The organism is Wenjunlia tyrosinilytica (assembly GCF_014646055.1).
Classification (GTDB): domain Bacteria; phylum Actinomycetota; class Actinomycetes; order Streptomycetales; family Streptomycetaceae; genus Wenjunlia; species Wenjunlia tyrosinilytica.
In genome coordinates, this window is record NZ_BMMS01000001.1 from 228,634 (window position 1) to 340,572 (window position 111,939).

Here is a 111,939-nt window from a genome sequence, read left to right on the forward strand (position 1 = left end):
CTCGGATGAACGAGTAGACCCAGTAGCCCACGCGGATCAGGAGCAGTTCCAGCAGAAGGTTGGGGCGGTTCAACGGGCGCGGCAGGGCACGCAGCAGGGGAAGCCACCGGAACCGGGTGCGCGCCGGAGCGGCCACCTCGGTCGGCACCGGCCGGTCCCACGCGGGGTTGGAGCGCGTCAGGAAGGGCATCACGCACGCGGCGACGACGGCGGCCAACAGCGGCGCGTTCGCGGCGACGGCGCCTGCGACCTTCATGTGCGGCACGAGCACCTGGCTGCCGAAGGTCATGACGAGGACGACGAACACCGGCCAGAGCAGGCGGTCCGACCGGCGCCTGCCCACCCGGCCGACGGCGGCGAGCAGGATCCACAACTGCTGGTGCTGCCACGCGACGGGAGAGACGGCGACGGCGACGCAGCCCACCAGGGCCGCCGCGAGCACCACCTGGCCGTCCTTGGCGTACGAGGACGCGCGGCGCAGGCCGATGACGGCGACGAGCCCGGCGAGGGCGCCGAAGACGAGCAGTTCGACCGGGCCGTGCAGGCCTATCCGCAGGAGCAGGCCGTGCAGCGACTGGTTGGACAGGCTGTCGGCGGGGTCGCCGAGCCCGGCTCCGGCAACGTGGTGGACCCAGTACGTGGCGGAGTCGCCGGGCAACGCCGCCCAGGCCAGGGCGGTGCAGCCGGCGAACGTGCCCGCGGCCGTGAGCGCGCCCGGCCGCCGCCCGGTCAGCCACAGGAACGGGACGAAGACGATCATCGCGGGCTGGAGCGCCGCGGCCAGGCCGACGAGGATTCCCGCCTGGTGGCGCGGGGCCGCGGGCAGGCAGGCCACCATGACGAGCAGGACCGGCAGGATGCTGGTCTGGCCCAGCGCGAAGGTGTTGCGGACCGGCAGTGACAGCACGAGAAGGCTGATGACCACCGGGGCGGCGAGCATGGTGTTGCGCCGGGTGCCCGGCAGTTCGCGGGCCACCACGAATCCGAGGCCGGCCACGAGGAGCAACGTCCCGAACGTCCAGAACAGGCCCAGGCTCGCCTCGGCCGCGTTGGTCAGGGGCTTGAGGGCGAGTCCGGCGAACGGGGTGCCGGTGAACGCGTCACTCTTGTCGTACAGCGACCCCTGGAAGTGCAGAACGCCGTTGCGGCCGATCCAGGTCTCCAGATCGGTCAGCCGCTCCCCCGGCGGCAGACGCAGCACCCGGGCGGCCTGGCGTGCGGCCAGCAGCGCGGTCAGCAGCCACAGAGCGCCGAGCGCCATGACGGTACGCGACCCCCGCAGTTCCCCCAGGCCGCGTCCGGTTGCGTTCGTCATCTGCCGCTGCTCCCCATTCCTCGCCGACGATCGGATGCCCCCACGGACCCGCGGCCTCCTGTGGAACAGACGCAGGACGCCCCATTGTCACCTGTCCGCCGTCTCGCATTGGTCCAAGATATGAGAATCGCACACGCACTCCGCACCCGCGCGATGTGCCCCCCGCACTCGGGATTACGCCGATTGAGTGATGTTCCGGCTCATCGGGGGATGACAATCACCTCCCTCGTCAACGGACTCGGGGGGACCGATGGGGACAACGGGGCACGTCAAGGGCTTGTTCACCGCTTGTTCACCGGCCTGCGCACGGGCTGACGGCGATCCCGGCCGCCGCGCTCGCCCTGAGCGGATGTTTGAATTCCGGCAACTCGGCCGACGACCCGGCGTCCGCAGCCGCCTCCTGCCGCCGACCCCCCATCGGTCCCCCCTGCGGCAGGATGGGGGGATGAGCATCGTGAAGATCAATGTGCTGACCGTGCCCGAGGAACAGCGCGAGACGCTGGAGAAGCGCTTCGGAGCGCGCGCCGGATCCGTGGAGAACTCCGACGGTTTCGAATGGTTCGAGCTGCTCCGTCCGGTCGAAGGCACCGACACCTACCTCGTCTACACCCGGTGGCGCAGCGAGGAGGACTTCCAGAAGTGGATGTCCGGGCCGATGCAGGCCGCCCACCGGGGCGGTGACCCTTCGCAGAAGCCGGCCGCCTCCGGCTCCACGCTGTGGTCGTTCGAGGTCGTGCAGCAGGCGGGGCCGAAGCAGGACTGACGCACGAGTGCGGCCCCGCCCGGTGGGCGGGGCCGGCGGCCGTCGGAGGCGGGCCGGGTTCAGATCTCGACCAGCCGGCCCACGAACGCCCGGTACTCCTGGAGCACCAGCCGGTACTCCTCGGTGTCCGGGGCCGTCTTCTGCCAGCCCTCCCGCAGGAGTTCCTGGCGGACCCTGATGGCTTCGGCTACCCGCGCGGTCACATCGGCGACCAGCTTGTCGGCCTCCTCGACGGCCCGCTTGGGGCTGTCGACGAAACCGGCCTGGATACCGCTCCACCGGGCCTGGAGCTCGGGCTCGGCGTCCTCTTCGAGGATCTTGTCCAGGGTGCTGCGTCCCGCGGGGGCGGGGGTTGCCTCTGGGGTGTCGGCCCGGGCGGCCTCGAGAGCGGTGCCCGAGGCGGCGTCGCCGCCGACTTCGGACGTGCGGCCGCTCTCCGTGGTGCGAGCGGGGGCGGGGCCGGGGTCGGTCACCGGGGCGGGCTTCGCCACGGGCGCCGGGTCGGCCACCGGTGCGGGCCTGCCCACGGAGACCGGGTCGCTCACCGGGGTCGGCTTGCCCACCGGCGCCGGGTCGGCGACGGACGCCGGCTTGGCGGCGGTCTCATGGGAGGCCGCGCGGTCGGCCTCGGGGACCGTGGAGGGTTCCGGCGTGGAGGCGCCGGTGCCGGGGCTGCCCGGGCGCTTCACTTGACACCTCCGCCGGGGGCGGCCTCGATGGGCGTGGTCGGCTTGCCGTGCTTGATCCGCTTGGGTTCCTTCGTGCGGGTGGCGCGCTCACCGCGGGCCTCGTCGTCCCGCCCGCTGCCGATGAGTTCGGCGAACAGGGTGCGGGTGCGGAGCATGGCCTCACGCAGTTCCTCGGTCGACGCCTTGCCGTCGACGGCGCGCTGCGCCGTGTCACGGGCCTGGCGGTAGCTCTGCAGCGCGGAGGCGTGCTCCACGGACAGCACGTCCATCGCCTCGCCGCGCTCCCGCGTCGGGTAGCCGCGTTCCTTCAGCAGGTCGCCGATGAGGTGGTCGGCGTCGACGACGGCCTTCGTGGGATGGTCCACGAACGCCTCCTGCACACCGGTCCATCGGGCCACGTACATCTCACGGGCCTGCGGCGTCAGGGGTTTGATGTCGAGGCCGCGGTGACGGCGCAGACGGCCCTCGAGGGCGTCCTCCGCCTCCTTGGTGCTGCCGCCGTGCTCGGCCAGAGCGCGGTCGTACTCGGTGCCGAACCGGCGCCGCAGACGGTTCGTTCTCAACTTCGGCCGCAGCACGGCGTATCCGATCGCCGCGAGCACCAGCACGGCCGCCAGGATGACAATCGCGGTCACTCCTGCGGACATCTCATGCCTCCAGTGTTTTCCGCACGTTCCGCGCGGGTGTTTGAGTGGGTCCGTCGCCGACTAATGAAGCGGCTTGCCTCGATGAGCGTTCTCAAACACCTTTGCCGAGCACCCGCGCGAGCGACTGCTGGGCACGGACACCCGGCCATGCGCACGGGCGGACGCCGGGACGCGCGCTCGGACGCTGGAACGTGCGCTCGGACGCCCGGACGTGCGCTCAGACGCTGGGACGCGCGCTCAGACGCCGGGGCGCGCGGTCGTTCGTGGCTGGGGCCGGTCCGCGTCGTCCCCGCACAGTTCACCGCTGAGCCGGTCGACCAGCTCGGCCAGTTCGGTGTGCTCCTCCGGCTTCCAGTCACCGAGCAGCCGGGCCAGCGACTCCCGTCGTGCCTCGACGAGCTTGGCGGCGACCCTCCTGCCCTCCTCCGTGAGCGTCAGCAGGACGCCGTCGCGCGCGGCGATGCCCCGTTCCTCCAACTGCCGTACGGCGTCGGCGATCACTTGCCGAGGGATCTCCACCCGGTCGGCGAGCAGCGCCGGATCCGTCTGCCCGTACCGGTTGGTCCTCAGCACCAGCCAGCTCGCCGCCGGCGGCAGATCCAACCCGGCGCGTTCGGTGATCCTGATGTAGAGGTCGCGGCGGCCCTCTCGGCAGCCGAGCAGGGACAGTCCGCGGGCCATCTCGTCGAGCGAGGACCGCTCCACCGGGTTGGTACCGAGGGTCTCCCCCTGGTCGGGCGCGGTCACCGAACCGCGCAGCGGTTGCTCCTTGAGGAACCACGCGAGCACGAACGCCACGACCGCCACCGGCACGGCCCACAGGAACACACTGGTGATGGAGACCGAGTACGCGTGCAGGACGGCGGACTGCAGATCGGCGGGCAGGCCGCGCAGACCCCGTGGATCGGCCTTGAGCGACGAAGGCCGGAACCCCGGCGGCAGCGGCTTGCCCCGCAGGGCGTCGGCCAGCTCGGTTGTGAGCCGGTTGGAGAAGATCGTGCCGAAGATGGATACACCGAACGACGCCCCGATGGAACGGAAGAACGTCGCTCCCGAGGTGGCCACGCCCAGGTCCTGGTAGCCGACCGCGTTCTGCACGATCAGGACGAGCACCTGCATGACCAGGCCGAGTCCGAAGCCGAAGGTGAGGAAGTACAGGCTCATCACGGTGTTGCCGGTGTTCTCGTCCAGGTGGTACAGCAGCAGGAGCCCGATGACCACGATGCCGGTGCCGGCGATGGGGAAGACCTTGTACCGCCCGGTGCGGCTGACGATCTGCCCGGATCCGATGGAGGCGACGAGCATGCCGCCCACCATGGGCAGCATGTGCACTCCCGACAGCGTCGGCGAGACATGGTGGACGACCTGGAGGAACGTCGGCAGGTAGGTGAGCGTGCCGAACATGGCGAAGCCCACGACGAACCCGATGATCGAGCACAGCGTGAACGTCCGCAGCCTGAACAGGCGCAGCGGCAGCACGGGTTCGACGGCGCGCCGCTCGATCGCGACGAACGCCACCAGCAGGACGGCGCCGAGGACGCCGAGCCCGGTGATCTGCCACGAGTCCCAGGGCCAGGTGACGCCGCCGAGTGAGGTCATGAGCACCAGGCAGGTGGCGACGGACGCGATGGTGAACGTTCCCAGGTAGTCGATCCGGTGCTTGGTGCGCCGCACCGGGATCTGGAGCACGGCGGCGATGACGGCGAGCGCGACCACGCCGATGGGCAGATTGATGTAGAAGACCCAGCGCCAGCTGAGGTGGTCCACGAACAGGCCGCCGAGCAGCGGGCCCAGCACGCTGGTGACGCCGAACACCGCGCCGAACACGCCCTGGTACCGCCCCCGGTCGCGTGGCGGGACGATGTCGCCGACGATCGCCATCGACAGCACGATCAGGCCGCCGCCGCCCAGCCCCTGGATGCCCCGGAAGGCGATCAGCTCGCCCATGTTCCGCGCCACGCCGCACAGCGCTGAGCCGACCAGGAAGATGACGATGGACCCCTGGTACAGCTTCTTGCGGCCGTACATGTCGCCGAGCTTCCCCCACAGCGGCGTGGCGGCCGTTGAGGCGAGCAGGTAGGCGGTGACGACCCAGGAGAGATGTTCGAGGCCGCCGAGGTCGCTGACGATGGTGGGCAGTGCGGTGGAGACGATGGTCTGGTCGAGTGCCGCGAGCAGCAGGCCGAGCAGGAGCGCGCCCATGACCACCCACACGCTGCGCGGCTCGTGCTCGACGGGGGCGCTGTCGACAGACGCCGCCGCCGGGGGCAGACCGGGCGGGTCGGGCGCTGCGGCGTGCGCGGGGTCCTGCGCCATGGCTTGCTCCTCGGCTCGCTCGGCTCCGGGTGGCCCGCACCCGCGGTGTCGCAGCTCGATTTTCGCGCGTTTGGCGGCTTATGCCATGTCGGGTACCGCCATCGGCCGAGAGAAAACGTACATTCCCTCCCCTCGAGGACCTGCTGTACCCAACCGGAGCAGAGCACTTCGCGCGGCTGTCCAAGCCGCTGGTCCTTCTGCATAATCTGTGCGCGACCGAGCGGCACAAGGACTTCGCCCGAGCTGACGTGTCTTTCGCCGGGCATCACCGGGGACGTTTCTCGTGTTCCCGGACATTCATGAGGAGGACCGCCAGTGGCGGCAGAGCAGTGCTCCCTTTGCGGGGCGAGCCTCGGCGCGGACGGAACGCCGACGTGCGACTGCCCTCCGCGTACGGCGGAGGAGGCGGTGGCGGCCGCGTTCGACTCGTTCCGCCCGACGCGGGTGCGTCCGTACTTCGCCCCCAGCGAGGGAAGCGCCGACGGCAGCGCCGACAAGGGCGCCCGCCCGTCGGCCGAGTCCACGAGCGACCCGCTGCCCTTTCCCCCGCCGCTGCCCGTCGGGCCCGAGGGGCTGACGCCCGCGGTGATCTCGGGGGCGCCCCGCCGCTCCAGCGGCGGGGCGGACGACGACGGCCCCAAGGCCGAGGACGTCGGGCTGTTCGGCGGCGAGGACGAGGGGGCCTTGGCGCTCCCGGTCCATGTGCCCGGCGCGGCGGCGGCCGGTGACGCGGCGCCCGAGCGCCCCAGGGCGGATCGCAGGAGGCGGGCGATAGGCGCCGCGGCCGCGCTGGTGGTGCTGGGTGTGGCCGCCATTGCCTTCGCCGTCGGCGCCTTCAGCGGCGGTGGCGGCTCCAAGGCCGGCGCCGCGAGCGGCCCCAGCCATGGCGCGGCTCCCGCGACCACTGCGGCCGTGCAGGAGCCGGGCGCTCCCTCGGCCCTGCCGAGCAGCGCCGCCTCCCCGTCGGCGTCCTCGTCGGCGAGCGCGAGCAGAAGCGCCTCGGCCGAGGCGGAGGGCAAGAAGAGCCCGTCGGCCTCCTCGTCCCCCACGAGGGACGGCGGCGGGACCTCCCCGGGCCCCTCGGCGAGTTCGGGCGGCTCGGGCGGGGGCGGCAACGGCGGCAACGGCGGCGGCTCGGGAGGCGGCGGAGGATCCCAGAAGCCTCCCGTCCTGCGCGAGGGCGACAGCGGCCCCGCGGTGGTGGACCTCCAGAAGCGGCTCAAGCGCTCGTCCTGCCTGTGCTACCTGCTCGGCGCCGAGGACGGCGAGTACGACGGCGCGGTGAAGGACGCGGTCAGCAGCTACCAGCGCGGGCATGACATCAAGGGCGACCCCGACGGCGTCTACGGTCCCAACACCCGGCGCGCCCTGGAGGCCGAGACTTCCTAGCGCCGGAGCCTGGGGCAGGCTGTTCCCCATGGCACCCGGATTCGGCCCCCTGGAGTTCCAACTCGTCCTCCTGCGCAGAATGGCGGACCACCATCCCGAGCTCGTGGAGGCGGCGCTGCGCGAGCTCGCCATGACCCGGACCGAGATGCGTGAGGCCAACCGCCGCTGGCAGGCGATGGTGCGCTCGCGCTCCTTCCCGCGCGGCGACCGGCGCTACGCCGCCGTTCTGGGGCCGCCGGAGAGCGAGGACGAGCGGCGTATCGGCGACATGACCAGCCGGGCGCTGCGCTGGCGCGTTCCGCTGTGGCCCTCGCTGCGCTTCGAGGTGCTGATCGGCCCCGGCGGGGCGGTCTGGAACGAATGGCTCGTCCGCGCCCCGGACGCCCCCTCCCCCGCGCTGAACGGCCTCGAGGACCTCGCACCGTGGTGCTGCACGGTGGACGAGGTGGCCCATGCCTTCCCTCCGGCGACGCCGATGGAGGGCACGGCACCCACGCGGTGGCGGCTGCTGATCACGATTCCCGGCGAGGGCCGCCACATCGCCGACTTCACCTGGGGACTGCTCCAGGAGGTCTCCCCCCTGTCGTAGTGGGTCCAGCGGTGCTACTTTGTATACCGGAGAAACAAACTGGGCTCCGCGCCCCACCCCGACCTGACCAGGGGCGCGGAGCTCCTCCACCTCCCCCGTCCGCCCTGGCCCGGGTGAGCGGGGCACTGCTGTGAAGTCCACCGCTTTCGCGCACCACCGCCTGTGTGCACCACCGCCTTGCGCACCACCGCTTTCGCGCCGCTGGGAGAAGAAGACGATGACCGAGCTGACCGCCCGCGCCCTCCTGCTGGACATGGACGGCACGCTCGTCAACTCCGACGCGGTCGTGGAGCGCTGCTGGCGCAGCTGGGCCGTCGAGAACGGACTGGATCCCGAGGCAGTGCTCCCGGTGGTCCACGGCCGCCAGGGCCACGCCACGATGGCCGTCCTGCTGCCCGACCGCCCCATGGAGCTGAACCTCGCGGACAACGCCCGGATGCTGGAGCGGGAGAACGCGGACGTCGACGGCGTGGTCCCGGTCCCCGGCGCACCCGACTTCATGGCCGCCGTCAAGGACCTCCCGCATGCCGTGGTCACCTCCGCGGACGACCGGCTGATGCGGACCCGGATGGCCGCGGCCGGCCTTCCTCTGCCCCCCGTCCTGATCACCGCCGAGTGTGTGAGCGTGAGCAAGCCCGACCCGGAGGGCTTCCTCAAGGGGGCGGCCGAACTGGGCTTCACCCCCGAGGAGTGCGTCGTCTTCGAGGACTCCGAGGCGGGAATCGCCGCCGGGCTCGCCGCGGGGATGCGGGTGGTCGGCGTGGGCCCGCGCTCCGGGTCCGGCCCGCAGGCTCCGACCGCCGTCGTCAGGACGCTGGAGCAGGTCGAGGTCACGGCCGACCCCGGCACGGGCCTCGTCCGGCTGACGCTCACCCCCTGACGGCGCTCACGACGTGAGCGCCGTCAGGGGATCGCCGCGGCGGTGATGGCGGCGCTCGACGAACGCGGCGGCGATCCCGCAGAAGACATGGACCGCCCGGTATCTGGTGCGAGCATCAGGCCCGCGAGCAGGCCGCCGTCCCGGTGCCCGCGTAGCCGCCGCACGCGGTCGCCGGGAAGCTCGGCGAGGAAGACCACACCTAAGGTGATCGCGGCGACGGTGAGGCTGAAACAAGGGTGTGTCCGTTCCGGTCGGGCTGCCCGCACCGAGGAATCCGGGGAGTTCCGGGGACGCTTCGGCACGGCAACGCTGAATTCAGCACTGCGGCCGAAGGTCTCGCCGGCGCGGCCGCCTCACTGAGGCGCTTGCCAAGTGCCGCGCTCCGGGCGCCGGGCCGGCCTCCTCGCGGAGACGGGCCGGTATGTCGACAGTCCGAGGTCCCTCCTGCCCGGCAGGAACCGCACGCGGTCCACCGAGCACAGGAGGAAGGGCTACTCCCCTTCGCTCCTGCAAGGAGCCGTCACGCGTGTCGCGGGGGCCTGGTCACCCGGCCCCTCGCGACCAGCTCCAGCACCAAAGCCACCGCCACCGCCTCCACCTCCAGCAGCGCGACCAGCACGAACAGCTGCACCGCCCCCGCCATCAGCGGCGACGCCCCGCCGAGGAGCATGCCGACGAACGCCCCGGGAAGGGTGACCAGCCCCACCGTCCTCGTCTGGTCCAGCGCGGGGATCAACGCGCCCGCCGCCGCGGTGCGGGCGATCTCCAGTCGCGCCTGCCGGTCCAGCAGGCCGATCGACATCGCCGCCTCCACCTCCCCGTGCCGGGTCTCCAGCTCCTCCAGCGCGCGCCGACCGGCCAGGACCGTGGCCGTGAGCGCCCCGCCTATGAGGATGCCGCTGACCGGGATGAGCGCGATGCCCCGCAGCGGTACGAGTCCGCAGGTCACGAGCGCCAGGACAACAGGGGCCACCCCCATGGCGATCGGCACCGCCACCCACCGCCACGAGCGGTCGGAGGTGATCCGGCGCCCCGCCGTGCGCACCGCCACCGCGAACATCACCAGCAGGAACACGAAGAGCAGCGGTAGCGACTCGAGCGCCCAGCGGATGACGAGGGCGACCGCGGCGAGCTGCACGGCCGCCCGGACCCCGGCGAGGACGATGGCGCGCGCGTGGCCGAGCCCGGCCACCGCGGCGACACCGGCCGCCGCCGCGAGGAGGACGAAGAGGACCGCACCGAGAGTCGTATTGACCGGGAGCAGGGTGCTGGCCGACGTGATCACGGGGCTCACCCTAAGTGCCTTGCGGCGTGAACTTCCCCATATGCGAGCAGACCTGGTGCTCCATCACCACCCTCCACCCCCTTGATTCTGACGTGCACATGCCGCCAGCCTGTTACCTGATGCACACCGTGGCGAAACCCTCCACCGAAACGATTCCCCACGGTCCAGCCGCTCCACAACGACATCGCGCCCTGGAGGCACCGTGTTCTCGTTCTACGCGCGTCAAACCCGCCCTTCCCTCGCCGCCCTCGCCGCCGCCGTGGGCCTCGCCACGACGGCCACGCTGCTCGGGGGATCCTCCGCCCAGGCCGCCCCGCCCACCCCGCCGAGCGCGGCCACCGCCCGCGGCTACCTCGCCGCCCTCACCGTGCAGGCCGAAGGCTCCTCCACCGGCTACAGCCGCGACAAGTTCCCGCACTGGATCACCCAGAGCGGGACCTGCAACACCCGTGAGGTCGTCCTCAAGCGCGACGGCACCGGCGTCGTCCAGGACTCCAGCTGTGCGGCCGTCAGCGGCACCTGGTTCTCCCCCTACGACGGCGCCACCTGGCACGCCGCCGCCGACGTGGACATCGACCACGTCGTCCCCCTGGCCGAGGCCTGGCGCTCCGGCGCGAGCAGCTGGACCACCGCCAAGCGGCAGGGCTTCGCCAACGACCTCACCCGCTCCCAGCTCATAGCCGTCACCGACAACGTCAACCAGGCCAAGGGCGACCAGGACCCGGCCGAGTGGCTTCCGTCGGTGACCGGCTACCGCTGCACGTACGCTCGTATGTGGGTGTGGGTGAAGTACTACTACTTGCTCACCGTGGACTCCGCGGAGAAGAACGCGCTCAGCTCCATACTCAACGGCTGCTGAGACCGGCCGCTGAGACGGGCTGCTGAGACCGGCCGCTGAGGTCAGCCGCTGAGGCCGGCTGCTGAGGCCGACCGCTGGGAACAGGGCCGAACAGCTGCTGACCTTCCCCGGAGCCCGACGTTCGGGAACACTGGCCCCCACCCAATCGTCGCCGAAGGGGACGAAGCAAGGAGGGGCCAGGATGCCCGAGCTGTTGTTGGGCCCGCTGCTGCGCTACGTGGACGCGGACAGCGCCACCGTCTGGGTCGAGACCGACCGGCCCTGCACGGTGCGGGTGACCACGGACGCCGGAGCCGGCGGCTCGTCCTCCACCTGGCGGGTCGCCGGCCACCACTACGCCCTCGTCCCCGTCACCGGCCTGCGCCCCGCCACCACGACCGCCTACCAGGTCACCCTCGACGGGGACCGGGCCTGGCCGCTCCCGGACTCGGCCTTCCCGCCGAGCACGATCCGCACCCTGCCGAGCACGGACACGGGTGCGGCCACGGGTGCGGTCGCGGACACGGGCACCGCCGAAGACGCGGGCACCGCCGAGGACACGGGCACCGCCGAGGACACGGGCACCGCCGACGATGCGGCCACGGCCACGGATGCCGCGGATGACACGGGTACGCGCACGGCCTCCGGGTCCGCCCCCGAGCTCCGCGTCTCCTTCGGCTCCTGCCGCTGGGGCTGCCCCTCGACCGTGCGCCACACCCCCGGCGGCGACAAGGTCGGCCCGGACGCCCTCGACGCGCTCTCCGCCCGCCTCGCCGCCGACCCCGACGGCCCCGAGCGCCCCGATGTGCTGCTCCTGCTCGGCGACCAGGTCTACGCGGACGAGACCTCGGCCGCCACGCGCGACTACCTCGCCGGAAGGCGCGACCTGGACACCCCGCCCGGCGACCAGGTGGCGGACTACGAGGAGTACACCCACCTCTACTACGAATCCTGGCGCGACCCCGAGATCCGCTGGCTGCTCTCCACCGTCCCCACGTGCATGGTCTTCGACGACCACGACGTGATCGACGACTGGAACACCTCGGACTCCTGGCGCGAGCAGATCCGCGCCGCCGACTGGTGGTCCGAGCGCATCCTCGGCGGCCTGACCTCGTACTGGGTCTACCAGCACCTGGGCAATCTCTCCCCCGACGAGCTCGAGGCCGACAAGCTCTACGCGGCCGTGCGCGCCGCGCACGACGGGGCGGACGAGCTGCGCGCCTTCGCCGCCCGAGCCGACGCCGACCCCATGGCCGCACGCTGGAGCTACCACCGGGACTTCGGGCGCACCCGGCTCCTCATGGTCGACTCCCGGGCCGCGCGCGTCCTGCGGGAGGGCGAGCGGGCGATGCTGGACGACGCCGAGATGGCATGGCTCGAGGAGCTGGCCACGAACGGCTCGTTCGACCACCTGCTCATCGGCACCTCCCTGCCGTGGCTCCTGCCGCCGGGCATCCATGACGCCGAGTCGTGGAACGAGTCGTTGTGCGGCGGTCGGCGCGGACCGCGTTGGGCACGGCTGTCCGAGAAGCTTCGGCGGGCCGCCGATCTGGAGCACTGGGCCGCGTTCCGCCGCTCGTTCGACGACCTGGCGAGGATCGTCGCGGGTGTCGGCAGCGCGCCGAACGCGCCCGCCACCGTCTGCGTCCTGTCCGGCGACGTCCACCATGCCTATCTGGCCGAGGCGCGCTTCCCAGCGGCGATGCGCAGCCGGGTGCTCCAACTCACCTGCTCGCCCGTGCACAACGCCGTACCGGCCGCCATCCGCGCCGGGTTCCGCTTCGGCTGGAGCCGCCCCGCGCGCTGGATCGGCCGAGCGCTGGCCCGCCACGGCAAGGTGGCGCCGCTGCCGGTGACCTGGGACCGGCTCAACGGTCCGCACTTCGGCAATCAGCTGATGACGCTGACGTTGAAGGGCCGCGCCGCACGGCTGCGGCTGGAGCGGGCGGTGCCGAGTCGGCCCCGCGCGCATCTGTCGCCGACGTTCGACGCCACCATCACGGAGTGATCTGCCTCACCCCCAATTCCCCCGTACCGGCGCACACCGGAACCTCCACGTCCACTCCTAGGGCCAAAGGTCGTCCGAACGGCGCATGATGTGCTCTCGCCCCCAGCCCCAGCTCTGCAGGAGACGAAATCTTGGCCGGAGAGCACCCCGCGATAGCCGTCGTCGGAGCGGGCCCGCGAGGCACCAGCGTGCTGGAGCGCATCTGCGCCAACGCGCCGGAGCTAGCTCCGGGCGGCCATCTCACCGTCCATGTGGCCGACCCCGCTCCCCCGGGTCCCGGGCGGGTGTGGCGCACCGCCCAGTCGCGGCTTCTGCTGATGAACACGGTGGCCTCCCAGGTGACGCTGTTCACCGACGAGACCGTCGACTGCGAGGGGCCGGTCCGTCCCGGCCCCAGCCTCTTCGAGTGGGCCGCCGAGGCGGGCTGCCCGATCGGGCCGGACGAGTACCCGACGCGCGCCTTCTACGGCCGCTATCTCGAGTGGGTCTTCAACCGGACCGTCCGCACCGCCCCGGCCCACGTCACCGTCCGTGTCCACGAGGCGCTGGCCGTCTCGCTCGACGACACCTCGCTCACCCTCGAGGACGGCACGGTGCTGGCGGGCCTGTCCGCCGTCGTCCTCACCCAGGGCCACCTGCCGACCGCCCCGACCCCCGAGGAGAGCGCCCTCGCCGAGCACGCCCTCGCCCACGGACTGCGCTACGCGGCCCCGGCCAACCCCGCCGACCTCGGCGAGCTCGAGCTGATCCCCCCGGGCGAGCCGACCCTCCTGCGCGGTCTCGGCCTCAACTTCTTCGACCACATGGCCCTGCTCACCCTGGGCCGGGGAGGCACCTTCTCCGAGGGGGACGGGGGTCTGGTCTACCACCCCAGCGGCCGGGAGCCGCGCCTGTACGCGGGGTCGAGGCGCGGGGTGCCGTACCACGCGCGCGGCGACAACGAGAAGGGCGCCCACGGCCGCCACGAACCCGCCGTCATCACTCCCGACGTCATCGCGCGCCTGCGCAAGCGGGCCGACGCCGGGGACCACCCGGACTTCCTGCGTGATGTGTGGCCGCTGGTCTCCAAGGAGGTCGAGAGCGTCTACTACTGCGCCCTGCTGACCTCCCGTGGGATGGAGCCCGAACGTTTCCGCGCCCGTTTCCTGGACCTCGCGCCCTCCTCGGCCGGCGAGGAGGACCTGCTCGCCGAGTTCGGCGTCCCGGCGGCGGACCGCTGGGACTGGGAGCGGGTCGCCCGCCCCCACCTGGGACGCTCCTTCACCGGTCCCGCCGACTTCCGCGAGTGGCTGCTGACCCATCTGAGGCAGGACATCCACGAGGCCCGCCGGGGCAATGTCGCCGGCCCTCTGAAGGCCGCCCTCGACGTCCTGCGGGACCTGCGCAACGAGCTGCGCCAGATCGTCGACCACGCCGGGCTGTCCGGCGACTCCCACCGCGACCACCTCCAGCGCTGGTACACCCCGCTCAACGCGCACCTGTCCATAGGTCCGCCCCGCAGGCGTATCGAGGAACTGGTGGCGCTGATCGAGGCGGGGGTCGTGGAGATCCTCGGCCCCGGCCTGACCGTACGGACCCGCGATGGGGCCTTCCTCGCCTCCTCGGCCGAGGTCCCGGGCCCGCCGGTCGAGGTCACCACCCTCATCGAGGCCCGCCTGCCCGAGACCGACCTGCGCCGTACGACCGATCCCCTGCTCTCACGCCTGCTGGCGCAGGGCCGCTGCCGCCCGCACACGGTGACCGGCCATGAGACCGGCGGGCTGGACGTGACCGAGCGGCCCTACCGCGTGGTGGACCGCGAAGGCCACCCGCACCCGAGGTGGTTCGCCTGCGGAGTCCCCACCGAGGGCGTGCACTGGGTCACCGCGGCCGGCGCGCGCCCCGGCGTGAACTCGGTGACGCTCTCCGACACGGACGCCGTCGCCCGAGCGGCCCTCGGGGTCCCTCCGCCCGCGAAAGCGGGTGCGGACCGGCGGTGACGCCCGGAAGGCCGGTCCCACCGACCGGCCCCGGCGACCGGTCCCGTGTCGGTCTCGCAGGTCGGACACGCAGATCACTAGGCTGCCGGGTGCTCAGCGAGTAGCGCGGCGACATCCGGCACGTCCATGTAGCCCTGCAAGCGGCGGAGGATGACACGCACCCGTTGCGCAGTTCTTTCTGACGCTATATCAGATGACAGGGTGATGACGCGTCCCGTCACCTCGGCTGCCTCTTCCGGCTCGTTGGCGTCAGCGAGAGCCACAGCCAGCCATGAGAGATACAGCGCCATTTCCCGCACACGCGTGGCGTCGTATTGGCCGAGCACTTCCCGGAGCAAGGGCACGGCGCGCAAGGGCCGGCGCAGCTCTGTGTAGACGCGCGACTCCATGACGCGAAGCTCCCCGGCGTCAAGCCAGTAAAGGTAGGCGGGTGACTCCAGACCCTCGCTGTCTTGCGCCAACGCTTCCGAGGCTTCCCCCAACGCACGCATGGCCGGTTGTGCTTCGCCTGCCTGAGTGTGCGCCCAGGCCACCCGGTCCAGGTACAGCGCGCGGGCTTTCGGCGGAACGTCGGGGCCGCAGTCGCTGAGCGCCGCACGGGCAAGCGCGACACCTTGGGCCTCCCGGCCCGTGTTGCTGAATTGGTAGGCCAACGACCCGGCGATATTCCCGGCCAGCGTGCGGTCTTCCGCCTGCCTCGCCGCGCTGATTCCCAGCCGATAGATGCGCTCAGCCTCTTCGTGCCTCCCGGCGTCGCTGGCAATCCATCCAGCGATCTGCGCCAACTCGCCAATTTGCCGCAGAAGTTGCCGCCCGACTTCGCTGGTGTGCGTTCCTTCCCGGTACAGCCTCACGGCGGAGCGCAGTTCACGGAGCGCGGGGCGGATGAGGTCTCCTCCGGCCAGCACGTCATCAGCGAGCCTGAGCCCGTGCACACGCTGTCGCAGGGCGTCCACCGCGCCCATGCCGACACGGCTTCCGGTACGAGCTTTGAGCGGCCTCAGCGGGTCACCTTCGGGCAGGAAGTCGCTCAGCGTCGGCAAAGGCGGCTCAGCCGGCTTCTTCGGTGCTTTGAGGACTTCCACGGAGACACCCAGAACCCCAGCGAGGCACGGCAGCCACTCTCGGGGTGTGCGCTTCCCCTTCTCCCATCGGCTGACCTCTTGCCGTCCGACCGGATCACCGATCAACCCGGCAGCACGACAGACCTCATGGGCCAACCGTGCTTGGCTCCACCCGCGTTCTTCGCGTAAACGCCGGATGTTGGCCCCGATATCACTGCTCATGTCCCCATTCTGGCCGACAGCCGGCCGACAGAGGGCCGCTGGCCGCTGATCACTGAAGCGCGGAGCATCGGAGCTTGGGCGCGAACAAAAAAGAAGCACCGGTAGGCGCGGGCTCGCGCCGCTGGAATGCGCCGCTCATGCCGGATGACAAAAGGAGCAGGGGACATGGCTATACCGATGACGCCGCCCTCGTCTGTCGATGAACCGTTGCCCAAGGGGGGCGTGGGGGAGCGCGGACTGGTTGAACCCGCGTGGCGAGATCTGCGGCCGGATCGCTTCGGGTCGCAGGTGCTGTACCGGGCCGCGTCTTTGCGGTTGGACGGTACGCGGGCAGACGCGGCTCGTCAGGGGCGGCTGCTGGCGACGGCGGCGCTGGCCGACTGGCGTCTGTGGCCGGTGCAGAGTGACGCGGTGCTGTGCGTCTCCGAGCTGGTGGGCAACGCCAAGCGGCACGCGGTGCGGCCGGTTATCGGCAGTGCTGATGATCGCCGGGTGTCAGTGGGGCTGTGGTGCCGGTCCGGTGAGCTGCTGTTAGGGGTCGGCGACTACGACGCGCACATGCCGAGACTGCCGGTGGAGGGCGATGATCCGTCCTTGATGGACGAGGGCGGGCGGGGCCTGCGGATGGTCGCGGCGCTGTCGGACGGGCTGTTCTGCAAGCGGGCGGCGCACGGGGGCAAGGTCGTCCTCTGCCGGTTCGTACTGGCCCGCTACGGGCTGCGGCCGTGCGCGGTCGGGGGTGCGGCGTGAGGCAATGCGTGATGTCGGTGCTGTACGCGGCCCTGTGCGTGGCTGCCGTCCTGTCTTTGGCGGCCACGAGCGATCCGCACCAGAGCTGGGCGGGGGCCGAAGGGTGTCCGCTGCTGGCGCTGCGGCTTCCGGCCGATCCGGGGCCCCTGGTCGCCGGGGGCCGCGGCGTCGGTCAACCCGCGCTGCCGGTACCGCCGGGCGGGACGCTCACGCGGTAGAAGACCTTGCCGTCCTGCGCCCGGGCGCCGAGGGATTCATAGAACTTCAGCGCCACCGGATTGTCCCGGTCGGCCGTCCATTCGATCCGGCTGCAACCGGTGTCGCGGGCGGCCTGCCGCAGGGCCTCCATCAGGAGCCGGGCCGTGCCCTTGCGGCGGCCCGGCTCCCGGACGTAGAGCTCCTTCAGATACAGCGAACAGGTGACTCCCACGGCGGGCCATATGGAGGAGTAGCAGGCGATCCCGAGGGTGACACCGCCCTCGCGGGCGAGCAGGACGCGGGCGGCGGGGTGGTCTGCGAAGAGCAGTTCCCTGACGCGCTCGACGCGCTCGGCGGCGGGCGGAGCGGCCCGCGAGCCGTAGTAGTCCTCGATCTCCTCGATCAGCTCCGAGATCACCGGTGCGTCGTCCGCCGTCGCGTGCTCCACCACCACCGTCATCCGGGCACGCTACCCGCCCGGCGTGGCTGGCATGCCGGGCCGCGGGTACCGCATACCTTGATCATCGTGAACAGACGGATCATCGGATCTCTCACACTCACCCTCGTGCTCACGCTGGGCCAGGGCGCCCTGTCGGCCGGCCCGTCCTCGGCCGCCCATGCCCCCATCGCCCGTGCCCACGTCGCCCATGCTCCCATCGCCCATGCCCCGATCACCCATGCCTCCGCCACCCTTGCCCCCGCCTACGCGTACGACGAGTCCCGCTGCGGCAACAGCTCTGGCCGGGTGCTCCTGACCTTCGACGACTGGGCCTACAGCGATCCCCGCCGGGCCACACGGATCGGCGAGTATCTGGAGGACCGGGGGATCCGGGCGGCGTTCTTCCTGATCGAGGAGTTCGCCAAGGAGTACCCCGACATCGTCCCCACGCTGCGGCGGCAGGGCCACTGGGTGGCCAACCACACGTACTCGCACCAACTCCTGACCGCACTGACGTACGAGCAGGCCGAGCAGGAGATCGAGAACGGGGTGCACAGCGATCTGCTGCGCCCGCCGTACGGCTCCTACGGGGAGCGCGAGAAGTCCATCGCCGACTCCCTTGGCTACCGGATGTGCCTGTGGACCATCGACACCCTCGACTGGGAGGAGGCGGGCGACGGCTTCCGGAGCGTGGACTCCATCCGGGACAGGGTGCGGGACGCGCCCTCCTCCGCCAAGAGGAACGGGGTCGTCCTCGGGCACCTCGACTACAACTACCCGGACGCGGTGCCGGGGATCATCGACGATCTGGAGGAGGACGGCTACCGGCTCTGCCGCAACGACGGCGCGGTCGGCGAGAAGGTGCCGTCCCCGCTCGACTGCGCCGACTGAGCCGCCACCGGCGGAGCCCGGCCGGGTCGCCCGGTCAGCCGGTGGGCGCCGTCCACTTCTGGTTGGCGCCACCCGTGCAGGTCCAGATCTGCAACGGGGTCCCATTGGCGGAGTTGTTGTCCGTCACATCCAGGCACTTGTCGGCCTGCGGATTGACGAGGTCATGGGTGGAGGCGTTGTACGACCAGTTCTGCGCCCCCGTGCCATTGCAGTCGTACAGCTGGGTCCTGGCTCCGTTCGCCGTGGAGCCGGAGGCGACGTCGAGGCACTTGCCGAGGGCGCGCACGGTCCCGTCGGCGCCCAGCGTCCATGTCTGCGCCGAGGTCCCGTTGCAGTCGTAGAGCTGGACGGCCGTGCCATTGGCGCTGTTGGCGCCGGCGACGTCGGCGCACTTGCCGGCCAGTCCGGTGATCGGGCCGGTGGCCCCACCGCCTCCCCCATCCTGGATGCCGTTCCAGGTGAAGGTCGCGGAGGTCTTGGTGGGGAGGCTGTAGGAGAAGGACTGCCCGCCCCAGTTCACCCGCACGGTCTGGGAGCTCGCGGTGTCGTTGTAGGCGATCAGCGCCTTGGAGCCGTCGGGATTGCGCCAGGCGACGTTGGGCACGGAGGAGTTCGCGGTGGAGGCGATGCGGTGGGCGCCCGGCCTCACGAACTTCGTGAGGTGGCCCATCGTGTAGTACTCGACGGTGTAGTCGACCTGTCCGCTGCGGCCGTCGCCGTTGTGGACGGTGACCAGGCCCGTGCAGGTGTCGCAGCCGCCGTTGTGCGGGCCCATGTTCTGGTCGACGGCCAGGCTCCACTTGACCACCGACTTACCCCAGTTGCGGGTGTAGTCGATGATGTTGCGCATGTCCTCCTGCTGTTGGTCGCCGATCCAGGTGCCACCGGAGTGCTCGGTGTCGAAGGCGTCCAGCGAGGGGTACTGGTTGTGCACGGTGGTCTGCTGGGCGACATCGCCGCCGTAGCCGTGCCAGGCGATCCCCCCGAACAGGGAGTCGTTGCGGATGCCCGCGTCGTCCACGATGGGTGCCGCGTAGCTGCCGTACTGGTCCCAGTTCCAGTCCAGGGCGAGCACCTTGGCGGTGAGGTTCGCCGAGTGGAGGGCGGGCAGCAGATTGTTCTTCGTGAAGTAGTTGAGCCCGGAGCCGTTCCAGCTCATGGAGGGGTAGCCCGAACAGCAGGTGGGCTCGTTCTGCACGGTCACAAGGTTCACCGGGACGCCCTGGGCCTGGTACGCCTGGAGGTACTTGACGAAGTACTGGGCGTACGAGCCGTAGAACCGGGACTGGAGCCAGCCGCCGTTGAGGCTGCCGCTGTCCTTCATCCAGGCCGGGGCGGTCCAGGGGCTGGCCATCACGGTCAGCCGGGGGTTGAGCTGCCGGGCCTGCTTGGTCAGGGGCACCACATCGGCGAGGTCATGGGCGATGGAGAAGCGGCTCAGGCCCGGATCGGTCTGCCCGGAGGGCATGTCGTCGTAGGTGTAGCCGTAGCGGGCGAGGTCGGAGGCCCCCATCGGGTTGCGCAGGAAGGACAGCCCGATGCCGTCGCCGGGGTCGAAGAGTTTGCGCATGACCGCGTCACGGGTGGCGCCGCTCAGGGCGCCGCTGCTGTTCATGAGCCATGCGGCGGTGTCGGTGAACGAGGCGCCGCCACCGGTGAACTGCTGGTAGCGCGTGTTCTCGTCGACGGTGATGGTCTGGCCGCTGCCGCCGGTGCCGGAGGAGAACGAGACGGGAGTCTGCCGTTCGAGGCCACGGGTGACCGAGCGGCCCCCGGAGTCATCGGTGGTGGTCAGCCAGATGTTCACCTGTTCATTGGCGGCGTGGGCGGTGGGGGCGGCCGGGCCGATCCCGATGGCTGCCAGAAGGCCGGTGACGGTCATCACCGTCAGAGCTCGCAGACGTGGCCTGCGACGGCTGAACGCGGGCATGGCGGATCCGCCTTTCGGCTGGGAGGGATCAGTGCGCGAGCGAGGAGCGTGGGTGTGCGTGGATGTGCACGTTGCCGGAATTGTCAGGAGCATGACAGATACAGGAGTGAGCCACCGGACTTCCGGACTTCGCCACCGCTTACTTCACGACGTGATTTAACTCCTGGCCGAATGGGGCGTCAAGGCTTCACGCAGTAAACGCCGTTCGGGCTCAAGGCCGCCCCGCGGCCGCCTCCGCCGGGCGGCCCCTTGGTGAAGTGGAGGCTTTCGGCGCTCCATTGCGCGCCGGGTCGCCCGGCTCCGGACCGCCCGCCCGCGAGCCCCTCGAGGCCCGCGAGCCCCCCGCCCCCGTGCCGCGGGTTTCCAGGCCGCCGTTTTCGAGGCCGCCGCATTCGAAGAAGTGCGCCAGCGGAAGGGTCGCCGCACCCATCGCCACGGCGTCCGGACCGAGGCGGCACAGGTCGATCGTGGCCTGGGCGAACGGGTGCCGCAGCGCATAGGAGGCCGCCGCCTCCCGGATCTGCGGCAGGAGGCGGGCACCGAGCATGAGCCCTGCCCAACCGCCGAGGATGATCCGCTCGGGATTGAAGAGATTGATCAGGTCGCCGATCCCCGCACCGAGGTAGAGGGCGGTCTCGTCCAGGACCGCCCGGGCCTCCCGCGAGGTGTCGGCGGCCTTGATGAGGACGGCGAGCGCGGTCTCCTCGTCGGGGGCGGTGACCTTGCCGTACCGCTCGATGACGCCTTCCGCGCCGACGTACGCCTCGAGGCAGCCCGCCGCCCCGCAGCGGCAGGCGCGCCCGCCCACCTGCACCACCGTGTGGCCCCACTCGCCGGCGCTACTGCTCGCCCCCCGGTACGGAGCGCCGTCGGTGACGATGCTGGCGCCGACACCGGAGCCGACGAGCGCGACAACGGCGTTGCGCGCCCCCCGTCCCGCGCCGAACCACAGCTCGGCCTGGCCGAGCGTCGTGGCCCCGTTGTCGATGAACAGCGGCAGTTGGGTTCCCTGGGCCAGCAGCCGTTCGAGCGGTACGGCGTCCCATCCGATCGTCTGGCCGTGGACCAGGACCTCTGGGCCCTGCTCGACGGTGCCGGGCACTCCCACGCCGACACCGATGATCGTCGCCGGGTCCACTCCGCTGTCCGCGACGACCGCGTCGAGTCCGGCCAGGATGTGGCCGACGATCGGCTCGACCGCGTAGTCGCCGGGGGGCAGGGGATGGTCGGCCCTGGCCAGTTCGGTCAGGCCGAGGTCGAACAGTTCGACGCGCACCCGCGTCTCGCCGACGTCCACACCCACGAGATGAGCCCGCCCGGGGTCCACCTTGAGGAGGATGCGCGGGCGGCCGCCGTCCGACTCGACGGCTCCCGCCTCGACGACGATCCCCGCCTCGACGAGCTCACCCACGACGTTGCTGACGGAGGCCGGGCTGAGCCCGGTGTCCTGGCTCAGTTCCTGCCGGCTGAGCGGCCCCTCGAAGTACAGGTGGCGCAGCAGCCCCGAGCGGTTGCCCCGGCGCAGGTCACGCACCGTGCGCCTGTTGCGTTCCGGCATGCCCCGTCCTCCCCCGACGGCCTCGACCGTTCGGATTCTCGTGCACGAAGTCTTGACTCGCCATTTTCTCACAAGTTAAATCACGACGTGAATTAAGTGACGCAGGGCAGCCCTCCCGTGATACGCACGCCCCACACCGCACCTCCTCCACCGGCACCTCCTCCCCCGCACCTCCTCCCACCGCTCCTCCTCCATCCGCACGTCCTCCACCCGCACCCCACGCACTCCTGAGAGGCAGCCGACGATGCGCCGTACATGGACACGCAAGCTCTGGACCGCCGCCACGGCCACCGCTCTCGTCGCGGGCGCCGCTGCCTGCGGAGGTGGCAGCGCCACCTCATCGGCCGGGGGCAACGGCTCCCCGAAGACGCTGACCTACTGGGCCAGCAACCAGGGCGCCGGCCTCGAGGCGGACAAGGCGATCCTCACGCCGGAGCTGAAGAAGTTCGAGAAGCGGACCGGGATCAAGGTCAAGCTCGAGGTCGTCCCCTGGTCCGACCTGCTCAACCGCATCCTCGCGGCCACCACCTCCGGCCAGGGTCCCGACGTGCTCAACATCGGCAACACCTGGTCGGCCTCGCTCCAGGCCACCGGTGCCCTGCTGCCCTTCGACGACAAGGTGATGGAGCGCATAGGCGGCAAGGACCGGTTCGTGGCCAACGCGCTGGCCGCCGCGGGCGCCGAGGGCAGGCCACCGGCGGCCGTTCCGCTGTACTCGCTGGCCTACGGCCTCTACTACAACAAGAAGCTGTTCAAGGAGGCGGGCATCGACGCCCCTCCAGCCACCTGGGACGAGCTCGTCGCCGACGGCAAGAAGCTCACCGGGCACGGCCGGTGGGGCCTCGCCGTCGAGGGCGCCAGCTACACCGAGAACGTCCACCACGCCTTCGTCCTCGGACAGCAGCAGGGGGCCCGGCCGTTCACCCCCGAGGGCAGGCCGGCATTCGACTCCCCCCAGCAGGTCACGGCGGTGAAGGACTTCGTCGACCTGATGGCGAAGGACCGGATCGTCAACCCGGGCAACGCCGAGTACGCCAACCAGCAGTCCGTCACCGACTTCGCCCGCGGCAAGGCCGCGATGCTGATGTGGCAGGCCGCGACCAGCTCCCTGAAGAAGCAGGGCATGGACGCCGCCGACTACGGCATCGCGCCCGTTCCCCTGCCCGCGAAGACCCCGCCCGGTGGCAAGCAGGTGACCTCGATGGTCGCCGGGATCAACCTCGCCGTCTTCAAGAACACCGACAACCGCGACGGCGCGCTGAAGTTCGTGAAGTTCATGACCGGCAAGGACGAGCAGCGCATCCTCAACAAGACCTACGGCTCGATGCCCCCGGTCACCGACGCCTATGGCGACCCGGCCTTCGAGACACCGGAGCTGAAGACCCTCCGGAAGGTCCTGGCGGACTCCGCCGCACCGCTGCCGCAGGTCCCCCAGGAGAGCCAGTACGAGACGCTGGTGGGCAACGCGGTGAAGAAGCTGTTCGCGGACGCGGCCTCCGGCCACCCGGTCACCGAATCCTCCGTCAAGGCCGAACTCACCAAGGCCAAGCAGCAGATGCCGGGGGGCAAGGGCTGATGCCCGCGGCCGCCAAGGTCCGTCCCCGGGCGGACCATCCCCGACCGGTGGCGCCGCCGCCCCGCGAGCGCCCGGCCCGTCGGCTGACCGCCCGGCTGCGCGGCCCCGCCCTGCCCTACCTGCTGATCCTCCCGGCGCTGGCCCTCGAACTGCTCATCCACATCGTGCCGATGGCCGTCGGCATAGGGATGAGCTTCCTGGAGCTCACGCAGTTCTCCATCCGCGACTGGACCACCGCGCCCGGCGCCGGACTCGACAACTACCGCCTCGCCATCGACTTCAACGCACCCGTCGGCCAGGAACTGCTGCACTCCTTCTGGATCACCTGCGCCTACACCCTGCTCTCCGTCGGCCTGTCCTGGCTGCTGGGCACGGCCGCGGCGGTCCTCACGCAGGGGCCGTTCCCGGGGCGCGGACTGCTGCGCACGCTGTTCCTGGTGCCGTACGCGCTGCCCGTCTACGCCGCCGTGATCACCTGGAGCTTTCTCCTCCAGCGCGACAACGGCCTGCTCAACCACGTCATCGTGGACCAGCTCCACCTCACCCACGACCGCCCGTTCTGGCTGCTGGGCGGCAACAGCTTCTTCGCGATCGTCGTCGTCTCGGTCTGGCGCTCCTGGCCGTTCGCGTTCCTCGCCCTGACCGCGGCACTGCAGAACATCCCCCGGGACCTGTACGAGGCGGCCGCCCTCGACGGCGCCGGGATGTGGCAGCAGATCCGCCGGATCACCCTGCCGTCCCTGCGGCCCGTCAACCAGGTCCTGCTCCTTGTGCTCTTCCTGTGGACATTCAACGACTTCAACACGCCCTATGTCCTGTTCGGCAGGTCCGCGCCCGCCGAGGCAGACCTGATCTCGATCCACATCTACGAGAGCTCGTTCGTCACGTGGAACTTCGGCACCGGCTCGGCGATGTCCGTGCTCCTGCTGCTGTTCCTGCTCGTGGTGACGGCCGGATACCTGCTCGCCACGAGGAGGAGGACCGCCGATGCCTAGGCCCACGGCGTCCAGGACGCCGACGCGCACCGCCCGCTCCCCCATGGCGCCGCCCCGCGCGTTCCTGTGGACCAGGCGGATCGTGCTCACCCTGCTGGCGGTGTTCACCCTCGCGCCCCTCTATGTGATGGTGAGCTCCTCGCTCAAGCCGCTGGGCGATGTCCAGTCCCGCTTCACCTGGTGGCCGTCCACCTTCACCGTGCGGCCCTACCTCGACATCTGGGACACCGTTCCGCTCGCCGACTACTTCGTCAACAGCCTGATCGTCTCGGTCAGCGCCACCGTGCTGTCGGTGGCCGTGGCGGTCTTCGCCGCCTACGCGATCAGCCGCTACCGCTTCCGTGGCCGCCGGGTGTTCTCGGTCGCGGTGCTGTCCACGCAGATGTTCCCCGGCATCCTCTTCCTGCTGCCGCTGTTCCTGATCTTCGTCAACATCGGCAACACCACCGGCATCGCCCTCTACGGCAGCCGCGCCGGGCTGATCATCACCTATCTCACCTTCTCCCTCCCCTTCTCCGTCTGGATGCTCGTCGGCTACTTCGACTCGATCCCCCGAGACCTCGACGAGGCAGCGCTGGTGGACGGCAACGGGCCCATCGGCGCCCTGTTCCGGGTGGTCGTCCCCGCCGCCGTACCGGGCATCGTCGCGGTCTCCGTCTACGCGTTCATGACCGCCTGGGGCGAGGTGCTGTTCGCCTCCGTCATGACCAACGACACCACCCGCACCCTCGCCGTCGGCCTTCAGGGCTACGCCACCCAGACCGATGTGTATTGGAACCAGGTCATGGCCGCCTCGCTGGTCGTCAGCCTCCCCGTGGTCGCGGGGTTCCTGCTGCTCCAGCGCTACCTCGTCGCCGGACTCACCGCCGGAGCCGTCAAATGACCGCTCCCCACCCCGCGGAAGGGCACTCCATGGATGAGCTGACCGCCTTCGGCCCCGACTTCGTCTGGGGCACCGCCACCTCCGCCTACCAGGTGGAGGGGGCCGTGGACGAGGACGGGCGCCTGCCGTCGATCTGGGACACCTTCGCCCGGACACCGGGCGCGGTCGACAACGGGCACACCGGCGAGACCGCCTGCGACCACTACCACCGCTGGTCCGAGGACATCGGGCTGATGCGGCGGCTCGGCACGGACGCCTACCGCTTCTCCGTGGCCTGGCCCAGGGTCGTACCCAAGGGCGAAGGCCAGGTCAACGCCCCCGGACTGGCGTTCTACGACCGGCTGGTGGACGCCCTGCTGGACGCCGGGATCACCCCGCATGTCACCCTCTACCACTGGGACCTGCCCCAGGCGTCGCAGGACCGGGGCGGCTGGCAGGAGCGTGAGACCGCCGAGCGGTTCGCCGAGTACGCGTTCGCCGTCGCCCGCGCGCTCGGCGACCGGGTGACCGACTGGGCCACGCTCAACGAGCCGTTGTGCTCGGCGTGGATCGGCCACCTCGAGGGGCGGATGGCACCGGGCCTGACCGACCTCACCGCCGCCGTCCGGGCCTCCTACCACCTCCATCTGGGCCATGGCCTCGCCACGCAGGCCGTACGCGCGGCGGCCACCGCCCCGCCGTCGGTCGGCATCGTCAACAACCTCAGCCCGTGCGAGGCGGCCTCGGACCGGGAGGAGGACATCGCCGCCGCCCACCGCGCCGACGGGCACACCAACCGCTGGTGGCTCGACCCGATCCACGGCCGCGGCTACCCCCAGGACATGCTCGAGCTGTACGGCGTCGACCTGCCCGTCCGGCCGGGGGACCTCGACGTCATCGCCACTGCGCTGGACTGGCTCGGCCTCAACTACTACTTCCGCAACGTCGTGGAGAACGACCCCGACGGCCCGGTGCCCCACGCCCGCTCCATCGACGTTCCGGGCGCGCACCGCACGGCGATGGGCTGGGAGGTGCATGCCGCCGGACTTGAGGAGATGCTGGTGCGGGTGGCCCGGGAGTACCGCCCCGAGCGGATCCTCGTCACCGAGAACGGCTCCGCCTACCCGGACACGGTAGGCCCCGACGGCCGGATCCACGACCCGGAGCGCACCGCCTATCTGGAGGCCCATCTCGCCGCGTGCGCGGCGGCGGTCGAGCGGGGCGCTCCCCTGGCGGGCTACTTCGCCTGGTCACTGCTGGACAACTTCGAGTGGGCCTACGGCTACGACAAGCGCTTCGGCCTCGTCCACGTCGACTACGCCACGCAGAAGCGCACGATCAAGGGCAGCGGGCACCGCTACGCCGAGATCGTCCGCGCCCACCGGAGCCGGGCGGAGCGGGCCGCCTGACCGGCGCGGCGGGCGATCCGCTCCCCGTCCTCCATGCCGTCCTCCACGCCGTCCTCCACGCCGCCGTCATGCCGTCCGTCATTCCGCCCGTCATGCGGGCGGGGAGAAGTGGCCGATCAGAAGGGCGAGTCGGCGGTCGTGGCTCTCACGGCGGAGGCGGCCACTGCGCATGAGGGTGATGAGGCCGTGCAGGCCGCTCCAGAAGGTCTCGGTGAGGGCGTCCGGGTCCTCGTCCCCGGCCAGCGGCTCGATGACCCGGTGCAGTGAGGCGAAGGCCTCGCGCAGGGCGGCAGGGGCCTCGGGGGTGGCGAACGGCAGATCGACGGCGCGGACGAACATCGCGTCGTACAGCGCGGGGCGCCGATCGGCGAACGCCGCGTAGGCCTCGGCGACGGCGGCAAGGGCCTCGCGCGGGCCGGGCGCCGAGGTGCCGGCCGCCCGCAGCTCGCCCGCCATCTCGGCGAAGCCCTGGACGGCCACTGCGACCATGATCGCGTCCTTGCCCTTGAAGTGGCTGTAGAGAACGGGCTGGCTGTACTCGATCTCGGCGGCGAGGCGGCGGGTGGTCACCGCGTCCCAGCCCTCGGCCTCGGCCAGCTCCCGCGCGGCCGTGACGATCAGCCGCTCACGCTCCGCTCGTTCGCGCTCCCGGCGCTCCTTGATCGACATACAGCAGATTCTAGCACCGCTAGCGCCAGTATCAGCGATCTGCTAGTGTCGCTTTCATTCCTAGCAGCGCTAGAAGTAGCCATCGGCGTGCTTACCACCACCGCTTACAGCCTTGCCGTCGTGCTCGACCTGTTCGTCATCCTGATCGGCGCCCGCTTCCTGCTGGTGCCCCAGCCCGCCGCCGCCGGCTACGGCGTGCCCGCCAAGCCGAACGGCGATGCCGCCTACCTGACGGTCAAGGGCCTGCGAGACACCACTTTCGGCATCATGGGCCTGGCCCTGCTCTTCTTCGCCGGCGCCCACGCCGAGGCATGGTTCATGCTGGCCGTGGCCCTGACACCCCTCGGTGACACGCTGATAGTGCTGCGCCACGGCGGCACCAGGGCCGTCGCCTTCGGCATCCACTTCGCGACCGCCGTCGTCGTGCTCACCGGCGCGGCCCTGCTGTTCGCCGTCTGAGATCGCCTTCTGAGATCGCCGTCCGGGATTCATCGCCCGAGATTGCCGTCCGGGATTCGCCGTCCGAAAACCGAATCGCCCACTCACCGGGGAGTCATGAGATGTCGCTGATCCTGCCGGACTTCGACGAGTCCGTGATCGTCCGTTCCGCGGAGGCCGAAGTGGTCGGCCGAGCCCCCACCACCATCCGGATGCTCGCCGACAGCGGTTCGACCGGCGGCGCGCTGTCCACCCAGCGGGTCACCCTCACCGGCGGCGCCGACGGCGCCAGGCCACACCACCACGCGCGCTCCGCCGAGATGTTCTACATGCTCGACGGCACCGCCGAGGTCCTGTCCGGCGGCCAGGTCGTCACCGTCGAGCGCGGCGACCTGGTCGTCGTGCCGCCCGGCCTCCCGCACGCCTTCGGTGCCGCACCCGGGCATGACGCCGACATCCTCGTCGTCATCACGCCCGGCGTCGAACGGTTCGAGTACTTCCGCCATCTCGAGCGCATAGCCCTTGGCAAGGTGCCGCCGGAGAGCCTGCTGGAGGTTCAGGGGCTCTACGACACCCACTTCCTCGAAAGCGCCGCCTGGGAGGAGCGGCGCTAGGCCGCCGCGGGCAGGCGGCGGACCAGGCGGCGCGGAAGGCTGTGCGCCCGCGCGCTAGGTGCCCAGCCGGTCGGCTATCCGGGCCCGCATGCCCGCCATCGTGAAGCCGCGCGGGTCCACCTTGCCCGGTTGCCATTCGAGGTGCCCGATGACCGACTTCTCGGTCCATCCGTGCACCCGGCACACCGCGGCCGCGGCCTTCTCCACGGCCTCCAGCTGCACTTGCGGCCACGGGTCCTTCCCGTCACCGAGGTTCTCGCACTCGAAGCCGTAGAAACGGGCGTTGCCATCGGTGTTGGCCTCGTTGTCCGGCGGCAGCGGGAACCGCTCGGCGATGACGGCCCTCAGTACGTCGTCGTCGCCGCGCCCCGCGTGGTTGGCCCTGCCGTACCCGACGAGGTGGACGGTCCCGTCCTTGGTGATGACGCCGTGGCACAGCGGCCCCGGCAGCCCGGAGTAGCCGTCGCGGCAGATGCGGACCGTGGCTTGCGAGCCCTGGGTGACGGTGTGATGGATCATCACCCCGTTGACGGGACCCCAGGGGCCGACGTGGTTGCGGTTGTGCGTGCGCCACTCCCCGACTTCTACGACATGCAGCCCCTCGGCTTTGAGGGCTCTGAGAAAACGGGACGCGCTCATGGGATCGGACATGGCTGCAAACCCCCTTGGCGGGGCGGAATGGGTGTGTACATTTCAGATACCCACCGAAACCAACTCCCTACCCTCCGTAAGCGGATTGAGTGCCCGCCGGTTCCATCCCGCGGCCTCCGAGGCCGGCTGGAGCCGCGAATACCGCCGCCGACACCGCCGTGGACGTGGCTAGACTGCGGACCGCTTGTCGTGACCGCGCCAGGACCCACCGTGCTGGAGGCAGTATGAGCAAGTTCCTTGTCCGCCTGTGTGCCGCAGTCGTCTCGCTCGTCGCGTGCGCCCCCTCGCAGTTGCAGGGCGCGGCCTCGGCCGCCGACCGGGAACGGACCGCGTGTGCCGACCCCGCCGCGGCCGTGACCGTGGAGGAGCAGCGGCTGGACCGGCCGGTGCCGCAGGAGATCCTGCGGCGCAGCGGATTCGACGCGGCGGTCGCGCGCTTCGGTCAGGATCTGTGCCGGGCAGGGTCGTTGACCGCCGCGCGGAGCGTGGTCGACGTGCGCGGGCGGCAGTTGTGGCGCTCCGCGGTCGACCGGGTCCAGGGAAGGGGACCGGCCCAGGGCGATCTGCGCCGCGACGACGACCGGCCGCTGTACTGGGCGCGGCTGGCGATGGCCAGGGCGCTTCGGCAGTGGCAGCCCTCCTTCTCACTGGAGGACGCCCGGCGCGAGGAACTGATCGGACGGCTGGAGCGCACCTCACGCGGGCAGGACGCCATCTCGTTCGGCTGCGGCGACCGGGTCAAGCGGATCCTCGTCACCGGCTTCGACCCGTTCACCCTCGACCGGGACATCAGGATCAGCAATCCCTCCGGGGCGTCGGCGCTCGCCCTGGACGGCGTCACGGTCGAGACCGCCTCGGGTCCGGCGAGGATCGAGACCGTGGTCTTCCCCGTCCGCTGGCGGGACTTCGCCGAGGGCACGGTCGAGCGGACCCTGCTGCCGTACTTCCGTCCGGGACCGCGGCGGGTGGACATGTTCACCACGGTGAGCCAGGGCCGCCCCGGCCGGTTCGACGTCGAGCGGTGGAACGGCGCCTGGCGCGGTGGCTTCGGCGACAACGAGAACGCCTCCAGCACCGGCGTGGTGCCGATCCCCGAGGACGTCCCCGCCCAGCACCCGCAGCCCCAGTGGACCGTGACGACGCTGCCCTACAAGGCTCTCGTCGACGCCGGCACCGGGCGTTTCCCGGTGCGGGACAACACCTCCGTCACCGAGATTCCCGCCGGGCAGAGCACCCCCGTAGTGCGCGACGACGGACCCACCGAGGGCTCGGCTGCCCGCGCGGGCGGGGGCGGCGACTACCTGTCCAACGAGATCGCCTACCGTGCGACCGCGCTGAGGGACGCGGTCGGCCTCAAGGTGCCCGGCGGCCATGTCCACACCCCTGTGCTGACGTTCGGGGCCGGCAACCCCGACCAGGTCACCGACCCCGAGTTCGTCCGCAACCGGCTCGACATCGTCGCCCAGGTGCGTGCGATCCTGACCACGGCCGCGGGCACCCTCGACGGCTGACGGGCTTCGCGGGCCGTGCGCCCGCCCTAGCCCTCGAACCGCTTGGCGGCCCAGGCCAGCAGGTCGGGCAGGGCCGCCTTCATGACTCCGCCGTGGTCGGCGCCGACGTAGAACTTGAAGGTCACATCGGTGCCGGCCGCGGCCAGTTGCTTCGCGGTCAAGGCCGTCGCGGGCGGGTACACCGTCCGATCGGCCGTGCCCTGGGCGATGTAGACCGGGGCGCCGTACTTGGCGATGGGGACCTCGCCCACGCCCTCCAGCAGTTCGACCAGCTTCGCCGTCCGGGTCTCGTCCAGCGTCTGGAACTGCCCGACGGTCACATGGTCCGCCGCCATCTTCGCGGTGACGGCGTCAAGGCAGGACGAGCGCTTCGCGTCCCGGTAGTACCGCAGACCGAGGGGCGTGAGGTAGTCGGCGGGGTCGAAGCCCTGCGGATGCGTGGACGCGACCCCGGCGAGGATCATGGGCAGCAGCGGATTGGCCGGGTCCTCCGGCTTGTTGGGCAGGACGCTGACGGTGAGCTTCCACTGCGAGGGCGGGGCGGTGGCCACGGTGCCGCGGAAGTCCAGCTCGGGGGCGTACCGTTCGGCGCCGTCGCCCGTGAACAGCGAGGCCTGGCCGCCCTGCGACTGACCGACCGTCAGCCACTTGCGGCTGAGCGAGGGGACCACCCTGCGGGCGGCGCGCACCATGTCGATGACGGAGTGCGCCTCCGACTTCCCCACGAGGTAGGGGTGGGGGCCGGGGGTGCCCAGGCCCTCGTAGTCCGTCGCCACGACCGCGTAACCGGCGCCCAGCCACGCGCCCAGGTACTCGGCGTCCCGAGCCGAGCGGGGGTTGCGGGAGGGGGCGCAGTCGTCGGCGACCCCGACCGTGCCGTGCGCCCAGCCGACGACCGGATGCCCGCCCTTCGGCGCCTGCGTGTCGGGCACGAACACCGCGCCGGAGACAATCCTGGGCCCGCCGTCGGCGCTGGTCGACAGGTACAGCACACGGTAGGCGCGGGCGGTGTGCGGCAGCCACAGTTCCTTCGGCAGCGGGCGGGCGCTGAGCACGTGCCCCGCCCAGCCACTGCCCCATGAGGCCGCCGCCCTGGCCGCGGCGCCCGCCGCCGAGCTCTCCTTGGCGGCCGCCTGGGTGTGGGCCGCCTGGGCCACCGCGATCGACGTACCGTCGGCCGCCGCCAGGGCCAAGGCCACTGCCAGGGCCGTGGCGCCGCGGCGAAACCGGGTGCTGACCATACGAACACTCCCCCACTCGTCCTCCTGGCCCACTCGTCCGATGGGCCGTTCGACGTCGTCGAACTACCGGACAGTAAGTGGGAGTTGACCACGTCGGCAAGGGATGCGCGCACATGCCGCGGGCAAGCGAGCGCCCCGCTGTCGACGGGGGATGCGATAGCGGGGCGTGAGAACAACATTAGCCCGGGGACGACGTGGCGGCGCGCTTCCGTTGCGTCCGGGTCCTGCCGTGCAGCTTCCTGCCTCACCGGTAACAACGGCGCGTAGGGCCGGCCCCACGGTCCCTCTCGCCAGGATGAACGGGCATCTTCCCCGCGGAATTCCCGCTTCCACGGACCTGTTCGAGGCCGGGCGCGGGACATCGGGGCGTGCCTGAGGCGATCCGGACGCGGCGGATGGCAGCCTGGCACTCCCGGCACACCACCGACGATACGAGGCGCCCCCATGAGCCTGAGCATCCGCAACCAGTTGCCCGGCACCGTCCTGTCCATCGCGCGGGGCGAGGCCATGGCCACCGTCAGGGCCCGCCTGTCCGGCGGCGGGCAGATCACCGCCGCCGTGACCCTGGAGGCGGTGCGGGAACTCGGCCTCGCCGAAGGCAGCGAGATCCGCGCCCTGGTGAAGTCCACGGAGGTCGCCCTGGCCACCGGCCAGGTCTCCGGGCTGAGCATCCGCAACCAGCTCCCCGGCACCGTCTCGTCCGTCACCACCGGCGAGGCCATGGCCACCGTCAAGGTCTCGCTCGAGAGCGGCGACCTGACGGCGGCCGTGACCAAGGACGCCGTGGACGAACTCGGCCTGACCTCGGGGACGCGGGTGACCGCGTTGATCAAGTCCACCGAGATCGCCCTCGCCACGGCCTGATCGGCCACCGACGAGGCGCTACCGGTGCGACGCTGCCGGTGTCACGGCTTAGGATTTCCCCGTGATCCGAGCTGTGGTGTTCGACGTCGGTGCGACGCTCGTTCGCGAGGACCGGTACTGGAACGCCTGGGCCGACTGGGTGGATGTCCCCCGCCACACCCTGTCCGCGCTCGTGGGCGCGGTCGTCGCCCTCGGCATGGACGACGCCGAGGCCCTGCGGATGCTCAAGCCGGGCATCGACATCACGGCCGAACGAGCGGCCATGGAGGCCGCGGGCGAGGGCGAACGGCTGGACGACACCGACCTCTACCAGGACGTCCGCCGGGGGCTCAGGGCCCTGAGTGAAGCGGGAATGCGCGTCTACGTCGCCGGAAACCAGACCGCCCGAGCCGCCGGACTCCTGCGCGCCCTCGACCTGCCCGTCAACGGGGTGGCGACCTCCGGGGAGTGGGGCGTCGCCAAGCCCCAGCCGGCGTTCTTCGAACGGGTGCTCGACATGACGGGCACGGCCGCCCACGAGACCGTGTACGTGGGCGACTTCCCGGACAACGATGTGATCCCCGCCAAGGCCCTGGGCCTTCAGGCCTGCCATCTGCGGCGAGGGCCGTGGGGGCACCTGTGGGCGAACGAGCCCGCGACCCTGGCCGCCGCCGACTGGCGCGTCGACTCACTCCTCGACCTGCCCGCGCTGCTGGCACCGTAGGGCACCGACTCCGTCACAGTGCTGCCACATCGGGGCAACGCACCGTGATCGTTCGCGATCATGGCGGTATGCGCACACGCCCTCTCCCCGCCGCCACGGCGGCCGTCGCGGTCGTCCTGTTCACCCTTGCCCTCACCGCTTGCGGCTCGGACTCCGGTACCGCCCCGCGTTCCGGGAGCACTTCCCGTCAAACCCCGGCAACCGACAGCCAGTCGGCCACACCGGACGGCAACTCCTTCGCGGCGCCGAGGCCGAACGCCGCGCAGAGCCGGAAGCTGCTGGACCGGTTGAGGGCGATCGACCCGGCTCTGGCCGATCAGGGGCGCACCGCGGTCCAGCACAGCGTGGTCACCTGTGAGGCCCTGGCGAACGGGGTCCCCCGTGCCGAGGTCGTCAAGCAGGCGGGGAAGGAGTTCGGAGGCGGGAACAAGGCGGTGGACACTGCCGAGGCGAACCGGATCGTGACCGCCGTCCAGAAGACCTTCTGTACGGCATGACCGCCCATGGCCGACCTCCTTCCGGCTCCTTCCGGCTCCTTCCGGCTCCTTCCGGCGCGCGCGTTGCGGCCGGTCGTGGTGGACTGGACGTGTGGGAGTCCGGACCCCACCCGCCGATGAGTTCCGTCCGGAGCCGCAGCGGCTCCGTGGGGCTCCCCGCGAGGCACTGCCCGGCGACGACCGGACGCAGAGACCCACACCCATCGGACCGGGAGGTGCTCCATGACCGGCCGCGCAGGTAAGACCCGCAACATCTTTCTGGTCTGGCTGATCTGGCCGCTGATCACCTTGGGGATCTACCACTTCGTTTGGTACTACAAGGTGAACCGTGAGGCGAAGGACCTCGATCCGCGGATCGAGGTCAACCCCGCGATGACCGTGGTGGCCATCACCCTCGGCTGGCTGTTGATCATCCCGCCGTTCGTATCGGTGTACAACACCGGTGAACGCATCGCCAGGATGCAGCGCTCGGCCGGACTGGCGCCCACCTGCAACCCGTGGATCGGCCTCATCCTCATGTTCGTGGCCGGGCTGCACCCGCTGTACTACCAGAACGAGTTGAACCAGATCTGGGCGCACTACGGCTACCCCGAAGAGGGGCAGCAGGTGACGCTTGCCGCCTGACGGATCGGCACCGCGTCAGCCCCCCGTCGGCCCCTGGGCCACCCGACCGGACACCGAACCGGTGGTGGGAGCAACATCAGCCGGTGCAAGATGGCTCCAGGCACGGGGGTGACATCATGGGCGAGCGCAGGCCGATCACGGCGCTGACGGCGGAGCAGGAGAGCGCCGTACGCGAGGTGGGCGAGGAGTGGGCGGCCGTCGGTCTGGCCACCGGGCCCGGCGACCGGGCGGCCGCGGAGAACGCGGTCCGTGCCGCCTATCTGGCCGTCGGACTTCCACCCCCGCGGTTCATCGTCCGGCTCGGTTCCCCCTGGGCCGGCCAGCTCGGGCAGTCGATCCTTCCCAAGGTCATCGCTTCGGTCGTGGGGAGCCGGTACTCCCGCGTGCGCGCACGACTCCGCAGACGCGAGCAGGGGCACATCGCGAATGAGCGGGGCTTCCAGGCGTTCCTCTCCGCCGATGTCTTTCCCTGGATCTCGACCCAGGTGAGCGATGAGGTGGACCAGCGGGTGATGGCTCTGTTGCGCGAACGGCTGGGCCCGCAGATTGCCTGGCACAGCCTCGTGGGGGCTCATGTGCGCGACCATGCGCAGGCGCAGCGAGAGGGGACCGTGGCCGACACGGACGACCCATGGGCGCACACCCAGGTGCAGGCCAGGGTCGACCGCACGGTGGTGCCGCGGGTGCAGGCGGAGTTGACCGCTCAGGTGGCCGCCCAGGCCGGCGTCCCCGCACCACCCGAGAGGCCGACGTTCCGACCGCCGCCCCGCTGGTGGCGCTCACAGCCCCGCGGCATGTTCGGGATGAACCCCTACGCGTTCACGGCCGCGATGGAGCGCATCGGGGTCACCGGCCTCGACGTTCACCACGAGCAGCGGATCGCCCGGAACGGGAGCTGGTGGTGGGCCTTTCGCGACTACGCGGTCCTCACCGCGCGCCCCGACGTCCTCCGGCTGGACGCGCAAGGCCGGGTCCACTGCGCCGACGGACCGGCGGCGGTGTGGCCCGACGGCTGGACGATGCACGCGTGGCACGGCACCAGGGTTCCCGCCGAGCTGATCGAGGTCGGCTGGGACACCACACGGACTCTGCGGGAGCGCAACGCCGAGGTGCGCCGATGCGCCATAGAACGGATGGGCTGGCCGGAGTTCATCGCCGCCGCCGGGCTTCGGCAGGTGGGCCGCAGCGAGCCCGACCCCGGCAATCCGGGCTGCCGACTGAGCCTTTACGACCTGCCCACCCGTATCTACAACGTCCCCGTGCGGGTCCTGCTGTGCACCAACGCCTCACCGGAGCGCGACGGCACCCGCCGCCAATACGGGCTCACCGTGCCCGCCGACACCCCCGACCCCACGACGGCGGCGGCCGGCCTCCTCGGCCTCACCCGCGAGCAGTACCTCACCCTCACCCGTGCCACTTGAGTGCCATACGAAGCGGAGAACCACATGGCCCAGCACCCCACCCTCGGACACGTCACCGCCCTCGCCGGGGTCGACGTCCTCGAACACCTCGACCGGCAGGCCACCATCCCCGTCTCCTCGGGTCTGCAGCGCCAGGGCGACGTGGGCCTGATCCCCGTGGCACTCATCGGGTATGACGCACCGAAGGGCGGCGAGCAGGTCCCCGCCGCCGGGGTCCCCCTGGTGTCCTCCGTCGACGGCCACACCCACCTCCTCGTGGCCGAGGGCCCGGTCACCTGGACCCCGATCGAGAGCGACGGCCCGGACGTGGGTTGCTTCACCGTCCACGAGAACGCAACCGCGTACGTCCTCCACCCCGAGCACGGCGCCATGGGCCACGCCCCGGGCACCTACCTGGTCCGCCGCCAGACCGAACAGGCCGACGACCAGCGCCTGGTGACGGACTGACCGACCGGCCGGACATCCTTGGGGGGCATGTGGGACTCGGCGACCAGCTACCCACGCTGGTGGGCGTGGTCGTGGGTGGGGCGATGTCCTACCTCGTGGGAACGCTCACCGAACGGAGCCGGTGGCGCCGGGAACAGGCCGCCCGCTGGGACGGGCGCCTCCTCGAGGCGTACAGCGACTACGCCGACGCGGTGAAGGAGTGCGTCACCTACTACCAGCGCCTCGCCGCCCACCGCGGCCTCTCGAACCACCCGGCGCCGCTCCAACCCACCGAGGAGACCTCGGAGAGGGCCGCGGCCGCCGAAGCACGCCGATCGGCGATGGTGGAGCCCCTCAGCCTCCTCACCAACGCCGAGACCGCGCAGGCGGTCCGCGAGGTCAACCAGTGCGTCTGGCACCTGGAATGGCTGGCACGCGGCCGGAAGGCAGGAGACGCCGCGGCCTGGGAAGAGGCCTTCGGCGCCTATAGAACAGCCCGAGCGGAGTTCTACCGACAGGCCCGCAGAAGCCTGAACATTCCGGAGATGGCCGGCTTGCCGGACTCCCAATGGCCCCCGCGGTGGCGGACGAACGACCGCTGACCAACGTCAAACCCCGTTCGGTGGAGCGGTGCAGGATGCCGGGGCCGGTGCCGGGGCCGGTGCCGGGGCCGCCCCGACCGACATTGGCCTGCCTGGTCAGGTGAGGTGCGTGATGACAGGGTGTCCGCCGCCGACCGGGTGACAGGTCCCTACCGGCACCTCCGGTTGCGGGCCGGATGGCGGGCATCGATAGTGGGAGAGGCAAGTCAGGCCGGCCGCAAGAGCAGGAGTCCCGGAAGGGGAGCCCACTCCACTTCGCCGTCGAGGCAGCGGACCTGGCCGCGGGGCCGGTCCGGACTGGGGAGGCTCTGCGCCCCCTTCCCCCGACGGCCGCCGCCCCCACGTCACCCACCAACGCCCAGACGCACCGTGCCGTGATCGGCACCGGCAGCACGCGCGAAGGGGCGCAAGGCCCCTTTCTGACCACCCTCCTTATCTGGCCACCCTCGCAGAATCAAGAGAGGAAGCACTCCTATGCGCAAGAACACTTGGGCACGTCGTCTCCTGACGTCCTCGGCGGTTTTTGTCGCCGGGGGCGCCATGCTGCCGGCACCTGCGTTCGCGCAGACGTCGACGCACAGCACGGCAACGACCGGTACGGCCGCGCACATCGCCTCGGCACGGCAGGTGGGGTCCGGCTTCCAGGTCATCAACGTGCAGACCGGCAAGTGCGCGACCGTCGCCGGGGGCGTCAGCACCGCCAACAACGTCGGGCTGGTCCAATTCACCTGCGACACGCATCCCTCGCGCCGCTGGAGGATCGCCAACTCGAACGGCAGCTCCTTCCAGCTCCTCAACGTGCAGACCGGCAAGTGCGCGACCGTCGCCGGAGGGGTGAGCACCGCCAACAACGTCGAACTCGTCCAATTCACCTGCGACACACACCCCTCACGCCGCTGGAGACTCGCCAACTGGGACGGCAGCTCGTTCCAGCTCGTCAACGTCGAGACCGGCAAATGCGCGACCGTCGCCGGAGGGGTGAGCACCGCCAACAACGTCGAACTCGTCCAATTCACCTGCGACACACACCCCTCACGCCGCTGGAGACTCGCCAACTGGGACGGCAGCTCGTTCCAGCTCGTCAACGTCGAGACCGGCAAATGCGCGACCGTCGCCGGAGGGGTGAGCACCGCCAACAACGTCGAACTCGTCCAATTCACCTGCGACACACACCCCTCACGCCGCTGGAGCCTGCGGCTGGCGGGATAACCGCACCAATCACGACCGCATCCCCACCCCACCAGGGCCGGGGATGCGGCCCCCACGTTCAGTCCGCAGCGCCGAGGTCGTCGCGGCTCAGGCGCGGCGGGAGCTCGACGGCATCCGGTACGCCATCCAGCTCGCCGACGTGTGACGAAAGGGCCGATGGTGGGTGACGACCTGACCGAGGTGGCGCGGTTCCTGTTCGAGACGGGCACGCTCAAGCAGGCCCGGCGTACCGGCTGGTGGATGGCCGGGGTACGTGATCCGGAGAGCGTGGCCGAGCATGCGTGGCGCACGTCGCTGCTGGCGTCGGTCATCGCCCAGCTGGAGGGCGCGGACCCGGCACGGGCCGCACTTCTGGCGGTGTGGCACGACTCGCACGAGTCCCGGACGGGGGATGTGAACCACCTGTCGAAGAAGTACGCCCCGACCGCGGACCCCGAGGCGGTCACGGCGGACCAGGTGGCCGGGATGCCGGAGGTGCTGGCTCGAGCGGTGCGCGGGATCGTTGCCGAATATGAGGCGAAGGAGTCGCCGGAGGCGGTGTGCGCGCGGGACGCGGACAAGCTGGAGTGCTTGTTGCAGGGGATCGAGTACCGGTCCCAGGGCTATGAGGGTGCACAGCGGTGGATCGACAACAGCCGCAGGCGCATTGCCACGAAGACGGGGCAGCGCCTGGCAGATGCGCTGCTCGCCATGGAGCCGCTGGATTGGCTACGTACCGCCATGGGCGAGAAGCCCGTCGAAGGGTGATACGGCGAAGGCGCCCCCGCGTCCTGAAGGACAGCGGGGGCGCGTTCGGAGGCTGACCATCGAGTAGTAGGACTGCCCGGCCGCGGTGGCCACGGCCTGGGCGATCTCGCTGGTGCCGCCTTCCAGGCTGCCGCCGTGGATGGCGATGTGGCACACGGCCGACAGGGTGCCGGTCAGGTGGAGGCGGTAGTCCATGCCAAGGTGGTGGCGGCGGCCAGGTCCGCCCATCGGGCGTAGGTGCCGACCACTGGTGCTGGCCCCTACTGGTTCCGTGTCAGGCGGAAGGCCTGGGCGGCGAAGCAGACCTGCGCCCAGGTCACCGTGAACCATGCGCTCGCGCTGCTGTCGATGATCCTGACCGGCGCGGCTGATGCCGGCTACCTCCTCGCGAACCCGATGTACGGGCGCCTACGGCGGACCGACCGCGTGTCGCATGACGCCGGTCGTCACCGCAAGGAGGGGTCCGAGGAGGTGTGGGCGCGGCCCGCCGAGGTCTATGGCATCCATCAGCGGCTCGGCGGCGTGGCCGGGCTGATGGTGGTCACGGCCGCCTACACCGGCCTGCGGTGGGGCCTCTCCCACCAGCAGCTCCCGTCTGCGGCTGATGGCCGGTCGGCGCGCGCCGCGTCGCGCGGGCATGCGCCGCTGGAGGCGTGGGAGCCGATCCCGCCCGGGGTGACGATGCGCGGGATGAGGCACACGAACTCGACATGGAAGCGCGCTGCGGTTCGAGACGATGGGCTGGGCGGTGAAGGACATCGAGGGCGTGTACGAGCACGTGACACCGCAGATGCGCCAAGTCCGCCTGGCTGCTCTCGAGAAGCGGTGGACGCGCGCCAGCCGGGCGCGCCTGCGGGTGGCCGGGTGGCGCCGGAAGAAGTTGATCTCCCGTTTCGCTCCCAGTTGATCCGCAAACCCCCGAAGCGATCTTACTCCGGGGGTTTTGCCTGGTCAGGTGGGTGGGCACAGACGGATTCGAACCGCCGACATCTGCTTTGTAAGAGCAGCGCTCTACCGCTGAGCTATGCGCCCGCTGCGCCTCGGGGGCGCTGCGTGAGTGGACAGGTTACATCGTCCGGGGCGGGGCAGCCCGTCCGGCGGGCAGGGGGGAAACCCCACCACAGGTCAGGGGGTGGTCCGGATCGAGGTCCAGGGCCGGGCTGCGTAGGTTCATGAGGGTAGTCGGGAACGGCGTTTCCCGCCCAGATTCCACCACCGGAGGCACTCTCGTGGCCACGCCCAGGCATCTCATCCGCACGCTCCTCGGCGCAGGCGGCGCGCTGCTCGTGCTGACCGCCGTGACCGGGTGCAGTGACGCAAGTGACGACGGCAAGCCCGAGAAGCGGGGGTTCGCCCTGTCGGGGAAGGTCCTCACCGTCGACGCCGACGACAGCGATGTGGTGATCAAGCCCGCGGACGTGGGGAAGGTCGAGGTCACCCGGTGGTTCGACGCCTGGTCGGTGCTCGGGAGTACGCCCAAGGCGAAGTGGTCGATGAAGGGGAGCACACTGCGCCTGGACGTCGACTGCGGGCCGGCCGTGGTGCAGAACTGCGACGCCAGGCATGAGGTGCTGGTGCCGCGCGGGGTGGCGGTCACGGTCAGGGGGGACAACGGGAAGGTGACCGCCTCGGGGTTCGACACGCCGCTCAAGATCACGGCGGACAACGGCGAGGTCATAGTCCGGGGCGCCTCGGGCAAGCTCACCCTGACCAGCGACAACGGGGAGGTCCGGGCGAGTGGGATCCGCTCCTCCCATGTGTCGGCGGGGTCGGACAACGGCGAGGTGGACCTGAGGTTCGCGAAGGTCCCCGACAGCGTCCGGGCGAATTCGGACAATGGGGAGGTGACCATGGCGCTGCCCGACGCCGAGTACAAGGTCAGCACCCGGGCGCGCGACGGCGACGTGCACATGGGGATAGCCAGGGACGACACGAGCAAGCACGTCATCAGCGCCGAGTCCGACAACGGCGAGATCACCCTCCGGAAGGCGGGCTGATCAGTGCGCCGACCCGTGGCCTGACCTGCGGACCCTGGGTGCGGGGCACCATGCGGGGCGCCCCGCGGGCGGTCTCGCACGCCGACAAGGCAGCCGCTCCCATGGAACCGGGGCGGTGGCGCGGAGCGTTCTTACGTTGACCGGTGGCTCTCGAAGGGGGGCCAGGTGGGAGGATGAATCCGGGACAGCGGCGCGACGCGGGAGAGGGATGTGACGGCGAACCACACGCCAGTACGTCGAGGGACCACCGACGCACTCGGGGTGCTGCTGTCCGGGCCGCTGCTGGCGGGCGCCGCGCTGATCGCCGTCGCCCGTGCGGCCCTTCCCGCCTCCCACACCGGCGGCGGGACGAGGTCGTGGTGGCGGCGCGGTGACAACCTCCGCGCCGACGCCCAGGCCGCCAAGGACGCCGCCGCACAGGCGTTCTACGAGCTCGACACCGCGCAGCGCGATCTGAAGATCTCGATAGAGACCATCGGCGCCGTCGACAACTCCCCTCCGGCCCAGCGCGCCGCAGCCGACTTCGCCGCGTTCTCGCAGCGCATCGACGAGGCCAGCCACGCCTACATCACCGCTGTGGACGCCTATGACCTCGACCACGACGAGCTCGACTCCGGCACGGCCTCCCGGGCACGCAATGAACTGGGCAGGGCACGGGACGAGTTGATCCGGGTGAAGGCCGATCTGGAGCGGTTCGGGGAGAGCCTGGGACCGCTGCTGTCGAAGGCGGAGACCCAGCTCGCCCGGGTCGCCCCCGCTGTCGAGCAGGCCAGACAGGGGCTACTGCGGGCCACCACCGCGCTGGACGCCGTCCGCGAGGCCGGGCTGAAGGCCGACGACCTCGCCGCCCGCCTCGCGGCGCTCGCACCCGAGCTGACCAGGCTCAACCAGGGCGCCGGCGTCCACGGCGTGCAGGAGACCCTGCGCCGCGCCGACGAGGTCCGGGCCAAGGCGGAGGAGATCCGCGCCCAGGCAGCGGGGCTGCCCGCGCGCGCCGAGGAGATCGACCACCGGCTGGTCTCGCTGCGCACCCGCGTGGACGCGATCGCCAACCGCGTCGGCACCGTCGAGCCGGTCCTCAGCGAGCTGCGGCGCCGTTTCTCGGCCGCCTGCTGGCAGGATCTCCAGCAGGTGCCGACGCAAGCGCAGCAGGCGGTGGAGCAGGCACGCACCAAGCTCACGGAGGCCGGGAAGGCACGGGAGGAGCAGCGGTGGCCGGACGCGACCTCGCGTCTGAGCACCGTTCGCGCCCTGCTGAACGACGCCGAGGCCGGGATCTCCGCGGCGGCCAAGCGGCTGCAGTCGCTCAATGAGGTGGCGAGGGATCCCAAGGCGGAGATCGAGCGGACCCGGTTCGCGCTGCGCGACGCCCAGAGGCTGGCGATGGCGGGGCGTTCCACGCCGGATCCCAAGCACGCCCGGCCGCTGGACGACGCGGTGTCGCGGATCGACCGGGCGGTGGCCGCTCTGGACGGGCGGCACCCTGACTACTGGCACTTCCTGACCGAGATGGCGGCGGTGCGCGAGACGGCCGGCCGGGTCGTCGCGGTGATCAGGGAGGAACGCGCCGCCGGACAGTGACAGCAACCGGACAGTGACAAGGGCAGGACTGCGACAGCTGCCCGACGGGGATGGCCGCGGACGGTGCCTTCCCCCTGGGCGGCGACGGTCGCGGAACGGCCGCAGAGTCCCGAGACGGCGCCGCGGTCCCGTGGCGCCACGCTCCGAGACGGCGCCGCGGTCCCGTGGCGCCACGCTCCGAGACGGCGCCGCGGTCCCCGTGGCGCCACGCTCCGGGATCGCCTCATCCGCCGGGCGGCGGGAAGCGGTGCGCGCTCACAGGGCGACCGCGGCGGGCCGCCTGGCTACGCTAGGGGCATGCCTCGCTACGAGTACCGCTGCAAGACGTGCGGCGCCACGTTCGAAATGCGCCGCCCCATGTCCCAGTCGAACGCACCCGCTCCCTGCCCCGAGGGCCACGGCGACACCGTGAAGCTGCTGTCCACGGTGGCCGTCACCGGCACCGCGAGCGCCTCGGCGCGCCCGGCACCGCAGAGCGGCGGCGGGGGCGGAGGCGGCGGCTGCTGCGGAGGAGGCTGCTGCGGCTGAGTTGTCCGGGGGCCCGTAGGGGCGGATCCTGGACTCCTGGGCCTGTCCCCTCACGGACGAAGGAGGCCGGGCGATGAAGGGCATCAAGGTTCAGACCCGAAGGCTCGAGGAAGAGCTGCCCGTGGACCACAGGCTCAGCCAGGTCTACCGCGTGGGCGCCGGCCTCATGGGACTGGTCCTGGTGACGTTCGGGATTCTGGGCTTCACCAACAACATCCCCTTCCTGAGCACGCACGGGGACACCGTCGCGGGACTGAACACCAATGGCGCGCTCAGCACCCTGTCGGTGGTCGTGGGGGCGCTGTTGCTCGTGGGGATGGTCATCGGGGGGAACACCGCCTCGACGCTGAACATGGTCCTCGGCATCCTGTTCATCGTCAGCGGCTTCGTGAACCTGGCGCTGCTGGACACCGGGAACAACTTCCTGGCCTTCCACATGTCCAATGTGATCTTCAGCTTCCTGGTGGGGCTGATGCTCATGGTCTTCGGCATGTACGGACGGGTCAGTACGACGCTGCCGCACAACAATCCCTACTGGCGCCAGCGCCACCCGGAGCAGGCCGCGCGCGAGGCCGAGGCGGCGCGGGCGATCGCCGCCGGGAGGCAGCGGCACCCGCTCCCCCGGCGCGGGGTCCCCGGAACCGGCTGAGAACCCCGCTGAGAACGCCGCTGAGAGACCGGTTGAGCCACCGGCCGGCGGACGGCGCGCCCGGTCGGGCGACCGGGACTGAGCCGGGGACGACCACGGGTAGGACTTACCGGGTGACCACGGGCACGGCGGCGGAGGGGGCGCTTGTATGACGGACCCGGTCCTGTCCGTGGAGGACGTCGCCTGGTACAGCGACGACGGCCCGGGGATGCCCGCGGCCGTGCGGGAGACCGCGGTGCGCCTGGCCGGCGGCTGCGGGTTCGCCGCCGAGCGCGTCGCCGACATCGCCATCGCCGCCACCGAGGTCGCCGAGCATGTGCGCCTGCACGCCGACGAGGGCCGGGTGCTGCTGAGAACGGTGCTGCGCGGCGGCATGGCCGGGCTGGAACTCGTGACGGTCGACCAGGGCCCCGGCATGCGCGACGTCTCCGCTCCCCGTCGCCGCAAGGACATGCTCGGGCTGGCGGCGGTCGAGGCGGTCGGCACGCTGGGGATAGGGCTGGGGGCGGTGGAACGGCTGGCGGACGCGTTCGATGTCCACTCCGTGCCCGGGCGCGGCACGGTCCTCACGGTCCACTTCTGGGCCTCGGGTCCCCCGTCCGACCGCCTGTGGTGCGTCGGCGGCATCACCCGCCCCATGCACGGCGAGACGGTGTGCGGTGACCGCTGGGCGGCGAGGGAGAGCGGCGGGTACCTGATGGTGATGCTCTGCGACGGCCAGGGCCATGGGGCGGCCGCCGCGGCCGCGTCCCGTGCGGCCGTGGCGGCGTTCAACGACGAGTGCGACACCGAGCCCGACGCGGTGATGGCCCGCCTGGACGCCGCTCTGCGCGACACCCGGGGAGGCGCCGTCTGCGTGGTGCGGATCGACTCGATCGAGGGCCGGGCGATGGTCTGCGGGGTCGGCGACATCGCCGGCGCCCTCGTCTCGGAGACCTCGCGGATCGGCCTGGCCGGGTCTCCGGGCGTCGTCGGCCGCCGGATCGGGGAGCCGCGCACCTACCAGTACCCGCTGCGCCGCTTCCGGGCGCTGGTGCTGCACACCAACGGCGTCACCAACCGCTGGCGCGTCGACGCGATGCCCGGCCTGCTCTCGCGCACCCCGCTGGTGATCGCGGGGCAGTTGCTGCGCGAGGCGGGTGTGCAGCGCGCCGACGCGGCCGTCGTGGTGGTCTCACAGGCCTGGTGAGACGGTCTCCGCTTCGTCCCGGCGCCGGGCGATGGTGACCCCGTCGGCGATGGGCAGGAGGATCGAGTCCATCCGGGGGTCGGCCTTCACATGATCGTTGAACGCCCGGATGGCCTGGGCGTTCTCGTATATGCCGGAGTCGGCCACGTCCCCGTGGTACAGCACATTGTCCGCGACGATCAGCCCGCCGGGCCGGACCCTGGGCACGAGCTCCTCCCAGTACGTGATGTAGCCGGGCTTGTCCGCGTCCACGAACGCCAGGTCGATCCAGGGCTCGGCAGGGAGTCGGCGCAACGTTTCCGCGGCCGGGCCGATCCGCAGCTCCACGCGGTCCGCGACCCCCGCCCGCTCCCACGCCTCGCGGGCGATCGACGTCCACTCCTGCGAGACGTCCAGCGCCAGCAGGCGCCCGTCCTTGGGCAGGGCCTTCGCCATCGACAGCGAGGAGAACCCGGTGAAGGTCCCGATCTCCACGACCTGCCTGGCGCCCACAAGCCGCACCAGGAAGGCCAGCAACGGGGCCTGCTCGGGGGCGATCTGCATCATCGCGATGCCGCCGAGGCTGTGGGTGCGTTCGATCAGGCCGGTCTGCACCTCGTCCAGCGGAGGGTTGTGGTCGAGCACGTACCGGTACAGCTCGGGGGTCATCACCAGGTGTTTCATCACTGCCCACGGCTCCTCTCGAAGGGCGCCCCACCGTAGGGTGGCCTTCATGTCCGACGCGCTGATCGACGATGCCGTGACCCTCGCGGACTCCGGGGACGCGCGCAAGCTGCTCGGCCTGGCGGGTGCCCCGGCGGCGGGGAAGTCCACCCTGGCGAGGCGGCTCGTCGACGGCGTCAATCGTCGGCTCGGCCCCTATACCGCCGCCTATGTGCCGCTGGACGGGTTCCATCTGTCCAACGCCCGGTTGGAGCGGCTGGGACTGCGCCATCGTAAGGGCGCACCCGAGACGTTCGACGTGTTCGGCTATCTCTCTCTTCTGCGTCGTCTGCTGTCCGAGACCGAGTACCCCGTCCACGCCCCGGATTTCGACCGAATCGTCGACGAACCGGTGGCGGCCTCGCTCGTGGTCCCGCCGCGGACCCGGCTCGTGGTCACGGAGGGCAACTACCTCGCCGACGACGCCCCGGGATGGCGCGAGGTGGGGGAACTGCTGGACGAGCTGTGGTTCGTCGAGGCGGCCGATTCCGTCCGCGAGGAACGGCTCCGGGAGCGCCACACCACCGGCGGTATGACCGAGGAGTCGGCGCTCGCGTTCATCGAGGCCAGCGAGCGGCCGAACGCGGAACGGGTGAAGCGGCAGCGCGCCCGCTGCACTCGGGTCGTCAGGGTCTGACGGCGTCCGGCTCCCGCCGCGGCGGCGCTGCCCGCTTCACAGCCGGTCGGCCGGCCGTGCGGGCGTGGGCGGAGTCGGACGGCATGTCGGACGGCCGAGGCAGCTCACCCCGTCACCGCCGCCAGCATGCGGCGCACGATCTCCTCGCCCGCCGCCGCCCCGACGGTCTCCAGCGCGATGACTCCCTCCGACGACCAGCCCGTCTCGGCGAGTTCGCCGTGGCCGGGGCGCCAGGCGAGGTCGGCGGCCCGCAGCAGGTCCCCGTCGAGGAAGGAATCGCCCGCGGACAGGATCCGGGTGGTGCCGGTGCGGCGCACGACCTCCTCCAAGGCGGCGCTCTTGGTCAGCGGCTTGGGCACCACGTAGACCTTGCGGCCCTGCAACGAGACCGTCCACCCGCGGTCGTCCGCCCAGGCGGTCAGCCCGGCGAGCCACGCGTCGGGCATCAGACGGCGCTCGACGACCAGATAGGCGAACAGGTCCTCCGCCACCCGGTCCTTCAGCAGCCAGGCCGGGTCCGCCTCGGCAGCGAGGTGGGCGCGGATCTCGGCGAGCGGGGCGCAGTCGTCGGCGAGGCGCTGCTGGACCAGGGCGCGCCAGTCGTGGTCGGTCTTGCCGTCGACGAGGATGTGGCCGCCGTTGGCGCAGATCGCGTACGGCGGGACCGGGCCGGGCAGATGGATGCGCCGGTACTGCTCTCGGGTGCGGGTGGTGGCGGGGACGAAGACGGCCGCCTCGGCGAGCTCACGGAGCATCTCGGCCGCGCGCTCGGTCATGAACGACAACGGCCTGTGCTCGTACACCTCCACGCACAGCAGGCGCGGGGCCTGCTCGTCCGGCACCTCGAGGGCGAGGGCGGCGCTGGAGTAGATGAGCGTGCGGTCCAGATCGCTGGCGACGAGGGTGCCGGTCGCTGCCGCCTCCTGCCCGGTCAACAGCGGGCCGGTCGTCGCCGACCCGGTCGTCACTGCGCCGGTCGGCTCTGGGCTGGTCGTCACTGGGCGCTGCCTCCGGCGGCCGTGCCCGAGGCACCCACGGCGCCTCGGGTGTACTTGGGGTGGATCAGGCCGACGCAGGAGTAGGGAAGGCCGTCGACCTCCTCGACGGGGACCGAGCGCTGCCGGGCGAGGAGCCTGACGTGGTCGAGGTCGGCTCCCGCGCCGCGCTTGGCCAGGATCCTCCAGGGGACCCGGCGCAGCAGGACGCGGGTGGTCTCGCCGACGCCGGGCTTGACGAGGTTGACGTCCCCGATGCCGTACTCCTCGCTGATGCGCTCGACGGCGGCCCAGCCCTCCCAGGTGGGGGCGCGGTCGTGGCCGGCGAGGGCCTCGACGTCCTCGGCGACGGCTTCGCGGACGGCGCCGAACCGCTCGGTGACGGTGTCGACGAAGAGGCCGGAGGCATCGGCGTCGGCGAGTTCACGGTAGAACTTCGCCCCGTGGAAGTCGTTCGGCCCCACGAGGTCGGCACGCAGCACCGTTCGCGAGACCAGGCCGGAGACGGTGGAGTTCAGGCACGCGGACGGGATCAGGAAGTCGTCCCGTGTGCCATAGGTGCGTACACAGCCGCCGGGGTCGGCGAGCACGGCGATCTCGGGGACGAAGCCCTCGAAGCCCGACAGGGCCTCGGCGAGCTCGCGGGTGATGGCGCCCTTGCCGGTCCAGCCGTCCACGAAGACCACGTCGGCGGGGTTGTGGCGGGCGGCGAGGTAGCGCATCGCGACCGTGTCGATGCCGCGGCCGCGCACGATGGAGACCGCGTAGTGCGGCAGGTCGATGCCGTGGACCTGCCGGGCCCAGCGGCGCATGAGCACCCCGACGGGCGTTCCGGCGCGGGCGAGCGAGGCCAGGACGGCGCCGCGGCCGCGTTCGGCCAGGACCGTGTCGGTCACCACTCCGACGGCGCGCGCGATCCGCTCGGCCGAGGACTCCAGCGCCGCCCTGAACAGCGCCTGGTACTCATCGCTGGGCTGGTATTCCACGGGCAGCGACTCGGCGTAGTGCGCGCCACCGCTCTGGATCGCCTCCTCGCGCTCCTCGGTGGGCGCTTCGAGGGCGACGTCGGAGAGGTCCTGCAGGAGCCAGGACACCTCGTCGTGCGCGTAGGAGCCGAACCCCGGACCGTGCAACGGGCTCGGCAGGGCGCGGGCGGGGAGGTAGGAGGGGACGACGGCCAGCACCACCCGGTCGGTGGTCCCGCGCAGCTTGTCGACGAGCCCGCCGGGCGTGTGCAGCGCCGGGGTGTCGGCGGCGGAGTCGACCACGAGGACGACCGCGTCGAAGCGGCGGCCGGGATCGTTCCCCGCGGCCACGTTGTAGGCGTAGCGGGGGCCCGGTCCGTCCACCGGGTCGTCGTGGGCTGGGAACGAGATCCGGGTCCTGATGGCGTATCCGGGCTCGTCCACGGCCAGGACCGGGGAGCGGGTGGTCGTGGAGAACAGCACCTCGCGGTCCTCGCCGAGGGCCTGCTCGAGCGCCAGGGCCAGCCGCAGCGGTGCGTACATCAGCTCCTCGAAGCCGAGGACGAGGATCCTGCGGGCTCCGTCGACGGACTCGGCGAGCTGCTTGGCCATGCCGGGCAGGGCGTCGTCGAGCGCCGCCCGGTGCTCGGGGGTGAAGCCGTGGCGGCCTCCGTCGGGCACCCCGGCCGGCCAGTCGAGGTCGATCTTCGCCGACGAGCCGCGGCCGCTGGGCGGGGTGTCGCCGCCGTCGTGCTCCGCGACGAGCGCCTGGCCGCGTTCGAGGATGCCCTCGGGGAGTTGAACGGTCCCGGTCACGGCCGCCACCACGTGCACCCGCACGCCCAGCCGTGCCGCGAACGCCTGGAGGTGCGCCCGGTGCTCCTCGGAGCGCATGTCGGCCAGCGCCACGATGACGTAGGTCCGACGCGGGGCACGGGCGTGCAGCGCCTCGATGGTGTTGAGGACGGTCCGGCCGGTGGAGAACTCGTCGTCCACCAGCACCAGCGGCCCGTCGCCCGCGAGCAGGAGCGGGTCCTCGGGCAGGAGCAGGTGCGAGGTGGCGTGCGAGTGCTCCTCCTCGAAGCCGCCCACCAGGTCGATGCCGGGAACGGGGCGACGGGTCGAGTGCAGGCAGGTGACGCCGCCGATGCCGTCGGCGACGCTGTGGCCGAGGCCGGTCGCGGTCTCGGCGTAGCCCAGGACGACGGCGCGGTCCGCCTGCTCGTCTCCGAGGAGTTCGCGGACCCGCTCGCCGAGCCGTGTCCCCGCGCCCAGCACGACCGAGGGGCGCTGGGGGACATGCTTGCCCAGGACCTGGGAGACGAGCAGATGCGCGCGCTTGGGGTTGCGGCGCAGGGCGAGGCCGAGGAGCGCGGGCACGCCCTCGCCGTGCAGGGCGAGGCCGAGACGCTGCGCGACCCACTGTCCTGACCAGGCGTTCTTGTCGGGCATGCGGTTCCTTCTGCTGGGGCTGCTGCGGTGCGGGCGGGGGGATGTCTGCGGGGCGCCTCGACGCGATGGGCGCGGGCGCCGGGGATCAGGACGGCAGGGAGGCGGTGAGCAGTTCCACGAAGGAGATGTCCTCGCGGGCCACGCCGAAGACCTCGGCCCGGCGCAGGGTCCGTTCGGCCCAGGCACGGTGGGGCTTGGCCTCGTTCATCTTGTTCGTATACGCCGAGCGCAGCACACCGCCGCCCGCCCTGTCGACCTGGAGGATGTCGAGGGCGTCCGTGTACTCCTCGTGCGTGACGACGGACAGCGCGTGCACGGGGGCCACGTGGGTGGGGTGGATGCAGGTCTTGCCGAGCAGTCCATTGGCCCGGTCGAGTTCGATCTCGCGCAGGAGGCCGTCCATGTCGTGCTCGATGAGCTGGGTGCGCAGCTTCTCCGCCCTGGGCGCGACCTGCAAGAACGGGGAGCGGCGCAGCTGTGGTTTGAACATCCGCTCGCCCGCCTTGAAGTACTCCCACACCGGTCCGGTGACGACGTAGCCGGTGCCGTCGGCGCGGCCGAGGACATTGACGACGTCGGCGATGGCGCAGGCCACGACGTGGACGTCGTACGCGGTCAGGTCCGGCGGGCGGCGCAGTCCGTAGGCGGAGCAGAAGTCGGTGACGCCGAGCCGCAGGACGAGGACCCGGTCGCGGTACTTGTCGACGACGCGGGAGATGCCCAGCAGGGTCTCGTGCCTGGTCTCGAGGTGGAGCAGCTGCGGGGACTCGAGGACCGGCATGGCGAAGAGGCGGTGGCCGCTGTCGGACTCGGCGGCGGTGAGCGCTTCGAGGAAGGGGCCGCCCGACTCCTCTGTGAACTTCGGAAGTACGAATCCGGACAAGAGGCGGACGGTGCCGCCGAGCCGGCGAACGAGGTCGGTGATCTGCTCGGGGGTGCGCACCCTGACGAAGATCAGCGGGAGGTCGGCACCGCGTTCGGCGAGGTCGGCGAGAAGGGCGAACTGGCGGACGAGGTTCTCCTCGGCCGCGGGCACTTCGCCGTCGGCTATGGAGTCCTCGAGGCACAGGACCATCGAGATGACCCCGCGGCCCGCGAGCTTCACGACGTCGTCCGCGAGCGCGGGGCGCGTCGCCGGGCTGTAGAGGGTCGCGCCCAGCGCGTAGGAGAGGGTCTCCGCGGACGCGTCCGCGTCGAAGCGCCGGGGCTGCTCGTGGAACAGCCCTGCGCGTACACCCTCCTCCAGGTGCCCGAAATGGCGCATATATCTCCCGCTCTTGAAGGGACCTTTACTGTCTACGTGGCCGATTATCGTACGTGCGCGGTCAGGCGTGGAGTTCCCAACTACGTGAAGACCACGAAACAACCACGTTTCCGCAAAGCAACCCGCTCTGCCACCGGCAGCCGCGTTGTCCCTCCCACCCCCGGGAGGGCAGGATTACAGCCATGACGCACGCGATGGTGAAGGGGTCGAACATCCCGCTCGAGGCATCCGCCGTGCGCGCGGTGCTGCGCTGGAGCGCGAGTGCGGGGGTGCCGGATCTCGATGCCTCGGCCCTCTTGCTCGGCCCCGACGGGCGCGTGCGTTCCGACCAGGACTTCGTGTTCTACAACCAGCCACGCCACCCCTCCGGGCTGGTGCGCCACCGGCCGAAGAAGCGTGTGCAGGGCGACATCACCGACACCGTCGAGGTCGACCTCGGCTCGTTGGACCAATCGGTGGACCGCGTGGTGATCGCCGCCTCCGTCGACGGAGGGGCGTTCTCCGCGGTCGGCGACCTGCGGGTGCTCATCTACGACATCGCGGAGGGGCCGGACGCCCAGGCGGTGGCCGAGTACATGGTCAACCCCGAGACGGGCGAAGAGTCCGCCATGAACTGCGGCGAGCTGTACCGGCGCCGCGACCAGTGGAAGTTCAGGGCAGTGGGGCAGGGCTACACCTCCGGGCTGATCGGCCTCGCCACCGACTTCGGGATCGCCGTGGACGACGGCGAGGGCGACGAGAACGGGGCACTCGCGGACGGCGGCCCTCCCGTGCCCTCGACGCAGCGGCAGAGCGCTCCGTCCACGCAGTCCCCGTCCCAGTCCCCGGCGCAGCCGGCGCCTTCGCAGCCGTCCCGGGCGCCTTCCCAGCCGTCCCCGTCACACTCGTCCCCGCCGCAACGGCGGCCCCAGGCGGCCCCGGAGCCCGCGCCCGCCCCGCCCACGGCCTCCCCCTCGGCCGCGCCCGCGGCGACCAGCGCGCCGCCGACTCCGCCCCCGCCGACGCTCCCGGCACCGGCCACCGCTCCCCTGGCTCCGGCGGCCACCGCCGAGCCGTCCACGCCTCCGCCTCCGGCCGCGCCCCCGCACCAGGGCTCCTACGGCTACCCGCAGCCGCAGCCCCCGGGCCGGCCCCCCGGCTCCTACGGCTACCCGCCCCAGCAGGGCTCCTACGGGTATCCGAACCAGCGCCCCCAGCAGCCGCACCAGGGCTATGGCTACCCCCAGCCGCAGCCCCAGGCGGGCTATCCCCCGCCGCGGCCCCAGCCGCACGGAGCGGCCCAGCCGCCCAACGGCGAGTTCAAGCTGCCCCCGCAGGGCCCGCAGTTCCAGCCGGACCGGTCGCACAGGCGCTGAGCCCGTCGAGCGGCCCCGGTCAGCGAGGCGCCGGGCCGAGCAGCACCGCGCCCAGCGCGAGCAGGCCAGGAACGACAGCCAGCAGCCCCATCAGGCGCATCAGTGGGGGGTCGGTGATGGGGCGGCCCTCGCTGAGCGAGCGGTAGACACGGCGGTACCGGTGCGCCCCGCACAGATGGAACGCGAGCGCGCACATCAGCACGACCAGCCCCGGCAGAGCGCCGGACGCCCCATGTCCCGCGAAGCCGCCCGCGTGGAGCAGGAGCAAGCCGTTGACCGCCACGGCGAAGGCGGTGCGCGACCAGGCCAGCCGGGTGCGCTCGGCCTGAAGTCCGCTGTCGGCGACGGTCGTGTGCGGCTCGGGCATCACGTCACCCGGTCGAGCAGGACCACGAGGACCAGGGCCCCCACCGCGACGGCGGTGATGCCGTAGGCCAGCAGGGGGATCTGGGGGGTGCGCGGCAGCGTCCGCTTCATCCGCATGGCCCGCTCGTTGCGGCGCCATCTGCGGTGGCTCATCGCGGCGAGGGCCGTGCCCAGGAGGATGAGCACGACGGCGGGCACCAGCCGTTCATGGCGGGAGCCGACGTTCGGGGCGAACTGCATGAGCGCGATACCGCCCGCCAGCAGGGCCAGGGCGGTCCTTATCCAGGCCAGGAAGGTGCGCTCGTTCGCCAGGGAGAAGCGGTAGTCCGGGTCCTCGCCCTCGTCCTCGAACTGGGTGCGGGACGGGTCGAGCGGCCTTCTCATGCCTTCATCGTAGGCGGGTCAGCCGCACAGCTCGAACCAGACCGCCTTGCCGCCCGGCTCGGGCTCGACGCCCCAGCGGTCGGCCAGCCCGTCCACGAGGGCGATGCCGCGGCCGCCCTCGTCGTCGATGTCCGCGCGCACCAGCCGGGGCGGCCGGGGGTTCTCGTCGGCGACCATGGCCCGCAGCCCGCCGGGCAGCCGCTCGAGGGTGAGCGTGAGCGGGCCGTCGGTGTGCCGCAGCGCGTTGGAGACGAGTTCGCTGACGAGAAGCTCCGCTGTCGGCACCAGGTGCTCCAGCCCCCAGGCGGTGAGGGTCTCGCGAAGCTCCTTGCGGGCCTTGCGGCATGAGCCGAGGGTGCGGGGGAGGGTCCAGGGGCCGGCGGTGCGGACGGCGCGGACCGGGGAGGGCGCACGGGCACCGGCGGGCGCCTGCCGCCGACTGGGCAGGGGCAATCGGGCAGGCGCGTCGGAGGCCCCCTCCTCGGAGGACCGCGCTGCAGGCGGGTGGTGCATGGACTCTCCACTACGGCCCGGCAGCCCACACCTGGGAAGGGAGGCTGCGAGTGGCGTCGGGCGGCGGGCACCTCGACGCTGAGCACCCGGGCCTGGCTGCCGACCGCCGCATCGCGCTCCCCCCTCTGGAGCATGATCGCAGTCGGGTTTACCGACGCGTTAGACCATAATTCGGCTTTACATGTAAGTAAAGAAGACTCCATGGACCGGAATCCTGACCGAAATGGGCGGCCACCCGCGCGGTCGCCCCGCTCATCGCCCCGGCCGCCCGGCTGATCGCCTCGGGGTCCCGCCGCACTCGCTCTGGAGCAGGGCTCAGCCGACGAGTTCCTCGCGGACCTCGCGGAAGGCCTGGACGGTCCGCAGCACATCGTCCTTGGAGTGGGCGGCGGACAGCTGCACCCGGATCCGGGCCTTGCCCCTGGGCACCACGGGGTACGAGAACGCGATCACGTAGATCCCCTTGTCCAGCAGGGCCGCCGCCATCCGTGCGGCGAGGGCGGCGTCACCGACCATGACCGGAGTGATCGGGTGCTCGCCCGGCAGGATGTCGAACCCGGCCGCGGCCATTTCCGAGCGGAACAGCGCCGTGTTCTCCCGCAGCCGTGTCCGGCGGTCCCCGGACTCGGCCAGCAGGTCGAGGATCCGCAGCGAGGCTCCGACGATGGCCGGGGCGAGGGAGTTGGAGAACAGGTACGGGCGCGAACGCTGGCGCAGCAGCTCCACGATCTCGGCGCGGGCGGCCACGTAGCCGCCGCTGGCCCCGCCGAGGGCCTTGCCGAGGGTGCCTGTGACGATGTCCACACGCTCGGTCACGCCGAACAGCTCGGGCGTGCCGCGGCCTTCCGCGCCGACGAAGCCGACGGCGTGCGAGTCGTCCACCATGACCAGCGCGTCGTACCGCTCGGCCAGGTCGCAGATCTTGTCCAGGGGCGCGATGTAGCCGTCCATGGAGAACACACCGTCGGTGACGACCAGCTTGTGGCGGGCGCCCGAGGCGGCCGCCTCCTTCAGGCAGCGCTCGAGGTCGGCCATGTCCCGGTTCTTGTAGCGGAACCGGGCGGCCTTCGACAGGCGGATGCCGTCGATGATGCTGGCGTGGTTGAGCTCGTCGGAGATGATCGCGTCGGCGTCGGAGAGCAGGGTCTCGAAGACACCGCCGTTGGCGTCGAAGCAGGAGCTGTAGAGGATGGTGTCCTCGGTGCCGAGGAAGGCGGAGATGCGGCTCTCCAGCTTCTTGTGCGGCTCCTGGGTGCCGCAGATGAAGCGGACGGAGGCCATGCCGAAGCCCCAGTCGTCCAGGGCCTGCTTGGCTGCGGCGACGACCTCGGGGTGGTCGGCGAGGTCGAGGTAGTTGTTGGAGCAGAAGTTGACGACCTCGTCGCCGCCGACCGTGATGCTCGCGGACTGCGGGCTGGAGATCACACGTTCGGACTTGTGCAGCCCGGCGGCGCGGATCTCGTCGAGTTGGTCGCGCAGGTCCTGGCGCATGGTGTCGAACACGGGTCTGCCTCTCGTTTCTGGCTGCGTCGTCGGCGTGTGCGGGTCTCGGGCGAGGGCGATGGGCTCAGACGGCCGTCGGCGCGGCAGTCGGCACGGCTTCGGCGGCCGGCACAGCTTCGGCAGTCGGCCGGGTCCAGTCGATGACGACCTTTCCGCACCGGCCGGAGCGGGCGGCGGCGAATGCCTCGGTGTGCTGCTCGTAGCCGAACCTGTGAGTGATCACCGGGCCGATGTCCAGTCCTGCCCGCAGGAGGACCGACATCGCGTACCACGTCTCGTACATCTCACGGCCGTAGATCCCACGCAGGGTGAGCATGCGGGTGACGACCGTGGCCATGTCGAGCGGCACATCGCCCGTCGGCAGGCCGAGGACCGCGATGCGGCCGCCCGGGCGCATGGTGGCGACCATCTCCTGGAGGGCGTCGGCCCGGCCGGACATCTCCATGCCGACGTCGAAGCCCTCGCTCATGCCGAGTTCGGGCATGACATCGGCGATGGGCTCCTTGCTCACGTCGAGGGCGACGGTGGCGCCGACCTTGCGGGCGAGCTCCAGCCGGTACTCGCTGACGTCGGTGATCACGACGCTGCGGGCGCCCGCGTGGCGGGCGATGGCCGCGGCCATGATGCCGATGGGCCCCGCGCCGGTGATCAGCACATCCTCGTTGAGCACGGGGAAGGCCAGGGCGGTGTGCACGGCGTTGCCGAACGGGTCGAAGATCGCCGCGACGTCCAGGTCGATCTCGTGCCGGTGGACCCACACATTGGACTCGGGCAGCACCACGTACTCGGCGAAGGCGCCGTCGGTGTGCACGCCGAGGCCGATCGTGCGGATGCACAGGTGGCGGCGGCCGGCCATGCAGTTGCGGCAGGTGCCGCAGACGAGGTGGCCCTCACCGCTGACGGTGTCGCCGGGGCGCACGTCCTTCACACCCGGCCCGGTCCCGACGACCTCGCCGACGAACTCGTGGCCGAGCACCAGGGGTGCGCGGACGACCCGGGAAGCCCAGTCGTCCCAGCTGTCGATGTGCAGGTCGGTGCCGCAGATCCCGGTGCGCAGCACCTTGATCAGCACCTGCCCGGCGCCCGCCTTCGGGGTCGGCACGTCGGTCAGTTCCAGACCCGGTCCCGCGGTGGTCTTCACCAAAGCCCTCATGGCGAACACTGTGGTGGGCCACTCCCTGTGAAGTCCATCGCCATTTTTCCAGGGGGCCTGTGAAGCTGAGCTTCACAGAGCGTGCGAGACTGCCCCCGTGATCGATCCTCGAAGGCTCCGGGTGCTGCGGGCGCTGGCCGACCACGGCACCGTGACGGCCGCGGCGCAGTCCCTCTACCTGTCCCCGTCGGCCGCCTCCCAGCAACTGGCCGCGCTGGAGACGGAGGTGGGGCAGGCGCTGCTGGAGCGGCGCGGGCGGGCCGTGCGGCTGACCGCGGCCGGGACGGTGCTCGCCGAGCACGCCAGGGCCATCGCCGTCCAGCTCGAGCGGGCCCAGGCCGATGTCGCCGCCTGCGCCGCGGGATCCACCGGTGACGTGGCGATCGCCGCGTTCGCCACCGCGATCACCGAGGTGGTGGCGCCCAGCGTGGCGCGGTTGCGCGAGCGGGCGCCCGGCGTGAGGGTGCGCGTGAAGGACGCCGAGGGGCACACCAGCCGGCGGCTCCTCATCGACGGCGAGGTCGATGTGGCGGTGGCCGTCGAGCACCGGGACACCATCGGGGGCAGGGATGACGAGCGGGTGCTGCGCGAGCCCCTGTACGCCGAGCCGTTCGATGTCGTGCTGCCGCCCGGTCACCGCCTCGAGCACACCGCCGAGGTGCCGCTGTCGCAGTTGCGCACGGACCCGTGGATCACCCCGTGGCCCGGCAACCCCATCCATGACGTCGTCCTGCTCGCGTGCGAGCAGGCCCGCTTCCAGCCCCGCGTGGACAGCCTCTCGGACGACTTCCGGGCCGTCTGCGCCCTGGTGGCGGTGGGAGCCGGGGTGGCGTTGGTGCCCCGGTCGGCGCTGCGCGGCATCGACCTGGCGGGCGCCGGGGTGCGGCCGGTCAGCGGCCCCCGGCCCACCCGGAGGGTCTTCGCGGCCGTGCGGCGCGGCAGCGAGCGCCACCCGCTGCTGGAGCTGACGCTGGGGGCGCTGCGCGATCAGGCCGAAGGGCTCAGCGCCTGAACCCCGCGCCCCGGCTCAGCGGCGGCACGGAGCCCCGGCGGTACGGCCCCGGCAGCGCGGCCCCAGCGGTACGGACTCGGCGGTACGGGCTCGGCAGTACTACGGCCTCGTCACGTCTTGCTCTTGTAGCCGCGTGCCCATTGCAGCCCCCAGCCGTAGAGGCGGTCGAGCTCGGCCTGGAAGCCGTAGACGTACTTCACCTCGCGGCGCACCATCAGATTGCCCTTGCGGTTCTCTATCAGCAGGACCGCGCAGGAACGGGCCTGCGGCGCCCGTTCGTCCAGCTCGATCTCGATGCGCGGCCCGGTGTTGGGGAAGAGCGTGACCACGGCGTGCGTGCGGTCGAACGCCGGTGTGCCGTCGTAGATGTAGACGAAGATCAGCAGGCGCTTGATCTCGTCCTTCTTGTCGAGGTTGACGTAGATCGTCTCACCGGAGGGGCTGCCGAACCGGTCGTCGCCGCTGGTCTCGACGTACGGCGGCTTGTGCAGGTCGCCGAAGAAGTTGCCGAGCGGCTGCACCACGCCCTTGGTGCCGTCCGCGAGCTCGTACATGCACGCGAGGTCGAGGTCGACATTGACCATGGCCGGCCCCTGCGCCTGCACCACCTGCGGTTTGAGGACGCTCAGCGGGTTGCGCAGCAGGCTGCCGGCGCTGCGGCCCGGGGTGAAGTCGGCGGCCCGCATGGACCAGGCGAGGTTGACGCGCAGGTTGCCCGTGGCCGCCCCCTGCTCGGTGAGGGAGATCAGCGGTGTCCGCTTGGTCAGCGTGACCTTGTAGGGGCTGCCGCTGTCGACACTGGCCATCCTGCCCGGCCGCAAGAAGTCCCACATGACGTTCCTGTCCCCCTCCATGCCCATGGACCTGCTGCGACACCGCCGCGGGGCGGCCCCGGGGCTGTCCCCGGTGACCGCCCCGCAAGGAAGCGTTCCGCAATCGCGGTCGCGTCACACCGAGATTTCGGTCTTCTCGTCCGAACCCGAGCCGCCTTCGTCCTCGGCCTCCTCGCGGCGGTTGCGCACCACCGAGGACCAGAAGGACGCGGCGATCAGGAAGACACCGACCAGGCCGGTGACGACCTCGTTGATCTCGTACTTGATGGTCACGAGCAGGATGACGGCCAGAGCGCCGATCGCGTAGTGCGCGCCGTGCTCGAGGTAGACGTAGTCGTCCAGGGTGCCCTTGCGGACCAGGTAGACGGTGAGCGACCGCACGTACATCGCGCCGATGCCCAGGCCGAGCGCCATCCAGAAGATGTCGTTGGTGATCGCGAAGGCACCGATGACGCCGTCGAAGGAGAACGAGGCGTCCAGGACCTCCAGGTACAGGAAGAGGAAGAACGCCGCCTTGCCCGCGAGGCCGACGGCCGACGGCCGGCCGGCCTTCTCGGCCTCCGCCTCGGCTTCCTCCTCCTCTTCGAGCTTGTTCTCGAAGTGCCCGGACAGACCGCCGACGATCAAGTAGGTGACCAGACCGGCGATACCGGAGAGCAGGACGGTGGAGGCCTTGTCACCGCCGTCGTGGGCGACGTCCGTGGCGAAGGTGGTCGCGGTGATGATCAGGGCGATCAGCGCGATGGTGACCGAGAGCATGTCCAGCTTGCCGAGCTTGGCCAGCGGGCGCTCCAGCCAGGCCAGCCACGCGTGCTCGCGCTCCTCGAAGATGAAGTCGAGGAAGATCATCAGCAGGAACATACCGCCGAAGGCCGCGATGGCCGGGTGCGCGGCGGTCACCAGCTCCTGGTAGTGGTCCTTGTTGTTGATCGCCAGGTCGACCGCCTCGATCGGACCGAGCTTGGCGGTGATCGCGACGATGACGACCGGGAAGACGAGCCGCATGCCGAAGACCGCGATGAGCACGCCGACGGTGAGGAAGATCTTCTGCCAGAAGGCGTTCATCTTCTTCAGGATGCTGGCGTTGACGACCGCGTTGTCGAACGACAAGGAGATCTCGAGGACGGACAGGATCGCCACCACGGCGAAGCCTTCCCACCCCCACACCCAGGCGGCGAAGGCCAGTCCCACGGCAGTGATGCCGAGGGACCAGCCGAAGGTTCGGAGGAGCACTGGTTGTCCTAACTCAAGAATCGGTTGCAGGTCGATGGGGTCCGCGCCAGGAGGGGACGTCGGATGAGACGGCCTGAAACACGATGATCCCCCGGGCTGTCCGCAGCAGTTTTACGAGACGTTGACCCCGAAGTCTAGAGCGATGCCCCGCAACCCGGATGCGTACCCCTGTCCAACGGCCCGGAACTTCCACTCGCCGCCGTACCTGTAGAGCTCGCCGAAGATCATCGCTGTCTCGTTGGAGGCGTCCTCGGTGAGGTCGTAGCGCGCCAGCTCCGCCCCGTCGACCTGGTTGATGACGCGGATGTAGGCGTCCCTGACCTGACCGAAGCTCTGTCCGCGGTTCTCGGCGTCATAGATGGAGACCGGGAAGACGATCTTGTCGACGGACTGCGGGACCTGGAGCAGGTTCACCAGGATCGTCTCGTCGTCGCCACCGGTACCGCCGACGAGCTCGTCACCGGTGTGCTCGACGGAGCCGTCGGGACTCTTGAGGTTGTTGTAGAAGACGAAGTACTCGTCCCCGAGGACCCGTCCGCCGCCGCACAGCAGTGCGCTGGCGTCGAGGTCGAAGGGGGCGCCGGTGGTGGACCGGGCCTCCCAGCCGAGGCCGACGGCAACCTGCGTCAGGTTCGGAGCGGCCTTGGTGAGGGAGACATTTCCCCCCTTGGCGAGCGTTACGCCCATGTTGTCCTTTCCTCCCGGTCGATCCAACGAAAGTCGTGCCCGATCGCACGCGGCGCCGCACACCCGAGGGCGTGCGGCGCCGCGTCGATACCGTTGTCCCGCTCGTTCGCGCCGGGCCTCAGACGTTGACGCCGAAGTCCTGGGCGATGCCGCGCAGGCCGGAGGCATACCCCTGGCCGATGGCGCGGAACTTCCACTCCGCCCCGTTCCGGTACAGCTCGCCGAAGACCATGGCGGTCTCCGTCGAGGCGTCCTCGGTGAGGTCGTAGCGGGCCAGCTCCTGGTTGTCGGCCTGGTTCACGACGCGGATGTACGCGTTGCGAACCTGTCCGAAACTCTGCTGGCGCGTCTCGGCCTCGTAGATCGAGACCGGGAAGACGACCTTGGCGACATCGGCCGGAACGGCGGCCAGGTTGACCTTGATCGCCTCGTCGTCGCCCTCGCCCTCACCGGTGAGGTTGTCACCGGTGTGCTCGACGGAGCCGTCGGGGCTCTTGAGGTTGTTGAAGAACACGAAGTGGCTGTCGGAGATGACCTTGCCGTCCGCGTTCGTCAGCAGGGCGCTGGCGTCGAGGTCGAAGTCCGAGCCGGTGGTGGTGCGCGCGTCCCAGCCGAGTCCGACGAGAACCGCCGTCAGGTTCGGCGCGGCCTTGGTCAGCGAGACGTTGCCGCCCTTGCTGAGGCTGACTCCCACGAGTCCTCCCATTGGTCGAGGAGCACACTCCCGTGCCCCCGTAGTGCGGATGCCATCGGATCAACAGTTTTGATCCTAGTAGTCGGGTCGCCCGGGTGGGGACCCGTTACGCAGGCCCTTACAGGGCGTTGAGGGCCTTGAGGTACTCCTTCAGGTCACGGGCGTCGGAGATCGCGTTGACGACCGTCCAGCGCACGATGCCCTCCTTGTCGATGACGAACGTGCCGCGCATGGCGCAGCCCTTCCCCTCGTCGAAGACGCCGTAGGCCCGGGAAACGTCACCGTGCGGCCAGAAGTCGGACAGGAGCGGGTAGTCCAGGCCCTCCTTCTCGCTGAAGACGCGGAGGGTGAACGGGGAGTCGTTGGAGACCGCGAGGATCTGCACGTCGTCGTTGACGAACCGCGGGAGTTCGTCGCGGACCGCGCACAGCTCACCGGTGCACACACCCGTGAACGCGAACGGGTAGAACAGCAGGACCACGTTCTTGCCCGGGGCGGTCTCGCTGCCGCGGAAGTCGGACAGGCGAACCAGCTCGCCGTGCTGGTTCTTGAGCTCGAAGTCCGGTGCTACAACGCCGGCCTCGATCGCCATGAGCGCACATCCCTTCGTGGAATCCACCCCGTCCGGCATCGGTGCCGGACGTCGGGAACAGTCTGGCACCAGGAGCCCGGGCGGTGATCGCCCGGCCCCATCCCGGCGCCCCGGCGCCCCGGCGGCCACGGCCCGGTCCCGAGAGACCCGGCGCCCGGACGGAACGGCGGCCCCGCCGGCCCCGAGAACCCGGTGGCCGGCGGGGCGGCCGCGGGCCGGGGCGCGGAGCGCGGACATGCGGAACGCGGACATGCGGCGTGCGGGCATGCGCACTGCGGGCATGCGCACTGCGGGCATGAAGAAGCCCCGCCGTTGGTACGGCGGGGCCTCCAGTGCGGTACGGGTCCGGTGTGGCTCAGCGCTTTCCGGAGCGCGCGGCCTTCGGTGTCACCAGGCGGCTGCCCGACCAGTCCTTGCTGGCGTTGAAGCTGCTGGTCTGGGCCAGGCCGGCGGTCGCGGCGGCCTCGCCGATGTCGCTCGGCTCCACGTATCCCGGACGGCCGGTCTTCGGCGTCAGCAGCAGGATCGGGGCGCCGTCGTCAACGGCGGAAGTGGCATCCACCAGGGCGTCGGTCAGGTCGCCGTCGTCCTCGCGGAACCACAGCACCACGGCGTCGGGGACGTCGTCGTAGTCCTCGTCGGCGAGCTCCGTGCCCGTGAGCTCCTCAATACTCTCCCGGAGCTCCTGGTCGGAGTCCTCGTCCCAACCAAGCTCCTGGACCACCTGTCCGGGCTGGAATCCCAACCGGCTTGCCGGGTTGGACTCCGCGTGGCCCGCGGTCGCGCTCACGGATTGCCTCCTGTCTTCGGTATGTTCTTCGCCCCCGACCTCCGTCCGGGGCTGTGGCCGTAGTCCACACGGGCCGGGCGGATCGCGCAAGTACCCGGCGGGCGATCCCGCCCAAACGTTGACGTGTCGCCCTATCCCGCACGGAAGCCAGTGATACAGGCCACTGGCGTTTGCGGTGCTTCTTCCTGGATTCTGCCCGCTTTCCCGACAATGGCTGACTTATGTCGCCCAGATATGCCACACCGCCGAACGGCCGTACGTGAACCCGGCTCCGCGCGTCGCTCCACCAGCCGTGGTCCGGGCATCGACCCCGCGGGCGTAGAGTGACGATTTGGCCCCCGCCTGGCCGCGGAGACACCCCTTTCCGCGGCCGCGTCTCACGGAGTGGCAGTTACCGCCCAGTAGAGATGACGTATCCGCGAGCGCGGTACACGATGGAGGCGGCGCGACACACCAGAGTTAGACCGACAGTGAAGGAACAGCGTGGCTTCCGGATCCGATCGCAACCCGATCATTATCGGCGGCATGCCCAGCCAGGTCCCGGACATCGACCCGGAAGAGACCGGCGAGTGGATTGAGTCGCTCGACGCCGTCGCGGACGAACGCGGCCGCGAGCGCGCCCGCTACCTCATGCTGCGTCTCCTTGAGCGTGCCCGCGAGAAGCAGATCGGCGGCCTCGGCCTGCGCGGCACCGATTACATCAACACCATCCCCACCGAGAGCGAGCCGTTCTTCCCCGGCAACGAGGAGATCGAGCGCAAGGTCCTCGCGGCCACCCGGTGGAACGCTGCGGTGATGGTCTCCCGCGCGCAGCGGCCCGGCATCGGCGTGGGCGGTCACATCGCCACCTTCGCCTCCTCCGCCTCCCTGTACGACGTGGGCTTCAACCACTTCTTCCGCGGCAAGGACAGGGGTGACGGCGGGGACCAGATCTTCTTCCAGGGCCATGCCTCCCCCGGTATCTACGCCCGCGCCTTCCTGCTGGACCGGCTCAGCGAGAACCAGCTCGACGCCTTCCGGCAGGAGAAGTCCAAGGCCCCCCACGGTCTGTCCAGCTACCCGCACCCGCGGCTGATGCCGGACTTCTGGGAGTTTCCGACCGTGTCCATGGGCCTCGGCCCGCTGGGCGCGATCTACCAGGCCCGGATGAACCGGTACATGGAGGCCCGCGGCATCGCGGACACCGCGAACTCCCACGTGTGGGCATTCCTCGGTGACGGCGAGATGGACGAGCCGGAGTCGCTCGGGCAGCTCAGCCTGGCCGCGCGCGAGGGCCTGGACAACCTCACCTTCGTCGTCAACTGCAACCTGCAGCGCCTCGACGGCCCGGTCCGCGGCAATGGCAAGATCATCCAGGAGCTGGAGGCCTACTTCCGCGGCGCCGGATGGAATGTGATCAAGCTCGTATGGGACCGCTCCTGGGACCCGCTGCTGGCGCAGGACGTCGACGCCGTCCTGGTCAACAAGCTGAACAACACCCCGGACGGGCAGTTCCAGACGTACGCCACCGAGACCGGCGCGTACATCCGCGAGCACTTCTTCGGTGACGACCACCGCCTGCGCAAGATGGTCGAGAACCTCAGCGACGACCAGATCCTGCACCTCGGCCGCGGCGGGCACGACCACCGCAAGATCTACGCGGCGTTCAAGGCGGCCAAGGAGCACAAGGGCCAGCCGACCGTCGTCCTCGCGCAGACGGTCAAGGGCTGGACGCTGGGCCCGAACTTCGAGGGCCGCAACGCCACGCACCAGATGAAGAAGCTGACGGTCGAGGACCTCAAGCGCTTCCGCGACCGGCTGCACATCCCGATCACGGACCAGCAGCTCGAGTCCGGCGCGCCGCCGTACTACCACCCCGGCCGGAACTCCGAGGAGATCCAGTACATGCACGACCGCCGCAGCTCGCTGGGCGGCTACGTGCCGACCCGCGTCGTGCGGTCGAAGCCGCTGAACCTCCCGGACGACAAGGCCTACGCCGCCCTGAAGAAGGGCTCCGGCAACCAGCAGATCGCCACCACCATGGCGTTCGTCCGGCTGCTGAAGGACCTCATGCGGGACAAGGAGATCGGCAAGCGCTTCGTGCCGATCGCCCCGGACGAGTACCGCACCTTCGGTATGGACTCGCTCTTCCCCTCGGCGAAGATCTACTCGCCCATGGGCCAGACCTACGAGTCCGTGGACCGCGAGCTCCTGCTGGCGTACAAGGAGTCCGCGAGCGGGCAGATGCTGCACGACGGCATCTCCGAGGCGGGCTGTTCGGCATCGCTGATCGCGGCAGGCTCCGCCTACGCCACGCACGGCGAGCCGCTGATCCCGGTCTACGTCTTCTACTCGATGTTCGGCTTCCAGCGCACCGGTGACCAGTTCTGGCAGATGGCCGACCAGCTCGCGCGCGGCTTCGTCCTCGGCGCCACCGCCGGCCGGACCACCCTGACCGGTGAGGGCCTGCAGCACGCCGACGGCCACTCGCAGCTGCTCGCCTCGACCAACCCGGCCGCCGTCGCGTACGACCCGGCGTTCGGCTTCGAGATCGCGCACATCGTCAAGAGCGGCCTCGAGCGGATGTACGGCTCCACGCCGGAGCACCCGCACGGTGAGGACGTCTTCTTCTACCTCACCGTGTACAACGAGCCCATGGTGATGCCCGCCGAGCCCGAGGGCGTCGACGCGGAGGGCGTCGTCAAGGGCCTGTACCGGTACAAGGCCGGTGAGTCGGGCGGGATCCCGGCGCAGATCCTCGCCTCCGGCGTGGCCGTTCCTTGGGCCCTGGAGGCCCAGCGGATCCTCGCCGAGGAGTGGAACGTCAAGGCGGATGTCTGGTCGGCGACCTCCTGGAACGAACTGCGCCGCGACGCGGTGGCCGTGGAGGAGCACAACCTCCTCCACCCGGAGGAGGAGCAGCGTGTCCCGTACGTGACGCGCAAGCTCCAGGGCTCCGAGGGCCCGTTCGTGGCGGTGTCGGACTGGATGCGGGCGGTGCCGGACCAGATCTCGCGCTGGGTGCCGGGCACCTGGCAGTCGCTGGGCGCCGACGGCTTCGGCTTCGCGGACACCCGTGGCGCTGCCCGGCGGTTCTTCCACATCGACGCCCAGTCGGTGGTCCTGGCCGTGCTCACCGAGCTCGCCAAGGAGGGGAAGATCGACCGCTCCGCGCTGAAGTCGGCGATCGACCGCTACCAGCTGCTCGATGTGGCCGCTGCCGACCCGGGCGCCGCCGGCGGCGACGCCTGACGGTGGCGGCACCTGGCACCGGAGCGCCTCACAGCGAGGCGCGCTGAGCGCCGGGTACCAACCCCGACAGGGGTACCACGCCTGCGACAGGGGCGGTGGTGCGCCGGACTCTCCGTCCGGCCGCCCCCGCCCCCGCTGCGTGAGGGGCGGGGCTGCGTGGGGGATTGGCCGCGTGAGGGGCGGGGCTGTGTGAGGGGCCGGGCTGCGTGCGGGCTGGGCGGCCGCGTCAGAAGAGCATTCCGGTGGTCGCCGCGGTGCTGAGCCATATCACCGCCAGGACGGTGTCGATCCAGCCGAGCACGAACGCCGCCGTCGCCATGCCGGGCCTTCCGCCACTCCACCTGCGGCCCATGGCCAGCCAGCCGAAGACGATCGCCAGCGGCCCGAGCACGATGCTCAGGACGAAGAGTCCGACGATTCCGCAGACCAGTCCCGCTACGGCCATGCCGCTCGCGTCCGAGCGAGCCGCACCTGTCCGCCTGCTGTGCCCGAAGCTCGACATCATGTCTCCTTGGGTGTGGGGTTGGGTGTGGGGCTGCTGTCTCCTCTCCGTCGGCTTCCCCCGGACCTCCGGCCCATGCCCCCGTCGGTTCTCCCTCGGTTCTCCCCGATGTCCGGTCAGTTCTCCCAGACCTGGAACGCCCGTACGACATAGGGCGCTTCGGGGACCCAAGTGCCGTCGCCCGGATAGGTGTCGAACTCGCCCTCCGTGCCGCACTCACGGTCCTGGTAGGTGGTGACCGGCCGCCCGATGCGGTTGGCGAACGACCGCGCGCTCACCCCTTGCGGTAACGGCACACAGCTCTCGATGCCGGCTGTGGACAGGTCCCAGGTGTACCGCTGCCCGCCATGGTTCAGACCGGTCCAGGCGCAGAACTCCCCTCGATCGCACGTGGCGCCCGCGGCGGCCCCCGCCCGGCGGCCGTGGGCGGTGCCCGCAACGCCGCCGCCCTTTGCTGCGGCAGCCTGCGTGCCGCCCGGGGCGCCGCTCCTCGCGGCCCGCGCGGCGGCGCTCGTCACTGGCGCGGTCATGGCCGTAGTCGTCGTAGCGGCCAGGGCCGCCGTGGTGATCAGAACGGCGATGATGGCACGTCGCATATGGATCAGCTCCCCCGGAGAACTCGAGTGGAAGGACGCCGTCCGCCCGGCGTCCCCGAATGCCCCAAGCCTTCCTCCGCCCCGTCCCCGCTGCCAAGATCTCGCGGCTCCGACCACCCGGACGAGCGGCCGACCAGGTGCCGAAATCGCGGGGGCCGACACCCGATCAGGTGAGGGGCCCGCCCGGGTAGACCCAGAAGCCGCCCGAGAAGCCGCCGCAGAAGCCGCCCGAGAAGCCCGCCCCGGAAGTCGGCCCAGGAACCGCCGGGCGGCCGAGCCCGGGCCACCCGTCGGCTGCCCGACTGCTCGATCGGTCAACCGTTCGGTCCGTTCGAGCGGCCCCGCCGATCGGGCGAGCCCACCCGACAGTTGCGCGAGTCACACATCCCCCGGAATCACTATCCGGTCATACATGATGAAATCGGACCTATGTGACAACAGACGGCCCGTCATGTTCGCCTACGCGAGTGGCCTGGTCACCCGAAGTGAACGCGACCGAGTGAGTTTGCGTAAATCTGTACGTGACCTGACTCACCGAACGTGCGCAGGCGCCTTTCACTCTCCTAGGGTGGGCCGCGGTGAATGTTCTCAACTCCCTCGACGAGCAGCTGAGCGGCTCCTCGTCGCAAACGGATTCCCCAGGCACGGTCTCGCCCCGCTCGGTCGGGTGGGCCTGGCTGCGCGCTGTGGCCCAGGATGTGACGTCTCCGGGCCGGGCGCTGCTGGCGCTCGCCGTCGTGTTCCTTCTCCTGGCCACGAGTGGCTGGACCGCCCAGCGCCACCTGGGCCAGGCCAAGGACCCCAGAGCCCTGGCGCTGTCCGCGTGGCTGCACGGCTCGGTCAACGCGCACCGGCTGCCCCGCCCCGACGCACCGCCGCAGACCATCGCGCACTTCTTCGCGACGCTCACAGCCCATCAGCGGGCCCGGCTGGCGCATCGGTACCCCCTCGTGGTGGGGAACCTCAACGGCGCTCCGGCGACGCTGCGCTACCGCGCCAACCGCATCTCCATCCACCGCGCGCTCAAGGCGGAGCGGCGCCGCCAGCACACCGCCCTGCTGAACGACGCGGGCCGCTGGGAGTCCCGGCGGCGGGTCCACCGGTACCTCTCGCTCCTCCATGCCGGCCGGCAGATCTTCTCCTTCGACCCGTCGGGGCGCGGCAAGGCGGCCGAGGTCTTCGGCAACCTGAACACCGCCGACCGCGTGTCGGTCCTCGTGCCCGGTGTGGATGTCGACCTGCTGTCGTTCGAGCGGACCGACAAGCCGCGGACGGCGCCGGTCGGCATGGCGCGCTCGCTCTACAACTCGGCGCGCCGTACCGATCCCAAGGCGCGTATCGCGATGATCGCCTGGGCCGACTACCGAACTCCGGTGGGGATAGGGGTGGACGCGGCCACCGGCACCCTCGCCTCGCAGGGCGCCGACCGGCTCGAGCAACTGGTGGCCGCGCTGCCGCGGAAGGTCTCGACCTCGCTGTTCTGCCACAGCTACGGCTCCGTCGTGTGCGGCATGGCGGCGGCGGGGCTGCCCAAGCACAAGGTCTCCGACATCGCCGTCTTCGGCAGCCCCGGTATGCGCGTGGACCGGGCTTCCGACCTGCACACGGACGCCCGTGTGTGGGCCGCCAGGGATCCGAGCGACTGGATCGAGGACGTGCCCCATCTGGAGTTCGCGGGGCTCGGGCACGGCGCGGACCCGGTCTCCCCCGGCTTCGGCGCACGGGTGGTCGACGCGGACAACGCCCACGGCCACGCCGGATACCTCGAACCCGGCACGGCGAGCCTGCGCAACTTCGCCCGCCTCGCCGTCGGCAAGTACTGGTCCGTCTCATGCGCCACGGGTAACACCTGCACCACGGGCATCGTTTGAAACATGCGTTGCGCGAGCAGCGTTGAGGGAGGCGGATTTCGACGCGCGTAGCGTCCGAGCCCAGGACGGCTCCCCGCCCCGCGCCTACGATGGCCTGCATGGGTGACGTGCTCGCCGGCAGCAACGCCGCATGGGAGTTCGGCGCGGATTCGGTACTGATCCGCTACGACCGGGGGATCCGCACGCCGAAGCTTCTCCAGGTGCTGGCGGAGCGCCGGATCCCCTACGAGGCCCTGGCCGGGGTCTCGCTCGCCCCGGGCAGACGCGGCACGGTCGTGCTGCGCGCCCGGCCCCGCCCGGGAGCCGATCCGCTGATCGACGCGGCCGCGGACCAGCTCAAGGAGGTCAGCGACCCCTACCGCCTGGTGCTCCCGGGCGAACGGGCGCTCCTCGCCGAGTCCTGCGCCGACCGCCTGCGTTCGGCGATCGACGGTTCGGGGCCGCCGCCCCAGCGCTACCTGGTGACCGCTCCCCCGCCCCCCTTGCAGTTCAAGGGCATCGACGCCAAGGCCACGTTCGACGGCCGCGCGGTGACCTTCCGCCTGTTCTGGAGCGGTGCCTCCTCCACCAAGTGGAAGGCCGGTGACCAGACGTTCGAGGTGTCGGAGCTGGCCGGGGTCGAATGGCACTCCCCCGACGTGCTCAGCGGCCATCTGCGGCTGCTGGTACGGGGCGAGGACCAGCCCGCCGACGCCTCGCACGACCCCGCGGCCGTCACCTTCGGGATCGGCTACGGGCTGGTGCACGAGTCGCTGCCGTTCGCGGCGAGCGTGCTCGAGGCCATCGGCTCCGCGCCCATGGCCACCTCCGCCGTCCCACCGCTCGACCCCCTGGAGCGCCCCGCGCCGAGCGAGGTCGCCGCCCGTATCCGGGAGCTCGGCGAACTGCACAGCGCGGGGTTCGTGACGGACGAGGAGTTCACCGCGAAGAAGGCCGACCTCCTCGCCGAGCTGTGAGTACGGCCAGGTGAACGGCGCCGACGCGGTGGACGCGGCCGAGGCGAACGCGCATGACGCGAACACGGCCCACGCGCGTGACGCGAACGCATCCGCCGTGAAAGCGTCCGACGCAAACGCGTCCGCTGTGCAAGCGGCGGAGCCGAAAGGGCGGTCGGGGGTGGCGGGGATCGACATCGTGGGCATCGACACCGAGCGCCTCGAGGAGGCCGGAGAGATCCGTCTGGCGCGCTGGGAACGGCACACTCAGGGGCCGCTGCTCGCGCTCGCCGTGCTGTTCACCGCCGCCTACGCCGTCTCGATCCTCATGCCCGGCCACCACCGGGTGCACCATGTGGCGACCTGGGTGGAGTGGGTGGTCTGGGCGGCGTTCGGCGCCGACTACGTGGGGCGGCTGTCCCTCGCCGAGCACCGCTGGCGGTTCGTGCGCGGCAACCCGCTGGCACTGATCACCGTCCTGCTGCCGATCATGCAGCCGCTGCGCCTGCTCCGGGTCGTCTCCGCGGTCCTTCTGGTGGGGCAGCGGGTGCGCCTGGCCGATCAGGTGCGCCTGACCACCTATGTGGTGGGCTCGGTCTTCACCCTGCTCGTCTTCGGCGCCCTGGGTGTGCTCGAGGCCGAACGAGGCTCCCCCAACGGCAATATCCGCACCCTCGACGATGCCATGTGGTGGGCCTTCACCACCATGACGACCGTCGGCTACGGCGACCACGCCCCGACCACCGGCCGGGGGCGGCTGATCGCCGTCGGGCTGATGCTCTCGGGCATCGCCCTGCTCGGTGTGGTGACCGCCAATATCGCGGCCTGGTTCATCGCCCGGTTCCAGGAGGAGGAGGCGGAGGGCAGGCGCGGCCAACAGGTCCTGGAGGAACTGGTGACCGAGGTGCGGGCGCTGCGCGGGGAGGTCGCCGCCCTGAAGGCGGCGCAGGCACCCGCGCCTGCGGCCGCACGTCACGGGGGCGGGAACGTCACCACCGACGTCCCCGCCCCCGAGGTGTGAGCCCACGCGGACCCGGCCCGTGCCCCCGCTCCGCCCGGGTCGGGCCGACCGGTCCCGATCGGAGAGGGCCGACTCCGCCCGGACGCAATCAGCCCTCGCGCGCCGCCGACGTCGAGCTCATGTCCGGGTAGCGGTCGCCCGTCACCTGTTCGGCGATCGGCTCGAGCTGCGCCAGCTCGTCCTGACTCAGTGTCAGCCCGACGGCGCCGACGTTCTCCAGCAGCCGCGAGCGCTTGCGCGTGCCGGGGATCGGGACGACGCTCAGGCCGTGCACCTCGGCACGCTGCTGTACCCAGGCGAGCGCGACCTGCGCCGCCGTCGCCCCGTGGCTCGCCGCGATCTTGTGCACGGGCTCGAGCAGGGCGGCGTTGGCCTTGGCGTTCTCCCCGGTGAAGCGGGGCTGGTACTGCCGGAAGTCACCGCTCTCCAAGTCCTTGGAGGCGTCGGCGAAGGCGCCGGTCAGGAAGCCTCGGCCGAGCGGCGAGTAGGGCACGAAGGCCACTCCCAGCTCCTTGGCCGCGCCCACGGCCGAGCGCTCCACGTCGCGGCTGAACAGCGACCACTCCGACTGGAGCGCCGCGATCGGGTGCACGGCGTGGGCGGCACGCAGCTCGGCACCGGTCACCTCGGACAGGCCGAGGTGGCGCACCTTGCCCTCCGCGACCAGCTCGGCCATCGCGCCCACGGTCTCCTCGATGGGCACGGTCAGGTCCCGGCGGTGGGCGTAGTACAGGTCGATGACGTCCACACCGAGCCGCCGCAGGCTCCCCTCGACGGCTCCGCGGATGTACTCGCGGTCGCCGCGCACGCCCCGGTAGTGGGGGTCGTCGGCCTTGCGCACTATGCCGAACTTGGTGGCCAGGAGCACCTGGTCGCGGTTGGCCCGCACGAAGGGGCCGATGAACTCCTCATTGGCACCGCTGCCGTAGACGTCGGCGGTGTCGAACATCGTGACGCCCGCGTCGAGCGCGGCCTGGAGGGTGTCCCGGGCCTGCGTCTCGTCGGTGGCTCCGTAGAACTCGCTCATGCCCATGCAGCCCAGCCCCTGCACCCCGACCCGGGGGCCGTCGGTGCCGAGCGGGGCGGTGGGAAGTGTGCCTGCCGTGCTGTTCGAGCTCTCTGTGGTCGAGCCGTTCGTCATCGTGAGATCAAACCCTCTCCTGCGCCCTGGTGGCGCCCGCATATGTACCGATCTTGTGGTCCAGCACCGTGAGGGAGTCCTGGAGCTCGGCGATCCGGTTGTGCACGACCTCGCGATGGGCCTCCAGCAGCTCCCGCCGCTCGACGAATGTGTGCTCGCCCTCGCGCACCAGTTCGGCGTAGCGGACCATGTCCGCCACCGGCATCCCGGTCAGCCGCAGCTTGCCGACGAAGTCGAGCCACCCCAGGTCCTTGTTGGCGAAGCGGCGCTGCCCGGTGTGCGAGCGGTCGACGTGGGGCATCAGCCCGATCCGCTCGTACCAGCGCAGGGTGTGCGGGCTCAGGCCCGTGTACTCGGCCACCTCACTGATCAGGTAGCGGTCCTCGCCGTCGGGACGGGGGAAGCGGATGGGCTCCGCGCAACCGGCGGTGGCCGGGTTCTCGGTCTCCTGTGCCTCGAGCGTCTCCAGCAACGACACGGCTACCCCATCCCGGTTCGACTCGACTGCCTGCCTGCCGCCCTCGCGGTGCCCTCAAAGCTACTTACTTGGAGTGCACTCCAAGCAAGCGGATTCGGAGGTGGTTTTCCGTCCGGTTAGAGTCACCGTCATGGAGAGTCTGCGGGCGATGGACAGCTGGCCGGTCGAGAACGCCACCGCGGTGGTGGTGGGTCGGGACGGAACGGTGCTGGGCGCGCACGGCCCCACCGACCGCCCGTACCGCCTGGCGTCCGTCACCAAGCTGCTGACCTCCTACGCGTCGCTCATCGCCGTCGAGGAGGGCGCGCTCGCGCTGGACGACCCGGCCGGTCCCGAGGGGGCCACGGTGCGGCATCTGCTCGCGCACACCTCCGGTCTGGCCTTCGACGAGCACCGGGTGGTGGCCCCTCCCGGTGAGCGCCGCCTGTATTCGAACGCGGGCATGGAGGTGCTGGCGGACACCGTCGCCAAGGCCGCCGAGATACCGTTCGAGGAGTATCTGCGCCAGGCGGTCCTGGTGCCGCTGGGCATGGCCTCGACGACGCTGAACGGCTCTCCCGCGTGGGGCGCGTACTCCAGCGCGGACGACCTGGCCCGGTTCGCCGCCGAGCTTCAGAGCCCGCGCCTGCTCGACCCCTCGACCATGGCCGAGGCCACGCGAGTCGCCTTCCCCGGCCTCAAGGGGGTGCTGCCGGGCTACGGGCACCAAAGGCCCAACGACTGGGGCCTCGGCTTCGAGATCCGCGACCACAAGAGCCCGCACTGGACCGGCTCCGCCTCCTCCCCGGCCACCTTCGGGCACTTCGGGCAGTCCGGAACGTTCCTGTGGGTGGATCCTTCGGCGGACGCGGCCTGCGTCTGCCTGACCGACCGCGACTTCGGCCCCTGGGCGGTCCCTCTGTGGCCCGCGTTCACGGACGCGGTCCTGGCCGGACTGCCCCGGCCGTAGCCAGGACAACGGCTATCCGAAGCTCAGATCCTTGCGCATCTCCCACACCAGGAACTCGGCCCCCTCGGGCACGAACACCCGCTCACCCGCCGCGTCCGTGATGCGGGCCGAGTCCCCCGGACCCAGTTCGTGCCCGTCCAGCCGCAGGGACCCGCGCACCACATGCAGGTAGACGAACGGCGCCGACGGCAGCTCCACCTCCTCTCCACCGCGCGGACGGGCCGCGCGCAAGGTGGCGTGCGGCAGCCGCAGCACGGTCACCAGCCCGCCCCGGCCGAGATCCACCACGCGCTGCTCGTACCGGGGATCACCGCCGAAGGCGTCCGGCTGCACCCACATCTGCACGAAACGCACGGGTGAGGCGCCCACGTTCCGCTCGGTGTGCGTCACGCCTCCGCCCGCGCTCATCCGCTGCACCATGCCCGGCCGCACCACGCCCCCGCGCCCGGCCGAGTCCCGGTGCTCCAGTTCGCCCTCGACGACCCAGGTGACGATCTCGGTGTCCCGGTGCCGGTGCTCGCCGAAGCCCGCGCCCGGCTCCAGGCACTCCTCGTTGACCGCGATCAGCGGCCCGAAGTGAATGTTCCGCGGGTCGTAGTGGTCGCCGAACGAGAAGGCGTACCGGGACACGATGCCCTCGGAGCCCCCCGTCAGCCGCTCGCTGCCCCGCCTCACGTCGACCGCCATCACGTGCCACCTCCGACGTCATCCTCCCGTATTCCGTGAGCACCCCGTACCTGAGCACTGCCTGCGGTAAGGCAGGCTTGTGTCTGTGCCTGAAGCCTCCCCCTCCGCCCCGAATGACCGCGACGACGACAGCCGCGTCGGTCACGCGGCCACCCTGCGCCGTCTGGAGAAGTCCGCGGGATCGCTCGCCGCGGCCGCCATCGCCCGCATGGATGAATCCCTTCCGTGGTACCGGGCGATGCCCCCGGAGAACCGCTCGTGGATCGGCCTGGTCGCCCAGGCGGGCATCGCGGCGTTCACCGAGTGGTTCCGCCACCCCGAGACCAAGCAGGCGATCAGCACCGACGTCTTCGGCACCGCGCCGCGTGAGCTGACCAGGGCGATCACGCTGCGCCAGACGGTGGAGATGGTGCGCACGACCATCGAGGTCATGGAGGAGGCCATCGAGGAGGTCGCGGCGCCCGGGGACGAGGCGCTGCTGCGGGAGGCGCTGCTGGTGTACGCGCGGGAGATCGCCTTCGCCACCGCGCAGGTGTACGCCCAGGCGGCGGAGGCGCGGGGCGCCTGGGACGCCCGCCTGGAGTCGCTCGTGGTCAACGCGGTGCTGTCGGGCGAGGCCGACGAGGGTGTGCTCTCCCGGGCCGCCGCGCTCGGCTGGAACGCGCCCGAACAGGTCCTCGTGGTGCTGGGGACCGCGCCCGACGGGGACAGCGAGCTCACCGTGGACGCGATCCGGCGGGCGGCCCGGCACGCCAGGCTCCAGGTGCTCACCGGGGTGCTCGGCGACCGCTTGGTGGTGATCGCCGGGGGGAGCACCGACCCTCTGCACACCGCGCGCGCGCTGATCGGTCCGTTCGCCCCGGGGCCGGTCGTGGTGGGCCCCGTGGTGCCCGATCTGCTGTCGGCGACACGCTCCGCACAGTCGGCGGCGGCGGGCCTGAAGGCTTGCGCCGCCTGGCCCGACGCCCCCCGTCCCGTTCTCGCGGACGATCTTCTGCCGGAGCGGGCGATGGCCGGAGACACAACGGCCCGCGACCAGCTGGTGGAGGAGATCTACAGACCATTGGAGGAAGCGGGCTCCGCCCTGCTGGAAACACTGTCCGTGTACCTCGAACAGGCCTCCTCCCTGGAGGGTGCGGCACGGATGTTGTTCGTTCACCCCAACACCGTCCGCTACCGGCTGCGACGTGTGACTGACGTCACCGGCTGGTCGCCTTCCGATGTACGTTCGGCATTCACTCTGCGTACGGCCCTTATCCTCGGACGACTGTCGGACGCCGAGCAGCCGCTCTAGGTAGTTGTTGGGTGCCTACAAATCGCCTGTGAGTTCTTCGTCCGCGTCCCCACGCGCACCGGACCCCCTCGGCGAGAGAGAGTGTGAAGGTGCTCGTACTCGTCGCTCCCGGCCAGGGCGCTCAGACGCCCGGCTTCCTCAGTCCCTGGCTCGAACTTCCCGGTGTCGCCGACCGCTTGAACTGGTGGTCGGCCGTCGCGGGCCTGGACCTCGTCCACTACGGCACCAAGGCCGACGCGGAGGAGATCCGTGACACCGCCGTGGCCCAGCCCCTGCTGGTCGCCGCCGGTCTCGTCTCCGCCCTGTCGATATTCCCCCACCCCTCCGACGGCCAGCGCCTCGTCGGCGCCGCCGCCGGACACAGCGTCGGTGAGATCACCGCCGCCGCGGGCACCGGCGTCATCACGGCAGAGTCCGCGATGGCCCTGGTCCGCAGGCGCGGCCTGGCGATGGCCGAGGCCGCCGCGGTCACCGAGACCGGGATGTGCGCCGTCCTCGGCGGCGACCCGGAAACCGTGCTCGCCAAGATCGAGGAGCACGGCCTCACCCCCGCCAACAGCAACGGCGGCGGCCAGATCGTGGCCGCCGGCACCATGGAACAGCTCGCCGCGCTCAAGGACGACAAGCCCGAGGGCGCGCGGGTCCTGCCGCTGAAGGTCGCGGGCGCGTTCCACACGCACCACATGGCGCCCGCCGTCTCCACCCTGGAAGCGCTCGTTCCCGGCGTGACCGTGCGCGACCCGCGCACCCGCTACGTCTCGAACGCCGACGGCCAGGTCGTGCACAGCGGCACGGACGTCATCAAGCGGATCGTCTCCCAGGTCTCCAACCCGGTCCGCTGGGACCTGTGCATGGAGACCTTCAAGGAGCTCGGCGCCACGGCGATCATCGAGGTCGCCCCCGCCGGAACCCTGGTCGGCCTGGCCAAGCGCGCCCTGCCGGGTGTGCAGACCCTCGCCCTGAAGACCCCGGACGACATCGACGCCGCCCGCAAGATGATCGCCGAACACGGCGAGGCGGCGGGCAACCCGCTGGAGCACTCCCCGACGTGGCGGCTCGCCGTGGCCCCGTTCAAGGGGATCGTGCGGGTCAGCGACATAAGGCCCGGCCATGTCCTGGCCCCGGGCACCGAGGTGGCCGTGGTCGCCAACAACCGCGAACAGCAGGCCGTGGCCGCGCAGCACGGCGGTACGGTCGTCGAATGGCTGGTGGAGGACGGCGACCCAGTCTCCCCGGGACAGCCCCTGCTCCGCCTCCACCCCGAGGCGTCCCCGGAGTAAGGCGCCGCACCGACGGCCCCCAGCCCCCCGCCCACGCAGCCGTTCCAGGAAGGGACGCCCCCTGCTATGACCGCCAAGATCACATCGCCTCGAGGTGCCGCGTTCGCGCGGATCCTCGGCGTCGGCGGATACCGCCCGTCGCGTGTCGTGCCCAACGAGGAGATCCTCAAGCACATCGACTCCAGCGACGAGTGGATCCGCTCCCGTTCCGGCATCGCCACCCGGCACTGGGCCGGTCCCGACGAGACCGTCGCCGAGATGTCGCTCATCGCCGCGGGCAAGGCCATCGCCGACGCGGGTATCGACGCCGAGGACATCGAGGCGGTCGTGGTCGCCACGGTCTCGCACTTCAAGCAGACCCCGGCCATCGCCACCGAGATCGCGCACCGGGTCGGGGCCGGCAAGCCGGCGGCGTTCGACATCTCGGCGGGCTGCGCGGGCTTCACCTACGCCCTGAACCTCGCCAAGGACATGGTCACCGGCGGCAGCGCCGGACACGTCCTGGTGATCGGTGTGGAGCGCCTGTCCGACCTGACGGACCTGACCGACCGCGCCACGGCGTTCCTCTTCGGCGACGGCGCCGGTGCCGTCGTCGTCGGCCCCTCGGAGGAGCCGGCCATCGGCCAGGTCGTCTGGGGCTCCGAGGGCGACAAGTCCGAGACGATCTCGCAGACGGCCTCCTGGGAGGAGTACCGCGAGGGAAGCCCGGACAGGTTCCCGGCGATCCGTCAGGAAGGCCAGACGGTCTTCCGCTGGGCGGTCTACGAGATGGCCAAGGTGGCCCAGCAGGCGCTCGACGCGGCCGGGATCACCGCGGACGACCTGGATGTGTTCATCCCGCACCAGGCGAACATGCGCATCATCGACTCGATGATCAAGGCACTGAAGCTGCCGCCGCACGTGGCGGTGGCGCGTGACGTCGAGACCACCGGCAACACCTCCGCCGCCTCCATTCCGCTGGCGATGGAGCGGCTGCTCGCGGCCGGCGAGGCCAGGAGCGGTGACACGGCACTCGTCATCGGCTTCGGGGCGGGTCTCGTGTACGCAGCCACTGTCGTTACCCTCCCGTAGCGGACCGCATCCGCGATCCGTTCACACCACCCCCGCAGAAGCAACACAACGAAGGAGCGCCTGATGGCCGCCACGAAGGACGAGATCGTCGAGGGTCTCGCGGAGATCGTCAACGAGATCGCCGGTATCCCCACCGAGGACGTTGAGCTGGACAAGTCCTTCACCGACGACCTGGACGTCGACTCGCTGTCCATGGTCGAGGTCGTTGTCGCCGCGGAGGAGCGCTTCGAGGTCAAGATCCCGGACGACGACGTGAAGAACCTCAAGACCGTCGGCGACGCCGTGGACTACATCCTCAAGGCCCAGGGCTGACAGCCCGGCCCGTCACACCCTGACGGGCACCCGCCAGGACGACGCGCCTGTCGCCACCTCGCGTGGCGCCGCACATCCTCACACCGACACGTGGAGACAATTCCTGTGAACGCGACCAACCGCACCGTGGTCGTCACCGGTATCGGCGCGACCACCCCGCTGGGTGGCGACAGCGCATCGACCTGGGATGGCCTGATCGCCGGAAAGTCCGGAGTCAAGGCTCTGGAGCAGGAGTGGGCCGCGGAACTGCCGGTGCGCATCGCCGCACCGGTGGCCGTGGACCCCTCCGAGGTCCTGCCCCGGCCGCTGGCCCGAAAGCTCGACCGTTCGGCGCAGTTCGCACTGATCGCCGCCCGCGAGGCATGGGCCGACGCCGGTTTCACCGCCCCCGCGGACGGCAGCCAGGTCGCCCCCGAGCGGCTCGGCGCGGTCATCGCGTCGGGCATCGGTGGGGTGACCACCCTGCTCGACCAGTACGACGTGCTCAAGGAGAAGGGCGTCCGCAAGGTCTCCCCGCACACCGTGCCGATGCTCATGCCGAACGGCCCGGCCGCCAACGTAGGACTGGAGATCGGCGCCCAGGCGGGCGTGCACACCCCGGTGAGCGCCTGCGCCTCCGGCGCCGAGGCCATCGGCTACGCGATCGAGATGATCCGCACCGGCCGCGCCGACGTCGTGGTTGCCGGAGGCACCGAGGCCGCGATCCACCCGCTGCCGATCGCCGCCTTCGCCAACATGATGGCGATGTCCAAGAACAACGACGACCCGCAGCGCGCTTCGCGCCCCTACGACAAGGCCCGTGACGGCTTCGTGCTGGGCGAGGGCTCCGGCGTGGTCGTCCTGGAGTCGGCCGAGCACGCCGCCAAGCGCGGCGCCAGGGTCTACTGCGAGGCCGTCGGGCAGGGGCTGTCCGCGGACAGCCACCACATCGCCCAGCCCGAGCCCACCGGGCGCGGCGTCGCGGCCGCCCTCCAGAACCTCTTCGACACCGGCGACGTCAAGCCCGCCGAGGTCGTGCACATCAACGCCCACGCCACCTCGACCCCGCAGGGCGACACCGCCGAGATCAAGGCACTGCGCAAGGTGCTCGGCGACGACCTCGACCACGTGGCCATCTCCGGCACCAAGTCGATGACGGGTCATCTGCTGGGCGGTGCGGGTGGTATCGAGACCGTCGCGACGGTTCTCGCGCTGCATCACCGCACGGCTCCCCCTACGATCAACGTTGACGACCTCGACGCCGAGATCGAGGCCGACGCCGACATCGTGCTCGGCGAGCCGAGGGCACTGCCCGAGGGCACCATCGTGGCCCTCAACAACTCGTTCGGCTTCGGCGGCCACAACGTCGTCCTGGCCTTCCGCCGGTCGTAAAGGGGCCAAACGGACATGACCATCACCAACGCGGCCCCGGTGGCCGCGCCCGCCAAGGGTGCCAAACCGGACCGCGACAGCGACCCGCGCAACCCGCGGATCCGCCTTCGTGCCCTGCTGGACGAGGGCAGTTACCAGGAGATCTCGGAGTACGACCGCTCGGGCATGCTCGCCGCGATCGGCACCGTGGGCGGCACCAAGGTCGTCGCGTTCGCGTCCGACCCGACCGTGCAGGGCGGCGCCATGGGCATGGACGGGTGCGACGTCGTCGTCCGCGCCTACGACCGCGCCGTCGCCGAGGGAGCGCCGATCATCGGCATCTACCACTCGGGTGGCGCAAGGCTGCAGGAGGGCGTCGGCTCGCTTCACGCGGTCGGCCGAATCTTCAACGCGATGATCCAGGCCTCCGGCCGGATCCCGCAGATCTCCGTGGTGCTCGGCGCCGCGGCCGGTGGCGCCGCGTACGGTCCCGCGCTCACCGACGTCGTCATCCTCGCCCCCGAGGGCCGGATCTTCGTCACCGGACCCGACGTGGTCCGCTCGGTGACCGGCGAGGACGTGGACATGGCGCGTCTCGGCGGCCCGGAGCCGCACGGCCGCCGCTCCGGTGTCGTGCACGTGCTCGCGCAGTCCGAGCGCGACGCCATCGACCAGGCCAGGCGCCTGGCCGACCTGCTCGGCAACCAGGGCGAGCTGGACGTGGACTCCGTCGAGGAGCGCGCGCTCGCCGACGTGCTGCCGGAGTCCCCCAAGCGCGCCTACGACGTGCACCCGCTGGTCGCCCGTGTCCTGGACGAGCCGGGGCTGGAGCTGCACGCGAAGTGGGCGCCGAACATCACCACGACGCTCGGCCGCTTCGGCGGGCGCACGGTCGGTGTGGTCGCCAACAACCCGCTGCGCCTCGGCGGTTGCCTGGACTCCGCCTCGGCGGAGAAGGCGGCGCGGTTCGTGCGCATGTGCGACGCGTTCGGCGTTCCGCTGGTCGTGCTCGTGGACGTCCCCGGGTACCTGCCGGGTGTCGGCCAGGAGTGGGACGGTGTGGTGCGCCGCGGTGCCAAGCTCCTGCACGCGTTCGCCGAGTGCGTCGTCCCGCGGGTCACCCTGGTCACCCGTAAGTCGTACGGCGGCGCGTACATCGCGATGAACGCGCGCTCGCTGGGCGCCACCAAGGTGTTCGCCTGGCCGACCGCGCAGGTCGCGGTGATGGGCGCGGTCGCGGCCGTGCGCATCCTGCACCGCCGCAAGCTGGCCGAGGTGCCGGACGAGCTCAAGCCTCAGGTGGAGCTCGAACTCGCGGCCGAGCACGAGATCGTGGCCGGCGGTCTGAACAAGGCCATGGAACTCGGCGTCGTGGACGAGGTCGTGGAGCCGGACGCCAGCCGCAAGGCCATCGCCCGCGCCATCGCCGAGGCCCCGGCGAGGCGTGGCCGGCACGGCAACATCCCGCTGTAGCGGGTGGACGCTCGCACACATACGCGGGGGCCCGGCGGAATCCGCCGGGCCCCCGCGTATCTGCGGTGCGCGGTGTGCGCGATGGGAACGGCGGGCCGCGACCGCTGCGCCGTGCCGTGGGTGCGGGGCGTCACACCACCTGGTGGAGCCAGCGGACCGGGGCGCCCTCCCCCGCGTACCGGAAGGGCTCCAACTCGTCGTCCCAGGGCTTCCCGAGGAGCTTGGCGATCTCGGCCTCGAGGTCCGCCTCCCCGTTGTGGGCACGCAACAGCGCGGCACGCAGCCGGTCCTCGGGGATGAGGATGTCGCCGTGCATGCCGGTCACCGCGTGGAAGATGCCGAGCTCCGGGGTGCTGCTGTAGCGCTCGCCCTCCGCGGTCGGGCACGGCTCGGCGGTCACCTCGAAGCGGAGCAGGTGCCAGCCCCGCAGCGCGGACGCCAGTTTGGACGCCGTACCGGGCTCCCCCTGCCAGGAGAACTCGGCCCGCCAGGTGCCCGGCGAGGCCGGCTGGCGGATCCAGTCAAGGCTTACGCGCACGCCGAGCACGCCCGCGACGGCCCACTCGACGTGCGGGCACAGCGCGCGCGGCGCGGAGTGCACGTACAGAACTCCACGTGTCGTCACCGGGACCTCCAGACTGTGGACGAGGTTCGCCTTCCCCAGCGGCCTCGTGCCCGTTCGCCTGGCGGGCTCGATTCAGGACAGACATTGTGCCCCATTGGTCACTGTCATACCAGTTCCCGAAGTGACATTCGGTAAACGCTACCGACACCAAAGGCGCACAAAGGGGACATGTAACGACAGGGCGTGACTCATTTCAAGCCAAAAGTACGCTCCGTGATCTTCTTCACGCCGCAGCGGGTTCGCATCCGTACGACACTCGGGGAAAACGCTACCGTGCAAGGACGCCTGAAGAGTGACGTACCGTCGGGCCCAACCGGATATCACCCGCTCGTCCGAGGGGAGTTCGATGCGAGAGCAAGCCCCGCGCCGCCGGGGCGCCTGCGTGGCCGCTGCGGCGGTCGCCGCGCTGCTCGCCGGCTGTGGTTCGGCCGACCATCCCTCGACCCGCTCCGCCTCGGCCTCACCCGCTCGCACAGCGGCCTCGCACCACCCTCCGCCGGTGTGGAAGAAGATGCCCCGAACGGTGGCCGCGGTCGGTGACTCCATCACCCGTGGGTTCGACGCGTGTTCAGTGCTCGCCGACTGCCCCGAGGTCTCCTGGGTCACGGGCACGGACGACCGGGTCGGCAGCCTGGCGTCCCGGCTGCGGCCGAAGAGTTCACGCGGCGGCCACCGCGCCGGGTCCGGCAAGGAGGCGGGGCAGACCGTCAGGAACAGCTGGAACCTGGCCAGGAGCGGCGCCAGGATGTCCGACCTGCCCCGCCAGATCGACGAAGCGGTGGAGAAGCGGCCGGACATGGTGGCGGTCCTGATGGGCGCCAACGACGCCTGCCGCAGCAGCACCGGGGCCATGACGCCGACCGCGGAGTTCCGCCAGGACTTCGAGGACTCGCTCTCCACGCTCCACAAGGAACTCCCCGACACCCGCGTCCTCGTGGCCAGTGTCCCCGATCTGGAGCACCTGTGGCAGGTCGGACGGCAGAACCCCCTGGCCAAGCAGGTGTGGCGCCTCGGCATCTGCCCCTCGATGCTGAGCCGCCCCGACTCGACCGCGGTGAACGACCAGGAGCGCCGGGCGTCGGTCGGCGAGCGTGTCGACGAGTACAACGAGGTGCTCAGGCGCTCCTGCGCCAAGTACCCGTCCTGCACCTTCGACGGCGGGGCGGTGCACGCGCTGCGGTTCTCGATCGGCGATCTGAGCCCGTGGGACTGGTTCCATCCGAGCGTGCGGGGACAGGCGACGCTGGCGCGTGTCCTGTACGAGGTGGCGTTCAAGGAGCACGCGTAGACGCGGGGGCCGCGGTGAAACGCGGAGCGCCCCCGGCCCGCGTCCGCGGTCCGGGGGCGCCTGGCTGTGCGGCGTCGTGCGATGCCCCGATCAGGGGTCCGGACGCCTACTCGGGGATCTTGACGATCATCTTGCCGATGTTCTCGCCGCGCAGCATGCCGAGGAACGCGTCCACCGCGTTCTCGATGCCCTCGACGACCGTCTCGCGGTAGCGCAGCTTCCCCTCGCGGATCCAGCCGCCGACCTCTTCCACGAACTGGCCCTGCAGGTGGGCGTGGTCACGCACCAGCACGCCCTGCAGGCGCAGGCGCTTGCCGATCAGCTGCGTCAGATTGCGCGGGCCGGGCGGCGGCTCGGTCTCGTTGTACTGGGCGATGGCCCCGCACACCGCGGCGCGGCCGTGCACCCTGAACGCGTCGATGGCCGCCTCGAGATGGTCGCCGCCGACGTTGTCGAAGTAGACGTCGATGCCGTCGGGAGCCGCCTTCGCCAGTTGCTCGCCGACGGGGCCGTCCTTGTAGTTGAAGGCGGCGTCGAAGCCGTACTCCTCCTCGAGCACCCGCACCTTCTCGGCGGAGCCGGCGCTGCCGATGACGCGCGAGGCGCCCTTGAGCCTGGCGATCTGGCCGACCTGGCTGCCCACCGCGCCGGCGGCGCCGGAGACGAAGACGATGTCGCCCTCCTTGAGCTGGGCAACCTCCAGCAGGCCCGCGTACGCCGTCAGGCCCGGCATGCCCAGGACGCCGAGGTAGGCGCTGAGCGGAGCCACGTCCGGGTCGACCTCGACCGCGTGCTTGGCCTCCACGAGGGCGTACTCGCGCCAGCCGAGGCCGTGCAGGACATGGTCACCGGGCTCGAATCCCTCGGCCTTGGAGGCGACGACGCGGCCGACCGCTCCGCCCTCCATGGGGGCGTCGAGCCGGTACGGCGGGACGTAGGACTTCACGTCGTTCATCCGGCCGCGCATATAGGGGTCGACCGACATGTAGAGGTTGCGCACCAGGATCTGCCCGGGCTCGGGTTCGGCGGTGGGAGCCTCCCGGACGGCGAAGTCCTCATGGGTGGGCCACCCGTGCGGGCGGGAGAGCAGATGGACTTCGCGGCCGGTGGTGGGCAGTTGGGACATGGGGGTCGGTCTCTCCTCGGGGCGTGGGCGTGCGGGGGAAAGCTTCAATACCTCAACCAACGATGCACCTACATAATTGAGATTGTCAAGTAAACCTCCTCCGGCGCGCCGCCGGAGGGTCGTCACCACCCCCGCCCTCGGGCCGCCTCCACCGCCTTCCGGATGGACTCGCTCAGGGCCTGGGCCCATCGGCTGGAATAGACGAGACGTTGCGTCTAGTATTTCTCGGGCAGCCGACCGAGGAGAGACCCGTGGACCACGCCCCATCCGATCCGCCGCCGCGCGGCACGAGGTCCGCCGCCGCGGCCGCCGCGTTCGCGCTGTGGTCGACCATGACGGGCACCACCATCCCGACGCCGCTCTACCCGCTCTACGAGCGCGCGTTCGACTTCTCCTCCCTTACGGTCACCGTCGTCTTCGCCGTCTACGCCATCGGCGTGGTGGTCGGCCTGCTCGCCTTCGGCCGCCTGTCCGATCAGATCGGGCGGCGGCCGGTCATGGCCATCGCCGCCCTGCTGTCGGCCTTCGCTGCGGGTGTCTTCCTGGCCGCGCAGGATGTGACGGTGATGCTGGTCGGGCGGGTGTTCTCCGGCTTCGCCGCCGCCCTGATCACCGGCTCGGCCACGGCGGCGATCACCGAGCTGATGCCCTCCGGCGGCCGGGTCGGGCCCGCCACCGTGGCGCTGTTCGCCAATATGGGCGGCCTCGCGTCCGGGACCCTGCTCGCCGGAATCCTGGCCGACGCCGCCCCCTGGCCGCTGCGCACACCGTGGGTGGTCAGCCTCGCCCTGTCCCTGATCGCGCTGGCCTGGGTGCTGGCCGGACGGGAGAGCGCCGAATTCCGGTCAGGATTCGAACTGAGGTGGCAGAGACTGAGGATTCCCCAGGAGATCCGAGGCGCCTTCCTGCGGTCCGCCATGGCCGCCGGAGCCGGCTTCGCCGTCCTCGGGGTGCTCACCTCCGTGACCGGGCTCTTCCTGGGCACCGTCCTGCACTCGACCAGTCACACCCTCACCGGCGCCGTCGTCTTCACCGCGTTCCTCTGCACGGCTCTGGGCCAGTTGCTGGTGCGGCTTTTCAGACCCTCCACGGCACTGACCGTCGCCTGCGCCGGGCTGATCGCCGCGGCGGCTCTCATCGCCACCGCCATGGCCGTCGAATCACTGGCACCGCTGTTCGCGGGCGCCGCCGTCGTCGGTCTGGCCACCGGTATGGCGGTCGGCCACGGCGTCAGCACCATCGCCACCCGGGTCGCCGCCGAGCGGCGCGGGGAGGCCTTCTCGACGTTCTTCGCGATCCTCTACACGATGCTGGCGCTGCCGGCCGTCGGAGTCGGCGTGCTCATCGAGCTGACCAGTCTGCGCCCGGCGGGCGGGATCTTCAGCGGGCTGGTGGCGCTGCTCGCCCTCGCGGTGCTGGTCAGCCTCGGCCGACGGAAGAGGGCGCGGTGATCCGGTATGCCAAAATCGGCTCCGTCCCCGACCCCCGAAAGGCGAATGGCCATCAGCGCAGCACGCAACGGTGAAGGCGAACGCGACGCCCCCCGCACGCCCCCGCCGGTGGTGAGCCGGACCGGTCCTCGGCGCAGTGAGAGCGCCCGCCTCGCGGTGCTCCGCGCGGCGGACGATCTGCTGGTGGAGCGGGGATTCGACGGTGTGACCGTCGAGGGGATCGCGGCCCGCGCCGGGGTGTCCAAGCAGACGATCTACCGCTGGTGGAAGTCCAAGGTCGACATCCTCCTGGACACCATCGCGGACGACGCTCCCGAGGCCCTGGCATGGGAAGGGGGCCGCGGCACCCCGGAGGAGGAGCTGAAGGCCCAACTGCGCCGCGTCGCCGACTTCCTGGCGAGTCCCCCGGGGCAGGTGCTCCAGGCGCTGCTCGGCCATGCCCAGCTCGACGAACGGACGGCGCGGAGGCTGCGCGAGGGGTTTGTGCGCGAGCAGAGGGAGCGGGATCTTGCGGGGCTGCGGGCGGTGCTGGCCCGGCACGCAGGCGCGGAGCTGGACAGGGAGACGGGCAGCGAGGTGGAAGCGGCCACGGCGGAACGGCTCCTCGATGCGCTCCTCGGCCCGCTCTACCACCAGGTGCTCGTCCAGGGGCAGGTCCCGGGGCCGGAGTTCACGGACGCCGTCGCCGAATGGGTTCTGGAGCTCGCGAGCCGATGAGCGACTGGCGGTGCACCGGACTGGGCTGGAACGAGGACGAGGCGGCCCTGACGTGGCACTCCCCTCGTCATGGCGACCGCCACAGCCCCCTGTCCCGGGGCAGGCGTCTGGCGTTCGCCGCCATCGGGGAGAGGACCTGTGTGGGGGTGTGGCGGGCGGGCCGCCACACGGCCTGCCCCACGGGAGCGGCGATCACCCCGTCCACGATGAGCGACCAGTGCGCCGACTGCGCCCGCCTGGACCGTTCGTTCTCCATCGCCGCGGACACACACGCCGATGACCCTCGGACCTTCGTGGTCTATCTCGCCTACTTCGGCCCCGAGTTGCTGAAAGTGGGGATCACCGCGGAGCAGCGCGGACGGGCCAGGCTGCTGGAGCAGGGCGCGATCACGTTCACCCGGCTCGGCAGGGGCCCGCTGATGGCCGCTCGCCGGACCGAGGCCGTGCTCGGTTCGGTGCTCGGCGTCAAGGACCGTATCCCCTCGGCGGACAAGCGCGTCGCGCTCGCGTCCCTTCCCTCGCCCGAGGAACGGGCGGACAGGCTCGCCGGTCTGCACCGGCGGGCGGTGGAACTGCCCGACTGGCCCGAGGCCGTTGAGCCCTCGCCCTTCCAACCGGTCGACCATGCGGCGGACTTCGGAGTCGAGACCTTCCGCCCCGCCGAGTCGGTCGTCACGGCGCTGGCGCCCGAGGCCGTCGTCAGGGGCGAGGTGGCGGCCGTGGTGGGGCACGACCTCTACCTCGCCTCGCCGGGCGGGAGGACGCTTCTCGACGCCAGGCTGCTGTCGGGGTGGAGCCTCACGGTGGTCCCCGGGCAGCCGGAGACCACGGCCCCCTCGAAACCGTTCGCCCCTCCCGGGCAGGGGCCGCAGACGCAGACGGGGCTGTTCTGACGACGCTCCGACCAGGACTCTCGGCCTCTACGGCTTCGCGGCGGCGGCCTCCGTCACGGACAGGGCGGCGGCCATGACGGTGAGCTGGGGGTTCACCTCGGGGCAGCTGGGCAGCAGCGATCCGTCGGCGACCAGCACCCCCCGAACGCCACGCAGCCATCCCTCCTCGTCGGCGGGGGCGGTCCGCGGGTCGGCGCCCATGGCGACGGTGCCGGTGGGGTGGAACGCCGACAGATGGAGTTGACGAGCCGTCACACCGACCAGTGCCGCGTCCAGTTCGGCGGTGGAACGGATCCGGGGTGTGGCCGGCAGCCCGGTCAGGACCTCCTGCGCCCCCGCGGCGAGGAGCAGTTCGCCCATCGCACGGATCGACCGGAGGAGCCGTCCGGCGTCACGGGGGTCGAGGTCGTATCGCAGCAGAGTGCGTGTGCTGCCCAGCACACGGCCGCCGGGCCGGTCGGCGATCATCGCGCCGAGGGTGGCCAGACGCGCGGAGTCGTCGAGCTCGTCCCGCAGTTCGCGGCCCGCTCCGGGCAGGACGAACGAGCCCATGCCGGGCGGTGGCGCGGTCGCCTCGATCAGGATGCCGTCGTGGTGGAGCTCCTCGACGCCGACGCTCTGGAGCACGCCCCGCCAAGGAGTGATCGGATCGGGGAAGCGCCCGGCGACGCTGATGGCGGGGTGGATGGCGAGGTTGCGGCCGAGCCGGGGATGGCGTCCGAGCCCGGAACGCCGCAGGAGGGGCGGGGACTCCAGCGCTCCCGCCGCCACGACGACGAGCGGGCCGAGGATCTCGAAGGAGGTGCCGTCGGGGCGCACCGCGGCCACACCCGAGGCACACGGGCCGCCCGGCCGGTCGGGATCGACGAGGACACGCCGCACCCGGGCGCTGGTGACGATCCTGGCGCCCGCCGCGCAGGCGTCGGGCAGCACCGACAGCTGCACGCTCTGCTTGGCGCCGGTCGGACATCCGGCGACGCACTGGCAGGAGCCCTTGCAGCCGGGGGCGTTGCGGCGCAGCGGTCCTGCCCGCCAGCCGAGCCGGTCCGCGCCCCGCAGGGCGAGCAGGCCATTGGAGCCGAGGACGTCGAGGGGCTGGGTGGCGACCCGCAGGGCCCGTTCGACCTCGTCCAGCCGGGCACCGAAGCCGGCCGCGTCGGCCAGGGCGAGGCCGAACTCCTCGCGCCAGCGCGTCAGGACATGTTCCGGAGTGCGGTAGCACGTACCGGAGTTGACCAGGGTGGTGCCCCCGACGGCTCGGCCGGTGGGGATGACGACGGGCGGATCGCCGAGCGCGACGGCCGCTCCTCCGTCGCGGTACAGCTCGGTGAAACGGTCGAGCGGCGCCTTGCGGCCGAACTCGGCCGTGGTGTGCCTGCGTCCCTCTTCCAGGACGACGACGCGCAGGCCTGCCCGGGCGAGGGTGCGGGCCGCGATGGCGCCGCCCGCGCCCGAGCCGATCACGACGGCGTCCGCCGTCGAGCGGTCCGGCCAGTGCGCGGAGGGCACGCAGTCGAGTTCGGGGTCGTCCGCGGGGGTGATCGCGGGCGGCCGGGCCTCGTTCAGCATCCTTTCCGTGCCCGCCGCCAGCAGCACCGGCACCTTCACGGTGTCGAGCAGTCGGCTCAGCGCCGGCCGGGCACGCACGCTCGCGAGGACGTCCTCACGTTCCGCGGGGGTGAGGGCGTGCAGGCGGCGGCCGGTGCGTGCCGCGGCGTAGGCGTCGGCGGTGGCCGCGGCTCCCCGGACCGCGGCGCGGGCCGCCGGGGGCATGGCCGCGAGCACGGAATCGAGGCGCCGTGGAACGGCAGCCGGCCAGACGGCGCTGCCGTCGTTGGCGAGAAGGGCGGCAACGAGGCCGTCGAGGGCGCGGCTCATCGCTCCCCCACCTCCGCGTGCGCGGTGCCGTCCAGCGCCCACTGGGCCTCGGAGCGCCAGTGCCCCCACCAGCGCTCCAGAACGATCCGGGCATCGGCGGTCTCGCTGTTGCGGCACACCGCGGGGCTGCCGTCGGGGTCGGCGTAGTCCAGGGCGAGGGTGCGCTCGGGGGGCTGGGTGACCTCGATCCGGATACGGCGCAGACCGGCTCGGCCGGTGACGGTCCAGGAGGGCAGCCCGAGTCGGGCCCGGAACCGGCCGAGCCCCGCCCGGCCGACGGCGCTGCGCAGGGCTCCTCGCGGCCAGGTGCGGCCGTCCTTGCGCAGCCGCAGGAAGACCAGGGGTGGAAGGCCGCGCAGCCCGGGGCGCGTGGAGACGGCGGCCACGACCTCCAGCACGTCTCCGCCTCCGAGGTCGGCGTGGAGCCAGCCCCAGCGGCGGGCGTTGCCATGGCCGTAGACGCGGGCGGTGGCTCCGACGGCCCCGTCCAGGCGCAGCTCCCCACCGCTGTGGACGACCGTTCCGGTGAAGGCGGAGCGCGGTGACGGGACGATCTGCGCGGCGGGCAGTACGGGCCGCCGCCAGGACCAGCGGGGGAAGGTGAACAGCGGCTCCGAGCAGGGCTGTTCGGCGAGGTCCCAGCGGAACGGTCCCGCGCTTCCGCGCAGCCGCCCCGGTCCGGCCTCCACCTCGCAGGCGGCGAACCCGGTCCCGTTCGGCCTCCAGGGCTCGGGCCCGAACCGGGCGTGTTCGACGGGGCCTTCGGCAGGGAAGAGGGCGACCCAGCCGTGGGCGAAGGCGGGTTGGCCGTCGGTGGGCGCGGTGAGTTCATGGTGCAGCCAGAGGCCGGTGCCGGTGACCGGGTCGGTCGCCGTGGTGTACCAGACCTCGGTGCGGCCGGGAGTGCCGTCCCAGCGGGGCGCCAGGTGCTCATCGGCGTCGTCGCGGCGGGGGAAGCGGAAGCCGGTGAGGAAGGGGACGAGACCGGTCGCGAGCGGGAAGCGCAGGATGCCTTCACCGGCGTTCCGGCCGTCATCCGCGCCGGAGGGGGTCTGCGCGGGCTCGCCGGACTCGTGCACCTCCTTCATCTCGTTCGCCTCGTTCACCTCGCCCAGCTCCTTCGCCTCCTTCACCTCGTTCGCCTCCTTGGCCTCCTTCACCTCTTTCACCTCGTTCACCTCCTTCACCTCGTTGAGCGAGAACGGCAGTACGGTCATGGACTTCAGCGGCCTGCGCGGTGAGACGGACTTCCAGCCGTCGAGGCGGTAGCGCCGACCGTCCGCCGTGAAGTCCAGCCGGTATCGGATCCGCCGCCGGGCCATCGGGGAGATCTCCAACTCCCCCTCGGCATCCGCGTCGTCGGCCCATCCGGTGACCCGCACCCGGCCGGTGAGCCTCGCCTGAGTCGTGCGGTGCGGCAGGAGCACCGCGTCGGCGCGGGCCGTGAGGTCCAGCCGCATCCGCCGGGGTTCGGCCTCCCCGGCCAGGCATACGGTGCCCAGCATGGTCTCGCTGAAGTCCGTTCCCCGGGCGCTCACTTGGCGTCCCCAGCGGTACGCAGCCCATCGAGCATGATCTCTTCCGTGGCGGACAGGTAGGCGTCCGCGGCGGACCGGGCAGCGGGAGCGTCGCCGACCTCCACGGCGTCGACCACCGGTTCCAACCGGGCGTGCGCGGCCTCAGCGTCCTGGAACGGCCCGGCAAGCTGCTTGCGAACGGGCAGGTAGGCGTTGAAGAGGGTGTTGGTCAGCAGGGCGTAGACCCGGTTGCCGGTGGCGCGGGCGAGCGCCCGGTGCACCTCGACGTCGGCGAGTTGGACCGCGTCGGCGCTGTCGGCCTCGCGTACGGCGTCCAACAGGGTGCGCAACTCGGCCCGTTGCCCGGCGGTGGCCCGCATTGCCGCCCGTTCGGCGATCAGCGCCCCGACGCTGCGCCTGACCTCGAAGATCTCCCCCAGCCAGTCGGGGCTGTGCCGCACCAGCATCGGCAGCAGATCGGCGCCCCCGAGCCGGGCGAAGTCCCTGACCCGGGTGCCCACGCCGTGCCGTGTCTCCAGCAGACCTGCCTGGACCAGACGCCCGAAGGCGTGCTTGAGCGTGGTCCGGGTGACGCCGTAGCCGTCGGCCAGCTCCCGCTCCGGTGGGAGGTAGCTGCCGGCGGCGTGCCGCCCGGCCAGGATCTCCTCACGCAGACGGCCCTCGAGCACGTCGACGATCGTTTCCCTGGGCAGCGTCTCCATCGGAACTCCTTGACGAGTGGATCAGTGGATGAGCCACTCAACCAGGAGTCGGGAGGGAGGGTCAACACCACGGGGGACCTTCGCCGCGGTCGCCGTGATCATCGGCGTCGTGGTCCCCCTCACCGGGTCCGCCCTCACCGGGTCCGCCCTGATCGCGTCACCGTGAACGTGGGCGAGTCCGCTTTCCGCTGTCCTCGGCGGCGTACCCCGCCAGGAGTTCCTTCTCCCGGTCCCGGCCCGGGAAGAGGAAGAACACCAGCGAGGCGCCGAGAAGGATGGAGAGGATGCCCGCCGCGTACGCCCAGTCGGAGCCCGACAGGAACGACCCCCTGGCCGCGTGGGTGATCTCCTCCGCGTAGCGCGGATATCGCTCGGCCACCTGGGACGCACCGGAGAACGACTTCTCCAACTGGTTCCGCACACCGTCGGAGATCCGCTGCTGATCCGGCGCACCGCCGATCGCCTTCGCGAACTGCCTGGAGTACCCGGCCGCGAGCAGGGCGCCCAGGATCGACTGCATGACCGCCCCGCCGAGGTCTCGTTGGAGGTCCGCGGTCCCCGAGGCCATACCGGCCCTGCGCACCGGCACGGAGCCCGTCAGCGAGTGGGACGCCGGTGTGCCGGCCAGGCCGACCCCCGCGCCGACCAGGGCATAGCCCAGCGCCACCCTCCAGTAGTGGGCGCCCTCCTTCCACAGCACCAGCATGGTGACGAAGCCCAGCAGGCAGAAGCCGTAGCCCGCGAGGAGCGCGAATCTTGACCCGTGGACATTGACGGCCCTGGCCGACAGCGGCGCCGCCAGCACCATGAGGACGGCGGCGGGCAGGATGGCGGCCCCCGCCTCGAGGGTGGAGTAGCCGAGCACGTTCTGCAGGAACTGCTGGCCCACGAAGAGCGAGCCCATCAGCGTTCCGAACACGATCATTCCCGCGCACGCCGCCACCCAGAAGACGCGCCGCCCGGCCACATGGAGGTCGTAGAGCGGGGCCGACGCCTTGCGCTGGCGGACGAAGAACGCGGCTCCGGTCAGTACGGCGGCCACCGCGAGCGCCAGCGTCTCATCGGTCCGGCCCGGGGCGGGGGCGAAGCTGATGGCCAGGACGAGCGAGGCCACGAAGGCGATGGACAGCACTCCACCGAGGTTGTCGACGGGGCCCTCGGCCTCGTTGGCATGGCTCGGCACGAAGAACCACGCCATCGCCAGTGCCACGGCGGCCAGCGGCAGGGTGATCAGGAACACCGAGCCCCACCACCAGTGCTGGAGCACCGCGCCGGCGGCGAGCGGGCCGACCGCGGAGATCCCGCCGCCCACGCCCGACCACAGCGCGATGCACCGGGTGCGGGGCGACCCCGACCACAATGCCGTGATCAGCGCCAGCGTCGTCGGGAAGGCCATGCCCGCCGAGACACCGCCCAGGACGCGGGCGAGCACGAGCACACCGACACTCGGCGCGAACGCGGCCAGCAGGCAGGCCGGGACCGAGAGCGCCATCCCCAGCACGAGCATCATCTTGCGCCCATGGCGGTCGCCGATCGCCCCGAGGTAGATCACCGAGGCGGCCAGGCCCAGCGAGTAGCCGATGGCGACGAGATCGAGCCCGGCCTGCGAGGCGTCGAAGGCCCTGCCGATGTCGGGCAGCGCCACATTGGCCACGGACAGATTCAGATTGGCGACCGCCGAGACCAGGATGAGCGAGAGGAGAACCAGCCGGGCCCGGTCCGGGGCGGCGAAGCCCTCCGGGGCGCGGCCCGCCGCCGTCACCCGTTCCTCGACCCTGGGACCGAGGCCGCCGGGAACCCCGCCGGCCCTGCCACGGGTGGGCAGGGGCTCCGGGCCCTCGTTGACGGGCATACGCCGTCCATCCTTCCGGTCCCTGCCCCGATCGGCTCCCCCGGCGGAGGGGGACGAGCGACAACGTAGGGGGCGGCCTCGCCGGAATCGAGCACACGAGGGTCCTTCGGATCGGTGATCACCCGATCGGATGCGACGACGACAGAAGTAGGCAGACCGCGCCATGACGCTCGGTCACACGGGGAGGAGAAGGAGCCGAGGGTGACTTCCCGCGGCGACGGTCGTTGTTCCTCGAAACGCTCCTCTCGCCCGTGGGACCGGGCCCGGCAGTCGGGCCGCCGGGCGGGGGGAGAGAGCGTGGAAGGCCGTGCGGGACGCTCAGGGTGGGGCGGGTGGGACTCGAACCCACGACCCACGGATTATGAGTCGCCAGGATTCCCTGCCGGACGATGACGGGTGATGCCACCCCGTCCCGTACATGGAGGTCTGAGGCGGTGGACTGTCCGCCTCAGACTCTGCGGTGATACGGCGTCCAACGGCGTCCGGGCTCACCGCGGGCTCACGCGGGGCGCCCTGTGCGGGCTGTCCCCCATGTGGCCTACAGCGGGCGGCGAGACCCGGGCGACGTGATCGCGGTATGCCCTACGCGTGGGCCGGACAGAGGCAGGCCCGGCCTCTACGGCCGACCGGGGCAATCCCCGACTCGGACGGTGCGGCCCCTCACTGCCGGCGGTGGCGTGGGGGCCGTCTGTCGATGAAGGGGCCGCCGCGTAGCGCCGGCCGGCTCGGCTTCGGACCAGTGCTGTGGGGTAGTGGGCTGGAGGCCAGCCCTACGTCTGAGGTTCCTCCCATGGGGACGATGACGGGTTCACCGGCACGGATCGAAGCACCCGCGCGGTTGTAGATCGGCGCTCAGCAGGGTCCACCTGCTCGATCAGTACGGCAACTTCGGTGGCTGAGGATTGGCCGGTTGGCGTTCGGTGGACCGGCGTACCTCGGCGTCCGTGGCCTGCCCGCTTCAGTGTCGTGCCTCTGGTGACCGCTATTTCTCCGGTCCGGCGAGAGTGAAGTCGTCCTGGGTCAGCTCGCCTCGCAGCCTGCGTTCGGCGATTCCAACGTAGTGGGCGGAGAGTTCGACGCCGAGGAAGTGCCGGCCTTCGCGCACGGCGGCGACCCCGGTGGAGCCGCTGCCGGTGAACGGGTCGAGGACGGTGCCGCCGTCTGGGCAGATACGGACGAGTTGCCGCATGACCTCGATGGGTTTCTGGGTGATGTGGACGCGGTCCTTGCGCGGCTGGGAGGCGATGAAGTGGCCGGGCAGATACAGCTTCCGGCTGTTGTCGAGGCTGCCCTTGACGCCCCAGGCGATGAACTCCGCGGACTGCTTGAAGCCGCCCTTGCGGGGGCGGGAGGCGGGCTTCCAGGGGATGGTGCCGGACCAGGTCCAGCCGGCCATCTGCAGGGCGTCGGAGGTCGTGGGAGCCTGGCGCCAGTCGGAGAAGACCATGCACACCGCGTGATTGACCGCCGCTCGATAGGACTCGGTGAGCAGTTCGGTCAACCAGGACCGGTAGGAGCGCTGGTCACGGTTCTCACCGGGGAAGTCCGCCAGGTCGTGCGCGGATCCGGCGGTGACGTACTTGGCGCGGGCGGAGCGGCTCGTGCGCTCCGAACTGGTGCGTCCACCACTGTTGTAGGGCGGGTCTGTGATGACCGCGTCGATACTCTCGTCGGGCAGGGTCTTGAGCACGGTGAGGGCATCCCCTCGGTGCAGCGTGTAGCTCATGCGGACCGCGGACCTCTCTCGGGGTGCGACGGATCGGGACATGCTGCGGGCGGCGCCCGGCAGCGGCCCACTCGGGGCATGTGGCCGGCACAGTAGCGGGGTTTTCCGGCCGCGCCCTGAGCCGTCTCGCTGGTTGCGTCGGCTGGGTGAGGGGTCGTTTGGGGGGATCGCCGAGGTGAGCCCAAAAGGGGTCATGGGATGATCTTGAACCGCTGAGAGGCCCGGCCCGTCACCCGTTCGGCTCAGTGTCGTTGGTGGTGATGTTGACCATCGTCTGGGGCCTGGAGTGGGTTGTGACCTCGATCGAGCGGACCCCGTATCCGCGGTTCAAGCTACGTGATCGACTGGGACCTGATCGAATCGCAGTTCCGGCCCCCGATGCGGGTGGCCGTCTCGGTGCGCGAGGGGGCGATCTCCCCTCCACGCTGCTGAAGCGGCTGCGGTCGGGCTCCAAGAAGAACGCCACCTACGCCGCGTTCCGCGAGGTCGGCCGTGTGATCCGCACCGTGCAACTGCTGCGCTACCCCTCCGACGCGCCGCTGCGCAGGCGGGTTACCGCGGCGACGAACAAAGTCGAGTCGTTCAACCGGTTCTCCCAATGGGTCGGCTTCGGCAACCGCGGCGTCATCGCCGACAACGACCCGGTCGAGCAGGAGAAGGCGATGAAATTCAACGCTCTGCTCACGAACGCGGTCATTTTTCACAATGCCCTGGACATCGCCGAGATCGTCCGCCACCTGCTGGAGGAGGGCTGGACGATCGAGCCGGAGGACCTGGCGCACATCTCGCCGTACCTGACCGAGCACATCAACCGGTTCGGCGAGTACAGCACGCACGAGCTCGGCATCCAGCCCGAGGCGTACGACCCGAAGCTGGACGTGGACTTCACCCCGCTGCGCGAGGCAGACCCGGCCGCGGCCGGCTTCGGTCAGGCCGCCTGAAAGGCCGCGGCCGGGGCGGCATCATGAAGTCCATGGACGATTGATCGAGGGTGCTTACGGCGGCGCGGCCGGTGACGGCAGCATCGTCCGCTGGCCGGTGTTGCCCCAGGATCGGCGTGCTGATTCAGGCTGAGTTCTTCGACTGCGACTCGCGGCCTTGTGTGCGCAGGTGCTCGTTGATGCGCCGGGCTTCTTCGAGCTGGTCTTCGAGGATGACGATGCGGCAGGCGGCTTCGATGGGGGTGCCCTCGTCGACGAGTTCGCGGGCGCGGGCGGCGATGCGCAGCTGGTAGCGGGAGTAGCGGCGGTGGCCGCCTTCGGAGCGCAGCGGGGTGATCAGGAGGTGTTCGCCGAGGGCGCGGAGGAAGGCGGGGGTGGTGCCGAGCATCTCGGCGGCCCGGCCCATGGTGTAGGCGGGGTAGTCGTCATCGTCGAGACTGTCGACGGGACGGGAACTGGCAGGGGGCATAGACCTCTTCTTTCAGGGGACACGTCGGGGGCCCGGGTGCCGTACGGCACCCGGGCCCCGAGCTTTCAACACCATCTACCGGCGAACTGCGCCGGCCTTATTTGTCCGCAGGATCCGCCTGGGAGGGCGGGGCTGCGGGGATCGCGGATGCGTGACCGGGGACCACCTTCCAATCCGGGGCCTGCGGTACCCGGGCGGACTGCTTCCTCGCCCGGGCGATCCTGATGGCGTCTGCTCCTTTACTTCGGCTACACGGTCGTACTGCTGGATAACGCGGGTACTGCTCGCAGCACCCGTGGGGTGTCCTGCTTGACCTGCATGCGCGGCAGTTCATCTCTGCCGTGCCCATCTCGACTTCCTGGGTACACGGAAAAGAATAACCCTGCGACGAGCCAATGTCTACTGTGACCGCGACAGATTTTCTCCAGGTTCGATGGAGGTAGTTCTGCCGCAAACACACCTGCATGAGTGATGCCCCGGCGCGAGCCCACGAGGCGCGGACGAGGAAGCTGGCCATCCTCTACGAGCTGTGTGTGCTGGTCAGCCGGCGGGATGCGCTGCGTCGGCGGGAGATCTGGGCGCCGGGGGCGAACCGGTGGCGTAACCCGGAGGACGATCTGCCGCCGGACTTCGAGGGCAATCGGGTGTTCGCCCGGGGGCGGAGGCTGACTGGGCTGTTGCGGGGCACCGGGCGGGGTCAGGGGGGAGTGAGGGTGTCGAGCCGGGCGGCGAGGTCGGGGTGGGCGGCGGCCAGGTGGGGGCGGGTGGCGGTCAGGGGGGCGATGAGGTCGGCGGGGTCGTTGTGGGCGAGGGCCGCGTGGAGCTCATCGAGCGGGCGGCGGGCGGCGGGGGGAAGGTCGGTGAGGGCGGTGATCTGGCCGGCGAGGCGGCGCAGGTCGGCCGCATTGCGGTGGGCCCAGGTGGCGGTGTTGCGGTCGGCGGCCCGGGCCTGACGGGTGGCCGTCACGCGCTGTTCTCCGGTGGTCCCGGCCGGGCCGGGGCGGCCGCGCAGGTAGCGGCGCTCGGCGGCCTGGCGGCTGGCGACACCCAGGGGAGAGGCGAGGTCGGCCCAGCTGGCGCCCGCGTCCCGGGCCGTTTCGATCAGGCCGGTCTCCCATCCGGCGAGCCGCTCACGTACCTGCCGCAGCAGCATCAGCGAGGCGAGGGCCTGCTCCGGGGCCGGCCCGGCGCCGAGGGTGTCGGGGGTCTCGTGCTGGGCGTCGCGCAGGGCGTCGTCTATGGCTTTCAGGGCCGCCGCCGCGGCGAGGAACGACGCCGGGCTGTGGGCGTCGGCGTCGGTGGAGACCGGCTGGTCGGGTGCGGGCACGGGCACCTCCCTCGGGTTGTCATCAAGTAGACGACATCGTGTTTGTCATCCATTGGATGACATGTTACAACGGTGTCAGTGAGGCGCATTGGCAGTCACTGCCTGAACCTGCTGGAGGTGTTTTCACGATGTTGATGCGCACTGACCCCTTCCGTGAGCTGGACCGGCTGGCGCAGCAGCTGATGGGCCCGGGCACCTGGTCGAAGCCGTCGGCGATGCCGATGGACGCCTACCGCGAGGGTGACGAGTACGTGGTGGCCTTCGACCTTCCCGGCGTCAGCGCGGACGCGATCGACATCGACGTCGAGCGGAACATGCTGACGGTCAAGGCGGAGCGCCGGCCGGTGGCGAAGGCCGACGACGTGCAGATGGAGCTGTCCGAGCGGCCGCTGGGCGTCTTCTCCCGCCAGATCGTGCTCGCCGACACCCTCGACACCGAGCACATCAAGGCCGACTACGACGCGGGCGTGCTGACCCTGCGCATCCCGATCGCCGAGCGTGCCAAGCCCCGCAAGATCTCCATCGGCGTCGGGACCGGCCACAAGGAGATCTCCGGCTGACACCGGCCGGACAGGTGCGGAGGACGGGCACCTGATCTCCCCCTCACCCCGTCCTCCGCACCCCGTGGGGCAGGCCGAAGAACAAGAAGGGGTGGCGGCGAGATGACTCTGCGACGCGAAGCGTTCCTCGACCGCGTGAAGGAGCGCGGCGAGTACGGCACTGTGGAGGAAGCCGAGCGCGCGGCCCGTGTGGTGCTCGCCCTGCTGGGCGCGCATCTGGTCGGCGAGGTTCGCGCCCAGCTCGCGGCACGTCTCCCGGAGGAATTCGCCCTGATCCTGCTCAACCCGCTGCAGAGCGCCGAACCGCTGCCCCCGGAGCGGTTCGTCCGGGCGACCGCGGCCTGGATCGAGGGCGCCACCGAGCAGACCGCGACCTGGGACGTCAGCGCCGTGCTGTCCACGGTCGCCGACACGGCCGGCGAGGACCTGCTGGGGCAGATCCTGCTCCAGCTCCCCGCCGGCTACGACCTCCTCTTCGGCCGCCCCCAGCCCACCTGACCCCTACCTCGGTGCCACACACCCGCACCGCTCTACGAAAGGCATGCACTGCAGTGATCACCGACGTGCGCGTACCGGCTGAGGACCAGCAGCCGTACTCGACGGCGTATGAGCAGATGCTGGAGAAGGTCCTCTACGAGGGCGCCTACCCCACCCGCGAGAGAGCCGAGGAAGCCGTCCGCCTTGTTCTCGCGGGGCTGGGACGCCAGCTGACCGGCGACGAACGCGTCGACCTTGCCGCCTGCCTGCCCCTGGAAGCCGCACGTGTCCTCACCGCACAGATCCCCGACACCCAGCCGCTGACCGGCTGGGCCTTCGTCAAGTACCTCGCCGCCCGCTCCGGTGCCTCCCTGGCCACCACCCGCTGGGACACCGGCTCCGTCTTCGCGGCCGTCGCCGCCCACGCCGACCCTGACCTCATCACCCGCATCCTCCACCAGCTCCCCACCGGCCACGCGCTGTTGTTCGGCCGCGCCGAACTCACCTCCGCCGCGTAAACGGCACCGGCACCCCGGGAAGCCGTTCCGGAGGATCACCGGGGCTGCCACGCGGCAGCGCATCCGCTCCACGTTGCGGGCGGCGCTGAACGCGGCGATCGCCCGGCAGCTCATCACCTTCAACGCGGCAGAGCACGTGGAGCTGGCGTCCGGCAAGCGACCCAAGGGCCTGCTCTGGACGGAGGAACGGGTCCGCCATTGGGAAAGGACCGGTGCGAAGCCCTCCCCGGTCATGGTGTGGACGCCGGAGCAGCTCGGCCGCTTCCTGGACGCAGCCGAGGGCGACCGGCTGTACCCCATGTTCCATCTCATCGCCTTCCGCGGTCTGCGGCGCGGTGAGGCGGTGGGCCAGAACTGGATGGACATCAATCTGGACCGTGCCGAACTGACCGTCGCCAAAGAGATCGTCCAGGACGGCGGGACGACGTACGAGTCGGAGCCGAAAACGGACGGCAGCGCCGCCACCATCCACCTCGACAGCCGCACGGTGACAGTACTGAGGGCACACCGCGCCCGCCAGAACCGCGAGCGCCTGAAGTGGGGTGAGGCATGGCAGGACACGGGCAAGGCGTTCACCCGGGAAGACGGCAGCTGGCTGCACCCGGAGGCGGTGTCCGACGCCTTCCGCCGCATCGTCAAAGCAGCCGGCCTACCGCCGATCAACCTCCGGGATCTCCGCCACGGCGCGGCCACCCTGACGCACGCGGGTGGTGGTGATCTTCACACGATCAAGGAGACCTTGCGGCACTCGACCATCACCCTCACGTCCGACACGTACAGCAACCTCCTGCCGGACATCGACCGGGAGGTCTCGGAGAAGGCCGCGCGGCTCGTGCCGCGATCCCGCCCGAAGGCGGCGGGAGGCACGTCCGGGCTCACTTCGGGCTCACCTGCCACCGCCCAGGGAAGCGTCTTCCCCCTCGCAAAGATCGACCTCAAGCCCTTCAGCGAGGTCAACAGGGGGATGCCGGTCGATCCGCTCGGTGGGGCGGGTGGGACTCGAACCCACGGCCGACGGATTATGAGTCCGCTGCTCTAACCGGCTGAGCTACCGCCCCGTAACGGCACGTCGCGACATGTCGTTCGCACCGTCTGCCGCAGCATAGCCGTTCATAGGATCTGTCGCCCTCGGGGGGCCGGAATGATCCTTCTTCAGCCATGCCCGGCTCCGGACGCGGGCCCCTGCGGCATGCGCGCCACACAGAGAACGGTCCCCGCGGCGGATGCCAGGGGGACCGTGTCTGTTGCGCTCCCCCGACTGGACTCGAACCAGTAACCTGCCGGTTAACAGCCGGCTGCTCTGCCAATTGAGCTACAGGGGATTGCTCCGATTGCCCTCCCACCGGTCTCCCGGGCGGCGGGCGCTCGCTGCGAGACATACATTAGCGCAACGAGGGGGGTGCTCCGCCAATCGGATTCGCCGCCCCGTTCTCCGGGTAGGCGCGAGGCGGCAGCAGACGCCTGGAACGCCGAACTCGGGACGAAAGGGTGGAGCCATGCGCTACCGGCTGACATTCATGAGTGGGGTCGCCGTCGGCTACGTGCTCGGAGCCAGAGCCGGCCGCGAGCGGTACGAACAGCTGCGCAAGGCGGCCCGCCAGTTCGCCCAGAACCCCGCCGTGCAGGACGCGGCGAAGAACGCCAAGGACACCGGGCGCACCGTGGCCTCGAAGGCCGCGGGCACCGTGGCGGGCAAGGTCGGCGACAAGCTCCCCGACAGCGTGACCGACCGCGTGCGCTACCTGCGCGAGCGCGGTTCCGAGGACGACTGGGGCACCAGTAACACCTGATCGTCTCCCCCGTGCCGCGGATCCATATGATCTGCGGCATGGGGATTGTCGCCGGGATCGAATGCTCGTCCCAGTTCACGAAGATTGTCGTCTGCGACTCGGACACCGGATCCGTGCTGAGGCAGGGGCATGCCGCGCACCCCGAGCTGCCACCGAACCGGCAGGAGAAGACGGAGATCGACCCGCAGGCCTGGCTGATCTCCCTGGGGGAGGCGGCCGGCGGCGGGGTGCTGGAAGGCGTCCAGGCCATCGGCATCGCCGGCCAGCAGCACGGGATGATCGCGCTCGACGTCGGCGGGGTGGCGGTGCGCCCCGCGCTGCTGTGGAACGACAAGCGGGCCACCGGTGCGGCGGCCGACCTCGTCGAGGCGCTCGGCGGCCCGGAGGCGTGGGCGCAGGCCGTCGGTTCCATTCCCCGGGCCTCGCACACCGTGGCCAAGCTGCGGTGGCTCGCGCAGGCGGAACCGCAGAACGCTCGGCGCACCGCCGAAGTGCTCCTCCCCCACGACTGGCTCACCTGGCAGCTCCTGGGCGGCCAGGCCCCCCGCAGCACGGACCGCGGCGATGTCTCGGGGACCGGCTACTGGTCGGCGGCGACCGGTGAGTACCGGCCCGACCTGGTGGAGCTGGCCCTCGGCCACCAGGTGGCCCTGCCCCGGGTGCTGGGCCCCGCCGAGCCCGCCGGGCACACTCCGGAGGGACTGCTGATCTCGGCGGGCACCGGTGACAACATGGCGGCGGCGCTCGGCCTCGGGGTCGGCCCCGGCGACGCCGTGGTCTCGCTCGGGGCCTCGTCCACGATCTTCGCCATCCACCACGAGGCGCTGCACGACCCGACGGGGACCATCACCTCGTTCGCCGACGCGACCGGGAACCATATGCCGGTCGTCCACACCCTCAATGCCTCGCGGGTGCTGAGAGGCGCGGCCGAGCTGCTGGGCACCGAGCTCGACGGGCTCTCCGAGCTGGCGCTGCGCTCCACTCCGGGCGCCTACGGCCTGGTGCTCCTGCCGTATCTGGAGGGCGAGCGCACCCCGAGCCTGCCGCACACGGCGGGCACGCTGTCGGGGCTGCGCCGCGAGAGCATGAAGCCGGAACACCTGGCGCGGGCGGCGGTCGAAGGGATGCTGTGCGGGCTGGCGGACGCGCTGGACGTACTGCGGCGGCGCGGGGTCCAGGTACGGCGGGTCTTCCTCCTGGGCGCCGCCGCCAATCTGCCCGCCGTGCGCACGGTGGCCCCGCTGATCTTCGGCACCAACGTCGTCGTTCCGCAGCCGGCCGAGTACGCGGCTCTGGGCGCGGCCAGGCAGGCGGCCTGGGCGATGCACGGGCAGCACGCGAGCCGGCCCCTGCCGGAGCCTCCGCGCTGGCGGGCCGTGGCGGCGGAGCCTTCGGCGGAGCTGACCGAGGAGGACATCGCGATCGGGCAGGCGGTGCGGCAGCAGTTCACGGCGGTGCGCGAGCAGACCCACCCGGGGGCGTTCGGCTGAGCCGGACACGGCGAGGACTGCCACCACGGAATCTGCCACCGCCGAGCAGGAAGATGCGGAAACTGCCACCGCGGAGCCGGAAGCTGCGGAACTGCCACCGCGGAAGCTCCCCCGCCGAGACCGGCGACGCCGACCGGCGAGGCAGGCCGGGTACGGCCGGGTACGGCCGGGTACGGCCGGGTACGGCCGGGTACGGCCGGGTACGGCCGGGTACGGCCGGGTACGGCCGGGTACGGCCGGGTACGGCCGGGTACGGCCGGGTACGGCCGGGTACGGCCGGGTACGGCCAGTACCGCTATTCGAGATACCCGCGCAGTTGGTCGGCGAAGGCGTGGTCGCGCAGTTTGTTGAGGGTCTTGGACTCGATCTGGCGGATGCGCTCGCGCGTGACGCCGAAGATGCGGCCGATCTCCTCCAGGGTGCGCGGGCGGCCGTCGGCGAGGCCGTAGCGCAGCTGGACGACCTTGCGTTCGCGTTCGCCGAGGGTTGACAGGACCGCCTCGAGGTGTTCGCGCAGGAGCAGGAAGGCGGCGGACTCGACGGGAGAGGCGGCGTCGCCGTCCTCTATGAGGTCGCCGAGGGCGACGTCCTCCTCCTCGCCCACGGGCGCGTGCAGGGACACCGGTTCCTGGGCCAGGCGCAGCACCTCGCCGACCCTTTCCTCCGACAGGTCGAGCTGCGCCGCGACTTCGGCGGTGGTGGGCTCGTAGCCGCGTTCCTGGAGCAAACGGCGCTGCACGCGCACCACGCGGTTGATGAGCTCGACGACGTGGACGGGCACCCGGATGGTGCGGGCCTGGTCGGCCAGCGCCCGGCTCATGGCCTGCCGGATCCACCAGGTCGCGTAGGTCGAGAACTTGTAGCCGCGCGCGTAGTCGAACTTCTCAACTGCCCTGATCAGACCGAGATTGCCCTCCTGGACGAGGTCCAGCATCGTCAGGCCCCGGCCGATGTAGCGCTTGGCGACGGAGACGACGAGGCGCAGATTGGCCTCGATCAGGCGCCGTTTTGCCATGCGGCCCAGCACGACGAGCTGGTCCAGCTCATCGGCGAACACCACGTCGAGGTCGGTGTGGCGGGCGAGTTCGGCCTCGGCGAACAGGCCCGCCTCCACCTTGCGGGCGAGATCGACCTCCTCCTCCGCGGTGAGCAGGGGGATGCGGCCGATCTCGCGCAGGTACTGGCGGAACAGATCGGCGGAAGGACCGGAGGCGTCCTCGCGGGCGGGCCGCTCCTCGTCGCCCTCGCGCGCCCCGGCCTTGGCGTCGGCGCGGACGCGGGTCTGCGGGGGCACGCGCTCCCCGACCGCAGGATCGGCCAGGGGATCGACCTGCGGATCGGCCTCGGGATCGGTCTCCGGGAGCAGGTCGGCGTCAGTGGGCTCGCCAGTGTCCTCCGGGCCTGCGGCGGCCTCTGGGCCCGCGGCGTCCGCGGGGCCTTCAGGATCTGCGGCGTCCGACGACTCGGCGGGGACGGTGGACTCGGCGGTGTCGGCGGGCAGCACTTGCATCGGCACGGAAACGGCCTCCACGGTGAGCGCGGGCAGGGCTTGCGCGTGCAGCGTCGCGGCGGCTTGCTGGGAGCGGGCACGCGAGACCGGAACGGTCACGGCCGAGCCGTTGTCCGTCTGGTACCGCGTGTGCGGGACTCCCGTGGAGTCGGGGGCTCCGCGCTCCGATGATTGGTGCACCGGGACCCAGTGTGGCGTACGGCACACGGTGCCACGAGGGGTGTGCGGGCACTTTTTGCCGCATCCCTCGCTGTGCGCGGTCGGCCGGTTACAGCGCGGTGGCGCCCTTCTCGCGAAGGCTCTGGCCGTACTGCTGGAGCGCCCACAGCTCGGCTGCGACGGCGTTCGCCTGCTCGGCGTCGGCACGCGGTCCGAGCCGTTGCAGCTGGGCGCGGACCTCGGCGACACGGCGGTCAACGGCGTGCAGGCGTACGGCGACCAGTTGCTCGCCCGCGTAGATGGCGTCGGCCTGGCGTCGGGTGCGCGGCGGTTCCACGGCCAGCTCGGTGATCAGGGAGCGCAGGACGTCGTCGGGGGCGGCTTCGCGTACGCGCGTCAGCCAGCCGTCGTCGGCGCCCGCCGCTCCCCCGGCCTCGGCGAGGGCGCGCCGCACGGCAGCGTAGGGCGCCGCGGTGAACTCGTCCTCGCCGTAGGCGTCGAACGCCGGTGAGACCAGCTCGGGGAACTGCAGCGCGAGCTTGAGCAGTTCACGCTCGACCATCTGGACCGGGTTGCGCAGGTCCAGCCGGATCGCGCCGCGCCCGCGCTCGGGCGACGGTGCCTGTTGCCGCTGATGCTGCTGAACCGCCCCGCGGCCGCCGTCGCCGCGCCGCTGGTCGCCTCCGTGCCTGCTGCGCCGCTCGCGTTCCCAGCGGGCGAGCTGCGCGATCCGGCCGACGACGAACCGCTCGTCGAGGTAGCCGAGCATCGAGCCGAGCCGGACCGCGTAGGAGTGGCGCAGCGCGGTGTCCTTGATCTTCGCGACGATGGGCGCGGCCGAGTCGAGGGCGGCGACCCGCCCCTCCTCGGTCTCGAGGTCGTAGCGGTCCACGGCGCTGCGGATGGCGAACTCGAAGAGCGGGACGCGGGTGTCCACGAGGTTGCGCACGGCGGTGTCGCCCTCGCTGACGCGCAGCTCGCAGGGGTCCATCCCGTTCGGCCCCACGGCGATGAAGGTGCGGGCGACGAACTTCTGGTCGTCCTCGAACGCCTTGAGGGCAGCCTTCTGCCCGGCCGCGTCGCCGTCGAAGGTGAAGACGACCTCGCCGCGGAACTCCCCCGTGTCCATCAGCATCCGCCGCAGGATCTTGATGTGGTCCTCGCCGAAGGCCGTGCCGCAGGTGGCGATGGCGGTGGTGACACCGGCGAGGTGGCAGGCCATGACGTCGGTGTAGCCCTCGACGACCACGGCCCGGCCGGACTTGGCGATGTCCTTCTTGGCCAGGTCGATGCCGTACAGGACATGGGACTTCTTGTAGATGGGTGTCTCGGGGGTGTTGAGGTACTTCGGGCCGTTGTCGTCCTCGCGCAGCCGCCGCGCGCCGAAGCCGATGACCTCACCGGTGATGTCGCGGATCGGCCAGATAAGCCGTCCGCGGAAGCGGTCCATGGGGCCCCGGCGGCCCTCGCTCGCCAGACCGGAGGTGAGCAGTTCCTTGTCGCTGAAGCCGCGCCCGCGCAGGAACCGGACGAGGTTCTCCCATCCGGCGGGGGCGTAGCCGACGCCGAAGTGCTTGGCGGCGGCCTCGTCGAAGCCGCGCTCGGCGAGGAAGACCCGGCCGATCTCGGCCTCGGGGCTGCTGAGCTGTTCGGCGAACCAGGCGGCGGCGGCCTTGTGCGCCTCGACCAGCCGGGTGCGCTCGCCCTGCTGGCGTCCGGGGGTGTACCCGCCCTCCTCGTACCGCAGGGCGATCCCGGCCTGCCCGGCGAGCCGCTCGACCGCCTCGGCGAAGGTGATGTGCTCGAGCTTCATCACGAAGTCGAGGGTGTCGCCGCCCTCCTGGCAGCCGAAGCAGTAGTACAGCCCCTTGGCCGGGCTGACCTGGAAGGACGGGCTCTTCTCGTCGTGGAAGGGGCACAGGCCCTTCAGATTCCCCCCGCCCGCGTTGCGCAGCTGGAGGTACTCGGAGACGACGACGTCGATGGGGACCGCGTCCCGTACCGCCTTGACGTCCTCGTCCCTGATCCGACCTGCCACGCTCGAAGTCTACGGCCGGGCGGGGACACTCTCGGCCGGACGGTGCCCGCTGTGCGGCCGTCACCGTAGTGGCGGCTCGGCCGGGCGGGGCCGACGGCGGGGCGGGGCGGGGCCGGAAGGGCCGGTCAGGCCTTGTGGACGAAGATGTAGTGCGGGCCGCTGGGCGCCAGCTCGAACTCCTCGCCGACCGCCGTGAAGCCGGCCCGCTCGTAGAAGCCCCGGGCGCTGGTGCGGCCGTTGCACCACACCACCTCGGCGCCGCGTTCGGCGGCGGCCCCGATGCCCGCCGCGATCAGCGCGGCCCCGTACCCCTGGCCGCGCACCTCGGGCGCGGTGCCCATGCCGCGGAAGCGGTAGGCGGTGGCGCCCGGGGCACCGTCCCAGGGGTCGGGGAAGAAGGTGACGCAGCCGACGACACGCCCTTGCTCGTCCCAGGCGGCGAGGTGGAACGTGTCCGGGCGCGCGTCCTCCGGGTAATGGGCCGCCTCAGCGGGCATTCCGGTACGGAGCACCTGGTGCCGCAGGTCGAAGATGTCGGCGAGCGAGGTGACGGCTGTGCGCATGCCGTGGACGCTACAGGTGCCCCTCCACCAGGGATTCGAGGGGGGTGTCGGGGTCGGACAGCCGCTCGGGGTCGACCTGGACCCGGCTGCGGATGAGGCGCTGGACCGGGTCGGTGACATCCCAGACATTGACGTTCATACCGGCCAGCACACGTCCTTCGCGCAGCCAGAACGCGATGAACTCGCGCTTGCCGACGTCGCCGCGGCACACCACCTGGTCGTACTGGCCGGGCGCGGCATGGCCCGAGTACTCCAGGCCGAGGTCGTACTGGTCGCTGAAGAAGTAGGGGACGCGGTCGTGGGCGGCGTCCTGGCCGAGCATCGAACGGGCCGCGCAGGGGCCGCCGTTGAGGGCGTTGGCCCAGTGCTCGACACGGACCCGGTGGCCGAGGTGGGGGGTCTCGGCGTTGGCGACGTCCCCGGCGGCGTAGATGTCGGGATCGGAGGTCCGCAGCGAGGCGTCGACCGCGATGCCGCCGCCCTCCTCACGGGGGGCGAGCGCCAGTCCGGCGTTCTCGGCCAGGGCGGTGCGGGGTGCGGCGCCGATGGCGGCGAGTACCGCGTGGGCGGGGTGCTCGTCGCCGTCGTCGGTGGTGGCGGCGAAGACCATGCCGTCCTGGCCGGTGATGGCGGTCAGGCGGGCGCCGAAGTGGAAGGTGACGCCGTGCTGCCGGTGCAGGTCGGTGAAGAGGGAGCCGAGCTGGGGGCCCAGCACGGAGTGCAGCGGGGTCGGCTCGGGTTCGACGATGGTCACCTCGACGCCGTAGCCGCGGGCGGCCGCGGCCACCTCGAGGCCGATCCAGCCGGCGCCCGCGATCAGCAGGCGGCCGTTCTCCCGGCCGAGGCTGGCCAGGGTGCCGCGCAGAAGCTCCGCGTGGGCGATCCGGCGCAGGTGGTGGACGCCGGCGAGGTCGGTGCCGGGGATGTCGAGGCGGCGGGGTTCGGCGCCGGTGGCGAGGAGCAGTTTGTCGTACCGGATGACGCTGCCGTCGCCGAGCCGGACGGTTTTGGCGGCCCGGTCGAGGTGGGTGACGGTCTGCCCGAGGTGCAGTTCGACGTCGTGGTTGGCGTACCAGCCGGGTTCGTGGACGAAGACGGAGGCCCGGTCCTTCTCCCCGGTGAGGAATCCCTTGGACAGGGGAGGCCGCTCGTACGGGGGGTCGAGCTCGTCGCCGATCAGGATGACCCTGCCGGAGAAATTCTCCGACCGGAGGGTCTGGGCCGCCTTGGCCCCGGCCAGGCCTCCTCCGACGATCACAAACGTCTGGTCTGCGTCCACCACCGTGCACTCCGATCTCGCGTCGTCCCCGTCGTCCCCCGTGTACGTACCGTGCCTCCCCGGCGGCCCGTGTCCTTGGTTGGAGCGTGCCGCACCGGGCCGCTCCCGTGAAGAGCACGGGAATGAGACACCATTGTCACTCTCAAGATCGGCCCGGCACAAAAGCCCGCGCACCACTGGGCGCGCCCGCGCGACCGGCTCTTCGCGCGCCGACCGTGCGGCCGCGCGCGCTCCTTCGGGGAGCGCATGCCTCTCGCGCACACCGACTGGTTGTCACGGGAAGGCATCCGATCATGCGATCGGACGTACCTCGGCCCGATCGGGTTCCGGTGGCCGGTCCGGCGCACTCCCGTCGTACCCCTCAGCGCACCACCAGGCGCTCGTGTAGGGCGACCGCCGAGGCGTCCGTCAGGGACGCGATCTGGTCGACGACCGCGCGCAGGCGGGCGCGGTCGTCGCCGGCGCGGTGGTACAGCGTCCGGAACGGAGGGGCCAGGGCTTCGGGGGCTCTGCGCATCAGGGCCTCGCCCAGTTCGGCCATGACGACGCGCTGGTGCCTGCGGCGGCGTTCCTGGTCGGCGCGCTGCATGACGTAGCGGTTGGCCACGCCCTTGAGCACGGCGCATTCCAGCCGTGCGGCGCGGGGCACGACCAGTTCGGCCTGGTAGCGGGTGAGCCGCCCCGGTCCGTGGCGGGCGCGGGTGGCCCGCTCCGCCTCCAGGCAGAACCGGCCGATGAGCTGGCTGGTGGCGTCCTTCAGACGGGCCTCGGCGACGGCCGACCCGTCGTAGGAGTGCGGCCACCACTCCTGGTCGTGCAGCCGGTCGAGCGCCTGGGCCAGTTCCTCGGTGTCCGCGTCCGGGGCGTACCGCTTCACGGTCAGCTCGAACAGGTCCCTGCGCTCGGGCTCCGCGAGCAGCAGGCCGGGGTCGAGGTGTCCGGCGTGCAGCCCGTCCTCGAGGTCGTGCACGGAGTAGGCGACGTCGTCCGCCCAGTCCATGACCTGCGCCTCGAAGCACTGGCGGCCCTCGGGGGCGCCCTCGCGCAGCCAGGCGAAGACCGGTGCGTCGTCCTCGTACACGCCGAACTTGGGCGACCGCGGGCCGTCGGGCCCCTCTGCCCGGGTCCAGGGGTATTTGGTTGCGGCGTCGAGGGCCGCCCGAGTGAGATTGAGCCCGACGCTGCGCTCGCCGTCGCCGTCGGGGACGAACCGCTTGGGCTCCAGGCGGGTGAGCAGGCGCAGCGACTGCGCGTTCCCCTCGAAGCCCCCGCAGTCGGCGGCGAACGCGTTGAGCGCCTGCTCTCCGTTGTGGCCGAACGGGGGGTGGCCGAGGTCGTGCGCCAGGCACGCGGTCTCCACGAGGTCCGGATCGCAGCCGAGGGCGGCGCCGAGCTCACGGCCGACCTGCGCGCACTCCAGGGAGTGGGTGAGCCGGGTGCGCGGGCTCGTATTGATCTCGGGGGCGACCTCCAGCGGCGCCACCACCTGGGTCTTGCCCGCGAGCCGCCGCAGCGCCGCCGAGTGCAGCACACGCGCCCGGTCCCGCTGGAACGCGGTGCGCCCGGGCCGCTTGTCCGGCTCGGACACCCAGCGTTCCTGTGCCGAGATGTCGTAGCCGGTGGCGGTCTGGTCCTGCGCGATCCCGTCCATACCCGGCACGGTAACCGCCATCGGCGACGATCAGTCCCCCGACGGGTGTCGGGGCGGTTTCAGTGCGGCGTGTGCTCGGGTCCCGAGGGCGGCGGCGGGGCGGGCGGCGCGAGCCGGGAGAGCTGGTCGGCGAGCTGTGCGTCGATCCTGGACATCAGCTGCGCTGTGCTGTCGAGGGTGGATTCCGGGCCGAGGTGTGCTGTCAGGGCCGTCATGGGTCGAGTGTGGGCAACGGGTGTTGCCCACTGGTTGCCTGCGGGTCACATATGGACGATCCGCCAGGGACCGCGCCATGGCCTTCGCCACGACTGGCCGCAGCACACGGCCGAAGCACATGATCGACCGCCGCGCAGCAATGTGATCGTCCCGTAACAATTACTCACCCATACGACCTCGGCAAATGAATTCGCACACGCTGTGCAGATACTGAGCAGATGCCACGTGTCCTGCTCATAGAAGACGATCGCGCCGTGCGCGAAGGGGTGGAACTCGCCCTGCGCCGGCAGGGACACGACGTCGCCGCGGTCGAGACCGGTGAGGACGGGCTGGCCCGCCTGCGGTCGTTCCGCCCGGACGTCGTGGTGCTCGATCTGATGCTGCCCGGCATGACCGGCCTGGAGGTGTGCCGCCGGATCAGGGCCACCGACCAGGTGCCCATCCTCATGGCGACCGCCCGGGGCGACGACGTGGACGTCATCGTCGGGCTCGAGGCGGGGGCCGACGACTACGTGGTCAAACCCGTCCAGGCACGGGTGCTCGAGGCACGGATACGCGCGGTGCTGCGAAGGGTCGTCGGCACCACTGACGGCAGCGTGCCCCGCGTGGAGGTGCACGGCGACCTCACCGTCGACCGGGCCGGGCTCACCGTGACCCACCGCGGCGAGCCGATCCCGCTCGCCCCGTCCGAGCTGCGGCTCCTGCTCGTGCTCTCGGCCTCCCCCGGCCAGGTCTTCAGCCGCCAGCAGTTGCTGGAGTCGGTGTGGGAGCACAGCTACCACGGCGACTCACGGCTGGTGGACGCCTGTGTGAAGAGGCTGCGCACCAAGATGGGAGAACCCGCGGGCCAGCCCCGCTATGTGCAGACCGTGCGCGGTTTCGGCTATCGGTTCCAGGCCCAATGAAGGCGCCCCAATGAAGGCGCCCCGATGAAGGCGCCTCCGCTCCTGCGCGGCCTGCGGATCCGCCTCGTCGTCGCGTTCGCCCTCGTGGCGGCGGTCAGCGCGCTCACCACAGGCGCGCTGACCTACCGGGAGGCCCGTACGGGGGTGCTCCAGCAGAGCCAGGACACCGTGGTCAAGCAGTTCCGCGACCACGTCAACACGCTCGCGCTCACGGTCCGCTTCCCCCTCGACCAGGAGTCCCTCGACACGTTCGCCGGGGATGTCGCCCGCGCCGGGCGCTCCCAGAGCTGGCGGGTGCTGGCGGCCTTCGGACCGCTGCGGTCCACCTCCACCCCGGGCGACTCCTTCCGGGATCTGACCCCGCGGATGCGCGAGGCGGTGCACAAGCGGCCGGCGACCGTCTTCCAGCGCGTCGTCAGGGGCGGCCACTCCTCGCTCGTCGTCGGCCTGCCCGTCACCTTCGCCGCCGCGCGGGACGGCAGGGTGAGGGCTTCCGGGCTCGAGGTCTTCCTGATCGTTCCGCAGACGAACGAGCAGGCGTACGCGGACGCCCTGGTCACCGCGGTCGAGCGGGCCACCGTCCCCGCGCTGGTCCTGGCCGTCCTCCTCGCGCTGCTGGCCGCCCGGGGAGTGCTGCGCCCGGTCCGTGAGCTGCGGCGGGCCGCCCGCGACATGGCGCGGGGCAACCTCGACACCCGGCTGAGGGTCAATGGCTCCGACGAGCTCGCCGACCTGTCCAGGACATTCAACGAGACCGCCGCCGCACTCGCGGAGTCCATGGCGGAGCTGCGGCGGATGGAGGCGCGGGCCCGGCGCTTCGCCGCCGACGTCTCGCACGAACTGCGCACCCCGCTGGCGGCGATGTCGGCCGTCACCGACGTCCTGGACGAGGACGCGGCCGGACTCGACGGTGACACCGCCACCGCCGTGCGGCTGATCAGCGAGGAGACCGTGAAGCTCGCCCGGCTCGTCGACGACCTCATGGAGATCTCCCGCTTCGACGCGGGGGCGGCATCCCTGCACCTGGACGAGGTGGACCTCGGCGAGTCCGTACGCCGGACGCTGTCGTCCCGGGCGTGGCAGGACTCGGTGGAGACGGAGCTGCCGGAGGTGCCGCTGCGCGGCCGGCTGGACCCGCGCAGGCTGGACGTGGTGGTGGCCAACCTCGTCGGCAACGCCCTGCGGCACGGAGCGCGCCCGGTCCGGCTGCGCCTGACCGCCGAGGAGAGCGCGGACGGGGAACGGTGGGCGGTGCTGGAGGTCTCCGACAGCGGTTCCGGGATACCCGCCGATGTGCTGCCGCACGTCTTCGAGCGCTTCTTCAAGGCCGACAACGCCCGCGTCAGGACCGAGGGCAGCGGGCTGGGGCTCGCCATCACCGCGGAGAACGTCCATCTGCACGGCGGCACCGTCCGAGTCGCCAACCGGCCCGGAGGCGGCGCCGTCTTCACCGTCGGGCTGCCGCTGTGGGCGCACCGTTCCGAGGAGGCTTCCTCATGAGGTCGAGCAGCGCCGGGAGTGTGTGGCGGACAAGTGTGGGGCGCGGGTACGCCGCCGCTGTGCTGTTCACGCTGGCGGGCACCGCGCTGTCCGGGTGCGAGATCCCGGCCACGGGTGTGGTGGAGGCGGGCGAGCCCGCGACGGGGATCCAGGGGACCACGACGGTCTACTTCGTCGAGGGCGGCGAACTGCGGCCCTCGCCGCGGTGGCTCGACGTCCCGGTCGGCATCCGGGCGGCGCTGGAGCTCCTCTCCAACGGCCCCGACGAATCCGAGCGCAGCCAGGGCCTGGTCACCGAACTCCCCCCGGGGCTGCGGCCCGAGAAGGTGACGGTCAAGGGCGCGAGTGTGGTGCTCGTCCTGCCCATGGATGTGCGGCGGCTCAGTGAGCGGGCCGTGGGCCAGCTGGTGTGCACGGCCGCCGACGCCCGTGCGGTGGAGGCGCCGGGCACCGGCCCGGTCGAGGTGACCCTGCGGGGCGCGGGCTCCGAACGCGCCCCGCAGCGCTGCTGGTGACGGACGTCAGGCGGCGGCCAGCGGCGCCTTGACGGGAGGCGGCCCGACGGGCGCGACGGGCACGATGGTCAACGGGAACGGCTCCGACCGGCTCGCCCGCTCCAGGGCCTGACGCGTGGGTGACTCCTCCGGTACCGCGATCCCGAGCCGGGCGCCCAGCGC

At 71.3% G+C, this 111,939-nt stretch carries 106 protein-coding genes, 3 tRNA genes and 3 pseudogenes (2 of these 112 cut by a window edge); 59 read left to right on the forward strand and 53 right to left on the reverse strand.

Annotation, left to right across the window (positions count from 1 at the left end; genetic code table 11):
• Positions 1-1,315, reverse strand: the 5' portion of a protein-coding gene (locus IEY86_RS00960) for a bifunctional glycosyltransferase 87/phosphatase PAP2 family protein (protein ID WP_189129492.1). 761 nt of this gene lie to the left of the window's left edge; the window shows 1,315 of its 2,076 coding nt (coding positions 1-1,315); the start codon lies at positions 1,313-1,315; the stop codon falls past the left edge of the window.
• A gap of 445 nt (positions 1,316-1,760) precedes the next feature.
• On the opposite strand from IEY86_RS00960, the gene IEY86_RS00965 reads away from it, so the two are divergent.
• A complete protein-coding gene (locus IEY86_RS00965) occupies positions 1,761-2,078 on the forward strand; it encodes an antibiotic biosynthesis monooxygenase family protein (RefSeq protein WP_189129493.1) in 318 nt (105 codons plus the stop codon).
• Positions 2,079-2,137: 59 nt separating this feature from the next.
• Here IEY86_RS00965 and IEY86_RS00970 read toward each other — a convergent pair whose 3' ends face one another.
• The 3 genes from IEY86_RS00970 to IEY86_RS00980 all read right to left on the reverse strand — a co-directional run bounded on the left by IEY86_RS00970 (position 2,138) and on the right by IEY86_RS00980 (position 5,730).
• The gene (locus tag IEY86_RS00970) at positions 2,138-2,767 is read right to left on the reverse strand and encodes a hypothetical protein (protein WP_189129494.1); all 630 of its coding nucleotides are present in this window, start codon (positions 2,765-2,767) and stop codon (positions 2,138-2,140) included.
• Positions 2,764-3,414: a hypothetical protein gene (locus IEY86_RS00975; protein ID WP_189129495.1), complete on the reverse strand. Its 651-nt coding sequence runs from the start codon at positions 3,412-3,414 to the stop codon at positions 2,764-2,766. The genes IEY86_RS00970 and IEY86_RS00975 overlap by 4 nt, the downstream gene beginning before the upstream one ends.
• Positions 3,415-3,651: 237 nt before the next feature.
• Positions 3,652-5,730 (reverse strand): MFS transporter, encoded by a 2,079-nt coding sequence (locus IEY86_RS00980; protein ID WP_189129496.1) that lies wholly within the window; start codon positions 5,728-5,730, stop codon positions 3,652-3,654.
• 315 nt (positions 5,731-6,045) lie between these two features.
• On the opposite strand from IEY86_RS00980, the gene IEY86_RS00985 reads away from it, so the two are divergent.
• The 3 genes from IEY86_RS00985 (at position 6,046) to IEY86_RS00995 (ending at position 8,588) form a co-directional block, all read left to right on the forward strand.
• The gene (locus IEY86_RS00985) at positions 6,046-7,119 is read left to right on the forward strand and encodes a peptidoglycan-binding domain-containing protein (protein ID WP_189129497.1); all 1,074 of its coding nucleotides are present in this window, start codon (positions 6,046-6,048) and stop codon (positions 7,117-7,119) included.
• Positions 7,120-7,147: 28 nt separating this feature from the next.
• Positions 7,148-7,708: a hypothetical protein gene (locus IEY86_RS00990; protein WP_189129498.1), complete on the forward strand. Its 561-nt coding sequence runs from the start codon at positions 7,148-7,150 to the stop codon at positions 7,706-7,708.
• A 217-nt stretch (positions 7,709-7,925) separates the two neighbouring features.
• A complete protein-coding gene (locus IEY86_RS00995) occupies positions 7,926-8,588 on the forward strand; it encodes an HAD-IA family hydrolase (RefSeq protein ID WP_189129499.1) in 663 nt (220 codons plus the stop codon).
• A gap of 23 nt (positions 8,589-8,611) precedes the next feature.
• Here the strand turns inward: IEY86_RS00995 and IEY86_RS01000 are convergent, their stop codons facing one another.
• Together IEY86_RS01000 and IEY86_RS01005 are read right to left on the reverse strand one after the other, a co-directional pair.
• Positions 8,612-8,785, reverse strand: coding sequence for a hypothetical protein (locus IEY86_RS01000; protein WP_189129500.1), 174 nt, complete (start codon positions 8,783-8,785; stop codon positions 8,612-8,614).
• Between the two features lie 323 nt (positions 8,786-9,108).
• On the reverse strand, positions 9,109-9,873 hold the full coding sequence (locus IEY86_RS01005) for an ABC transporter permease (RefSeq protein ID WP_229698061.1): 765 nt from the start codon (positions 9,871-9,873) through the stop codon (positions 9,109-9,111).
• A gap of 202 nt (positions 9,874-10,075) precedes the next feature.
• Here IEY86_RS01005 and IEY86_RS01010 point away from each other — a divergent pair, with 202 nt between their 5' ends.
• From IEY86_RS01010 to IEY86_RS01020, 3 genes are all read left to right on the forward strand, one after another.
• Positions 10,076-10,732: an HNH endonuclease family protein gene (locus IEY86_RS01010; protein WP_189129501.1), complete on the forward strand. Its 657-nt coding sequence runs from the start codon at positions 10,076-10,078 to the stop codon at positions 10,730-10,732.
• Between the two features lie 181 nt (positions 10,733-10,913).
• A complete protein-coding gene (locus IEY86_RS01015; RefSeq protein ID WP_189129502.1) occupies positions 10,914-12,719 on the forward strand; it encodes an alkaline phosphatase D family protein in 1,806 nt (601 codons plus the stop codon).
• A 131-nt stretch (positions 12,720-12,850) separates the two neighbouring features.
• Positions 12,851-14,698, forward strand: a complete 1,848-nt coding sequence (locus tag IEY86_RS01020; protein WP_189129503.1) for an FAD/NAD(P)-binding protein — start codon at positions 12,851-12,853, stop codon at positions 14,696-14,698.
• Positions 14,699-14,775: 77 nt separating this feature from the next.
• Here IEY86_RS01020 and IEY86_RS01025 read toward each other — a convergent pair whose 3' ends face one another.
• Positions 14,776-15,984, reverse strand: a complete 1,209-nt coding sequence (locus IEY86_RS01025) for a helix-turn-helix domain-containing protein (RefSeq protein ID WP_189129504.1) — start codon at positions 15,982-15,984, stop codon at positions 14,776-14,778.
• A gap of 165 nt (positions 15,985-16,149) precedes the next feature.
• Between IEY86_RS01025 and IEY86_RS01030 the strand changes: the two genes are divergently transcribed.
• Positions 16,150-16,734 (forward strand): ATP-binding protein, encoded by a 585-nt coding sequence (locus IEY86_RS01030; protein ID WP_189129505.1) that lies wholly within the window; start codon positions 16,150-16,152, stop codon positions 16,732-16,734.
• A gap of 172 nt (positions 16,735-16,906) precedes the next feature.
• Here IEY86_RS01030 and IEY86_RS01035 read toward each other — a convergent pair whose 3' ends face one another.
• The gene (locus tag IEY86_RS01035; RefSeq protein WP_189129506.1) at positions 16,907-17,392 is read right to left on the reverse strand and encodes a GNAT family N-acetyltransferase; all 486 of its coding nucleotides are present in this window, start codon (positions 17,390-17,392) and stop codon (positions 16,907-16,909) included.
• Between the two features lie 66 nt (positions 17,393-17,458).
• Here IEY86_RS01035 and IEY86_RS01040 point away from each other — a divergent pair, with 66 nt between their 5' ends.
• The gene (locus IEY86_RS01040) at positions 17,459-18,262 is read left to right on the forward strand and encodes a polysaccharide deacetylase family protein (RefSeq protein ID WP_189129507.1); all 804 of its coding nucleotides are present in this window, start codon (positions 17,459-17,461) and stop codon (positions 18,260-18,262) included.
• Positions 18,263-18,296: 34 nt separating this feature from the next.
• Here the strand turns inward: IEY86_RS01040 and IEY86_RS01045 are convergent, their stop codons facing one another.
• Both IEY86_RS01045 and IEY86_RS01050 read right to left on the reverse strand, forming a co-directional pair.
• Entirely contained in the window at positions 18,297-20,192 is a 1,896-nt protein-coding gene (locus tag IEY86_RS01045; RefSeq protein ID WP_189129508.1) for a ricin-type beta-trefoil lectin domain protein, read from the reverse strand.
• A 211-nt stretch (positions 20,193-20,403) separates the two neighbouring features.
• On the reverse strand, positions 20,404-21,750 hold the full coding sequence (locus IEY86_RS01050; RefSeq protein WP_189129509.1) for an ROK family transcriptional regulator: 1,347 nt from the start codon (positions 21,748-21,750) through the stop codon (positions 20,404-20,406).
• Positions 21,751-21,994: 244 nt separating this feature from the next.
• Here IEY86_RS01050 and IEY86_RS01055 point away from each other — a divergent pair, with 244 nt between their 5' ends.
• From IEY86_RS01055 to IEY86_RS01070, 4 genes are read left to right on the forward strand one after another with little or no spacing between them, the layout of a single operon-like run.
• A complete protein-coding gene (locus IEY86_RS01055; RefSeq protein ID WP_189129510.1) occupies positions 21,995-23,326 on the forward strand; it encodes an ABC transporter substrate-binding protein in 1,332 nt (443 codons plus the stop codon).
• Complete coding sequence (locus tag IEY86_RS01060; protein ID WP_189129511.1) at positions 23,326-24,321, forward strand: carbohydrate ABC transporter permease; 996 nt, start codon at positions 23,326-23,328, stop codon at positions 24,319-24,321. Before IEY86_RS01055 ends, IEY86_RS01060 begins: the two co-directional genes overlap by 1 nt.
• Positions 24,314-25,204 (forward strand): carbohydrate ABC transporter permease, encoded by an 891-nt coding sequence (locus IEY86_RS01065; RefSeq protein WP_189129512.1) that lies wholly within the window; start codon positions 24,314-24,316, stop codon positions 25,202-25,204. Before IEY86_RS01060 ends, IEY86_RS01065 begins: the two co-directional genes overlap by 8 nt.
• Positions 25,205-25,233: 29 nt before the next feature.
• Positions 25,234-26,592 (forward strand): GH1 family beta-glucosidase, encoded by a 1,359-nt coding sequence (locus tag IEY86_RS01070; protein ID WP_189129513.1) that lies wholly within the window; start codon positions 25,234-25,236, stop codon positions 26,590-26,592.
• A gap of 90 nt (positions 26,593-26,682) precedes the next feature.
• Here IEY86_RS01070 and IEY86_RS01075 read toward each other — a convergent pair whose 3' ends face one another.
• Positions 26,683-27,261 (reverse strand): TetR/AcrR family transcriptional regulator, encoded by a 579-nt coding sequence (locus tag IEY86_RS01075; protein ID WP_189129514.1) that lies wholly within the window; start codon positions 27,259-27,261, stop codon positions 26,683-26,685.
• Between the two features lie 87 nt (positions 27,262-27,348).
• Here IEY86_RS01075 and IEY86_RS01080 point away from each other — a divergent pair, with 87 nt between their 5' ends.
• On the forward strand, positions 27,349-27,720 hold the full coding sequence (locus tag IEY86_RS01080) for a DUF4267 domain-containing protein (protein WP_189129515.1): 372 nt from the start codon (positions 27,349-27,351) through the stop codon (positions 27,718-27,720).
• Between the two features lie 101 nt (positions 27,721-27,821).
• The gene (locus IEY86_RS01085) at positions 27,822-28,313 is read left to right on the forward strand and encodes a cupin domain-containing protein (protein ID WP_189129516.1); all 492 of its coding nucleotides are present in this window, start codon (positions 27,822-27,824) and stop codon (positions 28,311-28,313) included.
• A gap of 54 nt (positions 28,314-28,367) precedes the next feature.
• Here the strand turns inward: IEY86_RS01085 and IEY86_RS01090 are convergent, their stop codons facing one another.
• A complete protein-coding gene (locus IEY86_RS01090; protein WP_189129517.1) occupies positions 28,368-28,964 on the reverse strand; it encodes an N-acetylmuramoyl-L-alanine amidase in 597 nt (198 codons plus the stop codon).
• Positions 28,965-29,188: 224 nt separating this feature from the next.
• Here IEY86_RS01090 and IEY86_RS01095 point away from each other — a divergent pair, with 224 nt between their 5' ends.
• A complete protein-coding gene (locus tag IEY86_RS01095; RefSeq protein ID WP_229698063.1) occupies positions 29,189-30,475 on the forward strand; it encodes a pyroglutamyl-peptidase I in 1,287 nt (428 codons plus the stop codon).
• 26 nt (positions 30,476-30,501) lie between these two features.
• On the opposite strand, the gene IEY86_RS01100 is transcribed toward IEY86_RS01095, so the two are convergent.
• Entirely contained in the window at positions 30,502-31,716 is a 1,215-nt protein-coding gene (locus tag IEY86_RS01100; protein ID WP_189129518.1) for a lipase family protein, read from the reverse strand.
• Between the two features lie 444 nt (positions 31,717-32,160).
• On the opposite strand from IEY86_RS01100, the gene IEY86_RS01105 reads away from it, so the two are divergent.
• From IEY86_RS01105 to IEY86_RS01145, 9 genes are all read left to right on the forward strand, one after another.
• Positions 32,161-32,580 (forward strand): TOBE domain-containing protein, encoded by a 420-nt coding sequence (locus IEY86_RS01105; RefSeq protein WP_189129519.1) that lies wholly within the window; start codon positions 32,161-32,163, stop codon positions 32,578-32,580.
• A gap of 61 nt (positions 32,581-32,641) precedes the next feature.
• On the forward strand, positions 32,642-33,283 hold the full coding sequence (locus IEY86_RS01110) for an HAD family hydrolase (protein WP_189129520.1): 642 nt from the start codon (positions 32,642-32,644) through the stop codon (positions 33,281-33,283).
• Between the two features lie 68 nt (positions 33,284-33,351).
• On the forward strand, positions 33,352-33,780 hold the full coding sequence (locus IEY86_RS01115) for a hypothetical protein (RefSeq protein ID WP_189129521.1): 429 nt from the start codon (positions 33,352-33,354) through the stop codon (positions 33,778-33,780).
• 222 nt (positions 33,781-34,002) lie between these two features.
• Positions 34,003-34,404 (forward strand): DUF4234 domain-containing protein, encoded by a 402-nt coding sequence (locus IEY86_RS01120; protein WP_189129522.1) that lies wholly within the window; start codon positions 34,003-34,005, stop codon positions 34,402-34,404.
• A 116-nt stretch (positions 34,405-34,520) separates the two neighbouring features.
• Entirely contained in the window at positions 34,521-35,825 is a 1,305-nt protein-coding gene (locus IEY86_RS01125) for a DUF6745 domain-containing protein (RefSeq protein WP_189129523.1), read from the forward strand.
• Between the two features lie 24 nt (positions 35,826-35,849).
• On the forward strand, positions 35,850-36,272 hold the full coding sequence (locus IEY86_RS01130; protein ID WP_189129524.1) for a DUF8820 family protein: 423 nt from the start codon (positions 35,850-35,852) through the stop codon (positions 36,270-36,272).
• A 29-nt stretch (positions 36,273-36,301) separates the two neighbouring features.
• Positions 36,302-36,853, forward strand: a complete 552-nt coding sequence (locus tag IEY86_RS01135; protein WP_189129525.1) for a hypothetical protein — start codon at positions 36,302-36,304, stop codon at positions 36,851-36,853.
• 474 nt (positions 36,854-37,327) lie between these two features.
• A complete protein-coding gene (locus IEY86_RS01140) occupies positions 37,328-38,062 on the forward strand; it encodes an RICIN domain-containing protein (RefSeq protein ID WP_189129526.1) in 735 nt (244 codons plus the stop codon).
• Positions 38,063-38,218: 156 nt separating this feature from the next.
• Positions 38,219-38,809 (forward strand): HD domain-containing protein, encoded by a 591-nt coding sequence (locus IEY86_RS01145; RefSeq protein ID WP_373286933.1) that lies wholly within the window; start codon positions 38,219-38,221, stop codon positions 38,807-38,809.
• Here IEY86_RS01145 and IEY86_RS01150 read toward each other — a convergent pair.
• On the reverse strand, positions 38,771-39,004 hold the full coding sequence (locus tag IEY86_RS01150; protein ID WP_189129527.1) for a poly-gamma-glutamate hydrolase family protein: 234 nt from the start codon (positions 39,002-39,004) through the stop codon (positions 38,771-38,773). The genes IEY86_RS01145 and IEY86_RS01150 overlap by 39 nt on opposite strands.
• Positions 39,005-39,557: 553 nt before the next feature.
• On the opposite strand from IEY86_RS01150, the gene IEY86_RS01155 reads away from it, so the two are divergent.
• Positions 39,558-39,716 carry a hypothetical protein gene (locus IEY86_RS01155; protein WP_189129528.1) on the forward strand — a complete coding sequence of 53 codons (159 nt, stop codon included), beginning with the start codon at positions 39,558-39,560 and terminating at the stop codon, positions 39,714-39,716.
• Positions 39,717-39,769: 53 nt separating this feature from the next.
• Here IEY86_RS01155 and IEY86_RS01160 read toward each other — a convergent pair.
• Positions 39,770-39,841: transfer RNA gene (locus IEY86_RS01160), tRNA-Val, on the reverse strand.
• A 197-nt stretch (positions 39,842-40,038) separates the two neighbouring features.
• Here IEY86_RS01160 and IEY86_RS01165 point away from each other — a divergent pair.
• The 5 genes from IEY86_RS01165 to IEY86_RS01185 all read left to right on the forward strand — a co-directional run bounded on the left by IEY86_RS01165 (position 40,039) and on the right by IEY86_RS01185 (position 44,753).
• Positions 40,039-40,806, forward strand: a complete 768-nt coding sequence (locus tag IEY86_RS01165; RefSeq protein WP_229698064.1) for a DUF4097 family beta strand repeat-containing protein — start codon at positions 40,039-40,041, stop codon at positions 40,804-40,806.
• A 210-nt stretch (positions 40,807-41,016) separates the two neighbouring features.
• Positions 41,017-42,387 (forward strand): lysozyme family protein, encoded by a 1,371-nt coding sequence (locus tag IEY86_RS01170; RefSeq protein ID WP_373286934.1) that lies wholly within the window; start codon positions 41,017-41,019, stop codon positions 42,385-42,387.
• Positions 42,388-42,684: 297 nt separating this feature from the next.
• Positions 42,685-42,915 carry an FmdB family zinc ribbon protein gene (locus IEY86_RS01175; protein ID WP_189129530.1) on the forward strand — a complete coding sequence of 77 codons (231 nt, stop codon included), beginning with the start codon at positions 42,685-42,687 and terminating at the stop codon, positions 42,913-42,915.
• A 73-nt stretch (positions 42,916-42,988) separates the two neighbouring features.
• Positions 42,989-43,564, forward strand: a complete 576-nt coding sequence (locus IEY86_RS01180; protein ID WP_189129531.1) for a DUF4383 domain-containing protein — start codon at positions 42,989-42,991, stop codon at positions 43,562-43,564.
• A 148-nt stretch (positions 43,565-43,712) separates the two neighbouring features.
• Positions 43,713-44,753, forward strand: a complete 1,041-nt coding sequence (locus IEY86_RS01185) for a SpoIIE family protein phosphatase (protein WP_189129532.1) — start codon at positions 43,713-43,715, stop codon at positions 44,751-44,753.
• On the opposite strand, the gene IEY86_RS01190 is transcribed toward IEY86_RS01185, so the two are convergent.
• On the reverse strand, positions 44,739-45,416 hold the full coding sequence (locus IEY86_RS01190) for an O-methyltransferase (protein ID WP_189129533.1): 678 nt from the start codon (positions 45,414-45,416) through the stop codon (positions 44,739-44,741). The genes IEY86_RS01185 and IEY86_RS01190 overlap by 15 nt on opposite strands.
• 49 nt (positions 45,417-45,465) lie before the next feature.
• Between IEY86_RS01190 and IEY86_RS01195 the strand changes: the two genes are divergently transcribed.
• Positions 45,466-46,092 carry a nucleoside/nucleotide kinase family protein gene (locus tag IEY86_RS01195; RefSeq protein WP_189129534.1) on the forward strand — a complete coding sequence of 209 codons (627 nt, stop codon included), beginning with the start codon at positions 45,466-45,468 and terminating at the stop codon, positions 46,090-46,092.
• Between the two features lie 104 nt (positions 46,093-46,196).
• Here the strand turns inward: IEY86_RS01195 and IEY86_RS01200 are convergent, their stop codons facing one another.
• From IEY86_RS01200 to IEY86_RS01210, 3 genes are all read right to left on the reverse strand, one after another.
• The gene (locus IEY86_RS01200) at positions 46,197-47,030 is read right to left on the reverse strand and encodes an HAD family hydrolase (RefSeq protein ID WP_373286942.1); all 834 of its coding nucleotides are present in this window, start codon (positions 47,028-47,030) and stop codon (positions 46,197-46,199) included.
• Positions 47,031-47,086: 56 nt separating this feature from the next.
• Positions 47,087-49,504 (reverse strand): phosphoribosyltransferase, encoded by a 2,418-nt coding sequence (locus IEY86_RS01205; RefSeq protein ID WP_189129535.1) that lies wholly within the window; start codon positions 49,502-49,504, stop codon positions 47,087-47,089.
• Positions 49,505-49,589: 85 nt separating this feature from the next.
• A complete protein-coding gene (locus IEY86_RS01210) occupies positions 49,590-50,768 on the reverse strand; it encodes an HpcH/HpaI aldolase/citrate lyase family protein (protein WP_189129536.1) in 1,179 nt (392 codons plus the stop codon).
• Between the two features lie 182 nt (positions 50,769-50,950).
• Between IEY86_RS01210 and IEY86_RS01215 the strand changes: the two genes are divergently transcribed.
• The gene (locus IEY86_RS01215) at positions 50,951-52,123 is read left to right on the forward strand and encodes a TerD family protein (RefSeq protein ID WP_189129537.1); all 1,173 of its coding nucleotides are present in this window, start codon (positions 50,951-50,953) and stop codon (positions 52,121-52,123) included.
• A 19-nt stretch (positions 52,124-52,142) separates the two neighbouring features.
• On the opposite strand, the gene IEY86_RS01220 is transcribed toward IEY86_RS01215, so the two are convergent.
• From IEY86_RS01220 to tdh, 5 genes and pseudogenes are all read right to left on the reverse strand, one after another.
• Positions 52,143-52,490 carry a DUF202 domain-containing protein gene (locus IEY86_RS01220; RefSeq protein ID WP_189129538.1) on the reverse strand — a complete coding sequence of 116 codons (348 nt, stop codon included), beginning with the start codon at positions 52,488-52,490 and terminating at the stop codon, positions 52,143-52,145.
• Positions 52,490-52,873: a YidH family protein gene (locus IEY86_RS01225; protein WP_189129539.1), complete on the reverse strand. Its 384-nt coding sequence runs from the start codon at positions 52,871-52,873 to the stop codon at positions 52,490-52,492. The genes IEY86_RS01220 and IEY86_RS01225 overlap by 1 nt, the downstream gene beginning before the upstream one ends.
• A gap of 18 nt (positions 52,874-52,891) precedes the next feature.
• Positions 52,892-53,386 (reverse strand): ATP-binding protein, encoded by a 495-nt coding sequence (locus tag IEY86_RS01230; protein ID WP_189129540.1) that lies wholly within the window; start codon positions 53,384-53,386, stop codon positions 52,892-52,894.
• Between the two features lie 315 nt (positions 53,387-53,701).
• Positions 53,702-54,889 carry a glycine C-acetyltransferase gene (locus IEY86_RS01235; protein ID WP_189129541.1) on the reverse strand — a complete coding sequence of 396 codons (1,188 nt, stop codon included), beginning with the start codon at positions 54,887-54,889 and terminating at the stop codon, positions 53,702-53,704.
• A gap of 130 nt (positions 54,890-55,019) precedes the next feature.
• Positions 55,020-56,042, reverse strand: a pseudogene (gene tdh / locus IEY86_RS01240) (L-threonine 3-dehydrogenase); the annotation flags it as partial.
• Positions 56,043-56,139: 97 nt separating this feature from the next.
• Here tdh and IEY86_RS01245 point away from each other — a divergent pair.
• Positions 56,140-57,054: a LysR family transcriptional regulator gene (locus IEY86_RS01245; RefSeq protein ID WP_189129543.1), complete on the forward strand. Its 915-nt coding sequence runs from the start codon at positions 56,140-56,142 to the stop codon at positions 57,052-57,054.
• 110 nt (positions 57,055-57,164) lie between these two features.
• Here IEY86_RS01245 and IEY86_RS01250 read toward each other — a convergent pair whose 3' ends face one another.
• From IEY86_RS01250 to IEY86_RS01275, 6 genes are all read right to left on the reverse strand, one after another.
• Positions 57,165-57,887 (reverse strand): TerD family protein, encoded by a 723-nt coding sequence (locus IEY86_RS01250; protein WP_189129731.1) that lies wholly within the window; start codon positions 57,885-57,887, stop codon positions 57,165-57,167.
• Between the two features lie 114 nt (positions 57,888-58,001).
• Positions 58,002-59,120 carry a DUF475 domain-containing protein gene (locus tag IEY86_RS01255; RefSeq protein WP_189129544.1) on the reverse strand — a complete coding sequence of 373 codons (1,119 nt, stop codon included), beginning with the start codon at positions 59,118-59,120 and terminating at the stop codon, positions 58,002-58,004.
• A gap of 111 nt (positions 59,121-59,231) precedes the next feature.
• Entirely contained in the window at positions 59,232-59,807 is a 576-nt protein-coding gene (locus IEY86_RS01260; protein ID WP_189129545.1) for a TerD family protein, read from the reverse strand.
• A 118-nt stretch (positions 59,808-59,925) separates the two neighbouring features.
• Positions 59,926-60,501, reverse strand: coding sequence for a TerD family protein (locus IEY86_RS01265; RefSeq protein WP_189129546.1), 576 nt, complete (start codon positions 60,499-60,501; stop codon positions 59,926-59,928).
• Between the two features lie 118 nt (positions 60,502-60,619).
• Complete coding sequence (locus IEY86_RS01270; protein WP_189129547.1) at positions 60,620-61,093, reverse strand: peroxiredoxin; 474 nt, start codon at positions 61,091-61,093, stop codon at positions 60,620-60,622.
• Positions 61,094-61,448: 355 nt separating this feature from the next.
• Positions 61,449-61,883, reverse strand: a complete 435-nt coding sequence (locus IEY86_RS01275; RefSeq protein WP_189129548.1) for a DUF3052 domain-containing protein — start codon at positions 61,881-61,883, stop codon at positions 61,449-61,451.
• A 483-nt stretch (positions 61,884-62,366) separates the two neighbouring features.
• Here IEY86_RS01275 and aceE point away from each other — a divergent pair, with 483 nt between their 5' ends.
• On the forward strand, positions 62,367-65,114 hold the full coding sequence (gene aceE, locus IEY86_RS01280; RefSeq protein WP_189129549.1) for a pyruvate dehydrogenase (acetyl-transferring), homodimeric type: 2,748 nt from the start codon (positions 62,367-62,369) through the stop codon (positions 65,112-65,114).
• A gap of 226 nt (positions 65,115-65,340) precedes the next feature.
• On the opposite strand, the gene IEY86_RS01285 is transcribed toward aceE, so the two are convergent.
• Together IEY86_RS01285 and IEY86_RS01290 are read right to left on the reverse strand one after the other, a co-directional pair.
• On the reverse strand, positions 65,341-65,619 hold the full coding sequence (locus tag IEY86_RS01285) for a DUF4190 domain-containing protein (RefSeq protein WP_189129550.1): 279 nt from the start codon (positions 65,617-65,619) through the stop codon (positions 65,341-65,343).
• A gap of 113 nt (positions 65,620-65,732) precedes the next feature.
• Positions 65,733-66,212 carry a peptidase inhibitor family I36 protein gene (locus tag IEY86_RS01290; protein WP_229698065.1) on the reverse strand — a complete coding sequence of 160 codons (480 nt, stop codon included), beginning with the start codon at positions 66,210-66,212 and terminating at the stop codon, positions 65,733-65,735.
• 677 nt (positions 66,213-66,889) lie between these two features.
• Here IEY86_RS01290 and IEY86_RS01295 point away from each other — a divergent pair.
• The 3 genes from IEY86_RS01295 (at position 66,890) to IEY86_RS01305 (ending at position 70,039) form a co-directional block, all read left to right on the forward strand.
• A complete protein-coding gene (locus IEY86_RS01295; protein WP_189129733.1) occupies positions 66,890-68,083 on the forward strand; it encodes an alpha/beta hydrolase in 1,194 nt (397 codons plus the stop codon).
• Positions 68,084-68,181: 98 nt separating this feature from the next.
• Positions 68,182-69,039, forward strand: coding sequence for a DUF4429 domain-containing protein (locus tag IEY86_RS01300; RefSeq protein ID WP_189129551.1), 858 nt, complete (start codon positions 68,182-68,184; stop codon positions 69,037-69,039).
• Positions 69,040-69,208: 169 nt separating this feature from the next.
• Positions 69,209-70,039 carry a potassium channel family protein gene (locus IEY86_RS01305; protein ID WP_229698089.1) on the forward strand — a complete coding sequence of 277 codons (831 nt, stop codon included), beginning with the start codon at positions 69,209-69,211 and terminating at the stop codon, positions 70,037-70,039.
• Between the two features lie 88 nt (positions 70,040-70,127).
• Here the strand turns inward: IEY86_RS01305 and IEY86_RS01310 are convergent, their stop codons facing one another.
• Both IEY86_RS01310 and IEY86_RS01315 read right to left on the reverse strand, forming a co-directional pair.
• On the reverse strand, positions 70,128-71,180 hold the full coding sequence (locus tag IEY86_RS01310; RefSeq protein ID WP_189129552.1) for an aldo/keto reductase: 1,053 nt from the start codon (positions 71,178-71,180) through the stop codon (positions 70,128-70,130).
• Positions 71,181-71,187: 7 nt separating this feature from the next.
• A complete protein-coding gene (locus IEY86_RS01315) occupies positions 71,188-71,589 on the reverse strand; it encodes a MerR family transcriptional regulator (RefSeq protein WP_229698090.1) in 402 nt (133 codons plus the stop codon).
• A 199-nt stretch (positions 71,590-71,788) separates the two neighbouring features.
• Here IEY86_RS01315 and IEY86_RS01320 point away from each other — a divergent pair, with 199 nt between their 5' ends.
• A complete protein-coding gene (locus tag IEY86_RS01320; RefSeq protein WP_189129553.1) occupies positions 71,789-72,607 on the forward strand; it encodes a serine hydrolase domain-containing protein in 819 nt (272 codons plus the stop codon).
• 12 nt (positions 72,608-72,619) lie between these two features.
• Here IEY86_RS01320 and IEY86_RS01325 read toward each other — a convergent pair whose 3' ends face one another.
• The gene (locus IEY86_RS01325; RefSeq protein ID WP_189129554.1) at positions 72,620-73,294 is read right to left on the reverse strand and encodes a pirin family protein; all 675 of its coding nucleotides are present in this window, start codon (positions 73,292-73,294) and stop codon (positions 72,620-72,622) included.
• Between the two features lie 85 nt (positions 73,295-73,379).
• Here IEY86_RS01325 and IEY86_RS01330 point away from each other — a divergent pair, with 85 nt between their 5' ends.
• The 6 genes and pseudogenes from IEY86_RS01330 (at position 73,380) to IEY86_RS01355 (ending at position 80,074) form a co-directional block, all read left to right on the forward strand.
• Positions 73,380-74,588: a PucR family transcriptional regulator gene (locus IEY86_RS01330; RefSeq protein ID WP_189129555.1), complete on the forward strand. Its 1,209-nt coding sequence runs from the start codon at positions 73,380-73,382 to the stop codon at positions 74,586-74,588.
• 89 nt (positions 74,589-74,677) lie between these two features.
• A pseudogene (locus IEY86_RS01335) lies at positions 74,678-75,610 on the forward strand (ACP S-malonyltransferase); the annotation flags it as partial.
• Between the two features lie 324 nt (positions 75,611-75,934).
• The gene (locus tag IEY86_RS01340; protein WP_189129557.1) at positions 75,935-76,939 is read left to right on the forward strand and encodes a ketoacyl-ACP synthase III; all 1,005 of its coding nucleotides are present in this window, start codon (positions 75,935-75,937) and stop codon (positions 76,937-76,939) included.
• Between the two features lie 63 nt (positions 76,940-77,002).
• Positions 77,003-77,251, forward strand: coding sequence for an acyl carrier protein (locus IEY86_RS01345; protein WP_189129558.1), 249 nt, complete (start codon positions 77,003-77,005; stop codon positions 77,249-77,251).
• 105 nt (positions 77,252-77,356) lie between these two features.
• Entirely contained in the window at positions 77,357-78,622 is a 1,266-nt protein-coding gene (gene fabF, locus IEY86_RS01350; protein WP_189129559.1) for a beta-ketoacyl-ACP synthase II, read from the forward strand.
• A gap of 15 nt (positions 78,623-78,637) precedes the next feature.
• A complete protein-coding gene (locus tag IEY86_RS01355) occupies positions 78,638-80,074 on the forward strand; it encodes an acyl-CoA carboxylase subunit beta (protein WP_189129560.1) in 1,437 nt (478 codons plus the stop codon).
• Between the two features lie 130 nt (positions 80,075-80,204).
• On the opposite strand, the gene IEY86_RS01360 is transcribed toward IEY86_RS01355, so the two are convergent.
• The gene (locus IEY86_RS01360; protein WP_189129561.1) at positions 80,205-80,699 is read right to left on the reverse strand and encodes a DUF3145 domain-containing protein; all 495 of its coding nucleotides are present in this window, start codon (positions 80,697-80,699) and stop codon (positions 80,205-80,207) included.
• Between the two features lie 346 nt (positions 80,700-81,045).
• Here IEY86_RS01360 and IEY86_RS01365 point away from each other — a divergent pair, with 346 nt between their 5' ends.
• Positions 81,046-81,987, forward strand: coding sequence for an SGNH/GDSL hydrolase family protein (locus tag IEY86_RS01365; protein ID WP_189129562.1), 942 nt, complete (start codon positions 81,046-81,048; stop codon positions 81,985-81,987).
• A gap of 106 nt (positions 81,988-82,093) precedes the next feature.
• Here the strand turns inward: IEY86_RS01365 and IEY86_RS01370 are convergent, their stop codons facing one another.
• A complete protein-coding gene (locus IEY86_RS01370) occupies positions 82,094-83,113 on the reverse strand; it encodes an NADP-dependent oxidoreductase (RefSeq protein ID WP_189129563.1) in 1,020 nt (339 codons plus the stop codon).
• A 251-nt stretch (positions 83,114-83,364) separates the two neighbouring features.
• On the opposite strand from IEY86_RS01370, the gene IEY86_RS01375 reads away from it, so the two are divergent.
• The 3 genes from IEY86_RS01375 to IEY86_RS01385 are packed head-to-tail and all read left to right on the forward strand — an operon-like array spanning position 83,365 to position 86,174.
• Positions 83,365-84,564, forward strand: coding sequence for an MFS transporter (locus IEY86_RS01375; RefSeq protein ID WP_229698066.1), 1,200 nt, complete (start codon positions 83,365-83,367; stop codon positions 84,562-84,564).
• A gap of 45 nt (positions 84,565-84,609) precedes the next feature.
• Complete coding sequence (locus tag IEY86_RS01380; RefSeq protein WP_189129564.1) at positions 84,610-85,281, forward strand: TetR/AcrR family transcriptional regulator; 672 nt, start codon at positions 84,610-84,612, stop codon at positions 85,279-85,281.
• Positions 85,278-86,174, forward strand: coding sequence for a DUF2797 domain-containing protein (locus IEY86_RS01385; protein ID WP_189129565.1), 897 nt, complete (start codon positions 85,278-85,280; stop codon positions 86,172-86,174). The genes IEY86_RS01380 and IEY86_RS01385 overlap by 4 nt, the downstream gene beginning before the upstream one ends.
• Before the next feature lie 27 nt (positions 86,175-86,201).
• Here the strand turns inward: IEY86_RS01385 and IEY86_RS01390 are convergent, their stop codons facing one another.
• From IEY86_RS01390 to IEY86_RS01410, 5 genes are all read right to left on the reverse strand, one after another.
• Positions 86,202-88,052 carry a GMC family oxidoreductase gene (locus tag IEY86_RS01390; protein ID WP_189129566.1) on the reverse strand — a complete coding sequence of 617 codons (1,851 nt, stop codon included), beginning with the start codon at positions 88,050-88,052 and terminating at the stop codon, positions 86,202-86,204.
• Positions 88,049-89,557, reverse strand: coding sequence for a tocopherol cyclase family protein (locus tag IEY86_RS36120; protein ID WP_229698093.1), 1,509 nt, complete (start codon positions 89,555-89,557; stop codon positions 88,049-88,051). The genes IEY86_RS01390 and IEY86_RS36120 overlap by 4 nt, the downstream gene beginning before the upstream one ends.
• 29 nt (positions 89,558-89,586) lie before the next feature.
• Entirely contained in the window at positions 89,587-90,291 is a 705-nt protein-coding gene (locus tag IEY86_RS01400) for a FadR/GntR family transcriptional regulator (RefSeq protein ID WP_189129567.1), read from the reverse strand.
• Positions 90,292-90,448: 157 nt separating this feature from the next.
• Positions 90,449-92,143, reverse strand: coding sequence for an MFS transporter (locus tag IEY86_RS01405; RefSeq protein ID WP_189129568.1), 1,695 nt, complete (start codon positions 92,141-92,143; stop codon positions 90,449-90,451).
• A 982-nt stretch (positions 92,144-93,125) separates the two neighbouring features.
• The gene (locus tag IEY86_RS01410; RefSeq protein WP_189129569.1) at positions 93,126-93,869 is read right to left on the reverse strand and encodes a DNA-methyltransferase; all 744 of its coding nucleotides are present in this window, start codon (positions 93,867-93,869) and stop codon (positions 93,126-93,128) included.
• A 260-nt stretch (positions 93,870-94,129) separates the two neighbouring features.
• Between IEY86_RS01410 and IEY86_RS01415 the strand changes: the two genes are divergently transcribed.
• Positions 94,130-94,810: a Tn3 family transposase gene (locus tag IEY86_RS01415; protein ID WP_229698094.1), complete on the forward strand. Its 681-nt coding sequence runs from the start codon at positions 94,130-94,132 to the stop codon at positions 94,808-94,810.
• Between the two features lie 124 nt (positions 94,811-94,934).
• On the opposite strand, the gene IEY86_RS01420 is transcribed toward IEY86_RS01415, so the two are convergent.
• Positions 94,935-95,279 (reverse strand): helix-turn-helix domain-containing protein, encoded by a 345-nt coding sequence (locus IEY86_RS01420; RefSeq protein WP_189129571.1) that lies wholly within the window; start codon positions 95,277-95,279, stop codon positions 94,935-94,937.
• A gap of 697 nt (positions 95,280-95,976) precedes the next feature.
• The gene (locus IEY86_RS01425; RefSeq protein WP_189129572.1) at positions 95,977-96,606 is read right to left on the reverse strand and encodes a type III effector protein; all 630 of its coding nucleotides are present in this window, start codon (positions 96,604-96,606) and stop codon (positions 95,977-95,979) included.
• 128 nt (positions 96,607-96,734) lie between these two features.
• Here IEY86_RS01425 and IEY86_RS01430 point away from each other — a divergent pair, with 128 nt between their 5' ends.
• The 4 genes and pseudogenes from IEY86_RS01430 to IEY86_RS01445 all read left to right on the forward strand — a co-directional run.
• Positions 96,735-97,166: an Hsp20/alpha crystallin family protein gene (locus IEY86_RS01430; protein ID WP_059202743.1), complete on the forward strand. Its 432-nt coding sequence runs from the start codon at positions 96,735-96,737 to the stop codon at positions 97,164-97,166.
• A gap of 102 nt (positions 97,167-97,268) precedes the next feature.
• Complete coding sequence (locus tag IEY86_RS01435; protein WP_189129573.1) at positions 97,269-97,664, forward strand: DUF2267 domain-containing protein; 396 nt, start codon at positions 97,269-97,271, stop codon at positions 97,662-97,664.
• A gap of 53 nt (positions 97,665-97,717) precedes the next feature.
• Positions 97,718-98,161: a DUF2267 domain-containing protein gene (locus IEY86_RS01440; protein WP_189129574.1), complete on the forward strand. Its 444-nt coding sequence runs from the start codon at positions 97,718-97,720 to the stop codon at positions 98,159-98,161.
• A 19-nt stretch (positions 98,162-98,180) separates the two neighbouring features.
• Positions 98,181-99,008 (forward strand): annotated as a pseudogene (locus IEY86_RS01445) (site-specific integrase); the annotation flags it as partial.
• Between the two features lie 137 nt (positions 99,009-99,145).
• On the opposite strand, the gene IEY86_RS01450 reads toward IEY86_RS01445, so the two are convergent.
• A tRNA-Ile gene (locus IEY86_RS01450) sits at positions 99,146-99,219 on the reverse strand.
• Positions 99,220-99,410: 191 nt separating this feature from the next.
• A tRNA-Asn gene (locus IEY86_RS01455) sits at positions 99,411-99,483 on the reverse strand.
• Between the two features lie 174 nt (positions 99,484-99,657).
• Between IEY86_RS01455 and IEY86_RS01460 the strand changes: the two genes are divergently transcribed.
• Both IEY86_RS01460 and IEY86_RS01465 read left to right on the forward strand, forming a co-directional pair.
• Complete coding sequence (locus tag IEY86_RS01460) at positions 99,658-99,951, forward strand: YtxH domain-containing protein (RefSeq protein ID WP_189129575.1); 294 nt, start codon at positions 99,658-99,660, stop codon at positions 99,949-99,951.
• A 38-nt stretch (positions 99,952-99,989) separates the two neighbouring features.
• Positions 99,990-101,441 carry an FGGY family carbohydrate kinase gene (locus IEY86_RS01465; protein ID WP_189129576.1) on the forward strand — a complete coding sequence of 484 codons (1,452 nt, stop codon included), beginning with the start codon at positions 99,990-99,992 and terminating at the stop codon, positions 101,439-101,441.
• 295 nt (positions 101,442-101,736) lie between these two features.
• Here IEY86_RS01465 and IEY86_RS01470 read toward each other — a convergent pair whose 3' ends face one another.
• The 6 genes from IEY86_RS01470 to IEY86_RS01495 form a co-directional block, all read right to left on the reverse strand.
• A complete protein-coding gene (locus IEY86_RS01470; protein ID WP_229698067.1) occupies positions 101,737-103,131 on the reverse strand; it encodes an RNA polymerase sigma factor in 1,395 nt (464 codons plus the stop codon).
• Positions 103,132-103,219: 88 nt separating this feature from the next.
• Positions 103,220-105,148, reverse strand: a complete 1,929-nt coding sequence (gene dnaG / locus IEY86_RS01475) for a DNA primase (protein ID WP_189129578.1) — start codon at positions 105,146-105,148, stop codon at positions 103,220-103,222.
• A gap of 125 nt (positions 105,149-105,273) precedes the next feature.
• Positions 105,274-105,711, reverse strand: a complete 438-nt coding sequence (locus IEY86_RS01480; protein WP_189129579.1) for a GNAT family N-acetyltransferase — start codon at positions 105,709-105,711, stop codon at positions 105,274-105,276.
• A gap of 10 nt (positions 105,712-105,721) precedes the next feature.
• Entirely contained in the window at positions 105,722-106,993 is a 1,272-nt protein-coding gene (locus tag IEY86_RS01485) for an NAD(P)/FAD-dependent oxidoreductase (RefSeq protein ID WP_189129580.1), read from the reverse strand.
• A 358-nt stretch (positions 106,994-107,351) separates the two neighbouring features.
• Positions 107,352-108,641: a deoxyguanosinetriphosphate triphosphohydrolase gene (locus IEY86_RS01490; RefSeq protein WP_189129581.1), complete on the reverse strand. Its 1,290-nt coding sequence runs from the start codon at positions 108,639-108,641 to the stop codon at positions 107,352-107,354.
• Positions 108,642-108,700: 59 nt separating this feature from the next.
• Positions 108,701-108,856 (reverse strand): hypothetical protein, encoded by a 156-nt coding sequence (locus IEY86_RS01495; protein WP_189129582.1) that lies wholly within the window; start codon positions 108,854-108,856, stop codon positions 108,701-108,703.
• 219 nt (positions 108,857-109,075) lie between these two features.
• Here IEY86_RS01495 and IEY86_RS01500 point away from each other — a divergent pair, with 219 nt between their 5' ends.
• Genes IEY86_RS01500 through IEY86_RS01510 form a run of 3 tightly spaced genes read left to right on the forward strand, consistent with a single transcriptional unit; the run spans position 109,076 to position 111,777 of the window.
• Positions 109,076-109,762, forward strand: a complete 687-nt coding sequence (locus IEY86_RS01500; RefSeq protein WP_189129583.1) for a response regulator — start codon at positions 109,076-109,078, stop codon at positions 109,760-109,762.
• Positions 109,763-109,786: 24 nt separating this feature from the next.
• The gene (locus IEY86_RS01505) at positions 109,787-111,262 is read left to right on the forward strand and encodes a sensor histidine kinase (protein ID WP_189129584.1); all 1,476 of its coding nucleotides are present in this window, start codon (positions 109,787-109,789) and stop codon (positions 111,260-111,262) included.
• Positions 111,259-111,777, forward strand: a complete 519-nt coding sequence (locus IEY86_RS01510) for a GerMN domain-containing protein (RefSeq protein ID WP_189129585.1) — start codon at positions 111,259-111,261, stop codon at positions 111,775-111,777. Before IEY86_RS01505 ends, IEY86_RS01510 begins: the two co-directional genes overlap by 4 nt.
• 6 nt (positions 111,778-111,783) lie before the next feature.
• On the opposite strand, the gene IEY86_RS01515 is transcribed toward IEY86_RS01510, so the two are convergent.
• Positions 111,784-111,939 carry the 3' portion of an STAS domain-containing protein gene (locus IEY86_RS01515; protein WP_189129586.1) on the reverse strand. The gene runs 225 nt beyond the window's last position, so only the last 156 of its 381 coding nucleotides appear in the window; its start codon lies beyond the right edge, outside the window — the gene reads right to left on this strand; it ends in the stop codon at positions 111,784-111,786.

Coding starts and splice junctions, on each gene's coding strand:
- IEY86_RS01420 (WP_189129571.1), bottom strand. CDS start 95,279: ATGCCCCCTGCCAGTTCCCGTCCCGTCGACAGTCTCGACGATGACGAC.
- IEY86_RS01260 (WP_189129545.1), bottom strand. CDS start 59,807: ATGGGCGTAACGCTCGCCAAGGGGGGAAATGTCTCCCTCACCAAGGCC.
- IEY86_RS01065 (WP_189129512.1), top strand. CDS start 24,314: ATGCCTAGGCCCACGGCGTCCAGGACGCCGACGCGCACCGCCCGCTCC.
- IEY86_RS01405 (WP_189129568.1), bottom strand. CDS start 92,143: ATGCCCGTCAACGAGGGCCCGGAGCCCCTGCCCACCCGTGGCAGGGCC.
- IEY86_RS01505 (WP_189129584.1), top strand. CDS start 109,787: ATGAAGGCGCCTCCGCTCCTGCGCGGCCTGCGGATCCGCCTCGTCGTC.
- IEY86_RS01175 (WP_189129530.1), top strand. CDS start 42,685: ATGCCTCGCTACGAGTACCGCTGCAAGACGTGCGGCGCCACGTTCGAA.
- IEY86_RS01365 (WP_189129562.1), top strand. CDS start 81,046: ATGCGAGAGCAAGCCCCGCGCCGCCGGGGCGCCTGCGTGGCCGCTGCG.
- IEY86_RS00965 (WP_189129493.1), top strand. CDS start 1,761: ATGAGCATCGTGAAGATCAATGTGCTGACCGTGCCCGAGGAACAGCGC.
- IEY86_RS01390 (WP_189129566.1), bottom strand. CDS start 88,052: ATGAGCCGCGCCCTCGACGGCCTCGTTGCCGCCCTTCTCGCCAACGAC.
- IEY86_RS01270 (WP_189129547.1), bottom strand. CDS start 61,093: ATGGCGATCGAGGCCGGCGTTGTAGCACCGGACTTCGAGCTCAAGAAC.
- IEY86_RS01150 (WP_189129527.1), bottom strand. CDS start 39,004: ATGGACTACCGCCTCCACCTGACCGGCACCCTGTCGGCCGTGTGCCAC.
- IEY86_RS01085 (WP_189129516.1), top strand. CDS start 27,822: ATGTCGCTGATCCTGCCGGACTTCGACGAGTCCGTGATCGTCCGTTCC.
- IEY86_RS01500 (WP_189129583.1), top strand. CDS start 109,076: ATGCCACGTGTCCTGCTCATAGAAGACGATCGCGCCGTGCGCGAAGGG.
- IEY86_RS01075 (WP_189129514.1), bottom strand. CDS start 27,261: ATGTCGATCAAGGAGCGCCGGGAGCGCGAACGAGCGGAGCGTGAGCGG.
- IEY86_RS01025 (WP_189129504.1), bottom strand. CDS start 15,984: ATGAGCAGTGATATCGGGGCCAACATCCGGCGTTTACGCGAAGAACGC.
- IEY86_RS01385 (WP_189129565.1), top strand. CDS start 85,278: ATGAGCGACTGGCGGTGCACCGGACTGGGCTGGAACGAGGACGAGGCG.
- IEY86_RS01125 (WP_189129523.1), top strand. CDS start 34,521: ATGGGCGAGCGCAGGCCGATCACGGCGCTGACGGCGGAGCAGGAGAGC.
- IEY86_RS01095 (WP_229698063.1), top strand. CDS start 29,189: ATGAGCAAGTTCCTTGTCCGCCTGTGTGCCGCAGTCGTCTCGCTCGTC.
- IEY86_RS00995 (WP_189129499.1), top strand. CDS start 7,926: ATGACCGAGCTGACCGCCCGCGCCCTCCTGCTGGACATGGACGGCACG.
- IEY86_RS01195 (WP_189129534.1), top strand. CDS start 45,466: ATGTCCGACGCGCTGATCGACGATGCCGTGACCCTCGCGGACTCCGGG.
- IEY86_RS01340 (WP_189129557.1), top strand. CDS start 75,935: ATGACCGCCAAGATCACATCGCCTCGAGGTGCCGCGTTCGCGCGGATC.
- IEY86_RS01145 (WP_373286933.1), top strand. CDS start 38,219: ATGGTGGGTGACGACCTGACCGAGGTGGCGCGGTTCCTGTTCGAGACG.
- IEY86_RS01035 (WP_189129506.1), bottom strand. CDS start 17,392: ATGACGGTGGTGGTGGAGCACGCGACGGCGGACGACGCACCGGTGATC.
- IEY86_RS01465 (WP_189129576.1), top strand. CDS start 99,990: ATGGGGATTGTCGCCGGGATCGAATGCTCGTCCCAGTTCACGAAGATT.
- IEY86_RS01215 (WP_189129537.1), top strand. CDS start 50,951: ATGACGCACGCGATGGTGAAGGGGTCGAACATCCCGCTCGAGGCATCC.
- IEY86_RS01105 (WP_189129519.1), top strand. CDS start 32,161: ATGAGCCTGAGCATCCGCAACCAGTTGCCCGGCACCGTCCTGTCCATC.
- IEY86_RS00990 (WP_189129498.1), top strand. CDS start 7,148: ATGGCACCCGGATTCGGCCCCCTGGAGTTCCAACTCGTCCTCCTGCGC.
- IEY86_RS01045 (WP_189129508.1), bottom strand. CDS start 20,192: ATGCCCGCGTTCAGCCGTCGCAGGCCACGTCTGCGAGCTCTGACGGTG.
- IEY86_RS01495 (WP_189129582.1), bottom strand. CDS start 108,856: ATGACGGCCCTGACAGCACACCTCGGCCCGGAATCCACCCTCGACAGC.
- IEY86_RS01115 (WP_189129521.1), top strand. CDS start 33,352: ATGCGCACACGCCCTCTCCCCGCCGCCACGGCGGCCGTCGCGGTCGTC.
- IEY86_RS01225 (WP_189129539.1), bottom strand. CDS start 52,873: ATGAGAAGGCCGCTCGACCCGTCCCGCACCCAGTTCGAGGACGAGGGC.
- IEY86_RS01285 (WP_189129550.1), bottom strand. CDS start 65,619: ATGATGTCGAGCTTCGGGCACAGCAGGCGGACAGGTGCGGCTCGCTCG.
- IEY86_RS01090 (WP_189129517.1), bottom strand. CDS start 28,964: ATGTCCGATCCCATGAGCGCGTCCCGTTTTCTCAGAGCCCTCAAAGCC.
- IEY86_RS01460 (WP_189129575.1), top strand. CDS start 99,658: ATGCGCTACCGGCTGACATTCATGAGTGGGGTCGCCGTCGGCTACGTG.
- IEY86_RS00975 (WP_189129495.1), bottom strand. CDS start 3,414: ATGTCCGCAGGAGTGACCGCGATTGTCATCCTGGCGGCCGTGCTGGTG.
- IEY86_RS01070 (WP_189129513.1), top strand. CDS start 25,234: ATGGATGAGCTGACCGCCTTCGGCCCCGACTTCGTCTGGGGCACCGCC.
- IEY86_RS01050 (WP_189129509.1), bottom strand. CDS start 21,750: ATGCCGGAACGCAACAGGCGCACGGTGCGTGACCTGCGCCGGGGCAAC.
- IEY86_RS01510 (WP_189129585.1), top strand. CDS start 111,259: ATGAGGTCGAGCAGCGCCGGGAGTGTGTGGCGGACAAGTGTGGGGCGC.
- IEY86_RS01210 (WP_189129536.1), bottom strand. CDS start 50,768: ATGCGCCATTTCGGGCACCTGGAGGAGGGTGTACGCGCAGGGCTGTTC.
- IEY86_RS01310 (WP_189129552.1), bottom strand. CDS start 71,180: ATGACGAACGGCTCGACCACAGAGAGCTCGAACAGCACGGCAGGCACA.
- IEY86_RS00980 (WP_189129496.1), bottom strand. CDS start 5,730: ATGGCGCAGGACCCCGCGCACGCCGCAGCGCCCGACCCGCCCGGTCTG.
- IEY86_RS01345 (WP_189129558.1), top strand. CDS start 77,003: ATGGCCGCCACGAAGGACGAGATCGTCGAGGGTCTCGCGGAGATCGTC.
- IEY86_RS01130 (WP_189129524.1), top strand. CDS start 35,850: ATGGCCCAGCACCCCACCCTCGGACACGTCACCGCCCTCGCCGGGGTC.
- IEY86_RS36120 (WP_229698093.1), bottom strand. CDS start 89,557: ATGCTGGGCACCGTATGCCTGGCCGGGGAGGCCGAACCCCGGCGGATG.
- IEY86_RS01055 (WP_189129510.1), top strand. CDS start 21,995: ATGCGCCGTACATGGACACGCAAGCTCTGGACCGCCGCCACGGCCACC.
- IEY86_RS01140 (WP_189129526.1), top strand. CDS start 37,328: ATGCGCAAGAACACTTGGGCACGTCGTCTCCTGACGTCCTCGGCGGTT.
- IEY86_RS01435 (WP_189129573.1), top strand. CDS start 97,269: ATGACTCTGCGACGCGAAGCGTTCCTCGACCGCGTGAAGGAGCGCGGC.
- IEY86_RS01100 (WP_189129518.1), bottom strand. CDS start 31,716: ATGGTCAGCACCCGGTTTCGCCGCGGCGCCACGGCCCTGGCAGTGGCC.
- IEY86_RS01220 (WP_189129538.1), bottom strand. CDS start 52,490: ATGCCCGAGCCGCACACGACCGTCGCCGACAGCGGACTTCAGGCCGAG.
- IEY86_RS01205 (WP_189129535.1), bottom strand. CDS start 49,504: ATGCCCGACAAGAACGCCTGGTCAGGACAGTGGGTCGCGCAGCGTCTC.
- IEY86_RS01380 (WP_189129564.1), top strand. CDS start 84,610: ATGGCCATCAGCGCAGCACGCAACGGTGAAGGCGAACGCGACGCCCCC.
- IEY86_RS01015 (WP_189129502.1), top strand. CDS start 10,914: ATGCCCGAGCTGTTGTTGGGCCCGCTGCTGCGCTACGTGGACGCGGAC.
- IEY86_RS01370 (WP_189129563.1), bottom strand. CDS start 83,113: ATGTCCCAACTGCCCACCACCGGCCGCGAAGTCCATCTGCTCTCCCGC.
- IEY86_RS01030 (WP_189129505.1), top strand. CDS start 16,150: ATGGCTATACCGATGACGCCGCCCTCGTCTGTCGATGAACCGTTGCCC.
- IEY86_RS01190 (WP_189129533.1), bottom strand. CDS start 45,416: ATGAAACACCTGGTGATGACCCCCGAGCTGTACCGGTACGTGCTCGAC.
- IEY86_RS01410 (WP_189129569.1), bottom strand. CDS start 93,869: ATGAGCTACACGCTGCACCGAGGGGATGCCCTCACCGTGCTCAAGACC.
- IEY86_RS01290 (WP_229698065.1), bottom strand. CDS start 66,212: ATGCGACGTGCCATCATCGCCGTTCTGATCACCACGGCGGCCCTGGCC.
- IEY86_RS01230 (WP_189129540.1), bottom strand. CDS start 53,386: ATGCACCACCCGCCTGCAGCGCGGTCCTCCGAGGAGGGGGCCTCCGAC.
- IEY86_RS01185 (WP_189129532.1), top strand. CDS start 43,713: ATGACGGACCCGGTCCTGTCCGTGGAGGACGTCGCCTGGTACAGCGAC.
- IEY86_RS01300 (WP_189129551.1), top strand. CDS start 68,182: ATGGGTGACGTGCTCGCCGGCAGCAACGCCGCATGGGAGTTCGGCGCG.
- IEY86_RS01320 (WP_189129553.1), top strand. CDS start 71,789: ATGGAGAGTCTGCGGGCGATGGACAGCTGGCCGGTCGAGAACGCCACC.
- IEY86_RS01180 (WP_189129531.1), top strand. CDS start 42,989: ATGAAGGGCATCAAGGTTCAGACCCGAAGGCTCGAGGAAGAGCTGCCC.
- IEY86_RS01400 (WP_189129567.1), bottom strand. CDS start 90,291: ATGGAGACGCTGCCCAGGGAAACGATCGTCGACGTGCTCGAGGGCCGT.
- IEY86_RS01120 (WP_189129522.1), top strand. CDS start 34,003: ATGACCGGCCGCGCAGGTAAGACCCGCAACATCTTTCTGGTCTGGCTG.
- IEY86_RS01325 (WP_189129554.1), bottom strand. CDS start 73,294: ATGGCGGTCGACGTGAGGCGGGGCAGCGAGCGGCTGACGGGGGGCTCC.
- IEY86_RS01250 (WP_189129731.1), bottom strand. CDS start 57,887: ATGTGGGACTTCTTGCGGCCGGGCAGGATGGCCAGTGTCGACAGCGGC.
- IEY86_RS01480 (WP_189129579.1), bottom strand. CDS start 105,711: ATGCGCACAGCCGTCACCTCGCTCGCCGACATCTTCGACCTGCGGCAC.
- IEY86_RS01355 (WP_189129560.1), top strand. CDS start 78,638: ATGACCATCACCAACGCGGCCCCGGTGGCCGCGCCCGCCAAGGGTGCC.
- IEY86_RS01490 (WP_189129581.1), bottom strand. CDS start 108,641: ATGGACGGGATCGCGCAGGACCAGACCGCCACCGGCTACGACATCTCG.
- IEY86_RS01430 (WP_059202743.1), top strand. CDS start 96,735: ATGTTGATGCGCACTGACCCCTTCCGTGAGCTGGACCGGCTGGCGCAG.
- IEY86_RS01060 (WP_189129511.1), top strand. CDS start 23,326: ATGCCCGCGGCCGCCAAGGTCCGTCCCCGGGCGGACCATCCCCGACCG.
- IEY86_RS01415 (WP_229698094.1), top strand. CDS start 94,130: ATGTTGACCATCGTCTGGGGCCTGGAGTGGGTTGTGACCTCGATCGAG.